Below are 115343 nucleotides of genomic sequence, written 5' to 3'. Positions count from 1 at the left end.
TACCTGGTGCACGAGAGCATCCGTGCCGAGTTCGTCGCGGCCTTCGCCAAGTACGCCCAGGGCCTGAAAGTGGGCGACGGCCTGGCCGCCGGCACGCAGATGGGCCCGCTGGCCAACCCGCGCCGCATCACCGCCATGGCCGACCTGCTGGCCGACGCGGTGCAGCAGGGCGCCAAGGTGCTGGCCGGTGGCGAGCGCATCGGCACCGAAGGCAACTTCTTCCAGCCCACCGTGCTCAACGACGTGCCGCTGTCCGCCCGCATCGTCAACGAAGAACCCTTCGGCCCCGTGGCGGCCGTGCGCGGCTTCGAGAAGATCGAGGACGCGATCGCCGAGGCCAACCGCCTGCCGTTCGGCCTGGCCGGCTATGCCTTCACCACCTCGCTGAAGAACGCCCACCTGCTGGCGCAGCGGCTGGAAGTGGGCATGCTGTGGATCAACCAGGCTGCTGCTCCTGCCGCAGAGCTGCCGTTCGGCGGCTTGAAGGATTCGGGCTACGGCTCCGAAGGCGGCCCGGAGGCCATCGAGGCACACATGAACACGCGCCTGGTGTCGATCATGAACGTGTGAGACAACGCGAACCCGATAAAAAGGCCCCGGCCGGTGATCACCGGCCGGGGCCTTTTTTGTTTTTTGGGTGGCTTTTCTGCAGCGGGCGGCGGAACGAGAAGACGCCGGTCTGGTGTTGCATTTCAAGCGCTTTATTGCTGAATTTAATATATCAATGGTTATTTATAAGGGATCATGATTTACTGCATTCAATTTCAAATTTACTGATTGCAATTAGTGAAAAAAATCAATGAGGGATATCTGGGGAAAAAACTTTCAGAAGTTGTTTTTCTCCGGGCGCTGTGGGTGGCGGGTTTTTTCTGGATATTGGGGGCGGCTTCTTCGCTGGCGTTCGCCGCGGCGCTGCCGACCCCTGCCCTGGCACGCACGGCGGTACTTTTCATTGAAGATGATGTGGCCCACCACGAAGCGTTGATGGCTGGCGCGGGTTCAGCGGCAGAGGTTGTCGTGCTGGATGCCAGGACTGATGGCTTGCGCCAGATGGCCGACGCGCTGTCGGGCCGCAAGAACATCTCCGCCGTACATTTGATCTCGCATGGTGCGCAAGGTGCATTGGCCCTGGGCTCGCTGACCCTCGACAGCCAGGCATTGCGGGGGAGGGGCCCGGACCTCGCGCGCATTCGCGAGGCGCTTGGCGACGAGGCCGACCTGCTGCTGTACGGTTGCGAGGTGGGGCGGGGCGCTGAAGGCCAGGCATTCATGGCCCTGCTAGCCGAGGCAACCGGTGCACAGGTTGCCGCGTCCACCAACCTCACGGGTGATGCCGGTCAAGGCGGCGACTGGCTGCTGGAACACCGTACCGGCCCATTGCGCAGCACGGTCCTGGCCTTCCCCTCGTACCGCCATGTCCTGCCCACCGTCGCTGGCACCTTGTCGATCAATCCGACCCTCGCGGACAACACCTTCACGGTCTCCAAGTTCCTCGACAGCAATCTCTCGGCCCAGATCCATTTTCCCAACATCGAATACGAGATCTACTTCGCCAACGTCGGCAATACGCTCAGCGGCAGTGTCACGAACTTCGACCTGACCAGCAGCGGCAGCAACTCCATGCTGATCTTCAGCACCTTGAACCCGGTCGGCGCGCTTGTCATCAAAAGCCAGTTGAACCGTCTGTTCGGCATCACCAGTTTCGTCATCCAGGACGTGCAGGCGCTGGGAGCGACCTATACCGCCACCGGCTACCGCAACGGCGTGGCAACGGGTGCCGGCCATCCCTTTGTTGCCGATGCGGGCGGCTCCAACGTCACCGTCAATCTGCTGGCGGACTTCGGAAATGTCGACGAGGTCCGGATCACCACCACTGGCAGCGCCGGAGCGCCCAACCAGCTGTGGCAGGAAGGTTTCAACAACTTCGTGTTCACCGAGCCCACCGGCAATGCCGACTTGAGTGCCCTGTCGGCGTCGTCCGGCGGCTTTTCATTCTTGGCCGCGACAACCAGCTACGGCTTTACGGTCGCCAACGCAATAACCAGCACGACTGTCACGCCAACGGTCGACACTCCGGGCGCAACCGTCACCGTCAACGGTGTGACCGTTGCCAGCGGCACCGCCTCAGGGGCTATTGCGCTGAACGTCGGCTCCAACACCATCACCACCGTCGTCACGGCTCTCGACGGGAGCACCACCAAGACCTACACCATCACCGTCACGCGCGCGGCACCGCCCTCGAGCAATGCCAACCTGAGCAACCTAGCGCTCTCGGCAGGTACTTTGAACCCCGTGTTCGCCTCGGGCACCACCTCCTACACGGCCAGCGTGCCCTTCACTACAACATCGCTCACCGCCACGCCCACCGTGGCCGATGCCACTGCCAGCGTCACCGTCAACGGTGTCGCTGTCACCAGCGGCAATGCGTCGGGGGCCATTGCGTTGGCAGTGGGCTCCAACACGATTACCACCGTCGTGACCGCCCAGGACGGATCCACGACCAGCACCTACACCACCACCGTCACCCGCGCGGCCGCGTCGGGCAACAACCAACTGGGCGCGCTGTCGCTTTCAAGCGGCGCACTGACCCCCGCGTTTGCCTCGGGCACCACCGGCTACACGGCCAGTGTGGGCAATGCCACCACGTCGTTGACCGCCACCCCCACCGTGGCCGACGCTACCGCCAGCGTCACCGTCAATGGCGTGGCCACCACCAGCGGCAACGCCTCGGGCGCGATTGTGCTGAACGTCGGTAGCAACACCATCACCGTCACCGTCACCGCGCAGAACGGCACGCCGCTGAGCTACACCGTGACCGTGACCCGGGCCGGGTCGTCCAATGCCGACTTGTCTGCGCTGTCGCTGTCCAGCGGCACCTTGGCGCCTGCGTTTGCAGCTGGCACCACCAGCTACACGGCCAGCGTCAGCAACGCCACCACCTCGCTCACGGTGACCCCGACCGTGGCCGCCGGTACCTCCAGCGTCACCGTGAACGGTGTGGCCACGACCAGCGGCAATGCCTCGGGCGCGATTGCGCTGAATGTGGGCAGCAACACCCTGACCACGGTCGTTACGGCCCAGGACGGCACCACGACCAAGACGTATACCGTCACCGTGACCCGTGCCGCGTCGTCCAACGCTGAGTTGTCTGCGCTGAGCCCCTCTAGCGGCACTTTGAGCCCGGTGTTCGCGGCGGGCACGACGGGCTATGTCGCCTCCATCGCGGCCGGCACCTCCAGCCTTACCGTCACCCCCACCGCGGCCGCTGGCACCTCCAGCATCACCGTCAACGGGGTGGCTGTCACCAGCGGGGCCGTCTCGGGTGCCATCGCGATGAACCCGGGCAGTAACACGGTCACCATCGTCGTCACCGCCCAGAACGGCGCGACCAAAAGCTACACCGTGACCATCGCGCGCGCGCTGCCTTCGAGTGACGCTGATCTGTCTGCGCTGTCCTTGTCCAGTGGCACCTTGGCGCCTGCCTTTGCCGCTGGCACCACCAGCTACACGGCCAGCGTCGGCAACGCCACCACCTCACTCACCGTGACGCCAACCGTGGCCGATGCCACTGCCAGCGTCACAGTGAACGGGGTGGCCACCACCAGCGGCAATGCCTCGGGCGCGATTGCGCTGGCGGTGGGTGCCAACACCGTTACCACCGTCGTGACAGCGCAGGACGGCACCACCACCAAGACCTACACGGTGACGGTGACGCGGGCGGGATCGGGCGACGCCAACCTGTCGGCCCTGGACTTGTCGGGCGGCAGCATCAGCCCGGCGTTTGCGCCGAGCACCACGGGCTACACGATGTTGATCGCGGCCGCGACCACCAGCATCACCGTCACGCCGACGGTCAATGAACCGAACGCAGCGGTGACGGTCAACGGCGTTGCCGTGGCCAGCGGCAATGCCTCCGGCGCCATCGCCATGAACACCGGTGCGAACACCGTCACGGTCGTGGTCACCGCGCAGAATGGCACCACCAAGACCTACACGGTCACCGTGACGCGTGCGGTCTCGTCGAATAACGACCTGGGCGCATTGTTGTTGTCGAGCGGCACCCTGAGCCCGGTATTCAGCGCGGCCCAGCAGAACTACACCGCTACCGTGCCCGACAGCTCCATCACCGTCACCCCCACCGTGGCCGATGGCAGTGCGAGTGTCATGGTCAACGGCGTTGCCACGCCCAGCGGCAACGCGTCGGCCCCCATTGCGCTGAACGTCGGCAACAACATGGTCACTGTGCAAGTGACCGCCCAGAGCGGCTCCACCAAAAACTACACGGTCACCGTGATGCGTTCGCGCCCTACCACGGCGACGGGCATTAGCCCCACCGGAGGCGGTACGGTGAATGCCAGCCTGTCGGGGCCGGCTGGCTGCGGTTTTGACCAGGCGAATTTCATCCCCCGCACGGGAGGCGCGGGCTCGCTGCCTTCCGGGGGCACGGCCGGGTATGTGTTTCCCCAGGGTTTATTCGATGTGATCGTCGGAGGTTGCCCCAACGGTGCCGCCGTGACCATCACGCTGACTTATCCGCAGCCGTTCCCATCCGGCGCCGTGTACATGAAATACGGCCCTACGCCGGGCCAGGGTGCTCCCCACTGGTACCCGTTCCCCGGAGCGACGATCACCGGCAACACAGTCACGCTGGTACTTACGGATGGCGGCTTGGGGGATGATGATCTAGCGCTGAATGGCGCTATCCCGGATCCGGGCGGTGTGGCACTGGCCGCGGCCTCTACAGGGATTCCAACGCTTTCCCGGTGGGGTGTGCTGTTGTTGTCCTTGATGCTGGCTGCAATAGCCGTTCTGTGGACGGGTGCCCCGTCTCGTGAATAACTGGTACTTATCGCGCGTACCAGTAAGGTATCTTTGAAACGGAGATACCGCGATGAGGACAGGCAGACCGAAGACTGAACTGGTGCTGTCGGAGGAGGAGCGTTCGCAGCGGCTGTCGTTTGCTCGACGCCGCTCGCTGCCTGCGGTGGTAAGCAATCAAGGAGATTTTGAGAAACTATCAATCACATCGAAATGTGATAGTTATTCCACGTTTATATGATATTTTCTACCAGTGCCTGAGCCAGTGCGGGCGCCGTTGAGTATTTTCCGGTGTCGATGGAAATATAGTTTCCCAATTTTGTGGTTCCATAATCAGAACGACGGTGCAGCGTTGATTTTCGATCCGAAAGTGCTCCTTGGCCGGCGGCAAAAACCCATCCGCCTTCAAGGGTGGAACGCTCTGCTTGCTCGCGAATTTGCGCTACCCACGGCAATAAGGCTTGAAGATGGTTGAGAATGGAATTCGATATATCCTCAGCATCTTTGGAAGCTAAATGAGGCTCCGGTGGTGAAATGTCAGAGCTGTCTACACGCAAACCATCGGGATACCAGGAGAGGTAAAAATCACGCCCGTTGTAGTTTTTTATGTCTCCGAATGGTCCGGTGGCGATGACAGCGCAAGGGGCATGAACCGGTTCTGCAGTGCGCAAGAAAAGCGATTGACGGTATCTGTTCGACCAAACTCCTGTCGGCTCTAGCCCCGCAGTTCGATCTATCGCTAAACGACCTTGCCAGAGCGAGTTTATTACGTAGTCGTATGGGCCAAATATGCCTGCGGAAGTCTCTATTTTCCACGTGCCGTTGATTCCAACCTCTGCGGGCCGTGCAGCCATGACACGGGTTCCCATAAATTGTTGAATCAATTTTTCAGCGCCCATCGCCGGTATAAACCGCTCAGCGACCCAATTGGTATCAACGGATCTTTCTGGAACCCGAAAGCCTGCAACAATATCTGGCGACGATGTGAAGCCAGCCAGTTCGGAAGAGCTCAGCTGGTGAATCCGACTTTCAGATGCATCTGCTAGATATCGCGCTGCATCTGGGTGAGATCGCACGCGCTCAACGACTTTCTCCATGTACGTCTTCATTTCTGATGCAGATGTCACGGATTTGCGATGGCACAAATACAGATCGTCTTCGGAGGTAATGGCCGGAGCGAGGGAGGTACCGACCAATTCCTCTATCAATGGACGAAACCTGAGCCCGCCGGGAATCACATGATCCGCCGTGCTTAGCGATGGATCTGCGCTGTAGAGGCACCCCAAGTGGATTTTTCCTTCGTTCCATCGGCTTGCCGCACTGAACGGTTGTTCAGCCATATCGAAGATGGATACTTCGATCCCTTTGCGGGCAAAAAACAGCGCTGCAGAGCAGCCCATGATTCCAGCACCAAGGATGGCAATTCGGGGGGGATTTCGCATATGTCTTAATTCCAGGTCGAGACATATGATCCGGGATCATAGGGTTCGCTGGCCAATACTAAAAGTGAGGAATCCGAAACCAAATAAGTCTGGCGGCACCACACGCCAGCTCCTAAAAGGAGGCCTGGTCCGGCTGGTGTCAGCACAGTATCCACTTCTTCGTGTCCCTTTCTGAGCAAGAGGCCGATCTTTCCATGCAAGCAAATGAGGAGTTGTTCCCCGCTGCGGTGGCCATGCTCCCCCCGAATGGATCCGGTTGGGGCATCTGTCACTGTGAATGCGCGGCGTGGCGTGAAGGGCAGGCTATCAAAATCGAGGGGCAGCAGATTGCCTCGCTCATCAGTGTGAGTGGGAAGGTCAATGAAGCGGACTCGCCCCCCAAACCAACTGGAACAGAGGTTTGGAGCGATGGTGTTCATCACTTTTCCTCTTTTTTGAGATCTGGATTGTTTTGATAGAGCCATCTCGCCAAAGGGCTGGCGAGCGTCATTTTTTGCTCAGTAGTGAGGTTGGAAATCCAAATTTCCCGCATTATCGCGGCATAGACCTCATAGCGTTGGCGTTTGGAGAATTCCCAACTTCTGGATAAGCTACCGGGTTTGTAGTATTTGTAGCATAGAGTTTGAGGGATGCGTGCGAATTCTCCCAGGAGGCTCATGTGGAACAGCCACGGCCAATCTGCGGAAAATTCTCCTGCGCGATGGGTTTTGAGGCCGTTGATTTGCCGCGCTTGATTTAGGCGAAATAGTCCCCGATTGGGTACCCACCATTTATTACTCCCACTCATCATGAGTGCACCCCGTTGGACCGGGTCGCGAACACCCTCAAGCTCCGTGAATATCCAGTGCTCTTGAGTTCCGTTGGTGTTTGTCAAATGTACGTCCGAATAACTCATGACAACCTCTGGCCGCATGTCCAGCACTTCTGTCAGCAGTTTGATGTATTCGGGTTTTAGGATGTCATCGTGAAACGCAAACAGTACATAATCTGCGTCAGTCTGATCAAGTAAAAAGTTGCAGTTGCCCACATAACCTAGTCGATGCGGTTGCAAGATCACCCTGAAGCGCGAGTCTTTCTGAGCATGCGCCATGCAGATCTCATAAGTTGAATCACTGCATTCATCTACAGAGACGATAACTTCCAGGTGAGGGTAAGTCTGCGCGGAGAGGCAGTCGAGGGTTGCTTGAATGAATGCCGAAGACTGCCACGCCGGGACAAGCGCGGCCACTTTCGAGGGCTTTGGACTAGGTTGCATGGGCTTGGTAAAGTGAACTCCAATTCTCAGTGTAGTAGAGCTGAATGGGATCGCGGAGGGTTTGCCAGCCTACGTCGTGTTGGCCGCTTGCGTGCATGCCGCAGCACAGTCGGGTGGGCTAGTTCGGGATGCACCGCGACCCGCAAAAGCCTGGATACCTCCCGGAAACCGCTTGCGTCTGTTGCTCGCGGTTTCCCCTTTCTGACCATCAGAACCGGTACGTCGAAGTCAATGTGTACGTCCGTGCCTGCCCGTAGAAGCAATCCCCCCGCGCCAGGCACTGCGTGATGTGCACTTTGTCCGCGAGGTTGACCACGTTGAAGGCCACGCGCCAGTCGCCGGCGTCGTACGCCACCATCGCATCGGCCAGGGTGGCGGCCGGGGTGCTGATGGCGCTGGTGCCGCTCCACTGCGAGCCGGTGTAGCGCACGCCGGCGCCCACGGTCCAGCCGCCGCGGCCCTCGCTGGCGAAGCGGTGGCTCAGCCAGGCCGATGCGGTGTGTTTGGGCACACTGGCCACGGGGGTGCCCTGGTCGCCGGCGTTGCTGCGGCTGATCTTGGCGTCGGTAAACGCGTAGCCCAGGGTGAAGTCCCACTGGCGTGCCAGGCTGGCCTGCACTTCGGCTTCAAAGCCCCGGACCTTGACTTCGCCAATCTGCAGGCTGTTGAGCGGGTTGCCGGGGTCGTTGGTCTTGCGGTTCTTCTCGCGCAGCTGGTAGACCGCCGCGAAGGCGCTGATGCCCTGGCCGGCGGGTTGCCATTTCACGCCGGCCTCCCACTGCTCGCCGCGTTGGGGCTTGAAGGCCGTGCCATAAGCGTCCACGCCGCCCAGCGGCTGAAACGACTCGGAATAGCCTGCGTAAGGGGCCCAGCCGCCGTCCATCTGGTAGGTGAAGCCCGCACGCTTGGTCCAGGCCTTGTCGTCCACCGCGGCTGCGGGGCGGCCCACGGTGTCGGTCTGGGCGCTGTCGTGGCGAAGGCCCAGCGTGGCGGTCCAGCGGTCCCACTTGATCTGGTCCTGCAGGTAAAAGCCCAGCTGCTTTTGCACCACGTTCGGTTGTCGCACCAGCTGCGCCGCAGTGGGCGGCGTGAAGTTGCCGTACACCGGGTTGTACACGTCGATGGCCGGTGCCACGGCGCGCCAGGCCTGCTGGCCGGTGTGGTTGCGCTGCACGTCCAGGCCCGCGAGCAGGGTGTGGTCGGCGCTGCCGGTCTTGAGCTTGCCTTCGAGCTGCGTGTCGATCAGCAGCATGCGGCCGGTGTTGATGTTCCACACCGCGTCGCGCACGACGGTGCGGGCGTCGCTGTTGAACACGGGGCGCGCGGGGCGGCCCGTGGCGGCGTTGGCGGTGAAGCTGGTGTAGATGGTGCGGTAGTCCACCTCGCTCACGGTGCGGCGCAGGTTCTGGCGCACGGTCCAGTCGGCGTTCAGGCGGTGGCTGAAGAGGTAGCCCCAGGAGTTGTTGGTGGTGTCGAACGCGTCCCAGCCCGGCTCGCCGATGAAGGTGTTGCGCGGGATCTGGCCGTAGCGGCTGGCCAGCTGCGTGCCCTGCCACGGGAAGAAGCCGATCAGCGATCCGCTCTGGTCCTTCTGGTGCAGCGCCTGCAGCGTGAGCGAGGTGTCGGCGTTGGGCTTCCAGGTGAGTGAGGGCGCGAACACCAGGCGGTCGTCGTCCACATGGTCCACCTGGCTGCCGCTGTCGCGGCCCACGGCCACCAGGCGGTAGAGCCACTGGCCGTCCTGGTCGAGCGCACCCGTCAGGTCGGCGGCGATCTGCTTGCGGGCGTTGTTGCCCAGCTGCAGCTGCAGCTCGCGTTGCGTTTCTGCCTGCGGGCGTTTGCTGGTGAGGTTGAGCACGCCACCCACGCTGCCCTGGCCGTACAGCACCGAGGTCGGCCCGCGCAGAAACTCCACCCGCTCGAGCGTGTACGGGTCGGGCCGGCTGGTGTTGTAGGTGCCGTAGGTGCGCAGCAGGCCGTCCTGGTACTGCGACACGGTGCCGCCCCGTGCGGCAAAGCTGTCCACGCGGCTGTCGAAATAGTTCGATACCGCCCCGGCCGTGTACGCCGTGACCTGGCGCAGCGTTTGCACGCCCTGGGCTTCGAGCTGGTCGCGGGTGATCACGCTGATGGCCTGCGGGGTTTCGATGAGGGGCGTGTCGGTCTTGGTGGCGCTCAGTGCGCGTTTGGCGACGAAGCCGCTGACCGGTGCGGTGGGGCTTTCCTGTTCGCTGCCCGCGCTCACGGTGACGGGGGCCAGGGCCCTTTCGGCGGTGGGGGCCGCCGTGCCTTCGGCGGTGGCCTGCTGGGCGTGGGCGGCGCCGCACAGGGCGAGCAATGCGGCCTGCGCGATGGCGGTGCGGCAGGCGGTGGTGCCAGGTCTCATGGTGCTGTTTCTCCGATGGTTGAAAACTCTTCAAGCCCGAGGCGCAAGGCTTGCGCGGGCAAGCGCTGGCCTGCGGGCGGGTGGTGGGTCGGGCGGGGTGGGGGAATCGCTTGCCGTCAGAACGTGTAGTCCAGCGACACCTGCACCGTGCGCGGCTGGCCGGGCACCACGGTGCCAAAGCCGGCCGCCGTGGCCGTGCCGTCCAGGTAGTAGCGGCGGTTGCCCGCGTTCTTCAGGTTGGCCTGCAGCCGCACGCCGCCCGCGAACTGGTAGCCCACGGCCAGGTCGACCACGGTGAAGCCCGGCAGGCGCCACTTGTTGTCGTTGGCGGTGAACTTGTCGCCCTGGTGCACCAGGCCGCCGCCGACCCACAGGCCGGGCAGTTGCGGCAGGCGGTACTGCGTCCACAGCGATGCGTTGTGGCGCGTGGCCAGCGCGACACGGTTGCCCACGTTGGCACCGGCGGTGGTGTCGGACAGCACCTTGGGGTCGTGGAAGCTCGCATTGGCCGTCACCGTCCAGCCGGGGGTGATGCGGCCTTGCAGCTCCAGCTCGATGCCCTTGATGCGCTGGCGGGCGGTCAGCACCGAGTAGCCCGGGTGTTGCGGGTCGGTGGCGGGCGCGTTGGTCAGCTCCAGCTCGAAGGCCGACACCGTGGTCATCAGGCGCTGGTCCAGCCATTCCTGCTTCCAGCCCACCTCCAGCTGCTTGCCCTCCGACGGCGGCGCGGAGCGGTCGCCCCACAGCAGCGTGCTGGTGTTGGCCTGGAACGAGCGCGCATGGCTCGCGTAGAGCATGCTGCCGGGGCGGGGCTCCCAGCTGATCGCCGCGCTCGGCTGTGTCTTGCTCAGGTCGGTGGCGGGCGTGGAGTACGCGTCCTTGAAGCGGTCGTGGCGCAGGCCCAGCAGCAGGCCGAAGTCGCCCAGCACCATGCGGTCCTGCACGAACACGCCGGTGTTGCGCGCGTCCGAGGACAGCCGGGACACGCCGGTGGACGCTGCGGGTGGCACCAGGCCCGTCACCGGGTTGTAGAGGTCGACGGCACCCAGGTTGCCGGTGGCGCGCGCGCCGTACACGCCCTGGATGGTGCGCCAGTCCACGCCGGCCAGCAGGGTGTGTTGCACCGGGCCGGTCTGCACCTTGGCGCGCAGCTCGGCCAGCGCGGTGTCCGACGTGTATTCCTGCCCGGGTGCCAGCCAGTAGCCGCGCGGAACCCGGCCGTTGGCCGCAGGGCCCATGGGCGAGGGCAGGTTCACGTTGCGGTTCGTCTCGTTGCGCGACAGGTGCACGCGGCCCTGCAGCCCATCGGTGAAGCGGTGCTCCAGCTCGGTGGAGTAAAAGTGCATGCGGCCGTCGGTGGTCAGCCACGGCTCGCCGTAGAACGCGCCCACCGGCAGCACGTTGGCGCTGCGCGGGTTCTTGGGGTCGGGCACCGCCAGGCCCACGGTGGAGACGCCGTCGATGCCCTGGTACTCGGCCTGCGCGCGCCAGACGGTGTCGGGCGTGATCTGCCACTCCAGGCTGCCGGCGATGCCCTGCTTGCGCGGGGTGTTGCCGTCCACGAAGCTGCCGCCCCGGCTGGCGCCGCCATCGAGCCGGTAGCGCAGCGTGCCGTCGGCGTTGAGCGGGCCGGTGAGGTCGAACTCCGCATGGCGCCAGCCGTCGCTGCCCACGCCGACCTTCACGTTGCGCAGCGCCTCGGCCTGGGGCCGCTTGCTCACGTAGTTGACGAGGCCGCCGGGCGCGACCTGGCCGAACTCCAGCGCGGCAGGGCCCTTGATGACCTCGACCCGCTCGATGTTGAACAGTGGCGGGTCCAGCAGGTGGACGAACTTGGCGCCGTCGCGCAGGAAGTTGAAGGTGTTGTTGGCCCACAGCCCCCGGATGGAGAACTGCGAGTACGAGCCGTAGTACTCGCTGCGCATGGACACGCCCGAAGCGTTGCGCAGCACGTCGCGCTCGGTGGTGGCCATCTGCTGCTCCATCAGCGCGTTGTCGATCACGCTCACCGAGCGGGGTGTCTCCAGCACCGACAGGCCCAGGCGCGAGCTGCTCTGGGCGCGCCGTGCGGGCGTGGCGGCCGCGCCCGCGGTCGAATCGACCACATCCACCTGGCGCATCGATGGCGCCGCTGTGGGCGGGGCGGCGGGGTCTGGCGCCGCGCCGGTTTGTGCCAGGGCTGTACTGCACAGGGCCAGCAGGGCGGCGTGGGCCACGGCGGTGCGCAAAAAGTTCGGTTGGATCATGATGCTATGTTTTTAATAGCTTCTAGCGCTTGTATGTCTAGCGTTAGGTGGCAATTTGATGCTGAAAAATGGGCGTGAAGCGGCCCGCATGAACCCGCTGGCGGCATCGGCTGGCTCTGGCAGGAAGTCGGGCCGTGTGGGGTCGCGCGGCGACGGCTCCGCGCGGCGCGGCCCAGGTGCGGTGGTGCCGGATGGGCTGTACCGGGCTGCGCCGCCGCCCGGCGCAGCGGTTACGCGGCGTGGTGCGGTCGTTGTGGCTCAGTGGGTTTTGGGGGGCGTGGGCAGGGCGGGCGACGCCATGCCGTCGGCCAGCACGAAGGTCAGCGTGGTCACGTAGCTGGCTTCGCCGTACTTCTCGCCCTGGGCTTCGCCGGGGGTCTTGTCGCTGTGCTTGACCTCGGCCACGTACTGGCCCTTCCAGGGGGTGACGAAGGTCACGGTGCCGTCTTCAGCCGCCTCGGCCTCGCGCGTCCAGCCCGAGGGGGCTGCCAGCTGCACCTTGGCCTTGGGCAGCGGCGCGCCCTTGTAGACCACCTTGAACTCGCCGGGCTTGCCGGTGGGCACCAGGTCCAGCGGCGCGGTGGGCGCCACGGCTTGCGTCAGGCCCGCCACCCAGCGGGCCGAGGGCTGCCAGTACATCGCGGGCAGGTTGCGCTTGCTGCGGTCGATCAGCGGGTAGGTGGCGGCGGCGAACAGCGTGTCGGGCGTGCCGGCCACGGTGTAGGTGAAGCCGTCCTTGCCCAGCTGGCCGTCCACGCGCTGCGCCGTGGTGCCGGTGCGCTGCTCGAGTGCGGGCACGCCCTTGAACTTGTCCAGCGAGCCCGGCGAGGTCTCGCGCAGGTTGTCGTTGAACTCGCCAAAGTGCAGGCGGGCCTGGCCGCCCGCGTTTTCCAGCCACACCTGGTGGGCGTGGGCGGCGGTGACGGCGGTGAGGGATGCACAGGTGAGCAGGGCGGCGAGCAGGGCGGCCTTGCGGCGCAGGGACGAGGACATGGCAGTTTCCTTTCGGTGGTTTCAACAAAAATCGGCGAGCACGCAGCGCTGCGCGCCCCGCGCTTTGCGGGGGCGGCATCTGTGTGCGAAAGGGTGGCTGCCTACGCCCGGTGGTCAGGCGCTGGGTGGCTGTGCGGCGGTGTGCAGGGTGCAGCGTCCGGACGGACGCGCCGCTGGGGCAAGGGGCTGTGTGGGGTGAGGCGGTGCCGTCAGAAGTCCACGCCCACGCTGACCGACAGCGTGCGCGGCGCACCCACCACCAGGTAGCCCGCGCCGGGGTAGCCGCCCGATGATGCCCAGTAGTTGCGGTTGGTGAGGTTGTCCACGCGGGCGCGCAGCGTCACGAGGCGGCCTTGCACTTCGGTCAGGTAGCGCACGCCCACGTCCAGGCGGTTCCAGCCGGGCACGCTGATGGTGTTGGTGGCGTTGGCATACACCGAGCCGGTGTGCACCAGGCGGCCGTCCAGCGCCAGGCCGTTCACGCCCGGCACGTCCCACTTGGCGCCGATGTTGGCCTGCAGCCTGGGCACGCCGATCACGCGGCGGCCGTCGGTGCTGGCGGTGCCCGTGTTCAGCTGCTTGGCGTCGAGCCAGGTCAGGCCGCCCAGCAGGCGCAGGCCCTTGGTGGCCTCGCCCTGCACGGCCAGCTCGATGCCCTGGTGCCGGTCCTTGCCGTTGCTGCGGAAGATGTTGTCGCTGCCCACGTAGGCGCGCGGCTTGGTGGTGGAGAACAGCGCCACGCTGCCGCCAAAGCGGCCGCCGTCGAACTTCACGCCCACTTCCTTTTGCTTGGCGACGTAGGGCGACAGCATCTCGCCGCGGTTGGCTGCGGTGGAGGGCGCGGTCGCGCCCTGGCTCAGGCCTTCCACGTAGTTGCCGTACAGCGACAGGCTCTTGTCCAGCTTGTAGACGGCCGCCAGCAGCGGGCTGGTGCGGCTCTGGTCGTAGCGGTCGGTCTCGGCCGCCGTGCCGTAGGCGTAGTTGGCGATCTCGATGGTCTGGTGGCGCAGGCCGCCGGTGAGCAGCAGGCGCTTGTCCAGCAGCGACACCGTGTCGCCGATGGCAAAGCTGGTCAGGCGCGTGCTGCCGGTGCGGCGCGGGTCGGCCAGGTCGCCGCCCCGGAAGGCACCCGCGCTGAAGCCCGGCAGCGGGCTGTACACGGGGTTGTAGAGGTTGGTGGCCTGCGTGTTGGCAAAGTCCATCGCGTAGGCGTTCTTCTTGTCCGCGCTGAAGTGCGATGCCACCACCACCCATTCGTGGCCCATGCTGCCGGTCTGCAGCTTGCCGCGCAGGCCCAGCTCGCCGGTGTTCACGCTGTCCTTGCGGGTGTTGTCGAAGCGGTAGGTAGAGCCCGCGCCGGTGCTGCTGTCGCTCACCGTCAGGTTGGCCAGCGAGTTGGCCTCGGAGCTGCGGCGCGCGCCAGCAGCGGCCCAGCCGGTCACGTCCTGCGTGATGTCCCACTCGCCGCGCAGCGTGCCGAAGGTGTCGCGCTCGTTCGAATACGTCCAGGGCTGGGCGAAGTTGGTGCCGCCGTCCGGTGCGGTGGGCATCTGAGTGGCGGTGGCGCCCAGCGTCACGTTGGTGCGGGTGCTCTTGAGCTTGTGGTCCTGCCAGCCGATGTCGCCCGACAGGCGCACGTCGCGGCTGCGCCAGTCCAGCCCCACGGCCGCCAGGCCGAGCTTGACGTCTTCATGGTCCACGGCCGTGCCGCCGTTGTGGGTAGCCGCATTCACGCGGATGCCCGTGTTGCCGTCGGGACCGAAGCGGCGCGCGATGTCGGCCGCCAGCTGCGTCTGCCCGCCGCTGGAGACGCCGAAGGTCACGCGGTTCAAAGGCTCGTTGGGCGCGCGCTTGGGCAGCAGGTTGATCGAGCCGCCGATGCCGCCGCCATTGGGGCTGGCACCGCTCAAGAAGGCTGATGCGCCGCGCAGCACTTCCACGCGCTCGAACAGCTCGGTGGCGATGTACTGGCGCGGCAGCAGGCTGTACAGGCCGTTGTAGGCCGTGTCGTCCGAATCGAGGATGAAGCCTCGGATGAAGTACGCCTCCTGGAAGTTGCCGAAGCCGCGCGCCACGCGCACCGTGGGGTCGCTTTGCAGCACGTCACCCACGCTGCGGGCGTGGCGGTCCTGAATGAACTCGTTGGTGTAGCTGGTGATGGAGAACGGCGTGTCCATCGCGTCCTTGGTGCCCAGCACGCCGGCACGCCCGCCGCGCGCCACCTGGCCGCCAGCGTAGGCGGGCGACAGGCCTTGCGCCGATGCGTCGGCACTGGCGTTCACCGTCACGGTGGACAGCGCCTTGCCTTCCGCCGGGGTGGTTGGCGCAGCCAGCTGGGCCAGCACGGCAGGCGCAGCCAGCGCGAACATCACGGCGGCGGCAATGGCCACCGGCGTGGCGGCAAAAACGGGGCGCAGCGGGGCGGGCTGGAAGGATGTGGCTGGGCGCATGGTCGTTGTCTGAAAAGTGAAGTTGAAGGGGGTGTCAGCGCGGGGCCGAAGCGGTGTCGCTGCTGCGCATGTCGGTATCTGCAGGGTCGCCGGTGCGGCCTGGGGTGGCGTGCGGGGCAGATGTGGAACGGTGGGCATGCTGTGCAAAAGGCCACGAGAACCATCCCATCACCGCCACCGGAACGCCCAGGCCCACCCACGACCACCAGTCGCCCCAGGTGTCGGACACCAGGGCGGTGATCAGGCCCGTGGTGGTGAGCACGCCCATCACGATGGGCCAGCCCCACAGCGACCAGAACGGGGTCGGCTTCATGCGCGGCCCTCCGTGCGCGGCAGCGGGCTGCCGGTGTGTACTGAAGCGGCAGCGGTGGTGGGCAGGCCGGTGGGCACTGGGGCGGTGGCGGCTGCCGTGGTGCTGCCCGCCTGCACGCCCTTGCGCAGCCACAGGTACAGCCCGCTGCCCAGCACGACGATGGTCGCGATGTCGAGCAGCGCCCAGATGATCTTCATGGGCATGCCGCCGTAGTCGCCAAAGTGCAGCGGCTGCGAGACCAGCAGCGCCGTGAGGTACCAGGGCAGCTGCGGCGCGGCGGTGACCTGGGCTGTGCGCGCGTCCACCATGACGGGCTGCAGCAGCCGCGAGGTCAGCGGTTCCTTGCCGCGCAGGAAGAAGGTGTTGTGGTGGGGACTGGAGAACGCGGTGCCCGGGAAGGCGATGAACGACAGCTTCATCTCCGGCGCGTGCGCCTGGGCCGCCTGCAGGGACTGCTGCAGCGGGCCGCGCTCGGCCACGGGCACGGTGGGCTGGCCTTCGTAGGGCTTGAGCAGGACGGACAGCTGGTCGTACTGCCAGTACTTGATCATCAGGTCCGCCCAGGTATTGATCATGCCCGTGGCGCCCACCACGAGGGCCCAGACCAGGGTGACGATGCCCAGCAGGTTGTGCAGGTCGAGCCACTTGACGCGGGTGGAGCGGTCCCGGCGCACCTCTCCGAAAGCCAGCTTGCGCATGAACGGCGCGTACAGCACCACGCCGGTGACGATGGCCACCAGCAGCAGCAAGCCCATGAACCCCAGGAACAGCTTGCCCGCCAGGCCCGCGAACAGGTCCACATGCAGGCGGAACATGAGGTACATGAAACCCTGGTCCACCGGCCGCTGCGACAGCACGGCGGCCGTGCGCGCGTCCACCGCGATCGACTTGAAATCCTCGGTCGGCGCGGGCGTGGGCGTGAGGGTGACGAACCACAGCGCGTCGTCGTCCTCGGGCTGCGAGGCGAACTGCACCACGCGCTCGGGGTGCAGGGCCTGCGCGGCGGCCAGCACCTTGTCCAGGCTGGCGCGCGGCGTGTGGGCGGGCATGGGGGGCGCCTCGACCTCGGTGCCCAGCAGGTGGCCGATCTCGTGGTGGAAGATGAGCGGCAGGCCGGTGAGGCACAGCAGCAGCATGAAGACGGTGCACACCAGGCTGGACCACTTGTGGGTCCAGCTCCAGCGGCGCAAGGCGGTGGGGCTCATGGCGGTGTCGGAAGGTAGGGGCGCGGTGCCCGCGCGCGCGCCCGGTCCCCGCGCGGCGAGCACGGGCGACGCGGCGGTGGAGATGCCACCCAGGTGGCAAAAGCAGGGGCGAATGAAGTCAAGCCAGGCAACCCGGAAACGTCGAAGGGGCGGTGGGTGCTGGCTGCAGCCGGCTGCGGGGCGCGGGCTGTGGCTTGCGGATACCTAATTTTACATTGCAAATGGGAATTATTCCTATTGTGGGGATGCGCGGGGCGCCGCGTTGTCTGGGATGAGCAACACCCGGTGGCGGGTGGGCGCGTGCAGGGGGCGCCCGCCCGTGGCATCGCGTGCAGTGCCCCGGCGCACTGGCGTTGGCCGAGCCACCAAAGTGCTTGCGTGGCTATAGTGCGCGGGCGTGCCCGAACGGGTGCGTGACCGTCGCCACTACAACACTTGGCCTTCCGGCCATCAAAAGACACTTTCATCCATGAAACATTGCCTTGCCCTTTGCGCCATCGCGCTGGCTGGCTGCGCTTCGCAGTACCACCCCCAACCCACCGCCGACAGCGCCACGCTGAAGATCGTCGGCAACAACGCCCACTTCTTCACCGAGGCGTACGAGAACGAAGACTGCGTGCCCCACAAGGACGGCATCCGTCTGGCGACCTTCACCGGGATGACGAAGGACGTGGAGAACCCTTCCGTGGGCAAGACGGTGCAGATTCCGGCCGGCAAGCCGTTCGTGCTCTCGCACTACTACATCGATGCGCGCGTGGCCCAGAACCGGATCTGCCGGGTGACCGTGGCCTTCGTACCCGAGCGTGGCCAGAGCTACCAGACATACTTCCATGTGGAGCCGGACGTGAGCAGCTGCGATACCGTGGTGTCCGCCAGTACCGGCAGCCCGTCCATGAACGTGCCATCGTTCAAGTACGGCCGCAACCTGTGCGTGAGCGGCGAGAACCACGGGCCCGTCGCGCGCAAGGCCACACGGCTCGACTGGAAGGTGAACCTGCAGCGCGCTCCCGCACGCTGAGGCGCGGCAGCCGGCGGGCCCGGGCAGGCCCGCTGGCGGTAGCCCGCTTCCCCGTCAGTACCGCGCCTTGAGAGCCACCGTCACGCGGCGTGGCTCGCCATAGAAGTTCTGGCGCGACACGCCGGATACCTTCTCGTAGTAGGTCTTGTCCAGCAGGTTGTCCACCGACAGGTTCAACGACAGGTGGTCGTTGATCTGGTAGCCCACCTGCGCGTTGAACACCGCGTAGCCGGGCGCGTTGATGCGCAGCGCGCCGCTTTGCGCGAAGAACGCGCTGCGGTAGGACATGCCTCCGCCCACGCTGAAGCCGCGCAGCGCCGGGCTGGTGAAGGCATAGCGGGTGAACAGGTTCACGCTGTGGCGCGGCGTGATGGGGCTGAACACCTGGCCCTGCTGGGCGACGGGCGCCTTCAGGTAGCGGGTGTCGTTGTAGGCGTAGCCCGCCACGATGTCCCAGCCGGGCTGTGGCTGGCCGCTGACCTCGGTCTCGAAGCCCTGCGCGCGCACCTTGCCGCCGGCGATCGATGCGTTGGTCACCACCGGGTCGGCGACAGCGCGGTTCTCGTCGATGATGCGGAACAGCGCTGCATGGGCCTGCAGGCGCTTTTGCAGGAACTCGCCCTTGACACCCAGCTCGACCTGCTTGCCCGTGCGCGGGTCGAGCAGTTGCTTGGCCGCGGTGAGCTGGGTTTGCACCACGAAGGTTTCGGCGTAGCTGGCGTAGCCGGTGTACTGCGGGTGGAAGTCCCACATCAGCGCGATGGAGGGCACGAACTGGCGGCCGGGATCGGCCGATGCCGTGACCGCGCCGGTACTGGTACTCCGCGTCACCACCTCGGCCCACGACAGGCGCCCCCCCGCGAGCAGCTTGACGGTGTCGGCCAGGCTGACCTGGGCCTGCCCGTACAGCGCGTTCTCGCGGCGGGTGACGATGGAGGTGAAGCCCTTGAGCGTGATGTCGGGGTACGCCAGGTCGTAGTTGGGCCGCAGCAGGTTGAAGGGCAGGGTCGGCCCGTAGATGTAGTTGCCGTCCCAGGTCCTGCCTTCGTTGTGGCTGGCGCCCACCAGCAGCTTGTGGGTGCGGCCCGCCACCTGCACCGGCGTGGCCAGGAAGGCGTCGTAGTTGCGGGTGCGCACGTGGAAGTCGCCGTCCACGGTTTCCATGGTGAAGCTGCCGTCGGCGGCCAGGGCGCTGTTGGCCCGGGCCGAGCGGTAGAAGGCCGTGCGGTCGATGTCCCGCGCGGACAGGCGCACCACGCCGCCGCCGGCCAGGCGGTGCTCCAGCTCGGCGAAAACGTCGGTGGTTTCCAGGTCCTGGCGGTTGGCGCGCAGGCCGGCAAAAGAACTGCGGGGCAGGTCGGCCAGTCGGCCATCGGCATACGTGGGCAGGCCCTGGTCGATGGCGGCGCGCACGCGCTGCTGCGCCGCGCCCACCGACACGGTGGTGGACGGGGCGATGTCCCATTCCAGCGTGCCGTAGCCCAGGCGCTTGTTGTTGAACAGCGTGTCGATGTGGCTGTCGCGGTCTTCCACCACGGCCACGGCGCGCGCGCGGATCGTGCCTTCGGCGTTGAGGCCGCCGCCCACGTCCACCGTGCCGCGGCGCAGGCCGAACGAGCCCACCGCCGCATCGGCACCGATGGCCAGCTTGGCCGGGGCGCGCTTGCGCACCAGGTTGACGGTGCCGCCGGGTTCGCTCGCGCCCTGCAGCAGGCCGGCCGGGCCGCGCAGCACTTCGATGCGGTCGTACATGGCCGTATCGAGCGTGCTGTAGTTGCCTTGCGGAATGGGCACACCGTCGAGCTGGATGGCGCCCAGGTCGAAGCCGCGCGACTGGAACGAGTTGTAGTTGCCCGCGCCGTCCAGCCGCGTGATGGTCATGCCAGTGCTCAGCTTGATGGCGTCTTCCACCTTGGTCAGGTTGCGGTCGTCGAGCTGCTGGCGCGTGACCACGCTGATGGACTGGGGCGTCTCGCGCGGCGCCTGCTGCAGCTTGCCCACGCTGACTTCGCGGGCGGTGTACTGGCCGCTGCCCTCGGTGGTGGCGCCGTCCGCGCCGTCGGTCACCTTGACCTCGGGCAGGGCGGCGGTGGCGGCAGGGGTGGGGGCTGTCTGTGCCTGGGCCTGGGCTGTGGCCAGCGTGGCCAGCAGCGAGGCCGCCAGGGCCAATGGGTGCATGCGCATGGTGCTTCTCCTCCTCGATGTTGCTATGAATTGAGTAGCTGCCAGCGCTTTTCCATCAAGCGCTGGTGGCGTAAAAGGCTTTGAATTTGCTGGCGGCGCCTGCATGTGCCGTGTCAGAACCGCGTGCGCAGCGTCACCTGCAGCGCGCGGGGCGAGCCGGGCAGGATCAGGTTGTCGTTGCTGCCGTGGGCCGACACGTAGTACTTGCGGTTGGCCAGGTTCTTCACGTTCACGTCCACATCCCACTGGCCCACCGTGTACTGCAGGGCGGCGTCCAGCGTGGTGTAGCCGGGCAGGGTGACCAGGTTGGTCAGCGAGGTGAAGCGCGCACCCACGTAGTTCACGCCGCCGCCCACGCGCAGGCCGTGGCCCAGGTCCTTCATGGCCCATACGAACGCGGAGTTGCGCGGCGTGAGCGCGGCCACCTTGCCCTGCGCCGCGATGGCCGCTGTGGGCAACTGCAGCGAGCCCGTGGTGGCCAGCGACCTGGTCATGCGGCCATCGAGCCACGCGTAGCCGGCGCTCAGGTCCCAGCGGCCGGGCAGGCGGCCATTGGCGGTCAGCTCCAGGCCGTTGGTGCGCTGAGTGCCCACGTTGATCTGGCGCGACGGGTTGGCCGGGTCGGTGTTCTTGATGTTGGTGCGCTCGAGGTTGAAGAGCGCGCCGGTGAAGTTCAGGCGGCCGTCCAGCACATCGAGCTTCACGCCGATTTCCTTGTTCTCGGTGATCTCGGGCTCGGCGCCGGTGGTGTTGGCGGCCAGCGCAAAGGTCTCGGCCGAGGGCTGGAACGACTTGCTGTACGACACGTAGTACGACAGCGTTTCGCTGGGCTGCCACACCAGGCCCGCGCGGGGGCTGAACTTCTTGTCGGTGCGCGAGAGGCCCGCGAGCTTGCGGTCGAACGTGGTCTCCTGCCCGAACACGTCGTAGCGCGCGCCCACCAGCGCCTTCCACTGGGGCGCCAGCGTGATCTGGTTTTGCCAGTACAGCGCGGCGGTGTCCTGCGTGGTGTGGCTGGGGATGGCGCCGTCGGCCGCAAAGCTGGCGGCCGGGATAGCCGGAGCAGGGCGGTTGCCGGGGTTGAAGATCGGCACGCGGTCGGCGCCGCCCGAGACGGACTCGGCGCGCTTCTTCTGCTGGCCCAGTTCCACGCCCATCAGCCATTCCTGCTGGAAGCCGCCCAGCTGGTGGCGCCAGGTGACGTCGGTCTGGTTGAAGAAGCCTTTTTCGTCGCGCAGGACGAACGAGCGCGTGCGGCCCACGGTCAGGTTCACCGGGTCGGTGGTGCCGCCGGGCAGGGTGTTGTAGCGGTCCAGCGCGTAGTCGTACAGGCGCGTGACGTTGCGCACCGACCAGTCGTCGTTGAAGCGGTGGTTCAGCGTGGCCGCGAACGATTGCATGGTGCTGGTGGTGGTGTCGTCCTGCGCGGCGTTGCTGGAGCCGTAGTACGTGCGGGGCGACACGTTGACGGGGCGGCCGTTGAGCGCCGGAATGCCGAAGTCCGTCAGGCGCTGGTCGCGGGCGTGGGTGTACTGCAGCAGCAGGTCGGTCTGCGCGGCAAGCTTGAGCGCAAGCGACGGCGCGAAGTTGTGGCGCTTGACGAACTGCTGGTCGCGGTAGCTGCCCGAGTCCTCCACCGCGGCGTTGATGCGAAAGGCCGCGGTGTCGCTGATGCCCACATTCACATCGGCCGTGGCGCGGCGGTAGTCGAAGCTGCCCAGGCCCAGCGAGGCCTCGCCCGAGGTCTCGCCGAACCTGGGCTTCTTGGTCACGCGGTTGATCAGGCCGCCCGACGAGCCGCGCCCGTACAGCACGGCGGCGGGGCCCTTGAGCACCTCCACCCGCTCGATGTCGGCCAGGTCGCGGAAGTACAGGGCATCGTCGCGCACGCCGTCGACAAACTGGTCGGCGATGGCCGTGAAGCCGCGGATCACCACCTGGTCGCGCTGCCCGTCGCCGTGGCTCATGGCCACGCCGGGCACGTTGCGCAGCACGTCTTCCATCGACCGCGCGCCCTGGTCGCGCATGAGCTGCTCGGGCACCACGTTCACGGCCTGGGGCACGTCGCGCAGCGGCGCACTGCCCTTGGTGGCCGAGGTGCTGGCGGCGGGTGAATAGCCATCGTCCCCCGTGGTGGACTGCACCGTGACCTCGCCCAGCGTCTGCGGTGCGGTGGCCGGCGGCGGGCTCTGCGCCCACGCGGCGCTGCAAAGCGCGGCGAGCAGGGCAGCCGACAGGGGTCTGAGCGTGTGGGACTGGCGGATGGCGTGCATGGTTTTCCTTGAGCGTGTGCGCAGCGCAGATGAAGACGGCAACCCCGCACCCCGTGCCTGGCGCGGGCCGGTGGTCGGCCCTTGGCTGGGAGGTGTGCGAAGCGTGAAAAGGGGTGAGGGTGGTGGCGGTAACGTTCAGGGGCGGAGGTCTGGCGGGCGGGCGGCGGTGTTCATCACCAGCCCCAGGCCCACGCGAGCAGGCCGCCCGCCAGGGCCGCGCCCGCCAAGGCCGGGGCGCGCCGGGGTTGCCAGGTCATGGTGGCCGTCACGGCCACCGCCGCCACGGAGAGCGCGACGGTCCAGGCGGTGACGCCCAGCGAGGCTGGGGTCTCGCCCGAGGGGCGGGCCGCCAGCCACAGCGACAGCAGCAGCACCAGCCACCCGGCGCGGCGCAGGTGCAGCAGGCGGCGCTCTGTGCCTTCCCGGCCCAGCGCGTCTTCATGGTGGCGGTCCATGCCCAGTGCGATGGCGGACCACGCCGCGAAACACAGCAGAAAAGCGGACATGGATCAGGCCCCCGAGGTCGAGACGTCGGGCGTTGCCGACAGCGCCGGTGCAGCGGGCTGTGGGGCGGATGCGCTGGCAGCGGCGGCGTGGCGCAATGCCTTGGACACAGCGGCCCGGCCCTTGCGCACGCGCCCCGGGCGCAGCCGCCAGGACAGCCAGCCCAGCAGCAGGCCCGTGGCCAGGAACGACAGGTCCATGCTCGCCCAGATCCATTCGCCCGCGGGCAGCGTGACGCCCAGGTGGGTGTGGGTGGTCAGTGCGTTGATCAGCGGCAGGGCCGTCCACACGGCACCCGCAGCGCCAAGCGGCACGGCCCAGCCCATGCGGCTGGGCCGCACCACGGCGCACGCCAGCGCCCACAGCAGCGCGATGCCCCAGGCGCTGAAGAACCAGGCCAGCTCGGTGTCGGCCCGGCCCTCGATGCCCACGGGGATCAGGCGGTTGGAGGCCACGTACACGCCGCAGGCCAGCGGCAGGCCCGCCAGCGTGGCGATGTTGATGGCGGCGACCAGACGCTCGCCAAAGGGCGCCTTGGTGCGCGCTGCAGGGGCGGCAGCGCCTTGGCGGCCGGCTTTGGTTTGCGACAGGGCGCTGCGCTTGACGGTCCACAGCACCATGCCCGTGGCGATCATCAGGCTGCCCAGCACGCCGAAGCCGAAGAGGGCCCAGCGCATGCCCACATCGGCAAAGCGCGCCAGGTGCAGCCCGTACAGCACGCCATAGGTCTTGGCGGCCGGGCCGGTGGGGTCGGCCTGGTCCAGCCACTGGCCGGTGGTGGCGTCGAACAACAGGCGCGGCGGGCGGTACTGCAGTCGGTCGCCCTCGTGGCGCGTGACCTCGACCACGGCGCGGCCCTTGGCATCGCGGCGCGCCTGCAGGCTGCCGATGCGCCCGCCGTCCCAGCGGGTGCGTGCTTCGGTCAGGATGGGCTGCAGCGCGATGGCGGGCAGGGGCTCCACCTTGTCGTTTGCGCCGCGGCGGGGGCGGCTCTCGGCCTTCTCGCCCTGCAGGTCGGCAAAGTACGCGTTGGAGTCCACGCCCTTTTCATTCTTGTACGTGGTGGCGATGCCGGCGGGCATGTACAGCGTGTGGAAGATCATCAGCCCGCTGAAGGTGATCATCAAATAGAACGGCAGCACCAGCACGCCGGTAACGTTGTGCGCATCCAGCCAGGCGCGCTGCCCACCCTTGGTGGGGCGGAAGGTGAAGAAGTCCTTGAAGATGCGCCGGTGCGTGATCACGCCCGTGATCAGCGCGACGAACATCAGCATCGTGGCCACGCCCACCACCCAGCGGCCTTCGAGGGTCCAGCGGCCCTTCTGGGCCGTGCGCAGCTCGAAGTGAAAGCGGTAGAAGAAGTCGCCGCCCATGGTCTGGCGCGCCTCGATGGCCTCGCCGGTTTGCGGGTTCATGCGCAGCGTCTCGAACCGGCCGTTGCCGGTGCCGCGCCACAGCAGGTTGACGGCCGGGTCGCGCTCGTCGGGCAGGTGCATGATCCACTGCGTGACCTCGGGCGACTTGCGCTGCAATGCGTCCAGCGACTTCTGGGCCACCTGCGCATCCGCCGCGGGCAGGCCGTGCATCTCAGGGCGCATCCACAGGTTGAACTCGTTCTTGAAGAACGACAGCGTGCCGGTGAGGAAGATCGCAAACAGCAGCCAGCCCAGGATCAGCCCGGCCCAGGTGTGCAGCCACGACATCGCCTGGCGAAAGCCTTCTCGGTCGTTGGGTGTCCTGGCGGCTTTGGCCTTGGCGTTGACCGGGGCAGCCGTGGGCATGCCCGCTGCCATGTCTGCGGACGCGTCGGGTGTCAGTGTGGTGGCGTTCATGCGGCGGCCTTCATCCATTGCGACGCCATGGCGCAGGCGCCCAGTACCAGCGCCGGCAGCAGCGTGCCGGCCCATGCACCCAGGGCGGTGCGGGCATAGAACGCCCAGCCCGCGGCCATGGCGTAGGCCAGCCAGGCCAGCATGGTGGCCGTCAGCACGGCTTCCACCCGCGGCATGAACTGCGCCAGCCCCAGCGACAACGCGGCCGCGAACCCCGCCGCCAGCGCATAGCCGCCTCCGATGGCCGCCACGGCGCGGGAGGTGATGGTCAGCCGGTAGCGCCAGTCGACACGCGCGGTCTTCATGGCGTGCCAGCCGGGGCGCGGCAGTCAGCAGGTGATCCGGGCGATCGGAAAGAAGCGGAGGCCCCGGGCAGGCAGGGGCTGGCGGTGCGGCGCAGCATCAGGAAGGCTCCAGGCAGGTTTGGACACAACAAACGTACAAACGCTGGCTGCAGCGGGGCAGGGCTCGGCTGACTGGCTGGCTAGGTATTCAGGGAATCAATCACGGCACCCCGGCGCAACGCGCACTCCATGCCATCAGGTCTGGGGAAGAGGTGGGCAGGGAAGGGCGGGCGCCGGTCGTAAGAACGCATTCTACTTTTGTTGAGAAGCATTCGCATTTATTGCGGCACAACTTTGGCGGCTTTGATGTGCAGTTGCAACATCCTGTGACTGCAGGGCGATGCGGCCCTGCCTTCGCGCGGACACAAAAAAACGGGCCAGGGCCCGTTTTTTGATTTCTTCGTTGGTGGTTTTTTTCGTGGAGCGCTCTGGTGAACTCTTGCTTCAGTCTGCGTCGCCCATCTGCGACTGCAGGTAGTTCTGCAGGCCGACCTTGTCAATCAGGTCGATCTGGGTTTCGATGAAGTCGATGTGCTCTTCCGTGTCATCCAGGATCTTTTGCAGGAGGTCGCGCGAGACGTAGTCACGCACGCTTTCGCAATGGGCCATGCCTTCCTTGATGGTGGCCTGGGCGCCTTGTTCGGAGCGCAGGTCGCAGGCCAGGATCTCTGGCACGTCTTCACCGACCTGGAGCTTGGCGAGGTCCTGCAGGTTGGGCAGGCCGTCGAGCATGAAGATGCGGTCCATCAGCCAGTCGGCATGCTTCATCTCGCCGATGGATTCGGAGTACTCCTTCTTGGCCAGCTTGTCGAAGCCCCAGTGCTTGAGCATGCGGTAGTGCAGGAAGTACTGGTTGATGGCCGTGAGCTCGTTCTTGAGCTGGGCCTGCAGATGGCCAATGACCTGTGCGTCACCTTTCATGGGGACTCCTTATTGTGTTGATTCCGCCCGATTGTCGTGACCTGCGTCAGCAGGCGCAAGGCAATCCCCTGCGGGGGCGCACGGGGTGCGTGTGATGCTGAGTTGTGTTCGCATTCCCGCGCGGGTGGGCTGCGCGCCGAGCGCGGCCGGGGCGGGCTTCGTGCGCGGCGCCATGCGGCTTCCCGCCAAAAAAGAGGCCCTGGGTGTGATCACCCAGGGCCCCGGAGCATCGGCGGGCCGCGCGTGGCGGCCTGGCCTGCCAGCGGGCTACAGCGCCTTGGCGGACGGGCCCGCTGGCGTGGCCGTGGGCTGCCCGGCACGCTGCTGGTCGCGCCAGTGCGCAATGCCCAGCCACAGCGTGGGGACCAGCACCAGGGCCAGCGAGATCGCCTGGGCCACCGTGCCTTCGGCCAGATCCTCGGTGGCGGCATGCCACCAGGCGTTGTCGATGCCCGGAATCAGCGCGCCTTCGGTGAATTCATGGAAGGCATAGACCACGAGCTGGACCGCGAACACCGCCATGAACCACGAGGTCACGCGGAAGAAGCGGCCCAGGTTCACCGCACGGCCGTAGCGCGTCCAGGCCCATGCAATGGCGATGGCCAGGGCCAGGCCGGCGATGCCGCCCCAGGCCATGTAGCCCAGCTCGGCGCTGCGGGCCAGCGCGGCCAGCATCGTGGCGGTCTCCACGCCTTCGCGGCCCACCATGAACAGCGAGAACAGAAACACGGCCAGGGCGGCGCGCGGGCCCTCCAGCACGCTGGCGCGGTCGATGCGCTGGGCGATCTCCTGGCCCATGCCTTTGCCGGCGCTGCGCATGTGCACCACGCACCAGGCGACGGCGGCCGCAGCCACCAGGGCCATCACCCCCTCGGCCGCGGGTGACAGCGCGCCCACCTGCGACAGCACCCAGCCCAGCACCAGCGACAGCAGCACCGCCACCACGACACCGGCGCGCAGTGGCAGCAGCAGCGCCAGGCGCCCGGTCTTGCGCAGATACAAGGTGGCGATGGCCACGACAAGCAGGGCTTCAAGCCCCTCGCGGAAACAGATCAAGAGGGTCTGGAACATGGCGGATTCGGTTCTTTGCTATGAGTTTATGAGCTGCTTGCGCTTTTCCATCCAGCGCGCGGGGCCGGTGGGGCCACACCCGACCTGAGCCGTGCGGAGATGGATGTGCCTTGCGCCCCTGGAACAGATCATAAATTCAACTGAGAATGAGTTGTATTTGAATATTTGACAAGGCGCAATGGTTGGGCATGTTCCCCTGTGGACCGGGGGTGGATGATCTTCCGCTTTCAGTCTCGATGTATAGTTATTGGCAATTGATTTGATCTAATCAATTAATTGGATTGATGGCCCGGAAAGGCCTAGACTTCAGTCCTGTTCACTCAACCACCAACAAGGAAACAGCAATGTCCCTGATCAATACGCAAGTTCAGCCGTTCAAGACCACCGCTTTCGTCAACCGCAATGGCAAGGGTGAATTCATCGACCTGACCGAAGCCGACCTGAAGGGCAAGTGGTCCGTGCTGATCTTCATGCCCGCAGCCTTCACCTTCAACTGCCCCACCGAAATCGAAGACGCCGCCGAGCACTACGCAGAGTTCCAGAAGGCTGGCACCGAGGTCTACATCGTCACGACCGACACGCACTTCTCGCACAAGGTGTGGCACGAAACCTCGCCCGCCGTGGGCAAGGCCAAGTTCCCCCTGGTCGGCGACCCTACGCACCAGCTGACCAACGCGTTTGGCGTGCACATCCCTGAAGAAGGCCTGGCACTGCGCGGCACGTTCGTGGTCAACCCCGACGGCATCATCAAGACGTCCGAAATCCACTCCAACGAGATCGCGCGCGACGTGAAGGAAACCGTGCGCAAGCTCAAGGCTGCCCAGTACACCGCCGCCCACCCCGGTGAAGTCTGCCCCGCCAAGTGGAACGACGGCGCCAAGACCCTGGCTCCTTCGCTGGACCTGGTCGGCAAGATCTGAGCGGACACTGATTCGCCAGAGCGCTGCGGGCGCTCCCCAGCCGGACAGCGCCATGGCGCACGCGCGCCATGCCGTCCGGCTTTTTTGCGCCTTTTTCACCTACCTTTGCGGTGCCGGGCTTGCCACAAGCAGCCCCAGCCCCCACCCTGCAAGTCACAACTCGAAAGGACACCACCATGCTCGACGAACAACTCAAGACCCAGCTTTCCGCCTACCTGGAGCGCGTGACGCAGCCGTTCGAACTGGTGGCTTCCCTGGACGACAGCGAAACCGCCCGCGAGATGCGCGAGCTGCTGACGACCATCCAATCCCTGCGCAGCGACAAGATCACGCTGCGCACCGACGGCAACGACGCGCGCAAGCCCTCGTTCAGCCTGCAGCGCGTGGGCAGCACGAATTCGCTGCGTTTTGCTGGCCTGCCCCTGGGCCACGAATTCACCTCGCTGGTGCTGGCCCTGCTGTGGACCGGCGGCCACCCGCCCAAGGTCGAGCCCGAGGTGATCGAGCAGATCGCCGCGCTCGACGGTGACTTCAACTTCGAGGTCTACATGAGCCTGACCTGCCACAACTGCCCGGACGTGGTGCAGGCGCTGTCGCTCATGGCCATCGTCAACCCCAAGATCAAGACCACCGTGATCGAAGGTGGCGCCTTCCAGCAGGAAGTGGCCGACCGCGAGATCATGGCCGTGCCCATGGTGTTCATGAACGGCCAGGTGTTCGCCTCGGGCCGCATGTCGGTCGAGGAGATCGTGGCCAAGCTCGACACCGGCGCCGCCGCCCGTGACGCGGCCAAGCTGTCGGCCAAGGCACCGTACGACGTGCTCATCGTCGGCGGCGGCCCCGCCGGCGCCGCGGCCGCCGTGTACGCGGCCCGCAAGGGCATCCGCACCGGCGTGGCGGCCGAGCGCTTCGGCGGCCAGGTCAACGACACGCTGGCCATCGAGAACTACATCTCCGTGCTGGAAACCGACGGACCCAAGTTCGCCGCTGCCCTGGAAGCCCACACCCGCGCCTACGACGTGGACATCATGAACCTGCAGCGCGCCGACCAGCTGATCCCCGCGGCCCAGCCCGGCGGCCTGATCGGTGTGAAGCTGGCCAACGGCGCCACCTTGCAATCGAAGACGGTGATCCTGTCCACCGGCGCGCGCTGGCGCAACGTCAACGTGCCCGGCGAAGCCGAGTACAAGAACAAGGGCGTGGCCTACTGCCCGCACTGCGACGGCCCGCTGTTCAAGGGCAAGCGCGTGTCGGTCATCGGCGGCGGCAACTCGGGTGTCGAGGCTGCCATCGACCTGGCCGGCATCGTGGCCCATGTCACGCTGGTGGAGTTCGCCGACCAGCTCAAGGCGGACGCCGTGCTGGTCAACAAGCTCAAGAGCCTGCACAACGTGACCATCCACACCAACGCGCAGACCACCGAGATCACCGGTGCCGACGGCAAGGTCAACGGCCTCAAGTACAAGGACCGCGCCACGGGCGTGGAGCACCTGGTGCAGCTCGAAGGCGTGTTCGTGCAGATCGGCCTGGTCCCCAACACCGAATGGCTCAAGGGCACGGTGGAGCTGTCCAGGTTCGGCGAGATCATCGTCGACTCGCACGGCCGCACCAACCTGCCCGGCGTGTTCGCGGCGGGGGACTGCACCACGGTGCCGTTCAAGCAGATCGTGATCGCTGCGGGCGATGGGTCGAAGGCCGCGCTGAGCGCGTTCGACCACCTGATCCGCATGCCGGTGGTGGCGGCCGCGCCAGCGGGTGCCCCGGCTGCGGAAACGGTGGCGGAAACCGTTTGATGTTTGATTGAAAATGGCCTGCAGCGCTTGATGGTAAAGCGCTGGCAGCTATCAATAGATGAGCGACCGGCTGTGTTGTGCGGCCGGTCGCTTTTTTTCGTGGGCCCGCCGTGTCTTGGGGAGCGGCTGGTGCCTTGTGGTTGTAAATCTGGTTACGTATTGAGAATTATTCTCATATAATTCACCCCATCAGCCAGCCACAACGGCCCTTTCTGCTGCCCGCAGAAGCCAGGACCGTCTGCATGGAGCCAGCTCTGTATTCGTTGTCGTTTCAGAGAAGGACTCCCCTCCGTGGCGCAGGCATTCCGTACCCCTCCGTTTTCTTCCCGGCGCGCACAGGCGCACCCCTCCGATCAATGGCTGCAAGGCCGTCTGCGGCCGCTCACGTGGCTGGTGGCCTGTGCATGTGCCGCCATCGGCAGCGCGCATGCGCAAGATGTGGCCCAGCTGGTGGCTGCGGGCCCGGTGCTCAAGGAGGTTGTCATCAGCGGCTCGCGCAGCGAGCAGGACCGCGACGAGCTGCCCATGAGCATCGACGTGATCAACGCGCAGGCCATCGAAGAAGGCCAGGTGCGCGACATCCGTGATGTGGCGCGTGAACTGCCCAACGTGTCCGTCACCCGCTCGCCCGCGCGCTTCACGCTGGCCAGCGGCTCCACGGGGCGCGAGCAGAACGCGGGCTTCAACATCCGCGGCCTGGACGGCAACCGCGTGCTGATGATGGTGGACGGCATCCGCCTGCCGCGCAGCTACGTCTTCAGCGCCAATGCCTTCGGGCGCGACTACCTGGACATCGGCCTGCTGCAGCGCATCGAGGTCGTGCGTGGCGCCACATCGGCGCTGTATGGGTCGGACGGCATGGCGGGCCTGGTCAACTTCATCACCGCCGAGCCGTCGGCCTTCCTCGATGGCGACAAGCGCATCGGCGGCCGCGTGAGCCTGGGCTACGACGGCGACGACCACGGCAAGCGCGTGGGCGCCACGGTGGCGGGACGGGCGGGCGACACGGTGCAGTGGCTGCTGGGCGGCAACGTCACGCGCGCCAGCGAGCTCGACAACATGGGTACCAACAGCGCGGCCAATGCCGACCGCACCCGTCCCAACCCGCAAAGGGACCAGAGCGGCGCGCTGCTGGGCAAGGTCATCCTCACGCCCGGCGGCGGCCAGCGCCATGTGTTCACGCTGGAGCATGTGGACAAGAACTCCGACTACGAGCTGCTCACCGCGCGCTCCAAGCCGCCGCTGGCCGCCACGTCCGTGCTGGGCTCCACGTCGTTCACCGACATGCAGCGCAGCCGTGCGACGTGGGAGGGCTCGTGGCGCGTGAACTCCGCCTTTGCCGACGACCTGAAGGCGACGTTGAGTTTTCAGGACTCGCATTCGCGCGAATACGTCACCGAAGACCGCAACACCGCTGCGGACCGCGTGCGCGACGTGACCTACGACGAGCGCACCTGGCAGGCCAACCTGCAGGGCAGCAAGGTGCTGCGTTCGGGCGCTGGCGGCCTGGTGCAGAAGATCACCTATGGCTTCGACTACACGTCCGCCAGGGTCGAGAACCTGCAGACCGGCGTGACCGCGCCGGTGGGCGAGACCTTCCCGCTCAAGCGCTTTCCGGACACCACCGAGACCAGCGCGGCCCTGTATGTGCAGGACGAGTTCGTGACCGGCCCCTGGAGCATCACGCCGGGCGTGCGCTTCGACAGCTTCCGCATCAAGGCCGACCAGGCGGGCTTTGGCGCGCAGGCCGTGTCCCTGTCGGGCAATGCCACCTCGCCCAAGTTCGGCGTGCTGTACCGCGCCAGCGAGCAGTGGAGCGTGTTCGGCAACTACGCGGCGGGCTTTCGTGCGCCCAACGCGGGTCAGGTCAACGCCTTCTTCGAGAACCCGGTCAGCAATTACAAGACCGTGCCCAACGCCAACCTGCGCCCCGAAAAGAGCCAGAACTTCGAGCTGGGCGTGCGCGGCCGTTTGGAGAGCCTTTCCATCGAGGCCGCCGCCTTCACCGGCCGCTACAAGGACTTCATCGAGGACCTGCGCCAGGTCGGCGGCACCGGTGCGCCGGGCAACCCGCTGGTGTTCCAGTCGGTCAACATCGGCCGCGTCAAGCTCAACGGCTTCGAGGTCAAGGGCGACATGCGCTGGGGCCGGTGGGCCGGCGGGCAATGGACATCGCCGTTCAGCTACGGCCAGACGCGCGGGCGCGATACCGCCACCGGCAGGCCGGTGAACACGGTGGACCCATCGCGCCTGTCTGCCGGCCTGCGCTACGACACCGGCCACTGGATGGCGCGCCTGGATGCCACCCACAGCGCGGCCAAGAAGGCCAGCGACGTGACCGTGGCGACGGGCAGCACGCAGTACCTCACACCGTCGTACACGGTGCTCGACCTGTCGGGCCAATGGCGCATCCGCAAGGACCTGCGCCTGAACCTCGGCATCTACAACCTGACCGACAGGAAGCACTGGCGCTGGGCCGACGTGCGCGGCCTGGCAGCCAACGCCAACTTCATCGACGCCTACAGCCAGCCCGGCCGCTCCGTGCGGGTGTCGCTGGTGGCGGACTTCTGAGCACCCACGTGAACACGTTCCAAGGCCACCCATCAAGGAGAACACCCATGAGCCACGTTCCCGACCCTTCCAATGCCTCCGATGCCAGCGCCCACTGCGACGAGGAGTACAGCCTGCCGTGCGCCGAGGCGCTGCTGGCCGGCACGCTCGCCCTGATGACGGGCTACGTGCAGGCCTGCTGCGACACCCACCGCGACGCCATGGGCCGCAAGATATCGGCCAACCTGCAGATGCTGGCCGACGCCGACGGCTTCACCGCTCACTTCCGCACGGTGGTCTGGAGCCTGCAAGGCCGTTGGGAACAGCAGTGCAAGGCGCGCCAGGACACCGCCGCACTGGTGGCCGCAGAGCAGCGCCGCGTGCTGTGGCACACCGCGCCGGAGGCCGTGCAATGAGCCGCGCCGTGACGAACACCCCGGGCACTCCAGCCTCCGCGCCCCTGGCCGCACCCGACATTCGCGCGCAGTTCGCCACCGCACGTGCTGCCGGCAAGCGCGCCAAGGAGGCGGCCGAGAGCCTGGGGCTCTCGGAAGGCGCTGCGGTGGCGGCCCACGCGGGCGAGCATGGCCACCCGCTCAAGGCCGTGCCGCTGCAGGGTTCGTGGCTGGAGATGCTGCAGGCGCTCGAGGCCTGCGGCCCCTTGATGGCCCTCACGCGCAATGAAGGCGTGGTGCATGAGAAGACCGGCATTTACACCAACGTGTCGGCCACAGGCCCGGTGGGCATCGCGCTGGGCGAAGACATCGATCTGCGCCTGTTCTTCGCGCAGTGGCATGCTGGCTTTGCCGTGACCGAGCTGGCCAACGACCCCGCCAGGCCGCCATCGCGCAGCCTGCAGTTCTACAACGCCAGCGGCCGCGCCGTGCACAAGATCTTTACCCGCGAAGCGACCGACCTGGCGGCGTTCGATGCGGTGGTGAGCCGCTTCGCGCAGCCCAGCGCGGGCTATGTGTTCGGCAAGGCGCCCGCGCCGGAAGCGGTGCGGCCCGATGCCGACATCGACGCCGACGGCCTGCGCGAGGCCTGGGGTGCCATGCAGGACACACACGAGTTCTTCGGCCTGACCAGGAAATTCGGCGTGGAGCGTCAGCAGAGCTTTCGCCTGGTCGAAGGCCAGTTCGCGTGGCGCGCCGAACCGCAAGCGGTATCGCGCCTGCTGGACGAGGCCGCGGTGGACGGCCTGCCCATCATGGTGTTCGTGGGCAGCGGCGGCTGCATCCAGATCCACACCGGGCCGGTGCGCAACATAAAGCCGCTCGACACACCGCACGCCCAGTGGATCAACGTGCTGGACGCAGGCTTCAACCTGCACCTGCGCACCGACATGGTGGCCAGCGTGTGGGTGGTGGAAAAGCCGACGGCCGATGGCGTCGTCACCTCCGTCGAGGCGTTCGACCATGCGGGCGAGCTGATGGCCATGTTCTTCGGTGCGCGCAAGCCCGGCAAGCCCGAGCTGCAGGGCTGGCGCGACCTGGTGGCGCGGCTGCCGCAGGCGCAGCAGGATGAGGTGGTCCATGCTGCGTGATGGCCTGATCGACACGGCGCGCAGGCAGCTGCTGCGCGGCATGGCAGCGCTGCCGCTGCTGTCTGTGGTGGGCGCGGAGCGCGCAGTCGCGGCCAGCCCGGCGCGCATCGTCTCGCTGGGCGGTGCGTTGACCGAGGTGGTCTACCTGCTGGGCGCGCAAGGCCAGCTGGTGGGCACCGACACCACCAGCCTGTTCCCCGAGGCCGCGCTCAAGACCGCCAAGGTCGGCTACATGCGCCAGCTCTCGGCCGAGGGGCTGCTGTCCCTCAAGCCCGACGCCGTGGTGGGCACCACCGAGGCCGGCCCGCCCGTGGTGCTGGACCAGGTGCGCAGCGCCGGGGTGCGGGTGGAGCTGGTCAAGGCCGACCACACCTGGGACGAGGTGCAGCGCAAGGTGGCCACCGTGGGCCGCGTGGCCGGCCGCGAGCGCGAGGCCACGGCCCTGCAGGCGGACCTGGATGCGCAGTGGGCGGCGGTGCACAAGCTGGTGGCCGCGTCCGCGCGCCGCCCGCGCGCGATCTTCATCCTGTCGCACGGCGGCAGCCCCATGGTGGCGGGCACCGGCACGGCGGCCGATGCGCTGATCCGTTTTGCGGGCGGCACCAACGCCATCACGCAGTTCGCGGGCTACCGGCCGCTCACGGCCGAGGCCATGGCCAGCGCCGCGCCCGAGGTGCTGCTCAACAGCACGCAGGGCATCGAGGCGCTGGGCGGCGAGGCCGCGTTCTGGCAGCGGCCGGAACTGGCGCTCACGCCCGCTTTCCGCCACAAGGCCCTGGTGACGATGGAGGCCAGCCAGCTGCTGGGCTTTGGTCCGCGCCTGCCCGGGGCCGTGCGCGAGGTGCACACCCGCATGCAGGCGATCACGGCGTGAGCGGCCTGGCCGTGGCGCAGCCGGGTGCGCGCTGGACCGCGGGGCGCCTGTCGCCCCGCACCGCGCTGACCGTGGGCTCGGCACTGGTGGTGCTGGCCTTGGCCTGGGCCAGCACCCAGGGCGCGTACGCCATCGCGCCCGCCCAGCTGTGGCAGGTGCTGCTGCAGGCCGTGGGGCTGGCGCCTTCTGCCGAACAGGCACCGGAATACCTGGTGTTCATCAACATCCGGCTGCCACGCCTGTTGATGGGCGTGGCGGCCGGGGCGGGCCTGGGGCTGGCGGGTGCGCTGATGCAGGGGCTGTTTCGCAACCCGCTGGCCGACCCCGGCCTGATCGGCGTGAGCAGCGGCGCCGCGCTGGCTGCTGCGCTCACCATCGTGCTCGGCATGCACTGGCTGCCCGACATGCCGCGCACGCTGGGCAGTTGGTCGCTGGTGACCATGGCCTTTGGCGGTGGCCTGGTGGTCACGGCGCTGATCTATGGGCTGGCGCAAGCCGATGGCGCCACGCGCATGGGGCTGATGCTGCTGGCGGGCGTGGCGGTCAATGCGCTGGCGCTGGCGGGGCTGGGCTACCTCAACTTCATCTCCACCGACGAGCAACTGCGCAACATCCAGATGTGGCTGCTGGGCAGCCTGGGCGGCGCGCGCTGGAGCGCCGTGGCGCTCGTGGGCACCGTCGTGGCGGTGGCCTGCGGCCTGGGCCTGGCGCTGGCGCGCCCGCTCAATGCGATTGCCCTGGGAGAGGCGCAGGCCGCGCTGCTGGGCGTGCCGGTGGAGCGCACCAAGCGCCTGGCGGTGCTGGTGACGGCGCTCGCCGTGGGGGCCGTCACGGCGGCCACCGGCATCATCGGCTTCATCGGCCTGGTGGCGCCGCACTGGGTGCGCCTGGTGGCCGGGCCGGATCACCGCGTGGTGCTGCCGGGATCGGCCCTGCTGGGCGCCGCGCTGGTGCTGGCGGCCGACGTGGTGGCGCGAACCATCGTCAAGCCGGCCGAGTTGCCGCTGGGCGTGCTCACCGCCTTCATCGGTGTGCCCTTGTTCCTGGCCATGCTGCGCCAATTCAGGAGCAAGGTATGAGAGCAGGCCCGCTCCATCCCGGCGATCCGCTGGTGTGCGATCGATTGGCGGTGGGCCTGCCCGGCCTGCCGCTGCTGGCGACCGTGCATGCGCGCCTGGCGCCTGGCCGCTTCACCGCCATCCTGGGGCCGAATGGCGCGGGCAAATCCACGCTGCTGTCCATGCTGTCGGGCCAGCGCGCGCCGCGCTCGGGCTCGGTCAGCCTGAGGGGCCGGGCGCTCACTGCGGTTGGTGCCTTGGAGCTGGCGCGCCTGCGCGCCGTGCTGCCGCAAGAGACGGCGGTGGCCTTCGACTTCACGGTGCAGGAGGTGGTGGAGATGGGCCGCTTTCCGCACCGCCAGTCGCCCAGCCGGAACGAGGCGTGCATCGCCCGCGATGCCATGGAGGCCACCGGCGTGGTCCACCTGGCGGCGCGCGGCGTGAACACCTTGTCGGGCGGCGAGCGGGCCCGCGCCCACCTGGCCCGGGCGCTGGCGCAGATCTGGGAGCCCCGGCCCGATGGCGCCACGCGCTGGCTGCTGCTCGACGAGCCCACCGCCGCGCTCGACCTGGCGCACCAGCACCAGGCCATGGCCCTGGTGCGCCGCTGGGCGGTGGAGCAGGGCATCGGCGTGGTGGCGGTGCTGCACGACCTGAACCTGGCGCTGCGCTATGCGCACGACGTGGTGCTGATGGGGGCCGGGCGCTGCGACGTGGGGTCCGTGGGGCAAACGCTGGACGCGGCGGCGATCGCGCGCGTGTGGGGTGTGGAGTGTTCCGAAGTGCGCGCCAGCGACGGCACGCCGCAGTTTCTCGTGGCGGCCGGATGAAGCCGACATGACGATTTGGTCATCTGCTCCCGTCTTGCCCTTGGTCGCATGGGGATATGCACGGTTGCGCATGCTGCACCGCGCCATCTTGTCACTAGAATGCGCGCACACCATGCGCCGCCTGCTCCTCGTCTTTTTGCTGCTGTTCATGCCGCTTCAGTCCATCTGGGCGGCTGCATCGCCGTATTGCGGGCACGAGGCAGCGCCGCAGGCATCGCACTTTGGCCACCATGTGCACGAGCACCGGGCCGATGTGCCGGCCGAGCCATCCCATGCCAGCGAAACTCAGGACCACAAGGCCCTGGCCACCACCGGCACGGCCGACATGGACTGCCATGCCTGCCACGGCGTGGGCAGCGGCATGGCGCTGAGCGCGGGTGCCCAGGCCATCGTGGTCTCGGTCGTCCGCCCTGTTTCCCAGGTGGCACCTGCCTGGGTGCATCCACCCCTCTCGCGCCCCGAACGTCCCAACTGGTCCGTCCTCGCCTGAGCGGCGAGGCGGGGCACCGGGTAGCCCCTTCCTGACGATTCCACGCAGCTCTCGCGGGCGGCGGCGGCGCGTGCTTGTGCGCCGGACATCGTCGTGCCTTGCCGATTTCAACCCCGTGGCCCCCGGCCATTGCAGAGGAATCGGATGCAACGAACGAGAAGAACGAACCACACACCACGGCTGTGCATGGCGGCGGTGGCCCTGGGGTGGGCGCTGGCCGGCAGTGCTGCGCTGGCCCAGCCGCCGGCGCCACCGCTCACGCTCAAGGCCTTGTTCGACAGGGCCTGGGAGCGCCAGCCCGAGGCGCAGTCGGCCGCGCTGCGGCGCGAATCGGCACAGGCCGCGCGCAGCGGTGCATCGTCCTGGACGGCCGAGCCCGCCGCGCTGGAGCTGCAGGCCAAGACCGACCGCCCCGGCAGCAACCAGGGCAACCGCGAAGTGGAGATGGGGGTGGCCCTGCCGCTGTGGCTGCCCGGCGAGCGCGCCCGCAAGGCCGCGCTGGGCGATGCCGAGATCAAGGCCGTGGAAAGCCGCCGCCTGGCCGCGCAGCTGCAATTGGCCGCCACCGTGCGCGAGGCCTGGTGGACCCTGCAGCGCGCGCAGGCAGAACTGGGCCTGGCGCAGGACCGGCTGCACAACGCGCAGCGCCTGGCGGCCGACGTGGCGCGGCGCTTCCAGGCCGGAGACATGTCGCGTGCCGACCAGGCCCAGGCCGATGGTGCCGTGGCCCAGGCCGAAGCCGCGGTGGCCGAGGCCACGGGCGCACGCGATGTGGCCCAGGCAGCCCTGGCGGCATGGGGCGGCAACGGGGTGCTGGCCGACGGTGCCGAGCCCGAGGCCGAAGCGCTGCCAGCAGCCGGCCTGCCCACCGACCACCCGGCGGTGGCGGACTGGAACGACCAGGCCGCGGTGGCGCGCCGCGCCGCCGACCTGGCCGCCGTGCAGACCCGTGCCAACCCCGAGCTGACCGTGGCCGCCACGCGCGGGCGCGAGCAGGCCGGCGAGCGCTATCTGCAAAGCTTCACGGTCGGCGTGCGCGTGCCCCTGGGCGGTGGGGACCGGGCGCGCGCCAAGGAGACAGCGGCCCGTGCCGACGCGCTGGACGCCGAGGTGCGCGCCCGCGCCGAGCAGGACCGCCTGGCCGCCGACCTGGCCGCGGCCACGGCCCGCGTGAAAGCCACGCAAGCCCAGCGCGACGCCATGGCCCGCCATGCGGCACTGGCCCGCGACACGCGCGGTTTCGTCGACAAGGCCTTCCGCCTGGGCGAAGCCGACTGGCCCACGCGCCTGCGCGTGGAGCTGGAAGCCGTGCAGGCCGAGCGCCAGCTGGCGCGTGCCCGCATCGATGCGGCGGCCGCCGTTTCCACCTTGCGCCAGGCCCTGGGCCTGTTGCCGCAGTGAGCGCCCTATCCATCCCGACACCCTGTTTGTGATCACCATGCAACTCCTTTCTCTTCCTTCCGCGCTGGCCCTGGCCTTGGTGCTGGGCCTGGCGCCTTCGTGGGCACTGGCTGGCGATGGCCATGACCATGGCGAAGCCCCCGCCGCCGCAGCCGGCCCTGCGATACCGCGCTTTGCCGCCACCTCCGACCTGTTCGAGCTGGTGGGCGTGCTCGACGGGCAAAAACTGGCGCTCTACCTGGACCATGCGGGCGACAACAGCCCGGTCAGGGAGGCCCAGCTGGAGATCGACATCGCCGGCACGCGCGTGCCCGTGACCCGCGTGGCCGACGGCGAGTTCCAGGCCGCGCTGGCCGCGCCGCTGGCCGAGGGCGTGAGCCCCGTCACCGCCACCGTGGTGGCCGGCAACGACACCGACCTGCTGGCCGGCGAGATCGACGTGCACGCCGCGGCCCAGGCCCACGCCGAGCCCACGGGCCGGCGCAACGCGCTGGTCGCCGGTGCCGTGGCCGCCGTGCTGGCAGCCCTGGCCCTGGCGTGGGGCCTGCGGCGTGGCCGCGCCGCGCGCGCCCAGCGCCTGGGAGGTGCAGCATGAAGCGCCTGACCTCTCTCCATTCCGTCGTGGCCCTGGCGATGGCCGCTGCGCTGTGCGCCCCGCTGATGGCGCGTGCCGGTGAAGGCCATGACCATGGCGACGCGCCCGCAGCGGCCGACGGCAACGGCCCCAAGCGCCAGCCCGATGGCAGTGTCTTCCTGCCCAAGCCTGCGCAGCGCCAACTCGGCGTGCGCACCCTCGTGGCCGCCGAGGGCCAGCAGCCCAAGGCCTTCGAGCTGGCCGGCACGGTGGTCATGGACCCCAACGCTGGCGGCAAGGTGCAGGCCGCGCTGGCCGGCCGGCTGGAGGCAGGCCCCAAGGGCCTGCCCGGTGTGGGCCAGGCGGTGCGCAAGGGCGAGGTGCTGGCCTATGTGGTGCCCACGGCGGGCGCCATCGAGCGCTCCAACCAACTGGCCCAGCAGGCCGAGCTGCGTGCTGCACGCGACCTGGCGGCACGCCGCGTGGCGCGTTTGAAGGACCTGTCAGACACCGTGCCCCGCAAGGACATCGAGGCGGCCGAGAGCGAGCTGCAAAGCGTCACCCAGCGCCTGGGCGCGGTGGGGGCGGGCCTTTCGACCCGCGATGCGCTGGTGGCGCCCGTCTCGGGTGTCATCGCCTCGGCCAACGCCGTGGCAGGGCAGGTGGTGGATGCGCGCGAGCTGGTGTTCGAGGTGGTGGACCCCACGCGCCTGCGCGTCGAAGCCCTGGCTTACGACACGGCGCAGGCCCACAGCGTGGCCGGCGCCGCGCTGGCCGTGGGCGGGCAGCGCGTGCCGCTGCGTTTTCTGGGCGCGGCGCGCAGCCTGCGCGACCAGGCGCTGCCGCTGCAGTTTGCCGGCGACTCGGCCGTGCTCGGTACCTTGGCCCTGGGCCAGCCCGTGCGCGTATTCGTGCAATCCACCGAGCAGGCCGTTGGCGTGCAGGTGCCCGTGGCTTCGCTGCTGCGCAATCCCGCGAACCAGACCATCGTCTGGGTCAAGGAGTCGCCCGAGCGTTTCGTGCCGCGCGTCGTCACCTACGTGCCCCTCGACGGCACCTCGGTGGCCGTGACCTCGGGCCTCAAGGCCGGTGACCGCGTGGCCACGCAGGGCGCCACGCTGATCAACCAGGTCCGTTGAAGGAAACCACGCAATGTTCAAGTGGCTACTCGAAAGCAGCCTGGCCAACCGGCTGCTGGTGCTCATCGCGGCGGGCGTGCTGATGGCCTATGGCGCCTTCACGCTGTCGCGCACGCCGGTGGACGTGTTCCCCGATCTCAACAAGCCCACCGTCACACTGATGACCGAGGCCGGCGGCATGGCCGCCGAGGAGGTGGAGCAGCTCATCACCTTCCCGCTGGAGACGACCATGAACGGCCTGCCCGGCGTGGAGAGCGTGCGCTCCACCTCCAGCGCGGGCCTGTCCTTCATCTACGTCACCTTCGACTGGAGCACGGACATCTTCCGCGCGCGCCAGATGGTGTCCGAGCGCCTCTCGTCCATGGAGGAGGGGCTGCCCGCGGGCGTGACGCCGCGCATGGGGCCCATCAGCTCCATCATGGGCGAGATCATGCAGGTGGCGATCCCCATCGACGTGCAGCGCACCACGCCCATGGCCGTGCGCGAGTACGCCGACTGGGTGCTGCGCCCGCGCCTGCTGGCGATTGCCGGCGTGGCGCAGGTGATTCCCATCGGCGGCGAGGTGCGCCAGTTCCAGGTGCAGCCCAGCACGGCGCGCATGGCCGAGCTGGGCATCACGCACGATCAGCTCACGGGGGCGCTCAAGGGCTTCTCGGCCAACACCTCGGGGGGCTTCCTGGAGCTCAACGGGCGCGAGTACCTGATCCGCCACCTGGGCCGCACCTCGCGCCTGGAGGATCTGCAGAACCTGGCGCTCACCGCAAAGAACGGCCAGCCCGTGCTGCTGCGCCAGGTGGCCGAGGTGACCTTCGCCGCCGCCCTCAAGCGCGGCGACGCGGGCTTCGAGGGCAAGCCGGCCGTGATCCTCGGCATTCAGAAGCAGCCCACGGCCGACACCATCGCGCTCACGCGCAGCATCGAGTCGGCGCTGGGTGATTTGAAGAAGTCGCTGCCCGCAGGCATGGAGGCGCCGCGCGTCACCTTCCGCCAAGCAAGCTTCATCGAGGCATCGGTCACCACCTTGCAGGGCAAGCTCATGGGCGCCTCGGTGTTCGTGGCGGTGATCCTCTTCGTGTTCCTCGGCACGCTGCGGCCCACGGTGATCGCGCTCACGGCCATCCCGGTGTCGATCTTCATCACGGCCCTGGTCTTCAAGTACTTCGGCCTGTCCATCAATACCATGACGCTGGGCGGCCTGGCCATTGCCATCGGTGGCCTGGTGGACGATGCGGTGGTGGACGTGGAGAACGTGCTGAGACGCCTGAAGATGGACCGCAGCAAACACCCCCACCACCGGCTGCACCCGCTGGAGGTGGTCAAGCTCGCATCGATGGAGGTGCGCTCGGGCATCCTCTACGCCACGGCCATCATCGTGCTGGTGTTCCTGCCGCTGTTCGCGCTGCCGGGCATCGAGGGGCGGTTGTTCGTGCCGCTGGGCATCGCCTTCATCGTCTCCACCGTGGCTTCGCTGCTGGTGTCGGTCACCGTCACGCCGGTGCTGGCCTTCTACCTGCTGCCGCGCATGAAGAACCTCGACCATGGCGATACCCGCGTGGTGGCCTGGCTCAAGGCGCGCTACCGCGGCGGGCTCACCCGGGTGCTGGCGCACCCGCGCGTCGCCATGGCCGTGAGCGCCGTGGCGGTGGTGCTCTCGGTGGCGGCGGTGCCGTTCTTCCCCACCACCTTTTTGCCGCCCTTCAACGAGGGCACGCTGCTCATCGGCATGCGCCTGAACCCGGGCGTGACGCTGGCCGAGTCCACCGCCCTGGCCAGCCAGGCCGAGGTGCTGGTGCGCCAGGTGCCCGAGGTCACGCACGTGGGTCGGCGCAGTGGCCGGGCCGAGCTGGACGAGCATGCCGAGGGCGTGCACGTGAGCGAGCTCGATGTGGGTCTGCTGCCAGCGTCCGAGCTCACACGCAGCATGGCCGAGGTGCAGGCCGACATCCGCAGCCGGCTGGCGCAGATGCCGGCGGCGATCGCCATCGGCCAGCCGATCTCGCACCGCATCGACCACATGCTCTCGGGCGTGCGCTCGCAGATCGCGATCAAGCTCTTCGGCGAGGACCTGGATACCCTGCGCGGCCAGGCCGATGCGCTGCGCGGGCGCCTGGCCAGCATCGACGGCCTGGCCGACCTGGAGGTGGAAAAGCAGGTGCTGGCTCCGCAGATCACCGTGCGCGTGGACCACGCCGCCGCCGCGCAGTACGGCGTGCCGGCCGCGCAGGTGCTGGCCACGCTGCAGGGCCTGGTGGAAGGCGAAAAGGTCACGCAGATCGTGGAAGGCAGCCGGCGCTTCGCGCTGGTGGTGCGCCTGCCCGAGAGCGCGCGCTCACTCGATGGCCTGGCGCAGATCATGATCGAGACTCCGCGCGGGCGCGTGCCGCTGTCGCGCCTGGCGAGCATCGAGGACGGCGACGGTCCCAACCAGATCAGCCGCGACGATGGCAAGCGCCGCATCGTGCTCTCGGCCAACGCGCAGGGCAGGGCGCTGTCTGACGTGGTGGCCGACATCCGCAAGGTGGTGGGCGATACGCGCCTGCCGGACGGCTACTTCATCACCCTGGGCGGCCAGTTCCAGGCGCAGGAAGAGGCCAGCCGCCTGGTGGGCCTGCTCGCCATCGTCTCGCTGGTGCTGATGTTCGTGGTGCTGTACACGCGCTACCGCTCGGCCACGCTGTCGGCGCTGATCATGGCCAACATCCCGCTGGCGCTGGTGGGGGCCGTGCTGGGGCTGTGGATCTCGGGCCAGCCGCTGTCGGTGGCGGCGCTGATCGGGTTCATCACGCTGGCGGGCATCTCGGTGCGCAACGGCATCCTGAAGGTCAGCCACTACCTGAACCTGATGCGCGTGGAAGGCGAGAACTTCGACACCGCGATGATTGTGCGCGGCTCGCTGGAGCGACTCTCTCCCGTGCTCATGACCGCCCTGGTCACGGCCTTCGCGCTGGCGCCGCTGCTGCTGGAGGCAGAGCGCCCCGGCACCGAGATATTGCACCCGGTGGCGGTGGTGATCTTCTCGGGCCTGATCAGCTCGACCCTGCTCGACACCTTCCTGACCCCGGCCCTGTTCTGGCTGTTCGGCCGCCGCGATGCCGAGCGTCTGCTGGACGACAAGAACGCCGAGGCGTTCTGACCCTGTTCCCTGTTCCCATCCTCCCTTTGAAAGGATCACCATGACAACGAAACATCTTCTCGCCACCCTGGCCCTCGCATTCTGTGGCACTGCCTTTGCAGCAGGCGACCACGCCCACGGGCACGAACACAAGCCGCTGCATGGCGGCATCGTCGTGGAAGCCAGTGACATGGACTACGAACTCGTGGCCAAGCCCGACCTCCTCACGCTGCACCTGCGCGACCACGGCAAGCCCGCCAGGACCGAAGGAGTGAACGCCAAGCTCACGCTGCTGAACGGTACGGAAAAATCCGAGGCGATGCTGGTGCCAGCGGGAGAAGGCCGGCTGGAAGCCAAGGGCACGTTCAAGGTGGCCGCGGGCACCAAGGTGGTGGCGCTGGTGGCGCTGCCGGGCAAGAAGCCGGCGAATGTGCGGTTCGCGGTGAAGTAGGCGCGCGCTCATTCAGCGTGCTGCAGGCCGGCGGCATGACCCCGCCAGCTGCTGCGCGTGGATTCGCCCTCAGGGCCGGCCTATTTCCACTGACGTCCATCGCCGGTAGCGCACCCGTAGGGTGGCACGACCCGGGCAAAGCGTTCCTGCAGTTGCGCGCAGCCCTGGCGGTTCAGGGGCGCTGGCGCCCTGGAGTTCAGTTCGAGCCCCACTTCGTCGTAGGGCGAAGTGGCCTTGTGCACGTAGTCGTACCAACGTTTGCCGACGAACAGCACCACCATTGCGGCGGCTGCAAAAGACACCAGGGCACCAGGGCAACGTGAAGGATGCGGGTTTTTTTAACGAGGCTCCGGGGGCGCGATGCCGCACAAAGCGATCCACGCGCAGGGGCGCGGTCGAGGTTGGTGCTCCCAATCGCTCACATATTAATAGCTATCAGATATTGCTGATCAAGCGCTAGAGCCTTTTTTAATCAAGCGACGGGGTGCGACGCGTTCGGCGCACACGCTCGGCGGTTCGCCCCTCAGTACACCAGCCGCTCCGGCCGGATCTCCTGCAGGATGGTCGTGGCGATCTCTTCGATGGACTTGGTGGTGGTGGACAACCACCGGATGCCCGCGCGGCGCATCATGGCCTCGGCTTCGGAGACTTCCATGCGGCAGTTCTCCAGGCTGGCGTAGCGGGAGTTGGGACGGCGCTCCGCGCGGATTTCGGCCAGGCGGTCGGGGCTGATGGTCAGGCCGAAGATCTTGCTGCGAAACGGCACCAGCGCGGGGGGCAACTGGCGGCGCTCGAAGTCTTCGGGGATCAGCGGGTAGTTGGCCGCCTTGAGGCCGCACTGCATGGCCAGGTACAGGCTGGTCGGTGTCTTGCCGCTGCGGCTCACGCCCACCAGGATCACGTCGGCACCGGCCAGGTCGCGGTTGCTCTGGCCGTCGTCGTGCGCCAGGCTGAAGTTGATGGCCTCGATGCGGTCGGTGTATTCCTTGCTGCGGCTCACGTCGCTGAAGCGGCCGACACGGTGGTGCGACTTGATGCCCAGTTCTTCTTCCAGCGGGTGCACGAAGGTGCCGAACATGTCCAGCAGCATGCCCTTGCAGCCTTCCTGGATGACCTTGAGCACTTCCATGTTGACAAGGGTGGTGAAGACCACAGGCTTCTTTCCCTCGACCTCGCCCGTGTGGTTGATCTGCCGCACCGCCTGGTGGGCCTTGTCCACGGTGTCGATGAAGGGCAGGCGCACATGGCGCGGCTTCATCTCGAACTGCGCCAAAATGGCATTGCCGAAGGTTTCGGCGGTGATGCCGGTGCCGTCCGAGACGAAAAAAACGGTGCGCGTGTGCATGGAGCAGGGTGCCTTTCAGTACGTCAGCCTGCCGCCAGTGCCGCAGGCCTACAATTGTGACAATTATCCAAATTCTCACCATGCACTTCGTCGGCCCACAACCACAACGACAAAGCCGCTGCCCGTGCATGGCCGCTCGCCCATCGCTCCAAGGGGGCGGGCGCGCAGACCCGGTTTCAACTTCTGGAGCTTTCCCATGTCTGCACTTTTCAGCCCGACCGCCCTGGTCGTACCGTTTGAAAACCTGAGAATGACCGATGTCGAGGCCGTAGGCGGTAAAAACGCCTCCCTCGGCGAGATGATCTCCCAGCTGCCCCAGGGCGTGCGGGTGCCCACGGGCTTTGCCACCACGGCGCACGCGTTTCGCCAGTTCCTGGCCCACGACGGCCTGGCTGACAAGATCAGCGCCAAGCTCAAGAGCCTGGACACCGAAGATGTGCGCGCCCTGGCCGCCGTCGGTGCCGAGATCCGTGCCATGGTCGAGGCCCAGCCCTTCCCGGCCGACCTGCAACAAGCCATTGCCGAAGCATTCGCCACGCTGAGCGCCGGCAACCCCGCCGCCTCGTTCGCGGTGCGCTCGTCCGCCACGGCCGAAGACCTGCCGGACGCATCGTTTGCGGGCCAGCAGGAGACCTTCCTGAACGTGGTGGGCATCGACGACGTGCTGCACAAGATGAAGGAGGTGTTCGCCTCCCTGTACAACGACCGCGCCATCTCCTACCGCGTGCACAAGGGCTTCGAGCACGACGTCGTGGCCCTGTCGGCCGGGGTGCAGCGCATGGTGCGCTCCGACCTGGGCGCGGCCGGCGTGATGTTCACCATCGACACCGAGTCCGGTTTTGAAGAGGTGGTGTTCATCACCAGCAGCTACGGCCTGGGCGAGACCGTGGTGCAAGGCGCCGTGAACCCCGACGAGTTCTACGTGCACAAGCCCATGCTTCGTGCCGGCAAGAAGGCCGTGATCCGCCGCAACCTGGGCAGCAAGCTCATCCAGATGGTGTTTTCCACGCCCCAGGAGAAGGCCGCCTCGGGCAAGCTGGTGAAGACCACCGACGTGCCCACCGAGCAGCGCAACCGCTATTCCCTGACCGATGCCGACGTGCAGCAGCTCGCCCAGTATGCGCTGGTGATCGAGCAGCACTACGGCCGCCCGATGGACATCGAATGGGGCAAGGACGGTACCGACGGCCAGCTCTACATCCTGCAGGCACGGCCCGAAACCGTGAAGAGCCAGTCCAAGGGCCAGGCCGAGATGCGCTACAAGCTCAAGGGCCAGGGCACCGTGCTGGCCGAGGGCCGCGCCATTGGCCAGAAGATCGGCACCGGCCCCGTGCGCCTGGTGCACAACATTGCCGAGATGGACAAGGTGCAGCCCGGCGACGTGCTCGTGACCGACATGACCGACCCCAACTGGGAACCCGTGATGAAGCGCGCCAGCGCCATCGTCACCAACCGGGGCGGTCGCACCTGCCACGCCGCCATCATCGCGCGCGAGCTGGGCATTCCGGCCGTGGTGGGCTGCGGTGACGCGACCGAACTGCTGAAAGATGGCACGCTGGTCACCGTGAGCTGCTCCGAGGGCGACACCGGCCGCATCTACGACGGCCTGCTCGAGACCGAGGTCACCGAGGTGCAGCGCGGCGAGATGCCCAGCATCAAGACCAAGATCATGATGAACGTGGGCAACCCCCAGCTGGCCTTCGATTTCTGCCAGCTGCCCAACGAGGGCGTGGGCCTGGCGCGCCTCGAGTTCATCATCAACAACAACATCGGCGTGCACCCCAAGGCCATCCTGGACTACCCGCAGATCGATGCCGACCTGAAGAAGGCCGTGGAGTCCGTGGCCCGGGGCCATGCCAGCCCGCGCGCCTTCTACGTGGACAAGGTGGCCGAAGGCGTGGCCACCATCGCCGCCGCCTTCTACCCCAAGCCGGTGATCGTGCGCCTGTCGGACTTCAAGTCCAACGAGTACAGGAAGCTCATCGGCGGCAGCCGCTACGAGCCCGAGGAAGAAAACCCGATGCTGGGCTTCCGCGGTGCGGCGCGCTACCTGAGCGCTGATTTCGGCGAAGCCTTCGCGATGGAGTGCGAGGCCCTGAAGCGCGTGCGCAACGACATGGGCCTGACCAACGTGCAGGTGATGGTGCCCTTCGTGCGCACGCTGGGCCAGGCCGAGCGCGTGACGCAGCTGCTGGCCCAGCACGGCCTGCAGCGCGGCAAGGACGACCTCAAGGTCATCATGATGTGCGAGGTGCCGAGCAACGCCATCCTGGCCGAGCGTTTCCTGGAGTTCTTCGACGGCTTCTCCATCGGCTCCAACGACCTGACCCAGCTCACCCTGGGCCTGGACCGCGACTCGGGGCTGGAACTGCTGGCGCACGACTTCGACGAGCGCGACCCCGCTGTGCAGCAGCTGATCCACCAGGCCATCAAGGCCTGCCTGGCACAGGGCAAGTACATCGGCATCTGCGGCCAGGGCCCCAGCGACCACCCGGACTTCGCCCAGTGGCTGGCCGCCGAGGGCATCTCGTCGATCTCGCTCAATCCCGACAGCGTGATCGCCACCTGGCAGCAACTGGCAGGCTGACGTGACGCGGCAACCCCCCGGGCGGCCGTGCCGCTTTCCCCTTCTCGCGCGCCACGCGCAGAAGGGGGTGCGCGCCCGGCGCGGCGGGGCGGCACTTGTGCGGGGGGGCCTGTTGTTCGACCTGCCCTCATTGCACGGGCCACGCGTGGCCCGCAGGGCCGTGGATCGCTGAGAGCCTGCATGAACGACTCCGCCATGCCCCGTCGATCACCATCCGAGGCGGAAATGGCGGGCCCGTTCCCGCCCGATCTGCACGATGTGCGGCACCTGAAACTCAAGGCGGGCCTGCTGCTGCTGTGGGCGCTGGTGTCGTTTGGCGCCACCTATTTCGCCAGGGACCTGCAGTTGCTGGTGTTCGGCGCCTGGCCCCTGGGCTACTGGATCGCGGCACAGGGTGCGGTGCTGGTGTTCATCGGCATCGTGGTGGCCTATGGATGGGCCATGAACCGGTTCGAGCGCCAGGACGCTGAGCGCATTGCGGCCGCATCCCTGGAAGACGCGGCCCTTCCTCCTGGCTGACCATGGCTGAGAACAATTCCTCCGGCGCAGACCGGGCCTACCTGTGGCGGCTGCACCGCATCCTGGCGCTGTATGTGGCGGGCGTGCTGGCCTTCCTGGCGCTGATGACCTGGGCGGAGCACCAGGGGCTCTCGCGCCACTGGATCGGCCCCATCTTCCTGTTCCTCACGGTGATGGTGTACGCGGGCATCGGCGTCTACGGCCGCACCACCGACCCGGAGGAATACTACGTGGCCGGCCGGCGGATTCCGCCCATGTACAACGGCATGGCGGCGGCGGCCGACTGGATGAGCGCCGCGTCGTTCATCAGCCTGTCGGGGGCGCTCTACCTGCAGGGCTTTTCCGGCACGCCGGGGCAAGCGGGGGGCCTCGCCTACCTGCTGGGCTGGACGGGCGGCTTCTGCCTCGTGGCGATGCTGATCGCGCCGCACCTGCGCGCCATGGGCCTGTACACCGTGCCCGATTTTTTCCACGTGCGTTTTGGCGGCCGGTGGCCGCGCGTGATCGCCGCGCTGGCCGCCGTGCTGTGCTCGTTCACCTACGTGGTGGCGCAGATCTACGGCGTGGGGCTGATCGCCTCGCGCCTGACCGGCGTGCAGTTCGAGATCGGCATCATGCTGGGACTGGGCGGCGTGCTGCTGTGCTCGTTCCTGGGCGGCATGCGCGCCATCACGTGGACGCAGGTGGCGCAGTACGTGGTGCTGCTGCTGGCCTTCCTGATCCCGGTGTCCTGGCTGGCCTACAAGCAGCTTGGCAACCCGCTGGCGCCGCTGGTCTATGGCGAGCAGATCAGCAAGATCGCCGATCTGGAGGCGCAACTGCTCGATTCGCCGGCGGAACACCAGGTGGTGCAGACCTACCTGCGGCGCGCCCAGGATTTCGAGGCCCGCCTGAGCGACGTGGAGGGTGCCCTGGAGCGCGAACGCGAGAAGGGGCGCGAGCGCATCCGCGCGCTGCGCACCCAGAACGCCGATGTGGGCCTGATCGTCACGGCCAGCCGCGAGCTGGCGGCCCTGCCGCGCGATGCCGCCGCGGCCCGCGAGCGCTGGACCCGCGAGATGCGCGAGAACTACGAGCGTGCCCGCCCCCTCGGTGGCTTGCCCCTGCACAGCCAGGCCTATGTGGGCGACCCGAAGGGTACCCCCGAGGAGCAGCGCGACTACGAGCTGACGCGCCGCAATTTCCTGGCGCTCATGTTCTGCCTGATGGTGGGCACGGCGGGCCTGCCGCACCTGCTCACGCGCTACTACACCTCGCCCACGGTGTCGGCGGCGCGCGCCTCGGTGGCGTGGTCGCTGTTCTTCATCGCCTTGCTGTACCTGAGCGCCCCGGCGCTGGCGGTGCTGGTGAAGTTCGAGGTCATGCAGAACCTGGTGGGCAGCAGCTTCGAGGCCCTTCCCAACTGGATGGCCCAGTGGGCACGCGTGGACAGCTCGCTGCTGTCGGTGGAGGACGTGAACAGCGACGGCATCGTGCAGTTTGGCGAGATCCGGCTCGGGGCCGACCTCATCATGCTGGCCACGCCGGAGCTGGGGGGCCTGCCGTATGTGGTCTCCGGTCTGGTGGCCGCGGGTGGGCTGGCCGCGGCGCTGTCCACCGCCGACGGCCTGCTGCTCACCATCAGCAATGCGCTGGTGCGCGACCTGTATTTCCAGGACACCCAGCGCGAGGCGTCGCCCGAGCAGCGTGTGATCCTGAGCAAGTTCGCGCTGCTGGCGGTGGCCTTGTCGGCGGCCTTTGTCGCGGCGCTCAAGCCGTCAGAGATCCTGCCCATGGTGTCGGCGTCGTTCTCCCTGGCCGCATCGGCTTTCGTGCCGGTGATGGTGCTGGGCATCTTCTGGCGCGGCACCACGCGGCAGGGCGCGGTGGCCGGCATGGTGGCGGGGCTGGGCGTGGCGGTGTACTACATGCTTTCGCATGTGTCGGCCATGCGCGCGCTGCCCAGCTGGATGCTGGCGGACGGGCTCTGGTTTGGCATCCAGCCCATCTCGGCCGGCGTGTTCGGCGTGCCGACGGGACTGGTGGTCGCCGTGGTGGTGAGCTGGGTGACGCGGCCCGCGCCCGCCTTGCCGCGCATCCGCTCCGAGATGTAGCGGCGCCGCGGGATTGCGGGTTGCGGCACGGGGCCAGGAGGGGCGCGACCGCGTTCCGGCCAGCGCTGCCATGGTTATGCGTAAACCCCGATTTTCAATGGTGCACAAACGTGAGAATCTGGCCTGCAGGGGCTCGTGGGGTGGTGGGTGCCCCGCGTCAACCCGCCACCGTTCAGCTCAAGGAGGCTCATGGTTCTCGTCAAAACGCCGGCAGGGCAAGAAGCGCTCAAGGACCGGCACGGCAGTCTCAGTTCGCGCCAGCGTTCGGCCTTCATCCTGTTTGATGGCAAGCGCTCCACGGGCGAGATTCTGGCGGCCACCGCGGCCATGGGAATCACGCAGGACGACGTGCAGGCCATGATCGCCCAGGGGTTGCTGGCGCCGCTGGCGGGGCAGTCCCTGCCTGCCGCAATGGCCGCCAGCCAGCCAGCCCCCGTGGCCGAACCCGCGCCAGCGACGGACCTGGGCACGGTGGCATCGCCGCTGGAGGGTTCGGGGCGCACGCCGAAAGAGCGCTACCAGGCGGCCTACCCGATTGCCACCGAGCTGACCGCCGCCATGGGGCTGCGCGGGTTCCGGCTGAACCTGGCCGTGGAGGGAGCGGGCAGTTTCGAGGACCTGGCGGCGCTGGCACCGAAGATCCGCGAGGCCGTGGGCGACGCGAAGTTCGAGCGGCTGGACAAGGCGCTTTTTGATTGATGGGACACCCCGAGCCGCTCTGTGCCTTTCCTTTCCTTTCTACGGCGCGGCATCCTTGCGCGCGGGCTTGGCCTGGGCTGCGCCCATGCCACAGATGGCGGGCCAGGCGTAAAAAAAGCGGCCCGAAGGCCGCTTTGGTGTCGTGTCGGATGCTGCCGCGCAGGCTGCGCGATCAGCGGCCGACCTTGAGCAGTTCCACATCGAACTTGAGCGTGGCGTTCGGAGGGATCACACCGCCCGCGCCGCGCGCGCCGTAGCCCAGGGCCGCGGGGATGATCAACGTGCGCTTGCCGCCGATCTTCATGCCCTGCACGCCTTCATCCCAGCCCTTGATGACCATGCCGCCGCCCAGAGAGAACTCGAAGGGGTCGTTGCGGTCGTGGCTGGAGTCGAACTTGGCGCCTTGCTCGCCGTTGTTGTAGAGCCAGCCGGTGTAGTGCACCGACACGTTCTGGCCCTTGGTGGCTTCGGCGCCGTCGCCCACGGTGGTGTCTTCGTATTGCAGTCCGGATGCGGTGGTGGTCAGTGCCATGGATGAAATTCCTTGCTTGCTATTAAAAATATAGCTTCTAGCGCTTGTATGTCATGCGCTAGAAGCTAATTTGGCCCTGTATTTTAACGAGAAGCCCCTTCGCGGGGAACAGACGGGACCGCTGGCCTGTGGTCAGACCTTCTTGGCGCGGCCGGCCACCCAGCGGGTGGCGAAGGCCTGCACGTCCGACAGGCGCTTGAGCAGGTCGGCGCCGGAAGGAGTGACGGTGTAGCCGTCGCTGCCATGGTCCACGAAGCCGGCTTCGCGCAGTTCCTTGATGCGGGTGTTGAGCGTGTTGGGGGTGATGCCCCCCACGCTGTCCTGCAGCAGGCGGAAGGTCTGGGGGTGGCCGTCCTTCAGGGCCCAGAGCACGCGCAGTGCGTAACGGCATTCGAGCCGCTCGAACAACTGGTTGATGGCGGCATTTTCTTTGGAGCTCATGGACGCTTCTCCTCGCGCAAGTGTTGGATCAAGTTTTCATTCGGGTGGGCGAATGCCGGGCCCGCTGATGCGCTGAGACTATAGCGCGGAACCCATTTTGCTACAAGTTTAGTAGCTCAGAACGCACACCACGCATGCGCTACGCCCCAAAAATGACGTGTTACAACTCAAACTGTTGCGATGGGGCCACGGTTGGAGGCGGTCATTCCTGGCGGCCCAGCCCCGCCAGGTGGTGGACCAGCAACTGTGCGGCCGGGGTCAGCATCTGGGCGCTGCGGTAGCAGATGGCGAAGCGCCGCCGGGCCCAGGGATCGCTCAGCGGAATCACGCGCACCGGGGCGGTTTGGGCAAAGGGCAGGGCGACCTCGCGCGGCACGACGCTGATGGCCAGGTTGGCGCGCACCACCCGCAGGGCCGCGTCGAAGTTGGACACCAGCACCCGGTGCGCGAGCATTTTTCCCTCCACGGCCGCGGCGCGCGCCAGCAGCACCTGCACGGCGCTCAGCGCGGGCATGCTCACGAATTCATGGTCCAGCACGTCGGCGAACCGCACGCTGGCGTGCCGGGCCACGGGGTGCGAGGCATGTGCCACCACGGCGAGGTGGTCATTGCGGTAGCCGCGCGTTTCCAGGCCGGAGAGGTTCGCCGCGTCCCAGCAGATGCCAATGGACGCGCTGCCGTCGCGGATGCCCTGCACCACGTCCGGGCTCACGCGCTCCTCCAGGCTCACCTGGATGTCGCGGTGCGCCGGGTCCTGCAGGAAGGCGGCCACATCGTCGGCCAGCGATTCGGCCATGACCGAGGCCGTGACCAGCATGCGCACGTGGCCCCGGATGCCGGTGGCATAGGCGGCCATGTCACGCTCGATCTGGCCCACGCTGGCGAGCATGGTGCGCGCGTGTTCCAGCAGCGTTTCCCCCGCCGGGGTAGGAATGACGCCGCGCCGCTTGCGCACCAGCAGGGCGGTGCCCACCGTGTCCTCCAGCTGGGCCAGCCGCTTGCTGATGGCCGAACCCACGATGGACTCCTGCTCGGCCACGCGCGCGATGCTGCGCTGCTCGCACACGGCGGCAAACAGGCGCAGGGTCTGCAGGTCGAGATCGCGCATGCAATTGCCTCCGCTTGAAAGACTGTGATGTTCTTTTTGGGAATCATATGGCTTCCGAGATGTATTTTCTGATTCTGTTGGGAATTTCTAGAATCTCCCACGGAACACCAACGAGCTGGAGACAACGCCGTGAACACCCCTTCTTTTTTCCCCGCGACCCGTCCCGCGCCCGGCATGGCGCCCGCGCGGGCCGTGGTGCGCGAAGTGGGCCTGCGCGACGGCCTGCAGAGCATCGCCACCATGGTGTCCACCGCGCACAAGATCGACTGGCTCGACGCGGCCTATGCCGCGGGCCAGCGCGAGATCGAGGTCGGCTCCTTCGTGCCCGCCCGCCTGCTGCCCCAGCTGGCCGACACCGCCGAGGTGCTGGCCCATGCCAAGACCCTGCCGGGCCTGGTCGCCTCGGTGCTGGTGCCCAACTACAAAGGCGCCGAACGTGCGCTTGAATGCGGCGCCGACCTGATGGTGGTGCCCCTGTCCGCCAGCCATGCCCACAGCCTGGCCAACCTGCGCAAGACACCCGACGACGTGGTGGCCGAGGTGGCGCGCATCCGCGCGCTGCGCGACGCCAGCGGCAGCCGCTGCCTGATCGAGGGCGGCGTGGGTACGGCGTTTGGCTGCACCCTGCAGGGCGAGGTGGCCGAGAGCGAGGTGCTGCGCCTGATGCAGGCCCTGCTGGATGCCGGGGCCGACCATGTGAGCCTGGCCGACACCGTGGGCTATGCCGACCCGGCCTCGGTGGCCCGCCTGTTCGAGAAGGCCCGCGCGCTGGTGGGAGACCGGCTGGCCTGCGCGCACTTTCACGACACGCGCGGCATGGGCCTGGCCAACGTCTACGCGGCCTGGCAGACCGGCATCACCCGCTTTGATGCCTGCCTGGCCGGCATCGGCGGCTGCCCGCACGCGCCGGGCGCCAGCGGCAATGTCACCACCGAAGACCTTGTGTTCATGCTGGAACGCATGGGCGTCGCAACCGGCATCGACGTGGACGCGCTGCTGGCGCTGCGCGAGCGTGTGGCGGGCTGGCTGGCCGGGGAGACCCTGCACGGCACGCTGTGGCAGGCCGGGGTACCGCGCACCGGCGCAGGGACCGTCTCCCTCGCCGCCATCCACTGAGCTCGCCACGAGCTCAACATTGAGCCACCGCCGCGCGCCCTTCCATCCCGTATCGTCGCCCCATGACATCCCACACCGATTCTTCTTCCTCCCCGCTCGCGCCACCCGGCACCTCTGCCCCCCGTGCACTGCCCCTGCAGGGCCTGCGCGTGGTGGAGTTCACCCACATGGTCATGGGCCCCACCTGCGGCATGGTGCTGGCGGACCTCGGGGCCGAGGTCATCAAGGTCGAGCCCGTGGACGGCGACCGCACGCGCCACCTGCTGGGCGCCGGCGCGGGCTTCTTCCCCATGTTCAACCGCAACAAGAAGAGCATCGCGCTGGACCTGCGCAGCCCCGAGGGCCTGGAGGTCGCGCGCAAGCTGGCCGCCTCGGCCGACGTGGTGGCGCAGAACTTCAAGCCGGGCGTGATGGCGAAATACGGGCTGGACCACGCGGCCCTGAGCCAGCTCAACCCGCGCCTGATCTACGTGAATCACACCGGTTTCTTGCCGGGCCCGTATGAGCACCGCACGGCGCTCGACGAGGTGGTGCAGATGATGGGCGGCCTGGCCTACATGACCGGCCGGCCCGGCGACCCGCTGCGCGCGGGCACCAGCGTGAACGACATCATGGGCGGCATGTTCGGCGCCATCGGTGCCATGGCGGCGCTGATGCAGCGCGGCATCACCGGGCGGGGGCAGGAGGTGGATTCGGCGCTGTTCGAGAACAACGTCTTCCTGGTCGGCCAGCACATGATGCAGTACGCCGTCACCGGCCAGCCGGCCGCGCCCATGCCGGACCGCATCTCGTCCTGGGCGCTGTACGACGTGTTCAGCGTGAAGGATGGCGAGCAGATTTTCCTGGCCGCCGTCAGCGATGCGCAATGGATCACCTTTTGCGACGCCATGGGGTTCGCCGACCTCAAGGCCCACCCGCAACTGGCCACGAACAACGACCGGGTGCGCGCCCGTGCCACGCTGATGCCCGACCTGCGCCAGCGCCTGGCCACTTACAGCGCCGCCGAGCTGGCGGCCATCTTTGAAAAGCACGGCCTGCCGTTCGCACCCATTTCGCGGCCCGAGCAGCTCTTTGACGACCCGCACCTCAACGCCACGGGCGGCCTGGCCGACATCACCCTGCCCGATGGCGAGCGGGCGGGGCAGACCGCCCGCACCACGCTGTGCCCGCTGCGCATGGACGGCCAGCGCCTGGGCGTGCGGCTGCAGCCGCCCGTGCTGGGCCAGCACACCGGCGCGCTCATGCAGGAACTGGGCTACACCCCCGCGCAGATCCAGGCGCTGCAGGACAGGCACGCCGTGGCTTGAGCAATGCGCCCGCAGGGGCGCGTGCACCCGCCGGGCGATGGATGAGATCACAACACGGAGACAACCGCCATGCACCACCATCCTTTCATCCACCACCACCCCGCCTGCCCGCCACCGGCGCTGCGCCGGCGCACGGCGCTGGCCGCGTTGGCCGCCGGCCTGGCAGCGCCTTTGCACGCGTGGGCCCAGGCGGCGTCGGAGCGCCCGCTGCGCCTGATCCTGCCCGTGAGCGCCGGTTCGGGCGTGGACGGCCTGGCGCGCGCCTTCGGGCCCGGCCTGGGCAAGTCGCTCGGGCGCGCCGTGGTGATCGAGAACTTCCCCGGAGCGGGGGGCATCACCGGCACCTCGATGATCGTCAAGGCGCCCAGGGACGGCTCGGCACTGGGCATGGTGTCCAACAACCACGTGGTGAACCCCAGCGTCTTCAAGAGCATTCCGTACGATGCCGTCGACGACGTGACGCCCATCACCGTGATCGGTGCGACGCCGTTCGTGCTGGTGGCGCACCCCTCGGTGGCCGCCCGGAACGTGCGCGAACTCATCGCCCTGGCCAAGGCCCAGCCCGGGACCCTGAACTACGGTTCGTCGGGCAACGGGACCATCCTGCACCTCGCGGCCGAGATGTTCGTGCACGAAGCGCAGGTCGACATCAAGCACATCCCCTACCGTGGCATGGGGCCGCTCACGGCCGACGTGCTGGGCGGGCAGATCCAGCTGGCGTTCATCGCGGTGGCCGTGGCGGCGCCGCATGTGAAGGCGGGCACGCTCAAGGCCATCGGCCTGTCGTCCACCACCCGCTCGCCGCTGTTGCCGGATCTGCCCACCATCGCGGAACAGGGCCTGCCGCAGTACGCGCTGGATGGATGGGTCGGCATGGTGGGGCCCGCGGGCCTGCCCAAGGCGGAGGCCGAACGGGTCTACCAGGCCGTGCGCGCCACCCTGGGGATGCCCGAGGTGCGCGACGCGCTGCTCGCCCAGGGCTATCTGCTGCAGGCCACAACGCCGGATGCCACGGCTGCGTTCTTCCGCACCGAGGTGGCGCGCATGGCGAGGCTGGTGAAGCAGTCCGGGCTCAAGATAGATTAGTTGGGGAGCCCTCCCTCCGAGGCGCTGCGCGCCTGCGCGGCCCCGGTTGCAGGGGCAATGCGCAGGCCGCTGGACAACGGAGATCCTCCGCCGTGGTCCAGAAAATCCATGGAAACGGGTGTCCGGCGCTTATTGAATAATGGCTTGTTGCTATATAAAATATAGCAATAGGCGCTTGTTCGACGCCAGTACGTCCCTGTGCGGCATTCAATGCGCCGCAGGTGGCAATGCCAAGGCACGGTGGCTGCCGCGCAGGCGGAACACTTCCACGGCCTCCACCAGCTGGCGCGCCTGGCCGCTCAGGCTGCCGGCCGCCGCCGCGCTTTCTTCCACCAGGGCCGCGTTCTGCTGCGTGGTTTCGTCCATGCGCACGATGGCCTGCGTGACGCGCAGCATGTCGCTGGTCTGCGCGGTGCTGGCCTGGCTGATTTCGTTCATCAGCGCGCTCACGCCCTGGATGGAGGAGACCACCTCCGTCATGGTGCTGCCCGCGTTGCGGGCCAGGTCGGAGCCGGCCTGCACGCGCTCCACGCTGGTCTGGATCAGCTCCTTGATCTCGCGCGCGGCGCTCGCGCTGCGGGTGGCCAGGTTGCGCACCTCGCTGGCCACCACGGCAAAGCCGCGCCCCTGCTCGCCGGCGCGTGCGGCTTCCACGGCGGCGTTGAGCGCCAGGATGTTGGTCTGAAACGCGATGCTGTCGATGACGCCGATGATGTCGGCAATGCGGCGCGAGCTATCCTGGATGCCCTGGACCACCGTCACCATCTGTGTCACCACGTCGCCTCCGCGCTGGGCCACCGATGCGCCATTGCGGGCCAGCTCGCTCGCGCGCTGCGCGTTGGAGGCGTTCTGCTGCACGGTCGCCTGCAGCTGCTGCATGGACGAGGTGGTTTCGTCCAGCGACGACGCCTGCTCCTCGGTGCGCATGCTCAGGTCCACGTTCCCCTGGGCGATCTCTGCGCTGGCGCTGGCCACGCCCTCGGCGTTGCTGCGCACGCCCGACACCACGTTTTCCAGGTTCTCCTGCATGGTGCGCAGGGCCTCAAGCAACCGCGCGGGTTCGTCCTTGCCATCGACCCGGATGGTCGTGGTCAGGTCGCCCGCAGCCACCTTGTTGGCGACGGAGACGGCCACCCGCAGCGGGCGCACCACCGAGCGCGTGAGCAGCCAGCCCGCGCAGCCGCCCAGGGCCGTGACCAGCGCCAGCGCCACCAGGCTGCTGGCGAGCGCCCGCCGCGCGTTCAGCGCCGCCTGTTCGGCAATGGCCGCGCTGCTGGCGGCCACCTGCTCGCTCAGGGCGGTGAGCAGCCTGGCGGGGCCCTGGTCGATGTCGGCCACGTCGGCATCGCCCGCGGAGGGCACAAAACCGAGCGACTGGAACACTTCAAAGCCCTTGCGGTAGCCCTGCGCCATCTGCGCGTGGGCCTGTGTGAACTTCTGCAGCGCCGCCTTTTCCTGCGCATCGGTCAGCTGGGGCTCCAGCGCCTTCGCCGCATCGGCCACGCGCTTTTCGCTGGCCTGGAACGCCGCCCAGTGCAGCTCGCGCTTGCGCGAGTCCTCGCCCCGCAGCAGGGTGTTCTTCCACTCCTGCACCTGGGTCTTGAACTCGTTTTCCATGCGGCTTACCGCGCGCTCCTGGGCCACGCGCTCCTGCACCGTGGTCTCGTAGGTTCCCAGGCTGCGGTACAGGGCCGCGATTCCGAACAGCGCGGCCCCCAGCAGGAGGGCGAGCACCAGGCCCAGCGCGGTGGCCATGCGTGCGCCGATGGAGTGGTTGGACATTTTCATCAGCGGCTCCTGGCAATGCGTTTCAGATGAACTGGCTGCGGTGGCAACTGGCGTGACCATGGCCCGAGGCCGCCATGCAAGGGCCGCCCCCGCCGCGCGGGCGGCGCACCTGCTTGCGGGGCCGGGCGTCGCCACTCCAAGCGGTTTGCCGGCGCCGGCCCGCACGGCCCCGAAGAGCGGCCGCTCCTGGCTGCTGCGCCGGGGCGCTAAGCGACCCGGGGGTGTCTCTAGGCTTTCAGCTTGAGCAGGTACACCATGACCCGCGCCGTGGTGAGGTCCAGCTCCATGAACTCTGCCAAATCCTTGCCCGTCAGCCAAGAGGGTTCCCAGCGATTGTTCTTGAGCGTGCGCAGCCAGGACTCGTGAGCGGTGGCCGCCTCGACCGCGGCCAGCATCTCGGCCACGCGTGCGGGCGGCACGCCTTTGCCGGTGAACACGCCCCGCCAATTGGCCATGGTCGCGTCCAGTCCCTGCTCACGGAAGGCCGGCAGGCCAAAGGCGCTGCGGCGGGACGATACCCCGATGGCGCGCAGCTTGCCCGCCGCGATGGCGTCGCTGAATTCGCTGTAGCCGGAAAGGCCCATCGCCGCACCGCCGGACACGACGGCGTCCACCACTTCGGAGCCGCCAGCGAAGGGCTTGTAGACCAGGCCTTCCGGGCTGGCTTTGGACGCGCGGGCCAGCACCCCGGCAAAGATGTGGTCCACGCCCCCCGCGGAGCCTCCGGCCACCGGCACGGCGCGCAGGTCCGCGCGCATGGCTTCGGCCAGGTCCTTGGCGTTCTTGATGGGGGATTTGGCCGCCACCGCCGCCACCAGGTAGTCGCTGGTGAGCCGTGCGAGCGGCTGGATGTGGGTCAGGTCCACGGCGGGTTTCTGCAGGGCCACGGCGCCCACCATCACCATGCCGCCCATCAGCAGGGTGTTGGCGTCGTTGCCGTACTTCTCCGCGTACTTGGCCAGGCCGATGGTCCCGCCCTTGCCGCCGACGTTTTCGTATTCGATCTGGTCTGCCGCACCGACGGCGGCAAGGGCCGCACCCAGCGCCCGGCCCGTCTGGTCCCAGCCACCGCCGGGGTTGGCTGGGATCACGATGCGCAGCGTGGGCGCCAGCCTGGAGGCCTTGGCGGGCGCGCCGCGCGCGCCGGCGGCAGTTGCACCGGCGGCCTGCGCCCAGGCAGGCGCTGCAAGCGATGCGCCGAGCGCGCCCACGGCGCTGGCTGCGGCAGCCTGGGTGAGGATCTGGCGGCGGTTGAAGGATGTCATGCGGTGTCTCGCAAAAAGGTGGCAGGTCGTTGAACGGGCACGTGCAGCGTGCATTGGGATGCCAGGCCCTGCAGCCGGAGAGTGCCGAACTGCATGACAGTCTCCATCAGCAGTATGTAATAGTCGCGTTACAAGCTGTCATTTTGCTGTCGGGAGCATCGGGGTAAACGCGGGGCCGCCCCGCAGAAACAAAAAAGCCCCGCACCGCGATGCGGGGCAGGGCCTTGGGGTGCAGCCAGGGCAGCCGGCTGCCGGGGTGGTTACAGCGAATCGATGAAGCTGCGCAGCTTGTCCGAGCGGCTGGGGTGCTTGAGCTTGCGCAGTGCCTTGGCCTCGATCTGGCGGATGCGTTCGCGGGTCACGTCGAACTGCTTGCCCACTTCTTCCAGCGTGTGGTCGCTGGTCATCTCGATGCCGAAGCGCATGCGCAGCACCTTGGCTTCGCGGGGGGTGAGGCCATCGAGGATGTCCTTGACCACGTCGCGCAGGCCGGCCTGCATGGCGGCTTCGATGGGGGCGGTGTTGGCACCGTCCTCGATGAAGTCGCCCAGGTGGCTGTCGTCGTCGTCGCCGATCGGCGTTTCCATGGAGATCGGCTCCTTGGCGATCTTCATGATCTTGCGGATCTTGTCTTCCGGGATCTCCATCTTCGCGGCCAGGATGGATGCATCGGGCTCGAAGCCGAACTCCTGCAGATGCTGGCGCGAGATGCGGTTCATCTTGTTGATGGTCTCGATCATGTGCACCGGGATGCGGATGGTGCGCGCCTGGTCGGCGATCGAGCGCGTGATGGCCTGGCGGATCCACCACGTGGCGTAGGTCGAGAACTTGTAGCCGCGGCGGTATTCGAACTTGTCCACGGCCTTCATCAGGCCGATGTTGCCTTCCTGGATCAAATCGAGGAACTGCAGGCCGCGGTTCGTGTACTTCTTGGCGATGGAGATCACGAGGCGCAGGTTGGCCTCGATCATTTCCTTCTTCGCGTCGCGCGAGGTGGCCTCGCCCTCGTTCATGCGCTTGTTGATGTCCTTGAGCTCGGTCAGCGGCACCACCACGCGCGATTGCAGGTCCATCAGCTTTTGCTGCAGCTCCTGCACGGGCGGAATGTTGCGCGCCATCACCGTGCTCCAGGGCTTGCCGGCGGCGGCCTGCTTTTCCACCCACTTCAGGTTCAGCAGGTTGGGCGGGAAGTCCTTGATGAAGGTTTCCTGCGGCATGCCGCACTTGTCCACGATGATGCGGCGCAGCTCGCGCTCCTTCTTGCGCACGTCGTCCACCTGGCCGCGCACCATGTCGCACAGCTTCTCGATGGTCTTGGCGGTGAAGCGGATGGTCATCAGCTCGGCCGACAGGGCCTGCTGGGCCTTCACGTACGCAGGAGTGCCGTAGCCTTCCTTGTCGTACACCTTGTGCACTTTTTCAAACAGCTCGCGCAGCTTGTCAAAGCGTTCCAGTGCCTGCTTCTTGAGCTCTTCGAGCTTCTTGGTCAGCGCCTTGGAGCCGCCCTTGCCGTCGTCGTCGTCGGCTTCGTCGAATTCGTCGAAGTCTTCCTCGGCCACATAGTCGTCGGCCTCGTTGGGGTTGGAGAAGCCGTCCACGATGGTGGAGATGACGACCTTGCCTTCGCGGATTTCCTCACCCATGTTGAGGATCTCGGCGATGGTGGCGGGCGATGCGCTGATCGCCTCCATCATGGCCATCAGGCCGCCTTCGATGCGCTTGGCGATCTCGATCTCGCCTTCGCGCGTGAGCAGCTCTACCGTGCCCATTTCGCGCATGTACATGCGCACGGGGTCGGTGGTGCGGCCGAATTCCGAGTCCACGGTGGACAGGGCGGCTTCGGCGGCTTCCTCGGCTTCTTCTTCGCTGGCGCCCGTGGGAGCGTTGTCGGTGATGATCAGCGCCTCGGCATCGGGCGTCTGCTCGTATACGGCCACGCCCAGGTCGTTCAGCGTGGTGATGACGGCTTCGAGGGTTTCGGCATCCACCAGCTTGTCGGGCAAGTGGTCGGAGATTTCGACGTGCGTGAGGTAGCCGCGGGTCTTGCCCAGCTTGATCAGGGTTTTCAGGCGCGAGCGGCGCTTGGCCAGGTCTTCCTCGGACAGGACGGTCTCGTCCAGGCCGAATTCCTTCATCAAGGCGCGTTCCTTCGCCTTGCTGATCTTCATGCGCAGCGGCTTGACCTTCTCGACCGTGGCCGCGGCTTCGGTGGTTTCCTCGACTTCACCTTCCAGGTCCGCTTCGATGTCGGACAGGTCGGTATCGTCGCCGCTCTCATCGCCGCCGGCCGCAGCCTTGGGCTTGCGGCCCCGCTTGGCGGGCGCCTTGGATTCGGCGGCACCCGTGGCCTTGGCGGGGCGTCCCGGGCGCTTCTTCGGGGTGTCTTCCTCGTCGGATGCGGCAGCCTTGGCGCGGACAGGCTTTTTCTTCAGCAATTCATCGGCGGCTTTTGTCAGCTCGGCAGAACTTTTCACGGGCACGGTTTTAACTTTCTTGGCTGCTGGGGCGGGTGCGGGTGCAGCTTTTTTGGCCGCGGCCTTCGCGGGAGCCTTGGCAGCAGGGGTGGAAACGGCCTTCGCGGCGGTGCCTGGAGCAGACTTGGGCGGCTTCGCGGACTTTTGAGCGGGCATGGGAGAACCTCAGAATCAAAAACGGACACAAAGAAAACGCAAGCGCCACAGATCCCGGCGCGGGTGGCAACGCGAAGCTGAAAATGTCTTCGCGCTTTGAGGGGAGGCCCTCAGGGGCAAGATGTCTGGGCGATCATTTGGTGTGCAGTCCTTGCGATGGTTGGGCTGGTTGTGCGCGTTTGTCACGGTGGCCCGGTTCGGAGGTGCTGCTGTCGCTCTTGCCGCTAACTAACCCTACATTATACCGCTTGGCGGGATTTCAAGCGGCTTTGACAGCCACTCCCAGCAAAACCCTGCGTTTTTGTTCCAGTGCACGGTAGCGCTCCAGGGCGGTCGGGTCCGTGGCGGCTTGCAGCATCAGCAGTTTTTGCTGCTCCTCGATGTCTTCGATCTGCATGCGGCTGAGCAGGTCCCGCAGTTCCGTGCGCAGCTCCTGCAGGTCGCCTTCGGTCTGGGCGTGCGAGCCCGTCATCACCTTCACGGCCAGAGCTTCGCACTCGTGATCGCGCAGGCTCTCGCGCAGCACGGCCCAGGCCAGGGGGCCGTGTTCGTGAAACTGCGCCTCCAGCCAGCCAAAAAGCGGGCCGTGGGGAGGCTGCAGCGCACACAGGGTGGCGTGGTCGTCGTGGGTCAGCTCTTCCAGGAAGGCCATGTGCGACAGCAGCAGGCGCGCGGCATGGTCCGTGCGGCTGGCGGTGGGTGTGCGCGGCAGGCGGGGCTGGGGCGGCCAGGGAGAGTCCTTGTCCTTTTTCTTCCAGTTGCCCTTCCAGTCGCCGCCCTTGCGGAACGGGGGCTTGTTGCCATAGCTGCTGCCCTGGCCAGCACTTCCGCCGCTGCCGCCGCCGTAGCCGCCTTGGTATCCGCCGTCGTATCCACTGCCCGGCTCGCCTTGGGGCGGCCACGACCCCCCGTCGGGCGGGGCGTCCCAGGAGGGTGGTTCGTGGTCGTAGGCCGCAGGCGCCTGTCGGGCCGGTGCACTACCTGCCCCGGTATGGCCGCCGTGACCGGAGTGGGAGGACCGCGGTGCCTCGCGCGCCGTGGCCTGGCCCCACAGGTCCGCCAGGTCCTGTGCCTTGAGCTGGGTGAGGTCCGCCAGCTCGCCCAGCACCTGGCGCTTGAGCACGCCGTCGGGCAGGGCCGTCCAGAGCGGCCTTGCGTTGCTGGCCATGTGGGCGCGGCCCTCGGCGGTGGCCAGGTCGCAGCCGTCGCTGGCCGATTCGACCAGGAAGCGGCTGAGCGGCACGGCCTCACTCACGTGCTTGGCAAAAGCGTCCGTGCCGTGGGCGCGGATGAAGCTGTCCGGGTCGTGCTCGGCCGGCAGGAACAGGAACTTGATGCTGCGCGTGTCCGTGGCGTGGGGCAGGGCGCCATCGAGCGCCTTGCGCGCGGCGCGCCGGCCGGCGTTGTCTCCGTCGAAGCTGAACACCACCGATTCGGTGAAGCGCAGCAGCTTGTGCACGTGTTCGGGTGTGCAGGCGGTGCCCAGCGTGGCCACCGCGTTCGGAAACCCGAGCTGCGCCAGCGCCACCACGTCCATGTAGCCCTCGGTGACCAGGGCATAGCCTTGCTCGCGGATGGCCGTGCGCGCCTCGAACAGGCCGTACAGCTCGCGGCCCTTGTGGAACACGGGGGTTTCGGGCGAATTGAGGTACTTGGGCTTGTCGTCGCCCAGCACGCGGCCCCCAAAGCCGATGCATTCGCCCTTGACGTTGCGGATGGGGAACATGACCCGGTCGCGGAACCGGTCGTAGCGCTTGCCGCCGTCCTCGTCGTTGACGATGACCAGGCCGCTTTCCTCCAGCAACGGGTCGTCGTACTGCGCGAAGACGCTGGCCAGGCTGCGCCAGCCTTCGGGGGCGTAGCCAAGGCCATACCGCTTGGCCACCGTCCCCGAGACGCCGCGCCCCTTGAAGTAGCCAATGGCGCGCTGGGATTCACGCAAGTGGCGGCGGTAGGCGTCGGCAGCCTTCTCCAGCACGTCGGTCAGCGTGGCCTGCTTCTGGCGGGCGGCGGCGGCGCGTTCCTTCTCCTGCGGGGAGATGTCGTCGTCCGGCACCGAGAGGCCCACCTGCTGGGCCAGGTCCTGAACGGCCTCGACGAAGCCCATGCCCGCGTGCTCCATGAGGAAGCTGATGGCATTGCCGTTCTTGCCGCAGCCAAAGCAGTGATAGAACTGCTTGGCGGGGCTCACGCTGAACGAGGGAGATTTTTCGCCGTGAAAGGGGCACAGCCCCATGAAATTCGCCCCGCCTTTCTTGAGCTGCACATAGCGGCCCACGATGTCGACCACATCGACGCGGGCAAGCAGTTCCTGAATGAAAGACTGAGGGATCGTCACGCCGCGTATTGTCCGCGTAAACTGTTTGTTACCAGATATTGCAGAAGCGGGGCTTTCGGCATGGCGGTCACGGCATGGTGGTGGGCAATGGACGCGTCCAGCACTTCGGCGCAGCGGGGGCTGCGGCGCCGGGATGTGGCCGTGCTGCTGCCGCTGGTGCCCGCGCTCCTGTGGCCCGCGCCCGCGAGGGCCGCGCCGGTGCTGCGCGTGCTGTCCTGGCCGGGGTATGCCGACCCCGACATCGTGGCCGTTTTCGAGAAGCGCCATGGGGTCAAGGTGGAGGTCACCACCGTCGCCTCCGACGACGTGCTGCGCACCCAGCTGGCCTCTCCCCAAGGGCCCGGTTTCGACCTTGTGGCCGCCAATACCGCCGAAATCGCGCGCCTGGTGGCACGCCGGCTGCTTGCACCGTTGCCTGTGCACAACATTCCCAATGCCGAGCGCCAGCTTCCACGCTTTCGGCAATTGCATGCGATTGCGGGCATCGCGCAGGGAACGGATGTGTTCGCGATGCCTTACACCTATTCCGAGATGGGGCTGATCTATGACCGCCAGCAGATGGCCGTGCCCCCCAGTTCCATCGCGGTGCTGTGGGACCCGCGCTGGCGGGGGCGTGTGCTGGCATTCGACGGCAGCAGCCACGGGTTCTCCCTGGCGGCCATGTACCGCGGCCTGCCGCCGTTTCACCTGCATGCGACCCAGTTCGGCCCCCTGGCCAGGGATCTGGTGGCCCTGCGGCGCAACGTGCGTTCGTTCTACAGCCTGCCCGAGGAGTCGCTGGAGCTGTTTCGCAAGCACCGCATTGCCGTCATGCACGCCAACTACGGCCAGCAGCAGCTCAAGCAGCTGCGCGATGCCGGGCTGGACGTGGGCTACGTGGTGCCGCGCGAGGGGGCGCTCGCCTGGCTCGACTGCTGGGCCATCACCCGGCGCTCGACCCAGCCCGCATTGGCCGCCGAGTGGATCAACTACATGCTCGACCCCTCCGTGAGCCGCGAGCTGACCCGGCGCCAGGGCCTGGCCAATACGCTCGACGAGCCACCCGCGCTCTCGGACGACGCCCCCGCCGGGGCCATCGTCTGGCTGGAGCCCGTCGAGGACGAAGCACGCCGCGCGCAACTGTGGCAGCGCATCCTGTCGGGAGACCGGCCCTCCCGGTTCTGACGCATGAAAACCCGCATGAAATGGGGCATTGCGCTGCGGCTGGGAATCCTGCTGGCGTCCTTCAGCGTGTTTGCCGCCGTCCTGGCGGGCTACTACACCTTCGACTCCAGCCGCACGCGCCTGCAGGGGCGTGCCGAGCAGGCGCTGCTGGCCACCACCCAGGTGCTGTCGCGCCACATGCAGGCGGGCTTTGGCACGGTGGCGCGCGACACCGCCTTCCTGGCCAGCGTGGCCGCCATCGAGCAGGACAGGAACGTGCTGGCCGACATGTTCAGGGCCAGCCTGGTGGCGCACCCGAGCTACCAGCAGATCCGTTTCATCGGTGCGCAGGACTACGGCCTGGAGCTGGTGCGCATCGACCGCACGGGGGACGCCTGGCTACGCGCGAGCGAGGGGGAGCTGCAGGAGAAGGCCCATTTCCCCTTCGTCTTCGAAACGCTGGCGCTGGGGCCTGGCGAGGTCTATGTGTCCGAGTTCGGCATCAACCACGAGGGGGCTCCCGATGCCGAGGCCCTGCCCGTGTTCAGCATGGCCTCGCCCGTGGTGCGTGGGGGACAGGTGCGGGGCGTGGTCGTGGTGCGCGTGGCGGCGCACCAGTTCCTGCGCAATTTCAATGATGCGCTGCCCGCCTCCTACAGCTTCTTTCTCAGCAACCGCTGGGGCGATTTCCTGGTGCACCCGGACGCCACCCAGACCTTCGGCTTCGACCGCGGCCAGCGCATCCTGATCCAGGATGCCTTCGGCCCGGTGGGGGCCCTGATCGAGGGCCGCGAGGAACAGGCCGTGCTCAGCCAGCAGGGCCCTGGCGATGACGAGGCGCGTGTCTTCTCGTTCGTGCGCATGCCCTTCGGGCGACCGCAGGAGGGGCGGTCCATGGTGGTGGGGCTCTCCCAGCCCCTTGCCGCCGTGCAGGGCGAGGTGGTGAGCCTGGGGCGCAGCATCTTCAAGATACTGCTGGTGCTGAGCGCCGTGGGCGTGTTGCTGGCGGCCTGGGTGTCGCGCGTGGTCACCCAGCCCCTGAAGGCCATGGTGCGCGCCACGCAGGCCTTTCCGCAGGGCCGCCCGCATGGCGTGCTGCCCGTGCAGCGCGAGGACGAGGTGGGTGAGCTGGCGCGCAGTTTCCAGGACATGGAGCAGCAGATCAGCCGCCAGATGACGGAGCTCAACGCCAGCCGCGACGCCATGGCCCACCTGGCGCACCACGACGCGCTCACGGGCCTGCCCAATCGCCGCATGTTCGAGCAGCGCCTGGCGCAGGCGCTGGAGCTGTCGCGCCGCAGCGGGCGGGACTGCGCGCTGCTGTTTGTGGACCTGGACGATTTCAAGGCCGTCAACGACGCGCGGGGCCATGCCGCGGGCGACCGGGTGCTGCAGGCCGTGGCCCGCACCATCGTGGGCGCCGTGCGCCAGGCCGACACCGTGGCCCGGCTCGCGGGCGACGAGTTCATCGTGCTGTGCGAGAACGTGGATTGCGAAGATGCGGCGCTGCAGATCGCCGCCAAGCTGGAGCTCGCTTTCGAGACCCCGCTGCAGATCGACGGCCAGCCGCTGGCCCTGCGCGCCAGCATCGGCGTGAGCCTGTTCCCGCGCGACGCCCAGGACGCGCACACGCTGCTGGCCAGCGCCGACGCGGCGATGTACCGTGTCAAGCAGAGCCGCCGCCGAAGGGTTTGAGTCAGCCTGGGGCGGTAGCCTGTGACCCGTTCACCCACCTTCGCGAGCCATGACCTCCATCTTCGACCAGAACCTGCCCCGCACCGAAGCCAACTTCGCATCCCTGTCACCCCTGTCGTTCATCGAACGCACGGCCGAGGTCTACCCCGACCGCCTGGCCATCGTGCACGGCGACTTGCGCCAGACCTGGAGCCAGACCTATGCCCGCTGCCGCCAGCTGGCCAGCGCCCTGGCGCAGGCAGGCATCGGCAAGAACGACACGGTGGCCGTGATGCTGCCCAACACCCCGCCCATGGTGGAGGCCCACTTTGGCGTGCCCATGGCGGGCGCGGTGCTCAATGCGCTCAACACCCGGCTGGACCCGGAGGCCATTGCCTTCATGCTCGACCACGGCGAGGCCAGGGCGGTGATCGTGGACCCCGAGTTCACCGGCACCATGGCCAAGGCGCTGGCCCTGCGCAGGGGCACCACGCCCATCCGCGTGATCGAGGTCCAGGACGCGCTCTACGGCCCCGCCGCGCAGAGCCTGGGCGGCACGGACTACGAAGCCTTTGTCGCCACGGGCGACCCGGCTTTCGCCTGGAGCCTGCCCGCCGACGAGTGGGACGCCATTGCCCTCAACTACACGTCCGGCACCACGGGCAACCCCAAGGGCGTGGTCTACCACCACCGGGGCGCGGCCAGCAATGCCATCAGCAACGTGCTGGAGTGGGACATGCCCAAGCACGCGGTCTACCTGTGGACCCTGCCCATGTTCCATTGCAACGGCTGGTGCTTTCCCTGGACGGTGGCGGCCCGCGCGGGCGTGAACGTGTGCCTGCGCCGCGTGGACGCGCAGGCCATCTTCGACGCCATCCGCACCCACGGCGTCACGCACTACTGCGGCGCGCCCATCGTGCACGGCCTGCTGGTCAATGCGCCGGATGCGATGAAGGCGGGTGTGCAGAACCTCGCACAAGGGGGCGTCAAGGCCATGGTGGCGGGCGCCGCGCCCCCGGCCTCGATGATCGAGGGCATGGAGAAGATGGGGTTCGATCTGACCCATGTGTACGGCCTGACCGAGGTGTACGGCCCCGCCACCGTGTGCGCCAAGCACGAGGCGTGGGACCAGCTCGACATCGGCGAGCGCGCCCGCCTCAACGCCCGCCAGGGCGTGCGCTACCACCTGGAGCGCGACGTGCGCGTGCTGGACCCGGAGACCATGCTGCCCGTGCCGCAGGACGGCGAAACCATGGGCGAGATCATGTTCAAGGGCAACATCGCCATGAAGGGCTACCTCAAGAACCCCAAGGCCACCGACGAGGCCTTTGCGGGCGGCTGGTTCCACAGCGGCGACCTGGCCGTGCAGTACCCCGACGGCTACATCAAGATCAAGGACCGCAGCAAGGACATCATCATCTCGGGCGGCGAGAACATCTCGTCCATCGAGGTGGAAGACGTGCTCTACCGCCACCCCGACGTGCTGGCCGCCGCCGTGGTGGCCAAGCCCGATGCCAAGTGGGGCGAAACCCCGTGCGCGTTTGTGGAACTCAAGGCGGGGACCACCACCACGCCCGAAGACATCGTGGCCCACTGCAAGAAGCACCTCGCGGGCTTCAAGGTGCCCCGCGCCGTGGTGTTTGGCGAGCTGCCCAAGACCAGCACGGGCAAGATCCAGAAGTTCGAGCTGCGCAAGCTGGCCGGGTCGGCGGCGGCCATCAACGTCTGATCACACGGCTCAGCCAAAACCGCACGCCAGCGTCTGCCGGCCGCCATCGAGGTTGTATTCGGACTTCCAGTAGTGCCGGTCTTCGATGGCGGTGAACGCCACGCCGGGCCCGGTGGGGTAGGCCGTCGCGAACGGGCGGCGCAGGATCACAAGCAGCTCGCATTGGGGCGGCCAGTCCGCCACTTCGTCGATGAGGTTGCCCCGTGCCAGCTCGGCCTCCAGGATCATGCGCAGCGGGGCGGCCAGCGCGGCGGGAATCTGCTGACGGCTCATGCGCGGGGCTGGCTGGCGGCGGCGGGCTTTGCCGACCGTTCGGACGGAGCATCGTCCAGCAGCCGCTGCAATGCCAGCACCTGCCACTGGTGCTCCGGCTCGAAGGCCGAGAGGTCTTGCACCGCATACCCCCCATACGCGTACACCGTGGCATAGGCCGCGTAGCTGGCGGCCTCCAGCGCCCGGCCCGCGAGCGCGTTGGCCACGGCGTAGGTGGCCGACACGGCGGCATGGGCCGATCCGTCCAGCGACTGCGAGCCCCGGTGGTGCGAGGCCACCTCCTTCATCCGGGCGGCGGCGTTCGCCAGCGTGGCTGCATCCACCGTGCCTGCCGTGAACGCTGCCAGCGTGTCCAGGCCCGCGATGGCCTCGGGGTCTTCCAGCAGATGGCGCACGCGCTCGACACACGCCAGGCCAAACGCCAGGCGCAGAGGCGTGTGGGCCTCGCTGGCCAGGTCGCAGCCGGCAGCCAGTTGCGTGAGCGCTGTGTTCATGGCGTGAGTCCTTTCCGGGGGCTGGGCAGTTCACGGGTATTTGCTATCAATAAAGTAGCTGATTGCGCAATGGGTACAAGCGCTGTCGCCTGTTTTGACTCAAAAATCCGCCCCGCGGGAACGCGGCTGGGGCATGGCGGTGGGCGCAGGGCATTGTGGCGTCCCGCGGGCCCCGCGTCGAGCCGGGCTAGGTGGGCCACGGGGAAGAACGGCTATGCCGCGAGGCCTTCCAGCCAGGCGCGTGGCGACATGCCCAGCTTCTGCGCAAACACCCGCGACAGCGCGGACGGGTTGGCATACCCCAGCCCATGAGCGATCGATTTCACGGACCGCCCGCCGCGCAAATGGGCCTGCGCGAGGGTGAGGCGCCAGTGCGCTAGGTAGTCCGCGGGCGTTTCGCCCACCACGGCCTTGAAGCGTGCCGCGAAGGCGCTGCGCGACATGCCGGCCTGCGCGGCCATCTGCTCCAGGCTCCAGGCCTCGCCAGGGGCATCGTGCAGGGCCGTGAGCGTGCGCGCCAGGCGCGGGTCGGCCAGGCCGGTCAGCAGGCCCGGGGGCATCCGCGCCTCCTCGGGGTGGTCGAGCAGCCAGCGCAGCAACTGCAGCAGCACGACTTCAAAGAGCCGGTCGGCCAGCACGCGGTGGCCGCAGCGCAGGCGGTCGGTCTCGGCGAACAGCAAATCCAGCGCCTGCTGCAGGCCCTCGACGCGGGCCAGCGGCAGCAGCACCAGCGGGGGCAGGGCGCGCGCCAGCGGGTGGCTGGCGCCGCCATCGAAGTCCAGTGCCGCGCAGGTGAAGTCCGAGCCCTCCATGGGCGCGTTGTGAAAGAAATGCTCCAGCGGCCGCGCGTAGAACAGCAGGCTGGGCTCGCGCACCTCCAGGCGCTCCGGTGGCCCCGCCAGGGGCTGGTGGGCGACCACCATCTCGCCGCGTCGCAGCACATGCAGAAACCCGCGCCCGGGCGCCGCCGCGAAATGGGTGACGCCGCACAGCGGGCCGGTGTGGAACAGGCGCGCCCGCACCCTGAACCGTTCCAGCAGCGAGGACAGGCGGTCCAGCGGCACGGACGGTGGCGTGAGGCTGCTTTCCGTGGGGTTCATGGTTGTTTTGGATGTATTGGTATGAATGATGGACTATTGATGCCCAATGGTATTCGATGTCGCCAGACACTGCAGGGGTGCTGTGTTCATGCACCCGATGCGGCCAACGCACCGGCTTTCAACCTCCATGCCATTTCCAAGGAAGACACCATGTCCACCATTGCCTCCTCCGCCGCCCGCATTCCCCTTGTCGACCGCTCCACGGCCAGCGGCCCGGCGCGCGCGCTGCTCGACCAGATCCACGGCGCTTTCGGCGCCACACCCAACATGTTCCGCGCGGTGGCCAACTCGCCTGCCGCGCTGCAAAGCATGTGGGGCGCCTTCGGTGCGCTGGGCGGCGGCCAGATCGGCGCCGCGCTGGGCGAGCAGATCGCCGTGGCCGTGGCCAACCGCAATGCCTGCGACTACTGCCTGGCCGCCCACACGGCGCTGGGCCGCAAGGCGGGCGTGAGCGGCGACGATCTGGCCGCCGCGCAGTCGGGTGCATCCGCCGACCCGCGCACCGCCGCGGTGCTGCGCTTCGCGCTCAAGCTGGTCGACGAGCGCGGCCAGGTGGATGCCGCCGATGTGCAGGCGCTGCGCGAGCAGGGCTGGAGCGACGGGCACATCGTGGAGATCGTGGCCCATGTGGCGCTCAACCTGTTCACCAACTACGTGAACGTGGCGCTGGCCGTGCCCGTGGACTTCCCCGGCGTGAAGCTGCGCCCCGCGCGCTGAGCCGAGGGGGCTGCATGCCCCTCACGCCACTGTGCGGGCCGCTTGCAGTTCCTGCTCCAGCCACGCCGCGAAGCGCTGGGCCTGCGGCGATGCCTGGGGCGCCAGGCCGTAGTAGTGGCGCGTGAGCGGCAGGGCCAGCCCCGGCAGCGGGCAGGCCAGGCGGCCCGCCGCCAGGTCCTGCGCCACCAGCGAGGCGGGCGCGAGCGCGAAGCCCAGCCCGTCCAGCGCGGCCTGCAGCACGAAGTGCAGGTGGTCGAACTGCAGCTGGCTCGCCGGTTGCAGGCGCGGGGCGCCCACCTGGCGCTTCCAGTCGTCCCAGTCGCCGGGGCGCGAACGCGACCACAGCAACACGTGCGCCGCCAGGTCGGGCGGCGTGCGCACCGGCTGGGCCGCCCACAGCGCGGGTGTGCCCACCACCAGGGCCTGGTCGTGCAAAAAAGGCTGCGGCGTGATCGCGGCCGGCCAGCCCGCCAGTCCCCGGCGGATGGCCACGTCGAACGGAGCGGTGGCGTGGTCGGGCGTGACCGTGCTGGTCACCACGTTGGGCTCGATGTCCGGGCACTGCGCGACGAAGCCCGGCAGGCGCGGGATGACCCAGCGCACGGCGAACGAGGGGCGCACGTTGATGGTCACGGTGCGCGGGGCCCCGGGTGTCGCCAGGGCCTGGGCTGCGGCGCCGATCTGCGCCAGGGCGGGCTCCACTGCGCAAAGAACTGCTGGCCCTGCGGCGTGAGCAGCACCTGCCGCACGCGCCGCTCGAACAGGGCCACGCCCAGGTGGTCTTCCAGCGCGCGGACCTGGCGGCTGATGGCGCTGTGGGTGACATGCAGTTCCATGGCCGCGCGCGTGAAGCTCAGGTGGCGCGCTGCCGCCGCGAAGGCGCGCACCGCATGGAGCGGGGGCAGGCGCTGTGGCGTGGCGGGCGGCATGTGTGCGATTTTGTCACGCATGCCGGGCGGCGATGTCGTTTGTCAGCGGCCGCCGTCGTGCGCACCATCGCCTCTGGCCCTGATCCCCTCCACCTTTTTTTGAACCACCCGCCATGCCAGCCACCGCCCCGGCGCAGCCCGACCCCCATGCCATCGACACCCTGGCGCGCCTGGAGGCGCTGCTCGGGCCGCTCAGCGATGCCTCCGTGCACAAGGAGGTGCCCCGCGTCCACCCCGCCTACCGCGCCATGATCGAGGCCTCGCCCTTCGCGGTGCTGGCCACCACTGGCCTCGGGGGGCTCGATGCATCGCCGCGCGGCGATCCGCCGGGCTTCGTGCAACTGCAGGACGACACCACCCTGCTGCTGCCCGAGCGCCGGGGCAACAACCGCGCCGACAGCCTGCGCAACATCCTGGCCGATCCGCGCGTGGCGCTGCTGTTCCTCATCCCCGGCGTGGGCGAAACCCTGCGCGTGAACGGCCGTGCCCGCATCAGCGTGGCGCCCGATCTGCTCGCGCGTTTCGTGGTCAACGGCCAGCCGCCCAAGTGCGTGGTCGTGGTCGAGGTGGAGACCGTGTTCTTCCAGTGCGCGCGTGCCCTCCAGCGCTCGCGCCTGTGGGATGCCGTGCCGCCCGGCACCCCGCGACCGGTGCCCACGCCCGGCGCCATCCTTGCGTCCCTCACGCACGGCGCATTCGATGGCGCGGCGTACGACCAGGAACTGCCGGCGCGGCAGCAGGCGACGCTGTATTGAGAGGATCGGCCGGACGGACGCGAACCCTCAGGCCTGCTCGGCCGTGAAGGCCGCCGCCGCCTCGCGCAGCGCCTGCGCGAACTGCGCCACCTCGGCATGCTGCGCGTCCCGCAGGCGCTGGAACAGCGTGATGGGCGGCAGCGTCCAGCCAAAGCGGTGCGGCACAATGGCCACGCCGGCGATGCGCACCAGCTCCTGCGCGATGTCGGCCGGCACGATGGAGACAGCCCGCTCGCTGGCCGCCACCAGCTCGCCGATGACCTTGGACGAGAGGCTTTCCACATAAGGCTGCGGCGGCACCACGCCCGCGCGCAGGAAGAAGTCGGTGATCTGCTCGCGCATGGGCGTCTGCCGCGCGCCCAGCACCCAGTCCAGGTCCGCCAGCTCGGCCCAGGCCAGGGGCTTGCGGGCCAGGCGCGCCGACAGGCGGCGGTGGGCGATGAGGCGCGGCTCCTGGTGGTACAGCACCTCGTGCACCAGCCCGTCCATGTCGAGCACGGCGGATGCGCGGCCGATCACGCAGTCGAGTTCGTGCCCGCGCAGGCGCTGCAGCAGGTGGTCGCTGGTGCCTTCGTGGATGCTCACCGTGGCGCGCAGCCCGCGCGGCCGGGTCTGCCCGATGGCCGCGGCCAGCAGGCGGCCCGGCACGAAAGGGATCACGCCGACCTGCAGGTGCGCGGCGCGGCCCGCGCTGGCCGCTTCCATGTCGCGGGCCCAGTGGCCCAGGTCCTGCAGCAGGGTGCGCGCACGGGCCAGCGCCACGGCGCCGAGCGCGGTGGGCACCATGCCGCGCGGGGAGCGCTCGAACAGCGGCGCGCCGAAGATCGCCTCCAGTTCGGCCAGCGCGTGCGTGATGGCGGGCTGGCTCGTGGCCATGTGGTGCGCCACGCGGGTGAGCGTGCCATGCGCCTCGATCTGCTGCAGCAGCACCAGATGCCGCACCTTCAGGCGCGAGGCAAGGCGGGCCTGGACGGCCTCCGGATCCAGGGGCGGGGGCGTGGGCATCGGGTTTTTGGGGTATTCAGAAAACTATATGGCTTGATATTAATTGCTGATGCTTTGCTTATGGGAAGTCTCCACAATGCGAAGCGAGCGAGGGAGCGAACAGGCAGGTGGGTGGAGCTGGCGGGAGCGCAGAGGCACCGCCAGTCTCCTTGGGCACGCGGACAACCAGAAGGGGGACAAGGCAATGGATTCAGTGCTGTGGGTGGTGGCCCTGGGGGCCGTGGCGGCGGGCTTCGTGCAGGGCCTGTCGGGCTTTGGCTTTGGCATGGTGGCCATGTCGTTCTGGGCCTGGACGCTGGAGCCGCGCCTGGCGGCCGTGCTGACCGTGTGCGGCGCGCTCACGGGCCAGCTGGTGGCGGCGGCCACGGTGCGCCGGGGTTTTGACCGGGTGCGCCTGCTGCCCTTTGTGCTGGGCGGCCTGGTGGGCATCCCCATCGGGGTGGCCGTATTGCCCCGGCTGGACATGGACGCGTTCAAGGTCATCCTGGGCACGCTGCTGGTGCTGTGGTGCCCGGCGATGCTCATGGCCAAGCAGTTGCCCCGCATCACACGCGGCGGGCGCGTGGCCGATGCGGTGGTGGGCATGGCGGGCGGCGTGATGGGTGGGCTGGGCGGCTTTACCGGCGTGCTGCCCACGCTGTGGTGCACCCTGCGCGGCATGGACAAGGACATGCAGCGCGCCATCATCCAGAACTTCAACCTGGCCATGCTGCTGGTGACCTTCATCACCTACCTGGCCACCGGCCTGGTCACCCGGGAGGCGCTGCCCCTGCTGGCCATCGTGGTGCCGGCGATGCTGGTGCCCACGCTGCTGGGCGCGCGGCTGTACCACGGCATCAGCGACCTGCGTTTCCGCCAGATCGTGCTCGGGCTGCTCACGCTGTCGGGTGTGGCCATGCTGGTGGCGAGTGTGCCCAGGGTGCTGGCGCGGCTGGGGTGAGGGCGCACGCCTTCAGAACCCTGACGGCCCGGCAGCGCAACGGCGCCCAAGGCTCTAACATGCTCTTCGGCACGCGCCTTGCCCATGCGGGCGCGGCCGCCGCGGCTGCGGCATCCATCCACCGAGGAGACTTATGACAACACACAACAAATCGCTTGCACGGGCTGCGGGCGCCGCCCTGGCTCTGGCCCTGCTGGCCGCGCCGGCCCTGGCCGAGGTGTACGCCAAGGAAGAACTGATCAAGGCCAGCAAGGAGGCCGCCGGCGGTGGCAAGGGCACGCTGATCGGCGAGTACGCGTTCACGCGCGACAAGGCGTCCAGGGACCAGGCCATCAAGGAGATCAGCTGGCTCACGCTGCAGCCGGGCGACTCCATCGGCTACCACAAGCACACGACCAATGAAGACACCTACATCATCGTCTCGGGCCGTGGCACCTTCCGCGACAAGGACGGCCGCGAGGTGCCCGTGAAGCCGGGCGATGTGACCATCGTGCGCAAGGGCGAATCCCACGGCCTGGTCAACACCGGCACCGAGCCGCTGGTGTTCGTGGATGTGATCGCCGAGCAGTGAGGGCGCCGTGGCGCGGCCCCGCGCAGTGACAGGGGCTGGGCGGCGGGGGGCCGGCCGGGCTGCGCGCGGGCGGCACATAGAATGCCGCGGTGCCCGCCAGCGCACCATTCCTTCCCGTCCCCCGCTGCTCCTCTCTTCGCACCTTGACTACCTTCGTGAACGGGCCTCTGTCGCGCGAGCTGGCCATGCGCTTTCTGGGCGGGTTCGACATCTCGCGCGGACAGGAGGCAGTGACCGCTTTCCCCTATGACAAGGTCCGCGCACTGCTGGCCTACCTGGCCCTGGAGCCTGGCGAGCACCGCCGCGAGCACCTGGCCGACCTGTTGTGGCCGCAGGTGGATGCCGAGCGGGCCCGCGCCAACCTGCGGGGCTGCCTCTTCGACCTGCGCCGTGCGCTGGGCGATGCGCAGGCGACGGCGGCGGGATCCCCGCCGCTGATCGAAGCGTCCCAGAAAACGCTGCGCCTGCGCGCCGGCGCCGGCTGCCGCCTGGACGTGGCCGATTTCCTCGCGGGCGCCAGCGTGCCCGTGGATGCGCCGGCTTTGCTCGAGCAGCGCGTGGCGCACTACCGGGGGCCCCTGCTGGCGGGGCTGTACCTGCCCGACGCGCCCGAGTTCGAGGCATGGCTGGCCGCGCGGCGCGAAGGGCTGCACCGCCAGGCGCTGGACATGCTGGAGCGGCTGGTGGCGCACCACGAGCTGCAGGGCCACGGCGCGAAGGCGCTGCAGTATGCGCAGCGCGCCATCGAGGTGGACCCGTGGCGCGAGCCCTTGCAGCGCAGCTATCTGCGGCTGCTCGCGCGCCGCAGCCCGTCCGCGGCGCTGACGCACTATGCCGCGTACCGCCGCGCCATCGCGCAGGAGCTGGGGGCCGAGCCCGAGCCACAGACCGTGGCGCTGGTCGAACGCATCGGCGCTGCCGCAGCACCGCAATCCCCGCAGCCCGAGGGCCTGGCGCTGCCGGAACGCCGCCGCCTTGCCGTGCTGGCCTGCGATTTCGAGCCGCGCGACGGCATGGACCCCGAGGACGCCGCCACCGCGCTGGCGGGGCTGCTGGAGCAGGGCAGCGGGCTTGTTCGCGGGTACGCAGGCCATGTGGTCGCGGCGCAGGGGGGCGAGCTGCTCGCCTTCTTCGGCTACCCCAGCGCGCGCGAGCATGCGCCGCGCGATGCCGCGCAGGCCGCTCTCGCCCTGGTGCAGACGTGGCGTGCCGCGGCCTGCGCGGCGGACCTCGTGCCGCGCGTGGGCCTGCACGCGGGCTGGGCCTTTGTGGCCGAATCCCAAGGCCCGCCCGATGCGGCGGGCACGCTCACCAGGACGGCGCGCCGCATGGCGCAGGCCGCGCCGGCGGGGGGCGTCTTGGCCAGCGCCGCGTTGCGCGGCATCCTGGAGACGCATTTCCAATGGGGCTCTGCCCAGGAGGGCGCGGCGGTGCTGCTGGCCCGAAGGCAGGACATGCGCCGCGGGGATGCGGAGGAGCGCCCTGCCTCTCCCCTGGTCGGGCGGCGCCAGGAGCTGGACAGGCTGCTGGCCGCGTGGGGCGACGTGCAGCGGGGGCGGCAGGTGGGCGTGCTGGTGCGGGCCGATGCGGGCAAGGGCAAGTCCCGCCTGGCGGCGGCCCTGGCCCAGCAGGTCCGTGCCTGTGGCGGCCGGGTCGCCGAAGTGGCCTGCCAGGCCGAGTCGGCCCACATCCCCTATTTTCCCTTTGTCGAGCAGCTGCAGCGCCAGATGGGGCTGGACCACGGCACGCCCGCCGATGCGCACCAGGGCGCTGTCCAGGCCGCCGTCCAGGTCCTGCAAGAGCTGGGGACGGAGGCCGCCCTGGCGGAGCTGCCCGTGCTGCTGCACCTGCTGGGCTTGCCCATGGACCCCGGCATTGCCGCCGCTGCGCAGCCCCTGTACCCGGCCCAGCGCAAGGAACGCGAGCAGCACCTGCTGGCGCGGCTGTTCGGCCCCGGCAGCGATGGCCCGCCGCTGCTTCTCGTCGTGGAGGACCTGCACTGGGCCGACCAGGCCACATCGGAGCTGCTCGAGCGCATGCTGGCGCCAGACCGCGATGCTCCCCTGCTCCTGCTGTGCACCACGCGGGCGCAGCCGCATGGGCCGCTGGCCGCCAGGCTGGCGGTGCAACTGGAACTGGCGCCGCTGTCGTACCAGTCCATCCGCGCCCTGGTGACGCAGCTGGAGGGCGGCACGCGGCTGGGGGATTCCCAGATGGCGTCCATCGTGGGCCGCGCCGACGGGGTGCCCCTGTACGCCGAGGAACTGGCCCGTGCCGCTCTGGCGGGGGGCGCAGGCCACAGCGAGGTGCCGGCCACGCTGTGGGACGCATTGGCCGCGCGCCTGGATGGAATGGGCCCGGCCAAGCGCATCGCACAGTACGCGGCCTGCATCGGCCGCGACTTCGGAGAGGACCTGCTGCGCGCCATCGCCGGGCCGCAGGACGATGTGGGCGGCGGCCTGGAGGTACTGCAGCACGCGGGGTTGGTGCGGCGGCGGCTCGGCGGGCCGCTGTATTTCCGCCATGCGCTCATCCGCCAGGCCGCCTACGAATCGCTGGCCCAGGCCGAGCGGCGGCGGCTGCATGCCCGGCTGGCCGAGGCGCTGCGCACCGATTTTTCCGAGCGTGTGCGGGCCTATCCCGCAATCCTTGCCCATCACCTGTCCGAATCCATCCATCCCGCCGCTGCGCATGCCTGGTGGGTGGCCGGCACCCAGGCCGCATCGCGCTCGGTGCTGGGGGAGGCCATCCACGACTTCTATGCGGGCCTGGCCGCCGTGCAGGCGCTGCCCGAGGACGACCCGGGCCGCGCGCGCGACGAGCTGCTGCTGCAGGTCGGCCTGGGCACGGCCCTGGTGGGCGCGCAGGGCTATGGCTCCGACGCGGCCAGGGATTGCTTTCACCGCGCCTGGGCGCTCGCCGCCAGCGCGCCGCCGGGCATGGACCTGTTCCCGCTCATGTGGGGCCTGTGGATGGTGGGGCGCCACAGCGAGGACGAGCATCCGCTGGAATACGCCGACCGCCTGGCCCGCATGGCCGAGGGCAGCGCCGACCCGGCGCGGCGCATGGCCGTGGAGTACGCCTACGGCAACAACACCCTGTGGCTGGGCGAGTTCGCGCGCTCGCGGGGGCACCTGGAGGCGGCCATCGGCTGGAGCACGCGGGTGGGCAGTGCCGAATCGATCGCGCGGTTCGGCGAGGACATCGGCATCGCCGCGCGCGCCCTGCTGGCCTGGGTGCACTGGATCGAGGGCGACCTGCCGCGCGCGCGGGCGCTGGCCGATGACAACGTGGCCCTGGCACGCACGCTGGGCCACGCGCACAGCTTCGGCTTTGCGTTCAGCTGCGCCGCCGTGCTCTACCGCCACCTGCGCGATCCGGAGCACGCCGCCGCCCTCAGCGCCGAACTGCTGGCCTACGCGCAGCACCACCGGCTGCTGCTGTGGCAGGCCGCCGCCGCGGCGGTGCTGGGCTGGGCGCAGGCGGTGCAGGGCGATGCCCGCGCGCTGGCCCCCATCCGCGAGGGCCTGGAGGGCGCGCGGCAGGTGTTCCGCGTGATCGAGATCACCTTCATGGCGTTCCTCATCGATGCGCTGCTGCACCTGGGCCGTGGCGCCGAGGCGCTGCCCGCCATCGACGAGGCGCTGCACAAGGCGGCCGCGCACCACGACACGCATTTCGTCGCAGAACTCCTGCGCCTGCGGGGCGATGCCCTGCTGCAGCTGCGGCCGTCCGACACCGCGCCGGCGCTGCGGCTGTACCGCGACGCACTGGCGCGGTCCGAGGCCTGCGGCGCGGCCCTGTTTGCGCTGCGCAGCGCCACGCGCATCGCACGCCTGCTGGCGGCGCAGGGGGCCTGTGGCGAAGCGGCGGCGCTGCTCGAACCCGCATTGGCTCGCGTCTCGGACCTGCCTGGCAACCCGGATCTGCACGAGGCACGGGAATGCCTGGCGCAGTGCACCGCGGCGGCCGCGGCCATGCGCCCCTGACGGAAGCATCGCGGCGGCCTGCCCCCCTGGCATTTTGTCGCGGGCCCGGTCCAGGGCCGCGATCGCGGCATTCAACGCTCTGTCAACGCCCTGCTTTCCACAATCCGCCCCTTGTCCAAGGTGCCGCGGCGCGGCGTAACAGGGAGGAGGCGGGATGGTCGTGAATGCAGCGAAGAAGGCCGAGGCGGCGTACCCATGGCGTGGCACCGTGCGTGCCGCTGCCATGGCCCTGGCGCTGGGCTGGGGGCTGGCGGCGCAAGGCAGCCATGCGGCGGTGCCCGCCTCCGTCAGCTACCAGGGGCAGCTCACCCAGCCTGGTGGCGGGCCGCTGGCGGGGCCCGTGCAATTGCAGTTCCGACTCTACGATGCGGCCACGGGCGGCTCGGCGCTGTGGGAGGAGACCCATCCGGCGGTGGCACTGGCGACCGGCGTCTTCAGCGTGCAGCTGGGCAGCATCGCCCCGCTGGCCTTGCCGTTCGACCAGCCGTATTACCTGGGCGTGAGCGTGAACGGCGCCGCCGAGCTGGCGCCGCGCATGCCCCTGTCCAGCGCGCCCTATGCCCTGAGCGCGAAGACCGTCGCCGACGGCGCGGTCACCGCCGCCAAGATCGGCCAGGTGTGCGCCGTGGGCGAGACGCTGCTGCAGACGGCCACTGGCTGGGCCTGCGGCGCGGCCACCGGCCCGCAGGGGCCGGCGGGCGCGGCCGGGCCCATCGGCCCCATCGGCCCCATCGGCCCGGCCGGTCCCACCGGCGCGGCGGGCGCGCGGGCGCTCATCGCCACCGCCGCCGAGGCTGTTGGCGCCAACTGCGCCACCGGCGGCACGCGGGTGCAGGGTGGCAGCGATGCGAACAGCAACGGCGTGCTGGACGCGGGCGAGGTCTCCGCCACCGCCTACGTCTGCAACGGCGCCCAGGGGCCGCAGGGGCCTGCCGGGCCGCAGGGCCCCGCCGGCGGCGGCGCCGGCAACCTGGTGCACGGCTGCTTCAGCGTGGGGCAGGCCGGTAGCGGCACGGGCTACACCGTGGCCTACGACGGCGGCACCGGCCAGCACCAGATCACCTTCACCACCGCCTTCGCCAGCGCCGGCTACACGCTGGTGCTGGACGCGCGGGCCGCGCCCACGGGCCGCGCGCGCGCCGTGCACCCGGTGGCCAAGGCGGCCGGCGCGGTCACGCTGGCGCTGGGCTGGCTCGACAGCGCCGAGACGGCGCAGTCGGTGTGCTTCATCGCCGCGCAGTGATGCATCAAGAGAACGACATGCCATGAAGAAGAACCACGCTTTTACTTCCCTGGCCCTGGCGGCCGCCCTGGCCGCCGGCGTATCGCCCGTGATGGCGCAGCAGGAATGCATGATGGGTGAGCTGCGCCTGTTCGCCGGCAACTTCGCGCCCCGCAACTGGGCCCTGGCGCAGGGGCAGATGCTGGCCCTCAACGCCCAGACGGCAGCGCTGTTCAGCATCCTGGGCACCACCTACGGCGGCAACGGATCCTCCACCTTCGCCCTGCCGGACCTGCGCGGGCGCGTGGCGGTCGGCGAGGGGCAAGGGTTCGGACTGACCTACCGCGCACTGGGGGACCAGTGGGGCGCTGAGACGCACACGCTGACCACCGGCCAGATGCCCCTGCACATCCACGCCCTGAACGTGGCCAGCAATGCCCCGGCCACCACGGGCACCCCCGGCAGCGACAAGGTGTTGGCCGTGGCGCAGAACGCGGGGCTGTATGCCGCCGCGTCGCCGTCGGTGCAGCTGGCCGCCACCAGCGTGGCGTCCGCCGGCAACGGACAGGCGTTCCTGATCCTGCCGCCGAGCCTGGGCATGAACTACATCATCTGCACCGCGGGTGACTTCCCCGTCCGGCCGTGAGCACCGCCATGCAAACACGGCGAACACGGCTGGGCCAGCTCCTGCTGGCCGGCACGGGCCTGCTGGCATGCGCCGGCACCGGCGCGCAGGTGGCCGGCAACTGCCTGCTGGGCGATGTGCGGCTGTTCGCGGGCGACTACGCGCCGGTGGGCTGGATGCTCGCCAACGGCCAGGCCCTGAGCATCACCGACCACAACGCGCTTTTCTCGGTGCTGGGCACCACCTGGGGCGGCGACGGCATGACCCACTTCAACCTGCCCCATCTGGGCAGCCGGATCCCGGTGGGCACGGGCCAGGGACTGGGGCTGGCCACCGACGTCGTCGAAGGCACACACCGGGGCGACGAGCAGATGTGGCTTCAGCACTGGAACCTGCCGCCCCACAGCCACGCGGTGGCGGCGGCGGGCGGCGCGGCCACCAGCGCCACGCCCGCTGCCGGCATGGCGCTGGCCGCGGTGCCGGAGGCGGGCGCCTTCGCGGCGGTCGCGCCCGACACCCGGCTGGCGCCCACGTCGGTGGGGAGCGCGGGCTCCACCCAGCCGTTCGAGAGGCTGCCGCCGTCGCTGGCGCTGAACTACATCATCTGCGTGGGGGGCACGTACCCCACGCGGAACTAGCGGGCAGGGAGCGCGGCATGCCATCCTTTCTTCTCTCCTCGGGCCGCGCGGCTGCTGCGCTCGCCCTGCTGGCTGGCGCCCTGGGGGCGCCGCCCGCAGCGGCCCAGGCCGGCGCCATCGCGGGGCAGGCCGTGGCGGGCCTGTCGTCGGGCGGCGGCGTGGTGCTGCACAGCGGCGCCGTCATTCCTCTGGCCAGCACGCCGGTGCTCACGGGGGGCAGCCTGCCCGGGGGCATGGCGGGCGTGGCCTACAGCCAGAGCCTGTCGGCCACAGGGGGCACGCCGCCCTACACCTACGCCCTGGCGGCCGGAAGCAGCCTGCCGGCGGGCATGTCCCTGTCCGCGGGGGGCGTGCTGTCGGGCGCCCCCACGGCAGCGGGCCACTACGGCTTTTCGGTGCAGGTCACGGACGCCGCGGCGCAGACGGCCACGGTGACCTATGTGTTCTCGGTGGCCGCCGCGCCCGGTCCAGGGGGGCCCGCGACCCCGGTCGCCGTACCGCTGGGCGGCCCGTGGGCGGGCACGTTGCTGGCGCTGCTGATGGCCGGGGGCGCGGCCACCGCACGCCGCCGTCAGCGCAAGGATTGATGCCATTTTGGGCTGCAGCGCTTTACCGCAAAGCGCTGGAAGCTATTAAAAATATAGCAAAACATGCACGGACCGGTGCCTGCGCTCCCGCGTGCACCCGCCAGGGCGGCGGGCGTTCAACGCTGCGTCAACGCTGCCTGCGAACAATCGCGGCCCAACGCGGTGCCGTGCAGCGGCTGAAGGGGGAGGGGATATGGGCGGTTGGAAGGCGGGGTTGCGGATGCGCCGGTGGGTGCTGGGTTGTCTGCTGGCGTGTGCCTGCGGAGGGGCGGTGGCCGATGACCCGGAACCCGGCTTCACCAATTACGCGCAGCTGGCCTCCATCGCGGTGGGCGGTGTCGCCGCGGTTTACCCGCTGGGAGATCTTACCGACGACCCGCTGCGGGTGGCGGTGCCGGGCATCCGCATCGGCCATTGCGCGCCGCAGAGCATCACGGTGCGGGCCTGGCAGCCCAACTACCAGCCCTATACCGTGCGGGCGCTGGGACAGACGCTCCACCTGTTCGGCGGCGAGACGGAGGGCGCGCTGTCCGTCCCCCTGGCGTTTGGCGCCAACACGGTGGAGCTGGCGGTGGAGCGGCCCCTGTCGTTCGACTACACCGCCAGGGCCTTCTACACGCTGCAGATCGAGCGCGAGGGGCCGGGCGCCAACGCCGAGCTGGCCGCCCTGGCGCTGTCGGCGGGCATGCTGTCCCCGCCGTTCGATCCGGCCACGCACAGCTACAGCGCCACCGTGCGCGACCGGTCCGTGGCGGTGGTCGCCACGGCGGCGGACTGCCCCGGCCTCACGGTCAACGGCCAGCCGGTGGCCAGCGGCAGCGCATCGCCGGCCATCCCGCTGGCCCTGGGCGCGAACACGGTGACGGTGCAGTCCGTGGCTCAGGACGGCACCACCCGCACCTTCGATCTGGCCATCACGCGGCTGGCCAGCGCCAGCGCCGACCTGGACAGCCTCGCCCTGTCCGGCGCCGCGCTCAGTCCGGCCTTCGACAGCGCCGTGACGGGCTACAGCGCCACGGTGCCCTATGCCACCACGGCGGTGTCGCTCACGGCGTCGCCAGCTGCATCCACCGCCACCCTCACCGTCAACGGGGCGTCCTTGGCGGCGGGCGTGCCGCATTCCGTGGCGCTGCAGGCGGGGGCCGCCACGGCGATCGCCGTCGGCGTGCAGTCGGAGGACGGCTTGGCCACCAGGACCTACACCGTGACCGTGGCCCGCGCCGCGCCCGACACCAACGCCCGGCTGGCGGCGCTGGCCCTGTCGGCGGGCACACCGAGCCCGGCGTTCGATCCGGACGTAGTGCTCTACACCGCATCGGTGGCCGGCACCGTCAGCGCGGTGACCGTCACGCCCACCCCCGCCTTCGCCGGGGCGTCGGTCACGGTCAACGGCGCGCCCGTGGCGGCCGGGGGCGGCGTGAGCGTGCCGCTCGCGCCCGGCACCAACACCATCGCCGTTCGGGCCACGGCGCAGGACGGCGCCACGCAGCGCACGTACACGCTGCGCGTGGTGCGTGCCAGCCTCGTGAACAGCGCCAGGCTGCTGGGGCTGGCGCTGTCCAGCGGCACGCCCTGGCCGTCGTTCCATCCCGCAATCGCCGCCTACACCGTGCGGGCCGCCAGCGATGCCTCCACGCTCACGGTCACGCCCACGGCGGAGGATGCGACGGCCACCATCCTCGTCCATGGTGGTCCGGTGGTGCCGGGAGAGGCCTCGGCGCCGATTCCCCTGCAGCCCGGCCACAACGCCATCACCATCCAGGTCACCAGCACCGACGGCCTGCAGACCGGCAGCTACACGCTGGACGTGCTGCGCGGACGCACCGACGCGGCGCTGGCCGGGCTGACGCTGTCGGGCGGCAGCCTCAGCCCCGCGTTCGACCCGGACGTGCTGGCCTACAGCGCCAGCGTGCCTTTCGTGATGGCCTCCGTGCGGGTGGGGCTGGCGCTGCCCGATGCCGAGGCCACGGCCCGCGTCGGCGGGCAGATGCTGCGCAGCGGCCATGCCGCCACCGTGGCGCTGGCGCCGGGGCCCAACACCGTGCCGGTGCAGGTCATGTCCAGCGACGGCATGGTGCAGCGCACCTACCTGGTTTCCATCACGCGCCAGGCGCCGCAGGCGGTGCCGCTCGCGCACAACCCGACGGCCTTCGCCGCGCCGCTGTCGTTGCCGCTGGAGGGCACGCAGGCCGTGACGCTCGCGGTGGGCGACGTGGATGGCGATGGGCATGTGGACATCGCCGCGGTGAGCCTGGTCCGGCGGGACATCGCGCTTCTCGCGGGCCGGGGCGATGGCATCTTCGCCGCCGCGCAGTGGTCGCCGGTGGGGTTGGGCGACGGTTTCCTGCTGGCACTGGGCGACTTCCAGGGCGACGGCTGGCTGGACGCGATGGCGGTGGATGGCAGCCACGCCCAGCTGGCCTCGGGCCTGGGCGATGGGCGCTTCAGCGCGCTGTCGCCCCCGCTGGCCTGGCCGCCCGCGGCGGCCGCGGGCGTCGCGGCGCTGGACGTGGACGGCGATGGCCGCCCCGATCTCGTGTCGCCCGGCGCGAACGGCGCTGCCGTGCAGCGCGGCCTGGGCGGCGGCCGCTTCGCGGACGCGCAGCCGGTGGGGAGCCTGGGCTGGGTGCGGTACGTCGTCGGCGGGGACTTCAATGGCGATGGGCGGATCGACCTGGTGCTGGTCAGCGGCGACGGTGCGCTGCAACTGCTGCCGGGCCTGCCCCTGGGTGGTTTCGGCGCGCCTTTCGACGGGACGCTGGGCGTGCCCATGGGCGGGGCGGTTCCGCGCGTGGGCGACCTCGACGGCGACGGGCGCGATGACCTCGTCGTCGCCGTGTCGGTGAACGGCGTGAGCACGGTGTTCGTGCTGCGGGGCCGCCCGGACGGCAGCTTCGAGAACCCCGTGCGCTTCGCCAGCGGCCTGGGGCCCATGATCGGCCAGGAGGTGCCGCAGGACGTGGTGGTGGGCGATTTCAACGGCGACGGCCATCCCGACGTCGCCGTGCTCAACGGCAACGGCGGCGCCTTCAATGTCGCCATCCTGGCGGGGCAGGGCGATGGCAGCCTGGCGGCGCCGCAGCTGCATTACGTTCCGTGGCTGCCCTCGCGCATGGCGATGGCCGACCTCGACGGCGACGGCAAGCCCGACCTGGTGATGAACGCGCTGTCGAACCGGGGGGAGGGGCTGAGGGTGCTGCGCAACACCGCGCCCGACCTGGCCCAGGTGGTGCCGTCCAGCGGCACGCTGAGCCCGGCGTTCTCGGGCGCCGTCACCGCCTATGCCGTGCAGTTGCCCGTGGGCGGCCCGGACTTCACGCTCACGCCCTGGCTGGCCTTCGGCACCGCCGAGGTGCGCGTCAACGGCGTGCCGGTGGCCAGCGGCAGCGCATCGGCGCCCGTCGCGGTGCCCGCCGGCGGCAGCGCGGTCGTCACGGTGAGCGTGCTGGCGCGCGATGGCGGCACGGCCACCTACACCTTCTCCGCCACGCGCCCCGTGCCCAGCGCGAATGCCCTGCTGGGCGCGCTCACGCTGTCCGCGGGCAGCCTGGGCCCGGCGTTCGATGCCGGCACCCTGCAGTACACGGCGAGCGTGGACCACGCGGTGGCGTCCATCACGCTGACGCCCCTGGCGGCCGAGGCCACGGCCAGCGTGCGGGTCAACGGCGCGCTGGTGGCGCGCGGCAGCGCGTCGGCGCCCATCGCGCTGGCCGTGGGCGACAACCCGGTCACGGTGCTGGTCACGGCGCAGAGCGGTGCCACGCTGTCGTACGTGGTGCGCGTGGTGCGTCCGGCCGCCGCCACCCAGTTCACGGGCGAGGGGCCGGGCGGCGCCGTCACGGCGGGTTTTTCGGGCGGCGGGGCCGGCTGCGGCTTTGCCGCCAGCAGGTTCGTTCCCGCCGCCAGCGTGGCGCCGGCGGCGCCCACGGGCGTGGCCTTTCCGCACGGGCTGTTCGATTTCGCCACCGCCGGGTGCGCGGCAGGGGCCACGCTGCACTTCACCATCACCTATCCCGCGCCGCTGCCGCCCGGCACGCGCTATTGGAAGTGGGGCCCCACGCCCGGCAACGCGGCTGCGCACTGGTACGAGCTGCCCGCCACCATCAGCGGAAACACGGTGCGGTTCAGCATCACCGATGGGGGCCTGGGCGACGATGACTTTGCCCTGGGGCCCAACGGTACGGTGCACGATGCGGGAGGCCCCGGCGTGCCCATGGTGTCGGGCGCGACGGCCGTGCCCACGCTGTCGCCCTGGGCCCTGCTGCTGCTGGCGGCCGGTGTGGCGGCCCTGGCGGGGGCCGGCCGGCGGCGCGCGGCACGGTGAGCGCGGGGCTCAGTCCCCCATCACCACGCCCTCGCGCCGCGGGTCGGCGCCGCCCATCCAGAGCTTCTTGCCGTGGGCGTTGCCCAGGGTGATGGCCTGCAGGCCGCTGGTCATGTTCATCTCGCGCACCTCGGCGCCGCGTGCGCGCAGGGCCTCCACCGTGGCGGGCGGGAAGCGCTTTTCCTCCAGCAGCGTGGGCCCGTTCATGGAGCCGAAGTTGGGCAGGTTGATGGCCTGCTGGGGCATCAGGCCCCAGTGGAAGACGCCGTAGAGCGTCTTGGCCGTGTAGTGGATGATGGCCGCGCCGCCGGGGCTGCCGCCGCTCATCAGCAACTCGCCGGTGGCCTTGTCGAACACCAGCGTGGGCGCCATGGACGAGCGCGGACGCTTGCCGGGCTGCACGCGGTTGGCGATGGGCTGGCCCTGGGCATCGGCGGGCGCGAAGCTGAAGTCGGTGAGCTCGTTGTTGAGCAAAAAGCCCTTGACCATTTGCCGCGCGCCGAACTGGTCTTCGATGGTGGTGGTCATGGCCACCGCGTTGCCGAACGCGTCGACGATGCTGATGTGGCTGGTGCCGTACTCGGGCTGGTCGGGCATGGGCGCGTAGCTGGCCTTCACCGCGCCGGGGTTGCCGGGCTGCGCGACCTTCATGCTCTGTGCGCCGATGAGCTTGGCGCGTTCGGCCAGGTAGGCGGGGGCGAGCAGGCTGCTCCAGCTGCCGGCGGGAGGCTGCACGAAGTCCGGGTCGGCCACGTACTGCGCGCGGTCGGCAAAGGCCAGGCGCGCGGCCTCGGTGTACAGGTGCAGCCAGTCGGCCGAGGGGATACCGTCCTGCAGCGGCTTGGCGGCCGCGTCGGTGTTCTTGAGGATGCCCAGGATCTGCCCGATGGCGATGGCGCCTGAGCTGGGCGGCGGAAAGCCGCAGACGCGGAAGTCCTTGCTGGCGACCTGGTAGTCGTGGCACAGCGCCTCGCGCTTTTTGGGCTGGTAGCCGGCCAGGTCGGCCAGGCTGAGCTTGCCGGGGTTGGTGGGGTGCTTTTGCACCTTGTCGACGATGGCCTGGGCGATCTCGCCCTCGTGCAGGGCCTTGCTGCCTTCGGCGGCGATGCGGCGCAGCACCGCGGCCAGTTCGGGGTTGCGCAGGTTCACGCCCACATCGCGGGCATCGCCATCGGCTTTGTAGAAGTAGGCGGCGGCCACCGGGTCCTTTTTGAGGTGCGGGTCCGCCGCCACCAGGGTGTTAAGCCGTGCGCTGATTTTGAAGCCGCCCTCGGCCAGGGTGATGGCGGGCTGGAACAGTGTGGCCCAGGGCAGTTTGCCGTGCTGCTTGTGTGCCAGCTCCAGCATGCGCACGGTGCCGGGCACGCCGACCGAGCGGCCGCCCACCACGCCGTCGTAAAACGGCACGGGTTTGCCGTCGGCGCCGAGGAAGAGTTTTTCGTCGGCGGCGGCGGGCGCGGTCTCGCGCCCGTCATAGGCCTCCACCACCTTGCCGCTGCTGTGCAGCAGGAAGGCGCCGCCGCCGATGCCGCTGGACTGCGGCTCGACCAGGGTCAGCACCATCTGCACCGCGATGGCTGCGTCCACGGCCGAGCCCCCGGCCTTGAGGATCTGGTAGCCCGCGTCGGTGGCCAGCGGGTTGGCGGCGGCCACGGCGAATTTCTCGGTGGCCCAGCCGGGTTTTTCGGTGTAGCCCGAGGAGCCTTCGGGCTGGGCCGGCACGGTGTAGGCGAACTGCGAGGGGGCGCTGGCGCAGCCGGCCAGCAGTGCGGCGAGCGCGGCGCAGGTGATCAGGCCAGGGCGCAGGCTGCGGGGGGATGCCGGGGCCGGCGAGACGATGGGGGACATGGGCTTCTCCTTCGTGGCAAGCAAGAAGCGGCCATCGTACGGTGCCCAGCCTGCGCGGGGGCTCGGCGTTACATTGCGCTACAGGCGCACGGTTTGAGGCCTTTTGCGGCCCTGTCTCTTTCTGGATAAGCGCTGATAGCTATCAAAAAATGAGCGTTCACGCCGGCACGGGCCCCGCGCGGCCGTCCTGAACCACGAACCGGGCCAGGGTGCTGGCGCCGCTGTCCGCGCGCATCGGGTCGTCCACCGCGCGCAGGGTGGTGGTCCAGCGTTCGGGCGTGATGTCCGCCAGGCCGTAGCCGCGCAGGTCGCAGCGGGCCAGCAGCACGTGGGGGTTGTGCCGCGCCACGGCGTCCACCTTGTCCTGCGTGGTGCCCGAGCGCGAGCTGATGGAGGTGCCGCAGAACTCGCTGGCGATGACGGGCGAGCCGGGGCGGTCCGCGTCGGCGTGCACGCGGCACACGTAGTTCTGGTGGATGTCGCCGCCCAGCAGCACGGTGTTGCGGGGCGCGTGGCGGGCCACCGATTGCAGCAGGCGTGCGCGGCCTGCGGGGTAGCCGTCCCAGCTGTCGGTGGACACCATGCCCGAGGGGTAGTGGCGCGGCGAGAACAGCGTCTGCTGCGCGACCACGCTCCAGCGTGTGGTGTCGCGGGTGGCCGCGTCGCTGGCCAGGCCGGCGTCGAGCCACTGCTCCTGCGCCGCGCCCAGAAAGCTGCGGGCGGGGTCGCCCAGGTCGGCGCACTGGCCGCCGCGCACTGCGCCTGCGCTGGCGGATTCCGGTGTGCGGCAGGCCTGCCATGTGCGGTACTGGCGGCCGTCCAGCAGGTGGATGTGGGCCAGCCGGCCCCAGCGCAGGCGGCGATAGACCTGCAGCGCGTCCCACCGGGTGTCGGGGAAGGGCCGGTTCAGGCTGGCCGCGCGCAGCGGCATGTTCTCGTAGAAGGCCTGCCATGCGGCGCCGCGCATCGCCGCAAAGCCGGTGGCGTCGCCCCGGCCTGCGCCGGCGGCGTAGTCGTTCTGAACCTCGTGGTCGTCCCAGGTCACGGCCCAGGGGCAGGCGGCGTGGGCGGCCTGCAGGGCCGGGTCGCTCTTGTGCAGCGCGTACCGGTCTCGGTAGTCGGCCAGCGTGGTGGCCAGCTGGAGGCTGTGGGTGCGCGCCAGGTCGGCCGTGTTCCTGGGCGTGGCGTATTCGTAGATGTAGTCGCCCAGGAACAGCACCAGGTCGGGCTGGTCGGCCGCCAGGTGGCGCCATGCGGCGTAGTGGCCGTGCTCCCAGCGCTGGCAGGAGGCAAATCCCACGCGCAACGCGCCAGGCAGGTCGCCCGGTGCGGGGGCCGTGCGCGTGCGGCCCACCGTGCTCACTGCATCGCCCAGCAGGAAGCGGTAGTGGTACCAACGGTCCGGGGCCAGGCCGCGCAGCTCCACATGCACGCTGTGGCCGAGCTGCGGCAGGGCAGGCGCCTCGCCCTTTTGCACGATCTTCGCGAAGCGCACATCGTGCGCCACCTCCCACCGAACGGTGTGGGCGGCCTGCACCTGCGCCGCATCGGCCAGCAGCAGCCGCGTCCACAGCACCACGCCGTCGGGCGCCGGGTCTCCACTGGCCACGCCCAGCGCGAACGGATTGGCGTGCAGCGACGGCGGGTTGCTCCAAGCCCAATGGGGCAGGCTGGTGGCAGCGGCAGCCATGGCTGCGCGCCGCAGAAAGGACCGTCTTTGCTCTGGGGGCACTGCAGGGTGCGCCTTAGTGCGCTGCGCTCAAAACTGGCGCAGCCCAGGCCAGCGGCCGCCGCGCAAGGGCCGCCAAGCTGCGGATGCGGCGCTTCGCTTGCGTGCGCTGGCGGCGTCCCCCTCCGGGGGAAGGCGCCGAAGGCGACACAGAGGGGCTTCCTTTCATGCCGCCATCACGCGGTTCTTGCCCGAGCGCTTGGCCAGGTACATGGCCTGGTCGGCGCGGCGGATGGTGTCCGCGCTGTCTTCGCTGTCGTGCAGCTGGGCGACCCCGGCGCTGAAGGTGATGAGCACCTTCTCGGAGCCCTGCAGGAAGAAGCGTGTCGTGAGCTCCCGCTGCAGCCGCGTCATGGCGGCCACGCCGCTTTCCACGGGGGTGTCCGGCAGCACCAGCACGAATTCCTCGCCGCCGTAGCGTGCCAGCAGATCCTGGGGGCGCATGACCTCGCGGGTGACCTGCGCCAGGTGCACCAGCGCCGCATCGCCGCCGGAATGCCCCAGTCGGTCGTTGATGGTCTTGAAGTTGTCCACGTCGAGCAGCGAGAGGCACAGTGGAGACCCCAGGCGGCGCGCACGCGCGATTTCGCGCTCGATGGCCTCGTCCAGGCCCTTGCGGTTGAGCGAGCCGGTGAGCGGGTCGTGCCGGGCCTGCTGGCTGGCGCGGTCGAGCTCTTCCTGCAGCTTGGCCACTTCGGCGCGCTTGGCTTCGGTGCGCTCGCGCAGCTCGTGCAGCTCGTCGTGCGTGACGCGGCTGTCCAGCGCCATCGCGCGGGTGGCGGTCATCACCTCGTGCAGCACGGGGGCGATCTCCTCCAGCGTGTTGGCCTTGCCGATCAGGTCGGCGCACCGTGCCATCGTGCCCTGGTAGGTGGTGCTGGACGCCGTGATCCGGGCCAGCCGTTCGATGAACGTGGCCAGCATGTCCTTCATCTGCTCCTGGGCCTCGACCGTGCGGGCCTTGGCCTCGGCCTGCTTGAAGATCACGTCCTTGAGCCGGCGCTGCACGTCGTCCAGCCGGCGCAGCGTGAGCGGCGGCGTGGACGCGGCCATGAGCGCCTCGGCCTGGCCGTGCAGCCAGCGGTCTTCCAGGCTGAGCACGGCGATGTTCTCGAACACCATGTGCAGCAGCTCCAGCAGGCTGGCGCGGATGGAGGCCTGCTCCTCGGTGGCGAACGACAGCCTGTAGGTGAAGTTGCCCAGCATGAGCTGCACCGTGGAGATGGGGGGCGCGGGCTCCTTCAGGAAGGTGATGAGCTGCTGCGCCATGTCGATCACGCGGGCATCGTCTTCACCAAGCGCGGGCAGCGTGTTGTCGATGAGGCGCGCCAGCATCTGCGCAAACTCGTCCGGCAGGATGCCTGGCGAGGCAGTGGCCGCGGCCCCGGGGGCCGGCTCCACCGGCGCCGATGCCGCCGTGGCGGGGTTCAGGCCCAGGTTGGCGTAGCCCACCAGCACACTTTGTAGCGAAGTCCAGTCTTTGTTGTTGACGGCGCGTTCGAATTGGCCCAGCAGGCGCTTCTGTGCGGGCGTCTGCCCCGGCAGCACCCTCAGGATGTGCTGCAGGGGGCCTTCGGGAAATGGCTGCGGGCTGCGGACTCCTGCGATCTCGTCATACAGCGCCAGATAGTTGTCGGGCGTCGGGGGAAGGCGCCGGGTGGCCAGCTGCTTGAGCGTCTCGCGCGCGATTTCGGAAGGTGGTCGGTCGGCCATGTGCGGACACCAGTGTCAGGGAGAAGCAGGATGCGCGAGTGTGACACAGCGGCCGGATTCCCGGGGCCTGGATGAAGCCGGGCGGCGCGCCCGGCGGGCCACAGGCTCAGTTCACCATCACCAGCTTGCCCATCACGCCCCGCGAACCCATGTGCGCATAGGCGGCGGGCAGCTCGGCCATGGGCATGGTGCGGTCGATCACGGGCTTGATCTTGCCCTGGGCATACCACTGCGCCAGCTCGCCCATCATGGCGGCATTGGCCTTGGGTTCGCGCTTGGCGAAGTCGCCCCAGAACACGCCCACGATGGAGGCACCCTTGAGCAGCGCCAGGTTGAAGGGCAGGGCCGGGATGGGGCCGGAGGCAAACCCCACGACCAGGTAGCGGCCGCGCCAGGCGATGGAGCGGAACGCGGGCTCGGCAAAGTCGCCGCCCACCGGGTCGTAGATCACGTCCGGGCCCTTGCCGTCGGTGAGCGCCTTGATGGATTCGCGCAGGTTGTCCTTGCTGTAGTTGATGGTGGCGTCCGCCCCGATGGAGGTGCACAGCGTGCATTTCTCGTCGGTGGAGGCGGCAGCGATCACGCGTGCGCCCATGGCCTTGGCGATCTGGATGGCCGAGGTGCCCACGCCGCCGGCGGCGCCGAGCACCAGCACTGTTTCGCCGGCCTTGAGCTGGGCGCGGTCCACCAGCGCGTGGTACGACGTGGCGTAGATCATGATGAAGGCTGCAGCATCCACGTGCGAGAAGCCGTCGGGCAGGGGCATGCACAGCGCCGCGGGCGCGATCGTGTGGGTGCCGAAGCCGCCCGTGCCCGACAGGCAGGCCACGTTCTGGCCCACTTTCAGATGCGTCACGCCGTCGCCCACGGCGGCCACGACGCCCGCGTATTCAGAGCCGGGCACGAAGGGCAGTGGCGGCTTCATCTGGTATTTGTTCTGCACGATGAGCAGGTCGGGGAAGTTCAGGCTGGCTGCCTTGATCTCGATGAGCACCTCGCCCGCCTTGGGCGTGGGCGTGGGCAGTTCGGTCCAGGCCAGGGCGTCGACGCCGACGGGGTTGGTGCAAAGCCAAGCGTGCATGGGAAAAGTCTCCTGTCAATGTGGGACGCATGATAGGCGGGGCCTGCCGGGGCGCGATGTCCCACGAGCGACGGCTTGCGCCTGCGTTGTGCAGGGCAGGGCCCGGGGCACGCCACCTACAATCCGTTGCAACCCCTTCTGCAACCATGAAAATTCTGATTTCCAACGACGACGGCTACCAGGCTCCCGGCATCGTGGCGCTGCACGATGCGCTCAAGACCCTCGACGGGGTGGAGGTCGAGGTGGTCGCGCCAGAGCACAACAACAGCGCCAAGTCCAATGCGCTCACCCTGCATTCGCCGCTGTATGTGCACCAGGCGCACAACGGCTTCCGCTACGTGAACGGCACGCCCGCAGACTGTGTGCACATCGCCCTCACCGGCCTGCTGGGCTACCGGCCCGACCTGGTGGTGTCGGGCATCAACAACGGCGCCAACATGGGCGACGACACCATCTATTCCGGCACCGTGGGCGCGGCGATGGAGGGGTATCTGTTCGGCATCCCCGCCATTGCCTTCTCGCAGGTGGACAAGGGCTGGGGCGAGATCGAGGCGGCCGCGGCCAAGGCGCGCGAGATCGTCGCGCAGATGCGGGCCCAGCGTCTCGTGACAGAGACCCCATGGCTGCTGAATGTGAACATTCCCAACATGCCGCTGGAGGCGCTGCAGCCCCTCAAGCTGTGCCGGTTGGGGCGCCGCCACGCGGCCGAGCGGGTGATCGTGCAGGAAAGCCCCCGGGGCGAGGCGATGTACTGGATCGGCAGCGCGGGGGCCGCCAAGGACGATGCGGAAGGCACGGATTTTCATGCCACGGCGCAAGGCCACGTGTCGATCACGCCGCTGAAGGTGGACCTGACGGACCACGACAACCTGGGCTACTGGGCACAGACCGCGTCCCGCCTTGTGGCAGGCGTGGCCGGGGCGCCGGGACCGTGATGCAGCGCCGCCCCGGATTCCCTGCCAGGTTGCCAGGATCTGGACCTTCTCCCGCCAGGCCCGCCCCGGTCGCTCCGCCCGCGCGCCAGCCGGCGGCGGCGCCGGTGGGGGTGGGGCTGGATTCGGCGGCGGTGCGCGCGCGCATGGTGCACAAGCTGGCGGCCGGAGGCATCACGTCGCCGGCGGTGCTGCACGCCATGGGCACCGTGGAGCGCCATCGTTTTGTCGACAGCGCGCTGGTCAACCAGGCGTATGAGGACACCAGCCTGCCGATTGGCCTTGGGCAGACCATTTCCAAGCCGAACGTCGTGGCCCGCATGTGCGAGTTGCTGCTGGGCGCCGAAGGCGCGCGCGCGGGCGGATTGGGACGTGTGCTGGAGATCGGCACGGGCTGCGGCTACCAGGCGGCCGTGCTGAGCCACCTGGCGCGCGAGGTCTATACCCTGGAGCGCCTGCGGGGCCTGCACGACAAGGCGCGCCACAACCTGCGCCCGTTTCGCCTGGCCAATGTCCACTTGCTGTTCGGGGACGGCATGCTGGGCTACGCCAAGGGCGCGCCTTACGCGGCCATCATCGCTGCCGCGGGCGGGGATGCCGTGCCGCAGGCGTGGTGCGACCAGCTGGCGGTCGGAGGGCGGCTGGTGGCGCCCATGGCGGTGGCAGGCGGGCAGCAGATGTTGCTGGTGATCGACAAAACCCCGCACGGATTGAAACAAAACGTGCTCGAGCCCGTACATTTTGTCCCCCTAAAATCGGGGATTGCCTGAAGGGAAATGCTTATGTTCGTATCGCGTGGTCTTGTGGTTGGGTTTACCGTGGCGCTGGCGGGGCTTGCGCTCACCGGTTGCGGCACCCGGCTGAACAAGGCTCCTGTGGAAGACCGGGGCACATCCTCCTCGTCCTCCGCGCCTCCGCCAGCGGCCCAGCCCGGCGTGGTGGTGGGGACACCCCTCAAGCCGCTGCCCGGCGCGGAAAATGCCGGAAAACCAGGCTACTACACGGTCAAGCCGGGAGATACCCTCATTCGCATCGGCCTGGAGTCGGGCCAGAGCTGGAAAGACATTGCGCGCTGGAACAACCTCGAGAACGCGAATCTGATCGAAGTGGGCCAGGTGCTGCGCGTGGCGCCGCCCGCGCCCGCCTCGCAGGCCGTGGCCGCCGACAGCGGCGTGGTCACCCGCCCGGTGACCTCCTCGACGGTGACACCCGCCAACCCCGCCAGTGCGGCCGTGCCCCCGGCCAGCGCGGCCAAGCCCGCCACCTCGGCGGCCTCCGGCCCCGTGGTGGCCGTCGCGCCGGCAACGCCGACACCGTCGTCGGGCGCCGCGGAAGACGACATGGCATTCATCTGGCCCGCTCCGGGCTCGCTGATCGCCGGGTTCGACGAGGCGCGCAACAAGGGATACGACATTGCTGGCAAGGCGGGAGACCCCGTCCTGGCCGCCGCCGACGGCCGCGTGGTGTATGCGGGCGCGGGGCTGCGCGGATACGGCAACCTCGTCATCCTCAAGCACAACAACACCTTTCTGACAGCGTACGCGCACAACCAGACCCTGCTCGTCAAGGAGGACCAGTCCGTGCGCAAGGGGCAGAAAATTGCCGAGATGGGCAGCACCGACGCCGACCGCGTCAAGCTGCACTTTGAAATCCGCCGGCAAGGCAAGCCCGTCGACCCGTCGCGCTACCTGCCTGCACGTTGATTTCCGCCGTGGCTTCGCCGCCAATGGGCGCAACGGGCATGCCGCGGGAATCGGCCGGGGCAGCGGATGAGCTGCTGGCCGACGAGTCGGAAGGGCTGGCGGACGAGTCCGGGAGCGAGCTTCGCTCCATGCACATCGGGGCCGGACAGCATGGCGTGCGGCTGGACCGGGCGCTGGTCGATCTGGTGCCCGAGTTTTCCCGCAGCTACCTGCAGCAACTGCTGGCGCAGGGGCTGGTAAGCCTCAATGGCAAGCCGCTTCCCAAGGCGGCAGCGCGCGTGAAGGCGGGCGATCAGGTGGTGCTGGAAATGCGGCCCACGCTGCAGAGCCAGGCCTTCCGGCCTGAGTCCATGTCCATCGACGTGGTGTTCGAGGATGCCCATCTGCTGGTGGTGAACAAGCCCGCCGGCCTGGTGGTGCACCCCGCGCCCGGGAACTGGAGCGGCACCTTGCTCAACGGCCTGCTCGCCCGCGACGAAAAGGCGCTGACCGTGCCGCGCGCGGGCATCGTGCACCGGCTCGACAAGGACACCAGCGGGCTGATGGTCGTTGCCCGCGACCGCGCCACCATGGACGCGCTGGTCGCATTGATTGCCGAGCGCAAGGTGCAGCGGCAGTACGTGGCCATGGCCCACGGCGCATGGTCGGGTCCCAAGATCCGCACGGTGGAAGCGCCCATTGGCCGGGATCCGCGCAACCGCCTGCGCATGGCGGTCGTCGACCTGGCGACCCATGCGGGCAAGCTCGCGCGCACCGACATCCGGTGGCTCGCTGGCGCGGACGAGGGCTGCTGGGTGCAATGCACCCTGCATACGGGCCGCACGCACCAGATCCGCGTGCACATGGCGTCCTTGCGGCATCCGTTGGTGGGGGATGGCCTGTATGGCGGCGCGCCGGTCGGCAGCCTGCAGCGGCAGGCGCTGCATGCCTACCGCCTGGCCTTCTCGCACCCTGTGACCGGCGAGGCGCTGGAATTCCGGGCGCCGGTGCCGCAGGACATCTGCCAGGCCCTCTCGTCATGGGGGCTGGGCTACAATGCGCCCTGACGGCCAGACTGGCCCCAGCCCGAAGACGGAATCCCGCCGGGCTCTTGCGTCGCGCCAGCACCCTTGCACAGCGCGCCATTGATTGCCCCCTGCTGTTGATGTGACACCCGTTGCAACGCGTGGCACTTTTCCAGGAATCGCTGAACCATGAACACGGTGGATGCCAAAAGGGTCCTCGAAACTGCGTTGATCTGCGCGCAGCAGCCTGTGCCTTTGCGCGAGCTGCGGGTGCTGTTCCATGACGCGCTGGGGTCGGACACGCTCAAGGTATTGCTGCAGGAGCTGCAGCTGGAATGGACGCAGCGTGGCGTGGAGCTGGTTCAGGTGGCCACGGGCTGGCGTTTCCAGAGCCGGCCCGAGATGCGCGAGTACCTCGACCGGCTGCACCCCGAAAAGCCGCCGCGCTATTCGAGGGCCACCATGGAAACCTTGGCGATCATTGCGTATCGCCAGCCTGTGACGCGGGGTGATATCGAGGACATCCGGGGGGTGACGGTCAACAGCCTGATCGTCAAGCAGCTGGAAGACAGGGGCTGGGTCGAGGTCATCGGCCACCGGGAAACGGTGGGGCGTCCGGCGCTGTTTGCGACCACGCGGCAGTTTCTGGATGACATGGGGCTGCAGTCGCTGGACCAGTTGCCGGTGCTGGATGACCCCACCGGCAATGCCAATGTCCTGGAGGCCATGGCCGCTGCCGCCCAAGGGGTGATAGAGCCGGAGCCCGAACCGGCAGCGGAGCTGGTCGCTGCGCCATCGGAGCCCGGCCCGGGCCAACAGCCGCCAGAACCGGGCGCGGCGCCGGATGCGGTGCTGCCCGTGGAAGACTTTTTTCAGAATGCGGAGACGGATCTCCGCGACGACGATGCCGATACCCCGGGTGGTATCCAGGGAAATACTTGATGAACGATTCGACCCCCGAAATGCCGGCTGATCTGCCGGAGGCTGCGCCTGCGCAGGCGGCTGCGGCGCCGAAGAAACCTGCTGCCAAGCGCGCCCCGCGCAAGAAGGCGGTGCCGGTGGCTGTGGTTGCCGAGGAGCAAAGTGCTGCTGGCGACGCCATCGCTTCGGCGGCCCCCGAGGCCGTTTCTGAGGTGGAGCCCGTGACAGCTGCGGAGTTGTCGCCCGAGGCGCCCTCCTCGTCGCAGGTGGTTGCAGGGCCCGAGGCCGAGACTGCGGCGGCGCATGCGGAAGGCTCTGAGTCTGCGGGCCAGCCAGGGCAGGGCGGCCGCAGGAACCAGGGCCAGCCCGGCGGCAGGCCGCCCCAACGCCCCGAAGGTGCCGGGCGCGACAGGCGCAAGGCGGCGCCGGCGGTGGATGGCTATCAGTTCGAGGATGTGGTGTCGGGCCGCTTCGATGAGGATGATGCGTCGGCCGACGCCGTTCCCGCCAAGCGCGTATTGCTGCCCCAGGTGGAAACGCCCAAGCTTCACAAGGTGCTGGCCCAGGCGGGGCTGGGGTCGCGGCTCGAGATGGAGCAGCTCATCCTGGAAGGGCGCATCTCCGTGAACAACGAGCCTGCCCATATCGGACAGCGCATCCAGTTCGGAGACCAGGTCAAGGTCAACGGCAAGCCCATCCGCTACCGGATCGACCCGCCGCCCGCGCGCGTGATCGCGTACCACAAGCCGGTGGGCGAAGTGGTGACCCATGACGACCCCCAGAACCGGCCCACTGTCTTTCGCAAGCTGCCCCGGCTCATGCAGGGCAAGTGGCAGTCTGTCGGGCGCCTGGATCTGAACACCGAAGGCCTGCTGCTGTTCACCAGTTCCGGCGAACTTGCCAACAAGCTCATGCACCCGCGTTTTGGCTTGGAGCGCGAGTACGCCGTGCGGGTGCTGGGCGCCTTGAGCAACGAAGAAAAGCAGAAGCTGCTGGATGGCGTGCGCCTGGACGATGGCATGGCATCCTTTGGATCGATCGAGGATGGCGGTGGCGAAGGCTCCAACTGCTGGTACCGGGTCACCATTTCCGAAGGGCGCAACCGCGAGGTGCGTCGGATGCTGGAGTCTGTGGGACATGCGGTCAGCCGGCTGATCCGTATCCGGTACGGCGCCATGGTGCTGCCGCGCGGGCTCAAGCGCGGCGCCTGGCTGGAACTCGATGAGAGTGACATCCGCGCCCTGGTCCAGGCCGCCGGTGCCGGACGGCCGGAGGCTCCGGCCGAAGGCCGGTTGGAAGAGGGGCCGGGTGCGGGCGGGCGCGGCGGCAACAAGCGCAACCGGGGGCGCAACGGGCCCCGCGTGGGCGACGGCCCGCGCCGCGACATGTCGCAGGGGGCGCCGGGCGGCCCCCGCGGCCAGAAACCCCGCCGTGACAATGGACAACAAGGTCAGGCCCGCGGCAACAATGCCGGCGGCGGTGACCGCCAGCGCGGGGCGGCACAGCCGGATCCGATGAAGACCTCGGTGGGCTATATCGGCATGGACAGCCTCTCGCGGCACCGCCAGGACAAGCGGCGCCCCGGCGGAGGCGGCCCTCGCCGCGGGGGCGGCGGGCGCTGAGCGCACGCTGCGCCGGTCTGCCCGGTTAGAATCGAGGGCTTTGTCCAGTGGGCAAACGAATTACAGCAACATCATCCATTCAGGAAATCAACATGGCAATCGAACGCACCCTCTCCATCATCAAGCCCGACGCAGTGGCCAAGAATGTCATCGGTCAGATCTATGCACGCTTTGAAGCTGCCGGCCTCAAGGTCGTGGCTGCACGCATGGCCCACCTGTCGCGCCTGGAAGCCGAGCAGTTCTACGCCGTGCACAAGGAGCGTCCTTTCTTCAAGGACCTGGTGGACTTCATGATCTCCGGCCCCGTGATGATCCAGGCCCTGGAGGGTGAAAACGCGATTCTGAAGAACCGCGAACTCATGGGCGCCACGGACCCCAAGAAGGCAGAAGCCGGCACCATCCGCGCCGACTTCGCTGACAGCATCGATGCCAATGCAGTGCATGGTTCCGACGCAGCTGAAACCGCCCAGGCAGAAGTGGCCTTCTTCTTCCCCGGCCTGAACATCTACTCGCGCTGATATGGTGCTCCCCATGCCTGTTCCCGCAATCGTGGGACACCTGCGCCATGGGGACGACCGCGCTCGGCCCGTCACTGGGAGGGCGCGATGACCACCACCAACCTGCTGGAATTTGACCTCGACGGCCTGGCTGCTTTCTGCCAGCAACTGGGCGAAAAGCGGTTTCGCGCCACCCAGCTGTTTCGCTGGATCCACCAGCGCGGCGCCAGTGACTTTGACGCCATGAGCGATCTGGCCAAGGCCCTGCGCGACAAGCTCAGGGGTTGCGCCCGCGTCGAGGCCTTGCCGGTCATCTCAGAGCATGTTTCCTCGGACGGCACGGTGAAGTGGCTGTTCGACGTGGGGGATGGCAATGCGGTGGAAGCCGTCTTCATTCCTGAGGATGACCGCGGAACGCTGTGTATTTCCTCCCAGGCCGGCTGTGCCGTGGGGTGCCGCTTTTGCTCCACGGGGCATCAGGGTTTCAGCAGGAATCTGACCACGGGCGAGATCGTCGCGCAGTTGTGGTTTGCAGAGCATTCCTTGCGCAAACGCCTCAAGTCCGAAGATCGGGTGATCTCGAACGTCGTGATGATGGGGATGGGCGAGCCGCTGCAGAACTACTCGGCGCTCGTGCCCGCCTTGCGTGTCATGCTCGATGACCATGGGTATGGTCTGTCGCGGCGGCGGGTGACGGTATCCACGTCGGGCGTGGTCCCCATGATGGACCGCCTCTCGCAGGATTGCCCGGTGGCCCTGGCCGTGTCTTTGCATGCGCCCAACGATCCGCTGCGGGACAATCTGGTACCGCTCAATCGCAAGTATCCGATCGAAGAGCTGCTGGAGGCCTGCAACCGCTATCTGGCGCACGCACCGCGTGATTTCATCACTTTTGAATACTGCATGCTCGATGGCGTCAATGACCAGCTGGAGCATGCGCAGCAGCTGATCGAACTGGTCAAGCCCGCCCGCGGCTCAGGGGTGCGCTGCAAATTCAATCTCATTCCCTTCAATCCATTTCCCGCATCGGGGCTGTTGCGATCTGCGCAAAATCAGGTGGTTGCATTTGCGAAGGTCCTGAGCGATGCAGGTATTGTCACAACGGTGCGCAAGACCCGGGGAGATGATATCGACGCGGCCTGTGGCCAGCTCGCGGGAGATGTCAAGGATCGCACACGGGCCGCCGAGCGCATGGCAAAGCAGCGGACAATCGTGCTCAAACCGGTGACTTGATCAGCAAGCAATCGGCATACTTCAAGGAGGCTCTACATGGTGGGATTGGTTGGAAGCTGGCAGCAACTTGGCCGCTGGACACTCACGGCATGTGGCGTGCTCGCATGCATGTCCGTACTGCAGGGGTGTGCGACCAACAACAGCATGTCCACCGTGGATACCAATGCGGGATTGGTCACTCCGTCCGATGAGCCTGAAACGCGGCGCCGTGCCCGCATCCGCCTGGAGCTTGCATCCAACTATTTCGAGAACGGCCAGACGGCCGTGGCGCTTGATGAAGTCAAGCAGGCGCTGGCGGCCGATCCCACGTATTCCGACGCCTTCAACCTGCGCGGCCTCATCTACATGCGGCTGAACGATTTTGCGCAGGCGGACGACAGTTTTCGCAGGGCGCTGGCGCTCAGGGGGAACGATCCCAACCTGTTGCACAACTACGGCTGGTTGCTCTGCCAGCAGCAGAAGTACGCAGAAGCGGACCAGCAATTCGGGCGGGCGCTGGCCAATCCTTCCTACACCGCGCGCAGCAAGACACTCATGGCACGCGGGCTTTGCCAGTCGGGGGCCGGTCAGTTCGCCGAAGCCGAGCAGTCACTGCTCAAGGCCTATGAACTGGATGCCGCCAACCCCGTGGTGGGCTACCACCTGGCTGCGCTTTTGTTGCGGCGCAACGAGCTGACCCGCGCCCAGTTCTATATCCGGCGGCTGAACAACAGCCAGTTTGCCAACTCCGAATCGCTGTGGCTCGGAATCAAGGTGGAGCGTGGCCTGGGTGACTCCGTGGCCATGAAGCAGCTGGCGGAACAGTTGCGCAAGCGTTTCCCGGATTCGCGGGAACTGGGGGCATACGAGCGTGGGGTTTTCAATGAGTGAGGTTCTGGAGAGTGGTGGAATGACAGCGGGTGGATTGCTCAGGGAAGCGCGGCAGGCATCCGGCATGCACATTGCCGCCTTGGCCGTGGCGCTGAAGGTGCCGGTCAGCAAGCTGGAGGCGCTGGAGGCCGACAACTACGAGGCGCTGCCTGATACGGTGTTTGTGCGGGCGCTGGCATCCAGCATCTGCAGGACACTCAAGCTCGATCCTGCGCCCGTCCTGTCGCTGTTGCCGCAAAGCAAGAGTCCGCGTCTGGCCACGGACAGCGCCGGTCTCAATGCACCCGTGAAGGGCGGTTCTGGCAAGTCGTCTTCGTCCTCGGGGTCCTTTTCGGGATCCACTTCGCGGTCCGTCACCTTGGTGGTGCTGGCGCTGCTGGTGGGAGCTCTCGTCCTTGTTTTCTTTCCCCGCCAGCAGGACGGGGCGACGAGCACGACAGGCGCAGTGCAGGCAGCTGCCCCGGTGACGGCCGCTCCTTCGGTCATCGCGGAACCTCAGGCCAGCCCCGCACCCACAGAAGTATCGAGTGCCGCGACCGGCGTTGCCGAGCGCAAGCCGGAGAGCCCCGCGCCAGTTGCGGCGGGGCGCCCCGATGCAGCCGCGCCCGCGGCTGCCAATGGTGTTGCATCGGCCCCGGTGGCGACCGCCAGCGCAGCCGCCCCCCCCGCAGGTGCGCTGGTGCTGCGCGCGCGCAGTGAATCCTGGGTGCAGGTGCGGGACTCCGCAGGCGCGGTAGCGCTGCAGCGCAATCTGGTCGCGGGCGAGTCGGTGTCGGTCGCCGGGTCGATGCCTTTGGCGGTTGTCATCGGACGCGCGGACGTGACGGAGGTCTTCGTGCGCGGCAAGCCTTTCGACCTGACGACTGTGTCGCGTGAAAACGTTGCTCGCTTCGAGGTGAAATAGTGGAACAGGTATCTGGTGATATGGGGCCCATTGCGATTGCATCCCCTTTGCCTCGGCGCTCACGCCAAGCCAGGATCGTGTGGGGATCCCGTGTCGTGACGGTGGGCGGCGATGCGCCCGTGCGCGTGCAATCCATGACAAATACCGATACGGTGGATGCCATCGGCACGGCCATACAGGTCAAGGAGCTGGCGCAGGCGGGTTCGGAGTTCGTGCGGATTACCGTGAATACCCCCGAGGCCGCGGCGGCAGTGCCCTATATCCGGGAACAACTGGACCGGATGGGGGAAAGTGTGCCGCTCGTGGGGGACTTTCACTACAACGGGCACCGGCTGCTCACGGATTTTCCCGATTGCGCACAGGCGCTGTCCAAGTACCGCATCAATCCGGGCAATGTCGGCAAGGGTGACAAGAGGGACCGGCAGTTTGGCCAGATGATCGATGCCGCCATGCGGTGGAACAAGGCGGTGCGCATCGGGGTGAATTGGGGCAGTCTCGATCAGGATCTGCTGGTGGACCTGATGGACGCCAACAGCCGCCGGGCCTCGCCCTGGGAGGCGCGCCAGGTCATGTATGAGGCGCTCATCACGTCGGCCATCGAGTCCGCCCGCCGGGCCGAGCAGATGGGGCTGGATGGCAATCAGATCATCCTGTCGTGCAAGGTCAGTGGAGTGCAGGATCTGATTTCCGTCTATCGTGAGCTCGCACGCCGCTGCGACTATGCGCTGCATCTGGGGCTGACGGAGGCGGGCATGGGAACCAAGGGCACGGTGGCGTCGGCAGCCGCGCTGTCGGTTCTGCTGCAAGAAGGCATCGGCGATACCATTCGCGTGTCCCTGACGCCCCAGCCCGGGGAGGCGCGCACGCAGGAGGTGGTGGTCGCCTCCGAGATATTGCAGGCGTTGGGTCTGCGTATATTTGTCCCCAGCGTCACGGCATGCCCGGGCTGTGGCCGCACCACAAGCACGACCTTTCAGGACCTGGCCAAGCAGATCGACGATTTTCTGCGTGCCCAGATGCCCGTATGGCGGGTTCGTTATCCCGGCGTCGAGAATCTGCGCGTCGCCGTGATGGGGTGCATCGTCAACGGTCCTGGCGAAAGCAAGCACGCAGACATCGGCATCAGCCTGCCCGGTACGGGTGAGGCGCCTGCGGCCCCTGTGTTCATTGATGGCGAAAAGGCCCTGACTCTGCGCGGCGAGAACATTGCCAATGAGTTCCATCAGATCGTCGAGCAGTACATTGAAAAGCGTTTCGGTGCCGCGGTTCCCGCCGCCTGACCCGCTGCATCCGCGCCGACAGCCCTTGCTCGGCCCCCGCAGTGGGGCCGCAAGGAAGCTCTCTCAAAATAATTGGATAAGAAAAGAACAGCTGTGAGTAACGAAAAAAGCGCCACCTCGCCCAAGCCGGAAAAGCTGGTGGCCGTGAAAGGCATGAATGACATCCTGCCTCCGGAATCTGCCCGCTGGGAGTGGCTGGAGGCCAAGGTCCGGGGCCTGATGGCGCGCTACGCCTACCGCAATATCCGTACGCCGATCGTCGAGCCCACGCCGCTTTTTGTGCGGGGGCTCGGCGAGGTGACCGATATTGTTGAAAAAGAGATGTACTCGTTCGAGGACCGTCTCAATGGCGAGCACCTGACCCTGCGCCCCGAGGCGACGGCAGGCGTCGTGCGCGCCGTGGCCGAGCATTCCATGCTGTACGACGGGGGCAAGCGCCTGTACTACATGGGGCCCATGTTCCGCCACGAGCGTCCGCAGCGCGGGCGGTATCGCCAGTTCCATCAGATTGGCGCCGAGGCGCTGGGTTTTCCGGGCGCCGAAGTCGACGCGGAACTGATTTTGCTGGCCCAGGCGCTGTGGCGTGAACTGGGGCTTCAGAATGTGCGGCTGGAGCTCAACAGCCTGGGCGAGCCCCATGAACGCAAGGCCCATCGTGCTGCGCTGATCTCGTACCTCGAGCAGCATGCCGATGTGCTGGACGAAGAAGCACGCCGGCGCTTGCACAGCAACCCCCTGCGCATTCTGGATACCAAGAACCCCGCCATGCAGGCCATCGTGGAGGCCGCACCTCGGTTGATCGATTTCCTGGGGCCAGAGTCGCTCGCGCATTTCGACGCAGTGAAGTCCATCCTGAGTGCCAATGGCGTCGCATGGACCGTCAATCCGCGCCTTGTCAGGGGCATGGACTACTACAACCTGACCGTGTTCGAGTTCGTCACCGACCAATTGGGCTCGCAGGGCACGATTTGTGGCGGCGGCCGCTACGACTACCTGATCGGTCAGATTGGTGGCAAGGCTGCGCCAGCGGTGGGCTGGGCGCTGGGGGTTGAGCGTGTGCTCGAACTCCTCAAGGAGCAGGCCAGCGCATTGCCGGCGCTGGCTCCCGATGTGTATGCGGTGATTCCCTCGGCGGCGGCGTTGCCGGTGGCGGTTGCGGCCATCGAGCGCCTGCGGCAGCTCGGCGTCAGTGTGCAGATGCATGCTGCGCCCGCAGGCGGTGAAGGAATGGGCAGCATGAAGTCCCAGTTCAAGAAGGCAGATGCGAGCGGCGCGCTGCATGCACTGGTCTTTGGCGACGATGAGCTCTCCCGAGGGATGGTTGTTGTCAAGTCCTTGCGCGATGGTGTCGGAGCGCAGGCCGAGCAACCGCTGGACTCACTGGTCGAATGGGTGTCCCACCTACAATCCAACCGCTAAACAGAACATATTCCATGGCAAATCACCTAGATCTCGAAGAACAAGAACAGCTTGACCAGCTCAAGCATTTCTGGAACACCTGGGGCACGCTCATCAGTTCGGTACTGATTCTGGTGGCGGGCTCCCTGGTTGCGTGGAACGGATACCAGTATTGGCAAAACCGCCAGGCGAGCCAGGCCGCGGCGCTCTTTGATGCCGTGGACGTGGCTGCCCGGACGGGGGATCAAGCGCGCATGGCGCAGGCGTTTGCCGACCTCAAGGCCAAGTATTCGGGCACTACGCAGGCGAGCCAGGCCGGCCTCGCGCTCGCCAAGACGATGGTGGATGCCGGCAATGCCGATGGCGCGAAAGAAGCGCTGGCCTGGGTGGCCGCCCAGTCCGGGGATGATGGCCTCAAGGCGCTGTCCAGGTTGCGCTTGGCCAGCGTGCTGATGGACCAGAAAAACTACGATGAGGCGCTCAAGCAGGTGTCTGGCAGCACTCCCCTTGAGTTTGAAGCGGTGTTCGCAGATCGCAAGGGTGATATCTATTCCCTGCAGGGCAAGCGCACAGAGGCGATCGCGGAGTATGCGAAGGCATACAAGGCCTTCGAGGAGAGTGTGGAGTATCGGCGCCTCGTGGAAATCAAGCTTGGTGCCCTGGGGGTCTCGCCGCAGGGTATCGCGGTGGCTGAGGCTGCTCCTGTGGAAGGGGTGAAATAACCATGGCGTTCATTTGTGCAAACAACACGCCGGGCGGGCGGATGCTGCTGCGTGGCGTTTCGTCCGCGGTGCTGGTCGCCACGTTGGCCGGGTGTTCGCTGTGGAGTGGCAGCAGCTCCAAACCCGTACCTGCCGATCTGGGGGCCAATGTCGCTGTCCTGGGTGTGCGGCAGGCATGGACAGCGCGCATCGGCAATGTTGGAGGATTTCCGCTGGAGGTCCACTCCGCAGGCAATGTGGTGACCGTGGCATCCGCTGACGGTGTGGTGGCTGCGATCGATGCGCGCACCGGTGGAGACGTATGGCGCACCGCACTGGCCGAGCCCTTGTCCGCGGGTGTGGGAAGCGATGGAAAGTCTGCGGCTGTCGTGTCCCGCAGCAACACGTTGATTGTTCTGGATGCCGGCCGTGAGCGTTGGCGGCAATCCTTGGCTGCGCAGGTATTCACGCCCCCCCTGGTCGCTGGCGGGCGTGTCTTTGTGCTGTCGACGGATCGGTCGCTGGCCGCCTACGATGCTGTGACGGGGCGCAAGCTCTGGAGCCAGCAGCGCCCTGGAGACCCCTTGGTCTTGCGCCAAGCCGGCGTACTCCTGGCTGTGGGAGATACCTTGGTGGCGGGTTTTGCCGGCCGCCTTGTGGGCTTGAACCCGGACAACGGCAGCGTTCGCTGGGAGGCGCCGCTGGCCAGCTCGCGCGGTACCAATGATGTCGAACGCCTGGTGGAACTGGTCGGCCGTACCAGCCGGGTAGGGGACTCCGTCTGTGCACGGGCCTTCCAGTCGGCTGTGGGTTGCGTCAATACGGCCAGAGGCGCGGTGGCCTGGACGCAGCCGGCCAGTGGAGCCGATGGAGTGCACGGCGATGGCGAAGCGCTGTTCGGGGCCGAGAGCAATGGCACGGTGATTGCGTGGCGCCGCAGCGACGGCTCACGCCTGTGGGCGACGGACAGGCTCAAGCACCGCAAACTGACAGCGCCTTTGCTGCTGGGGCGCTCGGTGGTGGTCGGGGACGATGCAGGCCTCGTTCATCTGCTTTCCCGTGCGGACGGTTCTCCGCTTAACCGCATTGCCACCGATGCATCCGGCATAGCTGCGGCGCCTGCTGTCGCTGCCGATACGCTGGTGGTGGTCACGCGAAACGGTGGCGTCTACGGATTCCGTCCTGATTGATGGATCTTATTCAATGAAGCCAGTTATCGCCCTCGTCGGGCGTCCGAATGTCGGCAAGTCCACGCTTTTCAACCGTCTGACCAAGTCTCGCGACGCCATCGTGGCGGATTTCGCCGGGCTGACGCGAGACCGGCATTACGGCAATGGCAAGCAAGGCAAGCACGAGTACATCGTCATCGATACAGGGGGCTTCGAGCCTGATGCATCGAGTGGCATCTACAAGGAGATGGCCAAGCAGACGCAGCAGGCCGTTGCCGAGGCGGATGTGGTCATCTTCGTGGTCGATGCACGTGCCGGCGTTTCTGCGCAGGACCATGACATTGCAAACTACCTGCGCCGCCTTGGCAAACCCTGTGTGCTGGTCGCCAACAAGGCGGAGGGCATGCTGGAAGGCGTGCAACTGGCAGAGTTTTATGAGCTGGGGCTGGGCGAGGTGTATCCCGTGTCCGCGGCGCATGGGCAGGGTATCCGCAGTCTGGTTGATATCGCCCTGGAACCCCTGCAGCTTCCTGAGCCGGACGACTCCGAGGCCGGCTCCGACAAGAGCATCATCAAGCTTGCCGTCGCAGGGCGGCCCAATGTCGGTAAATCGACGCTGATCAACACCTGGCTTGGCGAGGAGCGCCTTGTCGCGTTTGACATGCCGGGCACGACCCGGGATGCCATCACCGTGCCATTCGAGCGCAATGGCCAACGCTTCGAGCTGGTCGATACGGCGGGGTTGCGCCGCAAGGGCAAGGTGTTTGAGGCGATCGAGAAATTTTCGGTCGTGAAGACTCTCCAGGCCATTGAATCGGCCAACGTGGTTCTGCTGCTGCTGGACGCGACCCAGGGGGTCACGGATCAGGATGCGCACATCGCAGGCTACATCCTTGAAAGCGGCAGGGCCGTGGTGGTGGCTGTCAACAAATGGGATGCCGTGGACGACTACCAGCGCCAGTTGCTGGAACGGTCCATCGAGACCCGGCTCGCCTTTCTGAAGTTTGCCTCGATGCATTTCATTTCCGCCAAGAAGCGGCAGGGGCTGGGGCCGCTGTGGACGTCGATCGCCCAGGCGCACAAGGCGGCAACCTGCAAAATGTCCACGCCGGTGCTTACACGCCTGCTCCTGGAGGCTGTGCAGTTCCAAAGTCCCAAGCGGGCAGGCATGTTCCGCCCCAAGATGCGGTATGCACACCAGGGGGGCATGAACCCGCCGGTGATCGTGATCCATGGCAATTCGCTCGAACATGTCACCGATGCCTACAAGCGCTTCCTGGAAGGACGCTTCCGCAAAGAGTTTGATCTGGTGGGCACGCCGCTGCGGATAGAAATGAAAACCTCCCACAATCCTTTTGCCGACAAGGACGAGGCCTGATCCAAAGGCTGGAGCCCTGAAGGGCCATGCACTACCAGCCCGATTTGCCCTTCGGGCTGTGGTAAGGTGCTGGTTTACAACAACATTTTGAACACGGAGAATATCGTGAGCAATAAAGGCCAGCTTTTGCAAGATCCCTTCCTCAACGCGCTGCGTCGGGAGCATGTTCCTGTTTCCATCTATCTGGTGAATGGAATCAAGCTGCAGGGGCAGATCGAGTCATTCGACCAGTATGTGGTGTTGCTGCGCAATACAGTGACCCAGATGGTTTACAAGCACGCTATTTCCACCATCGTGCCAGGTCGCGCCGTCAATTTTTCCACCGCCGACACCCCTGATGCAGATAGCAGCAACGCTTGAGTTGTTGTTTCTGAACCGGTCTTCGCTTCTTGCACGGATGGTGCGAGAAGGCTATCTGATTTGCATGCGATGACATCTTCGCGCGTGGACGGCACCCCGGTGCTGCTGGTGGGGGTGGACTTTGGTTTTCCCCATTTTGATGGCGATCTCGAGGAATTGGGCCTGCTCGCACAGACGGCGGGCATGAACCCGGTTGGCCGCCTGACATGCAAACGCAAGGCCCCGGACGCGGCCTTGTTTGTCGGAAGTGGCAAGGCAGACGAAATTCGCACTGCGGCACAGATGCACGGTGCGGTAGAGGTGCTGTTCGATCAATCGCTCAGCCCAGCCCAGCAACGTAACCTGGAGCGTCACCTTGAGCTTCCAGTCAACGACCGCACGCTGCTGATTCTGGAGATTTTTGCCCAGCGCGCCCGCAGCCATGAGGGCAAGCTTCAGGTGGAGCTCGCGCGACTACAGTACCTCAGTACCCGCCTCGTGCGTCGATGGTCTCACCTGGAGCGTCAGACGGGTGGGATTGGCGCACGTGGTGGCCCTGGCGAGAAGCAGATTGAACTCGACCGCCGGATGATTGGCGACGCCGTCAAGCGCACCCGCGAGCGTCTTGTCAAGGTCAAGCGGCAGCGGTCCACCCAGAGGCGGCAACGGGAGCGGCGCGACACCTTCAATATTTCATTGGTCGGCTACACCAATGCGGGCAAGTCCACCTTGTTCAATGCGTTGGTGAAGGCCCGTGCCTATGCCGCAGACCAACTGTTTGCCACGCTGGACACGACAACGCGCCAACTGTATCTGGGCGCTGCAGGACAATCAGTGTCCCTCTCCGATACGGTGGGATTCATTCGGGACCTACCCCATGGCCTGGTGGATGCATTCCAGGCGACGTTGCAGGAGGCCATTGATGCGGATCTGCTGCTTCATGTGGTGGATGCCTCCAATCCGGGTTTTCCGGAGCAGATGGCGCAGGTCCAGAAAGTGCTGCATGAGATCGGGGCTGCGGATATTCCTCAGATATTGGTGTTCAACAAGCTGGATGCGCTGCAGGCGGAGCAACGTCCCCCGCTTCTGGAGGATCAGTACGATGTGGACGGGCAATTGTTCCAGCGCCTGTTCGTGAGCGCGCGCTCCGGCGAAGGGCTGGACACGCTTCGCCAGGCGCTTGCATCCAGGGTGGTGATCGCGGCTCAAGAAGGCATGACCCCTGGTGCCGCCATTGAATTGCCAGGGTCCGAGCCTTGATTGGGCACAATGCCAGCATTACCGATGCCATCCAGAGAACCAGAGACTTTGCGCATGAATTTCCAAAATCGCACCCTAGGCTGGACTTCGCTGCCAGCACGTATTCGGGGCATGTTCAACCTGAACGATCCCCGGTGGGGACGCGGCGAAGACAACAAGTCCGATGATGGCGCACGCCCAGAGGACCGCCCCGTTCCCCCGCCTTCGGGAAACCGGGGGGGTGACCAGCGCCCGGGCAATGGGCAGCCGCCGGATCTCGACGAACTGTGGCGCGACCTGAATCGGAAGCTGGGCGGATTGTTCGGATCCAAGAACGGTGGCGGGCGCGGGCCGGGCAACGGTGGCGGTTCGGGCGGCGGGTTCCAACCCGACATGAAGAGCGCAGGCGTTGGTGTGGGGCTGATCGCCGGGATTGTGTTTGTCATCTGGATGGGGACAGGGTTCTTCATCGTCCAGGAAGGCCAGCAGGCCGTGATCACTCAGTTTGGCAAATACAAGAGTACGGTGGGCGCGGGTTTCAACTGGCGATTGCCATACCCCATCGAGCGCCACGAGCTTGTTTTCGTGACCCAGATTCGCTCCGCCGACGTGGGCCGGGACAGCGTCATCAAGAGCACCGGCCTGCGCGAGTCGGCCATGCTCACCGAAGACGAGAACATCGTCGAGATCAAGTTTGCCGTGCAGTACCGCTTGAGTGATGCGCGCGCCTGGCTGTTTGAAAGCAAGAATCCGTCGGATGCAGTGGTACAGGCCGCCGAAACGGCGGTTCGCGAAGTGGTAGGAAAGATGCGCATGGATACGGCCTTGGCCGAAGAGCGTGACCAGATTGCACCGCGGGTCCGTGCGCTCATGCAAACCATTCTTGACCGCTACAAGGTCGGTGTCGAAGTTGTTGGAATCAACCTGCAGCAGGGGGGGGTGCGTCCACCTGAACAGGTGCAGGCGTCGTTTGACGATGTGCTGAAAGCAGGGCAGGAGCGCGAGCGGGCCAAGAACGAAGCGCAGGCATACGCCAATGATGTCATCCCGCGTGCAGTGGGCTCTGCGTCGCGCTTGAATGAGGAGGCGGCAGCTTACAAGGCGCGGATTGTTGCGCAGGCGCAAGGCGATGCGCAACGCTTCTCTTCCATCCTGGCGGAATACCAGAAGTCGCCTCAGGTGACCCGTGACCGCATGTACCTGGAGGCCATGCAGCAGATTTACGGCAATGTGACCAAAGTGCTGGTCGAGTCGCGCCAGGGCTCCAATCTGCTGTATCTGCCCCTGGACAAGATCATGCAAGGCGTGGCGAGCGGAGCAGGGCCTCTGGATGGCCCGGCTGCCGCTGCGCCCGCCCCAGCGGTGGTGCCTGCCGTGCCTTCGTCCACTTTTTCGAATGACCCCCGAGCGCGTGACAGCAGTCGCACACGCGATCGTGAATCTCGCTAGGAGCTGCTCGTGAACAGAGTCGGATTTATTGCATCTACCCTCCTGGTGGTGCTGGCCCTCATGAGCTCCATGCTTTTCGTGGTGGACCAGCGCCAGTTTGGCGTGCTCTACGCGCTGGGGCAGATCAAGGAAGTGATTACCGAGCCGGGCTTGAATTTCAAGCTGCCGCCGCCTTTCCAGAACGTGTCGTATATCGACAAGCGTCTTCTGACGCTGGACAGCAGCGATACAGAACCCATGCTGACGGCTGAAAAACAGCGTGTGGTCATCGACTGGTATGTGCGCTGGCGCATCTCTGAACCCACGGAGTACATCCGCAATGTGGGGTTGGACGAAAGCGCCGGGGCCATGCAGCTCAATCGGGTGGTGCGCAATGCCTTTCAGGAGGAAATCAACAAGCGCACTGTCAAGGAACTGCTGTCTCTCAAACGCGAGGCGCTGATGGCAGATGTCAAGCGCGAAGTGCTCGAGACCGTTCGCGGGGCCAAGCCCTGGGGTGTGGACGTGGTGGATGTGCGCATTACCCGCGTCGACTACGTGGAAGCCATCACGGAATCGGTCTACCGGCGCATGGAGGCTGAGCGCAAGCGTGTCGCCAATGAACTGCGCTCCACAGGGGCGGCCGAGGGCGAAAAAATTCGGGCGGATGCAGATCGTCAGCGTGAGATAGCGATTGCCAATGCTTACCGCGATGCCCAGAAGATCAAGGGTGAAGGCGATGCTGAAGCAGCGCGCATCTACGCCGAGGCTTTTGGCCGGGACCCACAGTTTGCCCAGTTCTACCGCAGCCTGGAGGCATACAAGTCCAGCTTCAACAAGAAGACCGACGTGATGGTCCTCGATCCCTCGTCTTCGGAATTCTTCAAGACTTTCCGAGGCGGAACCTCGGCCACGGCGCCTGCTGCCGCGGCACGCAAGTGAGTTCCACCGCCCTGGTTGTTGGTAGCTTGCCGCAGTGACTTTTGACAGCCTTTGGACGGCTCTGGCCCTCGTGCTGGTGATTGAAGGGCTATTGCCCTTCCTATCGCCACAGGGCTGGCGGCGTGCGGTCTCCCAGATTGCACTGCTGCAGGATGGCCAGATACGTTTTTTCGCATTGCTGGCCATCGTTGCCGGTGTTGCCATGCTGTGGTTCTGACCTGGGCTTGGAGTCCTGGCGGTGGAGTCTCTCGGGCCTTCGCTCTCCTCCCGGTAGAATCACGGTTTTAACAGCCTCCCCTTTTCTCCATGTCTGCTTGGGTCCTTCCGGATCACATTGCCGATGTCTTGCCGTCCGAAGCGCGGCACATCGAAGAATTGCGTCGCGGGCTGCTTGATACAGCCCGTTGTTATGGCTATGAGCTGGTGATGCCTCCTTTGCTGGAGCATCTCGAATCCTTGCTGACAGGTACTGGCGAGGCGCTCGACCTCCAGACCTTCAAGCTGGTGGATCAGCTCTCCGGGCGTTCCATGGGGCTGCGGGCGGACACCACCCCCCAAGTGGCCCGCATCGATGCGCACCTGCTCAATCGCAAGGGGGTTGCTCGGCTGTGCTATTGCGGCCCCGTACTGCACACCCGGCCTGACCGTCCCCATGCCACACGCGAGCCCCTGCAGTTCGGCGCGGAGATATACGGGCATGCCGGGCTGGAGGCGGACCTCGAGGCTTTGCAGTTGGCCCGGGAGTGCCTGCGGGTTGCGGACGTTCGTGGCACGACGATCGACCTGGGGGACGTGCGGATTGTGCGCAGCCTGCTGGCTGGCGTGCCGCTGAATGCCCAGGTGTTGAGTGCCATCCATGCCGCGCTGGCTGCCAAGGACGCTGGCGAATTGGTGTCTTTGACCCGCGCTTTCCCCGAGAAGTCTCGTAAAGGTTTGCTGGCGCTGCTGCAGCTGTATGGAGATCAGGCTGTGTTGGATGAGGCTGAAAAAGCGCTCAAGCACTTTCCCGACATTCCCCTGCTGCTATCAAATTTGAAATGGCTTGCTACCCGGTTGGAGGGGGCTACCGTGACGTTTGATCTGGCCGATTTGCGTGGCTATGCGTATTACAGCGGTGCACGTTTCGCGATCTATGCACCGGGTGCAAGCGATGCGTTGGTCCGAGGCGGGCGCTATGACGAAGTGGGGGCCGTGTTCGGCAGAAACCGCCCCGCGGCAGGGTTCAGCTTGGATCTCAAGCAGGTGGTCGGCGTAGTGTCGCCGCGTGCGTTGAAGGCGGCGATCCGGGCCCCATGGGAGGAGTCGGATGAGGTCAATGCGGCCATCGCCAAACTCCGCAAGGCGGGTGAGACGGTGGTCTGCGTTCTGCCGGGGCATGAGAGCGAAGTGGACGAGTTCCACTGCGACCGGGAACTGGTGCAGGTTGCGGGCCGGTGGGTCGTGCAGGCTGTTTGAGCAATTGAAAATTGAATTGGGTTTGAGATGAAAGCAACCAAAGGTCGCAATGTAGTGGTGGTCGGGACCCAGTGGGGTGACGAAGGCAAGGGCAAACTGGTTGATTGGCTGACAGAGAGTGCCCAAGGCGTGGTCCGTTTTCAAGGCGGGCACAACGCTGGCCATACGCTGGTGATCAATGGGGTCAAGACTGCGTTGCACTTGATTCCCAGCGGCATCATGCGACCCGGGGTGAAGTGCTACATCGGCAACGGCGTCGTGCTGTCGGCTGCCAAACTGTTCGAGGAAATCGAAGGCCTTGAGAAGGCGGGTGTCGAAGTGCGGTCACGCCTGCGCATCAGCGAGGCCTGTCCCTTGATCCTCCCTTTCCATGCTGCCATCGACGTGGCGCGTGA

General features: G+C 67.9%; 92 protein-coding genes and 1 pseudogene (2 of these 93 running past the window's edge). 59 read left to right on the top strand and 34 right to left on the bottom strand.

Annotated elements, in window-relative coordinates:
• A protein-coding gene (locus AC3RCE_RS17385; RefSeq protein WP_218295422.1) for an NAD-dependent succinate-semialdehyde dehydrogenase crosses the window boundary here: on the top strand, positions 1-570 show its final stretch. The gene continues 867 nt to the left of window position 1, outside the view; the window shows 570 of its 1437 coding nt (coding positions 868-1437); the start codon falls outside the window, past its left edge; the stop codon is at positions 568-570.
• A gap of 216 nt (positions 571-786) precedes the next feature.
• Positions 787-4839 (top strand): cadherin-like beta sandwich domain-containing protein, encoded by a 4053-nt coding sequence (locus tag AC3RCE_RS17380; protein ID WP_492253569.1) that lies wholly within the window; start codon positions 787-789, stop codon positions 4837-4839.
• Between the two features lie 212 nt (positions 4840-5051).
• Here the strand turns inward: AC3RCE_RS17380 and AC3RCE_RS17375 are convergent, their stop codons facing one another.
• The 9 genes from AC3RCE_RS17375 to AC3RCE_RS17335 all read right to left on the bottom strand — a co-directional run bounded on the left by AC3RCE_RS17375 (position 5052) and on the right by AC3RCE_RS17335 (position 17108).
• Complete coding sequence (locus tag AC3RCE_RS17375) at positions 5052-6260, bottom strand: FAD-dependent oxidoreductase (protein ID WP_492253568.1); 1209 nt, start codon at positions 6258-6260, stop codon at positions 5052-5054.
• 5 nt (positions 6261-6265) lie between these two features.
• A complete protein-coding gene (locus AC3RCE_RS17370) occupies positions 6266-6679 on the bottom strand; it encodes a sugar 3,4-ketoisomerase (protein ID WP_218295419.1) in 414 nt (137 codons plus the stop codon).
• Positions 6679-7488 carry a glycosyltransferase family 2 protein gene (locus AC3RCE_RS17365; protein ID WP_369642901.1) on the bottom strand — a complete coding sequence of 270 codons (810 nt, stop codon included), beginning with the start codon at positions 7486-7488 and terminating at the stop codon, positions 6679-6681. Before AC3RCE_RS17365 ends, AC3RCE_RS17370 begins: the two co-directional genes overlap by 1 nt.
• 235 nt (positions 7489-7723) lie before the next feature.
• The gene (locus tag AC3RCE_RS17360) at positions 7724-9901 is read right to left on the bottom strand and encodes a TonB-dependent siderophore receptor (protein ID WP_492253567.1); all 2178 of its coding nucleotides are present in this window, start codon (positions 9899-9901) and stop codon (positions 7724-7726) included.
• Between the two features lie 116 nt (positions 9902-10017).
• Positions 10018-12147 (bottom strand): TonB-dependent siderophore receptor, encoded by a 2130-nt coding sequence (locus AC3RCE_RS17355; RefSeq protein WP_492253566.1) that lies wholly within the window; start codon positions 12145-12147, stop codon positions 10018-10020.
• 258 nt (positions 12148-12405) lie between these two features.
• A complete protein-coding gene (locus AC3RCE_RS17350) occupies positions 12406-13140 on the bottom strand; it encodes a TonB-dependent receptor (protein WP_492253565.1) in 735 nt (244 codons plus the stop codon).
• A gap of 209 nt (positions 13141-13349) precedes the next feature.
• On the bottom strand, positions 13350-15590 hold the full coding sequence (locus AC3RCE_RS17345) for a TonB-dependent receptor (protein WP_492253564.1): 2241 nt from the start codon (positions 15588-15590) through the stop codon (positions 13350-13352).
• A gap of 34 nt (positions 15591-15624) precedes the next feature.
• Positions 15625-15903 carry a hypothetical protein gene (locus AC3RCE_RS17340; protein ID WP_492253563.1) on the bottom strand — a complete coding sequence of 93 codons (279 nt, stop codon included), beginning with the start codon at positions 15901-15903 and terminating at the stop codon, positions 15625-15627.
• Positions 15900-17108 (bottom strand): PepSY-associated TM helix domain-containing protein, encoded by a 1209-nt coding sequence (locus AC3RCE_RS17335; protein WP_492253562.1) that lies wholly within the window; start codon positions 17106-17108, stop codon positions 15900-15902. Before AC3RCE_RS17335 ends, AC3RCE_RS17340 begins: the two co-directional genes overlap by 4 nt.
• Before the next feature lie 469 nt (positions 17109-17577).
• Between AC3RCE_RS17335 and AC3RCE_RS17330 the strand changes: the two genes are divergently transcribed.
• Positions 17578-18126, top strand: a complete 549-nt coding sequence (locus tag AC3RCE_RS17330; protein WP_218340223.1) for a hypothetical protein — start codon at positions 17578-17580, stop codon at positions 18124-18126.
• Positions 18127-18180: 54 nt separating this feature from the next.
• On the opposite strand, the gene AC3RCE_RS17325 is transcribed toward AC3RCE_RS17330, so the two are convergent.
• From AC3RCE_RS17325 to AC3RCE_RS17295, 7 genes are all read right to left on the bottom strand, one after another.
• Positions 18181-20310 (bottom strand): TonB-dependent siderophore receptor, encoded by a 2130-nt coding sequence (locus AC3RCE_RS17325; protein WP_492253561.1) that lies wholly within the window; start codon positions 20308-20310, stop codon positions 18181-18183.
• A gap of 113 nt (positions 20311-20423) precedes the next feature.
• Complete coding sequence (locus AC3RCE_RS17320) at positions 20424-22583, bottom strand: TonB-dependent receptor (RefSeq protein WP_492253560.1); 2160 nt, start codon at positions 22581-22583, stop codon at positions 20424-20426.
• A 173-nt stretch (positions 22584-22756) separates the two neighbouring features.
• On the bottom strand, positions 22757-23089 hold the full coding sequence (locus AC3RCE_RS17315) for a DUF3325 domain-containing protein (RefSeq protein WP_492253559.1): 333 nt from the start codon (positions 23087-23089) through the stop codon (positions 22757-22759).
• A gap of 3 nt (positions 23090-23092) precedes the next feature.
• Positions 23093-24868, bottom strand: coding sequence for a PepSY-associated TM helix domain-containing protein (locus AC3RCE_RS17310; RefSeq protein ID WP_492255401.1), 1776 nt, complete (start codon positions 24866-24868; stop codon positions 23093-23095).
• 47 nt (positions 24869-24915) lie between these two features.
• The gene (locus AC3RCE_RS17305; RefSeq protein WP_369642892.1) at positions 24916-25224 is read right to left on the bottom strand and encodes a DUF3649 domain-containing protein; all 309 of its coding nucleotides are present in this window, start codon (positions 25222-25224) and stop codon (positions 24916-24918) included.
• A 483-nt stretch (positions 25225-25707) separates the two neighbouring features.
• The gene (gene bfr, locus AC3RCE_RS17300; protein WP_218295408.1) at positions 25708-26184 is read right to left on the bottom strand and encodes a bacterioferritin; all 477 of its coding nucleotides are present in this window, start codon (positions 26182-26184) and stop codon (positions 25708-25710) included.
• A gap of 267 nt (positions 26185-26451) precedes the next feature.
• Positions 26452-27255, bottom strand: a complete 804-nt coding sequence (locus tag AC3RCE_RS17295) for an FTR1 family protein (RefSeq protein WP_218295407.1) — start codon at positions 27253-27255, stop codon at positions 26452-26454.
• Positions 27256-27599: 344 nt separating this feature from the next.
• Here AC3RCE_RS17295 and ahpC point away from each other — a divergent pair, with 344 nt between their 5' ends.
• The 14 genes from ahpC to AC3RCE_RS17225 all read left to right on the top strand — a co-directional run bounded on the left by ahpC (position 27600) and on the right by AC3RCE_RS17225 (position 43993).
• A complete protein-coding gene (gene ahpC, locus AC3RCE_RS17290; RefSeq protein WP_218340229.1) occupies positions 27600-28175 on the top strand; it encodes an alkyl hydroperoxide reductase subunit C in 576 nt (191 codons plus the stop codon).
• 176 nt (positions 28176-28351) lie between these two features.
• Positions 28352-29968: an alkyl hydroperoxide reductase subunit F gene (gene ahpF, locus AC3RCE_RS17285; RefSeq protein ID WP_218295405.1), complete on the top strand. Its 1617-nt coding sequence runs from the start codon at positions 28352-28354 to the stop codon at positions 29966-29968.
• Between the two features lie 360 nt (positions 29969-30328).
• Positions 30329-32539: a TonB-dependent hemoglobin/transferrin/lactoferrin family receptor gene (locus AC3RCE_RS17280; RefSeq protein ID WP_492255400.1), complete on the top strand. Its 2211-nt coding sequence runs from the start codon at positions 30329-30331 to the stop codon at positions 32537-32539.
• 47 nt (positions 32540-32586) lie between these two features.
• Positions 32587-32934, top strand: coding sequence for a hypothetical protein (locus AC3RCE_RS17275; RefSeq protein ID WP_492253558.1), 348 nt, complete (start codon positions 32587-32589; stop codon positions 32932-32934).
• On the top strand, positions 32931-34064 hold the full coding sequence (locus tag AC3RCE_RS17270; RefSeq protein ID WP_492253557.1) for a hemin-degrading factor: 1134 nt from the start codon (positions 32931-32933) through the stop codon (positions 34062-34064). The genes AC3RCE_RS17275 and AC3RCE_RS17270 overlap by 4 nt, the downstream gene beginning before the upstream one ends.
• Complete coding sequence (locus AC3RCE_RS17265; RefSeq protein ID WP_492253556.1) at positions 34054-34938, top strand: heme/hemin ABC transporter substrate-binding protein; 885 nt, start codon at positions 34054-34056, stop codon at positions 34936-34938. Before AC3RCE_RS17270 ends, AC3RCE_RS17265 begins: the two co-directional genes overlap by 11 nt.
• Entirely contained in the window at positions 34935-36017 is a 1083-nt protein-coding gene (locus AC3RCE_RS17260) for a FecCD family ABC transporter permease (protein ID WP_218340232.1), read from the top strand. Before AC3RCE_RS17265 ends, AC3RCE_RS17260 begins: the two co-directional genes overlap by 4 nt.
• The gene (locus tag AC3RCE_RS17255; protein WP_218340233.1) at positions 36014-36826 is read left to right on the top strand and encodes a heme ABC transporter ATP-binding protein; all 813 of its coding nucleotides are present in this window, start codon (positions 36014-36016) and stop codon (positions 36824-36826) included. Before AC3RCE_RS17260 ends, AC3RCE_RS17255 begins: the two co-directional genes overlap by 4 nt.
• Positions 36827-36938: 112 nt before the next feature.
• A complete protein-coding gene (locus tag AC3RCE_RS17250; RefSeq protein WP_492253555.1) occupies positions 36939-37316 on the top strand; it encodes a hypothetical protein in 378 nt (125 codons plus the stop codon).
• Between the two features lie 144 nt (positions 37317-37460).
• The gene (locus tag AC3RCE_RS17245) at positions 37461-38717 is read left to right on the top strand and encodes a TolC family protein (protein WP_255591118.1); all 1257 of its coding nucleotides are present in this window, start codon (positions 37461-37463) and stop codon (positions 38715-38717) included.
• Positions 38718-38754: 37 nt separating this feature from the next.
• The gene (locus AC3RCE_RS17240) at positions 38755-39312 is read left to right on the top strand and encodes a hypothetical protein (RefSeq protein WP_218340235.1); all 558 of its coding nucleotides are present in this window, start codon (positions 38755-38757) and stop codon (positions 39310-39312) included.
• Positions 39309-40430 carry an efflux RND transporter periplasmic adaptor subunit gene (locus AC3RCE_RS17235; protein ID WP_218340236.1) on the top strand — a complete coding sequence of 374 codons (1122 nt, stop codon included), beginning with the start codon at positions 39309-39311 and terminating at the stop codon, positions 40428-40430. Before AC3RCE_RS17240 ends, AC3RCE_RS17235 begins: the two co-directional genes overlap by 4 nt.
• 13 nt (positions 40431-40443) lie before the next feature.
• Positions 40444-43563 (top strand): efflux RND transporter permease subunit, encoded by a 3120-nt coding sequence (locus tag AC3RCE_RS17230; RefSeq protein ID WP_492253554.1) that lies wholly within the window; start codon positions 40444-40446, stop codon positions 43561-43563.
• Positions 43564-43603: 40 nt separating this feature from the next.
• A complete protein-coding gene (locus AC3RCE_RS17225; RefSeq protein ID WP_492253553.1) occupies positions 43604-43993 on the top strand; it encodes a hypothetical protein in 390 nt (129 codons plus the stop codon).
• An 80-nt stretch (positions 43994-44073) separates the two neighbouring features.
• On the opposite strand, the gene AC3RCE_RS17220 is transcribed toward AC3RCE_RS17225, so the two are convergent.
• Both AC3RCE_RS17220 and ppsR read right to left on the bottom strand, forming a co-directional pair.
• Complete coding sequence (locus AC3RCE_RS17220; RefSeq protein WP_369642881.1) at positions 44074-44295, bottom strand: hypothetical protein; 222 nt, start codon at positions 44293-44295, stop codon at positions 44074-44076.
• Positions 44296-44516: 221 nt separating this feature from the next.
• A complete protein-coding gene (ppsR, locus tag AC3RCE_RS17215) occupies positions 44517-45338 on the bottom strand; it encodes a posphoenolpyruvate synthetase regulatory kinase/phosphorylase PpsR (protein ID WP_218295395.1) in 822 nt (273 codons plus the stop codon).
• 196 nt (positions 45339-45534) lie between these two features.
• Between ppsR and ppsA the strand changes: the two genes are divergently transcribed.
• The 4 genes from ppsA to AC3RCE_RS17195 all read left to right on the top strand — a co-directional run bounded on the left by ppsA (position 45535) and on the right by AC3RCE_RS17195 (position 51236).
• Positions 45535-47925 (top strand): phosphoenolpyruvate synthase, encoded by a 2391-nt coding sequence (gene ppsA / locus AC3RCE_RS17210; protein ID WP_492253552.1) that lies wholly within the window; start codon positions 45535-45537, stop codon positions 47923-47925.
• 180 nt (positions 47926-48105) lie between these two features.
• The gene (locus AC3RCE_RS17205) at positions 48106-48444 is read left to right on the top strand and encodes a DUF4212 domain-containing protein (RefSeq protein WP_492253551.1); all 339 of its coding nucleotides are present in this window, start codon (positions 48106-48108) and stop codon (positions 48442-48444) included.
• A 2-nt stretch (positions 48445-48446) separates the two neighbouring features.
• Positions 48447-50537: a VC_2705 family sodium/solute symporter gene (locus AC3RCE_RS17200; RefSeq protein WP_218295392.1), complete on the top strand. Its 2091-nt coding sequence runs from the start codon at positions 48447-48449 to the stop codon at positions 50535-50537.
• Positions 50538-50726: 189 nt separating this feature from the next.
• Positions 50727-51236, top strand: a complete 510-nt coding sequence (locus AC3RCE_RS17195; protein WP_218295391.1) for a hypothetical protein — start codon at positions 50727-50729, stop codon at positions 51234-51236.
• Between the two features lie 172 nt (positions 51237-51408).
• On the opposite strand, the gene AC3RCE_RS17190 is transcribed toward AC3RCE_RS17195, so the two are convergent.
• From AC3RCE_RS17190 to AC3RCE_RS17180, 3 genes are all read right to left on the bottom strand, one after another.
• Positions 51409-51768: an FKBP-type peptidyl-prolyl cis-trans isomerase gene (locus tag AC3RCE_RS17190; protein ID WP_218295390.1), complete on the bottom strand. Its 360-nt coding sequence runs from the start codon at positions 51766-51768 to the stop codon at positions 51409-51411.
• Between the two features lie 132 nt (positions 51769-51900).
• Positions 51901-52209, bottom strand: coding sequence for a winged helix-turn-helix transcriptional regulator (locus AC3RCE_RS17185; RefSeq protein ID WP_218295389.1), 309 nt, complete (start codon positions 52207-52209; stop codon positions 51901-51903).
• Between the two features lie 202 nt (positions 52210-52411).
• On the bottom strand, positions 52412-53317 hold the full coding sequence (locus AC3RCE_RS17180; RefSeq protein ID WP_492253550.1) for a LysR family transcriptional regulator: 906 nt from the start codon (positions 53315-53317) through the stop codon (positions 52412-52414).
• A 174-nt stretch (positions 53318-53491) separates the two neighbouring features.
• Between AC3RCE_RS17180 and AC3RCE_RS17175 the strand changes: the two genes are divergently transcribed.
• From AC3RCE_RS17175 to AC3RCE_RS17165, 3 genes are all read left to right on the top strand, one after another.
• A complete protein-coding gene (locus AC3RCE_RS17175; protein WP_492255399.1) occupies positions 53492-54433 on the top strand; it encodes a hydroxymethylglutaryl-CoA lyase in 942 nt (313 codons plus the stop codon).
• 62 nt (positions 54434-54495) lie between these two features.
• Positions 54496-55740: a CaiB/BaiF CoA transferase family protein gene (locus AC3RCE_RS17170; protein WP_369642879.1), complete on the top strand. Its 1245-nt coding sequence runs from the start codon at positions 54496-54498 to the stop codon at positions 55738-55740.
• Positions 55741-55809: 69 nt separating this feature from the next.
• Positions 55810-56826 carry a tripartite tricarboxylate transporter substrate binding protein gene (locus AC3RCE_RS17165; protein ID WP_218340241.1) on the top strand — a complete coding sequence of 339 codons (1017 nt, stop codon included), beginning with the start codon at positions 55810-55812 and terminating at the stop codon, positions 56824-56826.
• A gap of 207 nt (positions 56827-57033) precedes the next feature.
• Here AC3RCE_RS17165 and AC3RCE_RS17160 read toward each other — a convergent pair whose 3' ends face one another.
• From AC3RCE_RS17160 to dnaG, 4 genes are all read right to left on the bottom strand, one after another.
• Positions 57034-58614 carry a methyl-accepting chemotaxis protein gene (locus AC3RCE_RS17160; protein WP_218340242.1) on the bottom strand — a complete coding sequence of 527 codons (1581 nt, stop codon included), beginning with the start codon at positions 58612-58614 and terminating at the stop codon, positions 57034-57036.
• Positions 58615-58841: 227 nt separating this feature from the next.
• Entirely contained in the window at positions 58842-59879 is a 1038-nt protein-coding gene (locus tag AC3RCE_RS17155) for a Bug family tripartite tricarboxylate transporter substrate binding protein (protein ID WP_218295385.1), read from the bottom strand.
• A 260-nt stretch (positions 59880-60139) separates the two neighbouring features.
• Positions 60140-62509: an RNA polymerase sigma factor RpoD gene (gene rpoD / locus AC3RCE_RS17150; protein ID WP_492253549.1), complete on the bottom strand. Its 2370-nt coding sequence runs from the start codon at positions 62507-62509 to the stop codon at positions 60140-60142.
• Between the two features lie 259 nt (positions 62510-62768).
• The gene (gene dnaG / locus AC3RCE_RS17145; RefSeq protein ID WP_492244035.1) at positions 62769-64847 is read right to left on the bottom strand and encodes a DNA primase; all 2079 of its coding nucleotides are present in this window, start codon (positions 64845-64847) and stop codon (positions 62769-62771) included.
• A gap of 87 nt (positions 64848-64934) precedes the next feature.
• Here dnaG and AC3RCE_RS17140 point away from each other — a divergent pair, with 87 nt between their 5' ends.
• Genes AC3RCE_RS17140 through AC3RCE_RS17130 form a run of 3 tightly spaced genes read left to right on the top strand, consistent with a single transcriptional unit; the run spans position 64935 to position 69393 of the window.
• The gene (locus AC3RCE_RS17140) at positions 64935-66011 is read left to right on the top strand and encodes an ABC transporter substrate-binding protein (RefSeq protein ID WP_492253548.1); all 1077 of its coding nucleotides are present in this window, start codon (positions 64935-64937) and stop codon (positions 66009-66011) included.
• Between the two features lie 15 nt (positions 66012-66026).
• Positions 66027-67685: a diguanylate cyclase domain-containing protein gene (locus AC3RCE_RS17135; RefSeq protein ID WP_492253547.1), complete on the top strand. Its 1659-nt coding sequence runs from the start codon at positions 66027-66029 to the stop codon at positions 67683-67685.
• Between the two features lie 49 nt (positions 67686-67734).
• Positions 67735-69393, top strand: coding sequence for an acyl-CoA synthetase (locus AC3RCE_RS17130; RefSeq protein ID WP_492253546.1), 1659 nt, complete (start codon positions 67735-67737; stop codon positions 69391-69393).
• A 9-nt stretch (positions 69394-69402) separates the two neighbouring features.
• On the opposite strand, the gene AC3RCE_RS17125 is transcribed toward AC3RCE_RS17130, so the two are convergent.
• From AC3RCE_RS17125 to AC3RCE_RS17115, 3 genes are all read right to left on the bottom strand, one after another.
• Entirely contained in the window at positions 69403-69666 is a 264-nt protein-coding gene (locus tag AC3RCE_RS17125; protein WP_492253545.1) for a hypothetical protein, read from the bottom strand.
• Positions 69663-70160: a hypothetical protein gene (locus AC3RCE_RS17120; RefSeq protein WP_492253544.1), complete on the bottom strand. Its 498-nt coding sequence runs from the start codon at positions 70158-70160 to the stop codon at positions 69663-69665. The genes AC3RCE_RS17125 and AC3RCE_RS17120 overlap by 4 nt, the downstream gene beginning before the upstream one ends.
• 212 nt (positions 70161-70372) lie before the next feature.
• On the bottom strand, positions 70373-71260 hold the full coding sequence (locus AC3RCE_RS17115; RefSeq protein WP_492253543.1) for a helix-turn-helix transcriptional regulator: 888 nt from the start codon (positions 71258-71260) through the stop codon (positions 70373-70375).
• Between the two features lie 150 nt (positions 71261-71410).
• Here AC3RCE_RS17115 and AC3RCE_RS17110 point away from each other — a divergent pair, with 150 nt between their 5' ends.
• Positions 71411-71977 carry a carboxymuconolactone decarboxylase family protein gene (locus tag AC3RCE_RS17110; RefSeq protein ID WP_218340249.1) on the top strand — a complete coding sequence of 189 codons (567 nt, stop codon included), beginning with the start codon at positions 71411-71413 and terminating at the stop codon, positions 71975-71977.
• A gap of 21 nt (positions 71978-71998) precedes the next feature.
• On the opposite strand, the pseudogene AC3RCE_RS17105 reads toward AC3RCE_RS17110, so the two are convergent.
• Positions 71999-72927 (bottom strand): annotated as a pseudogene (locus tag AC3RCE_RS17105) (LysR substrate-binding domain-containing protein).
• 92 nt (positions 72928-73019) lie between these two features.
• Between AC3RCE_RS17105 and AC3RCE_RS17100 the strand changes: the two are divergent.
• Positions 73020-73661: a pyridoxamine 5'-phosphate oxidase family protein gene (locus tag AC3RCE_RS17100; protein WP_492253542.1), complete on the top strand. Its 642-nt coding sequence runs from the start codon at positions 73020-73022 to the stop codon at positions 73659-73661.
• 27 nt (positions 73662-73688) lie between these two features.
• Here the strand turns inward: AC3RCE_RS17100 and AC3RCE_RS17095 are convergent, their stop codons facing one another.
• Positions 73689-74666, bottom strand: coding sequence for a LysR substrate-binding domain-containing protein (locus AC3RCE_RS17095; RefSeq protein WP_492253541.1), 978 nt, complete (start codon positions 74664-74666; stop codon positions 73689-73691).
• Between the two features lie 184 nt (positions 74667-74850).
• On the opposite strand from AC3RCE_RS17095, the gene AC3RCE_RS17090 reads away from it, so the two are divergent.
• The 8 genes from AC3RCE_RS17090 to AC3RCE_RS17055 all read left to right on the top strand — a co-directional run bounded on the left by AC3RCE_RS17090 (position 74851) and on the right by AC3RCE_RS17055 (position 87562).
• Positions 74851-75606, top strand: a complete 756-nt coding sequence (locus tag AC3RCE_RS17090; protein WP_492253540.1) for a sulfite exporter TauE/SafE family protein — start codon at positions 74851-74853, stop codon at positions 75604-75606.
• A 133-nt stretch (positions 75607-75739) separates the two neighbouring features.
• On the top strand, positions 75740-76177 hold the full coding sequence (locus tag AC3RCE_RS17085) for a cupin domain-containing protein (protein ID WP_255591121.1): 438 nt from the start codon (positions 75740-75742) through the stop codon (positions 76175-76177).
• 143 nt (positions 76178-76320) lie between these two features.
• Entirely contained in the window at positions 76321-80166 is a 3846-nt protein-coding gene (locus AC3RCE_RS17080) for an ATP-binding protein (protein ID WP_492253539.1), read from the top strand.
• A gap of 154 nt (positions 80167-80320) precedes the next feature.
• Positions 80321-81409: a DUF8740 domain-containing protein gene (locus AC3RCE_RS17075; protein ID WP_492253538.1), complete on the top strand. Its 1089-nt coding sequence runs from the start codon at positions 80321-80323 to the stop codon at positions 81407-81409.
• A gap of 22 nt (positions 81410-81431) precedes the next feature.
• On the top strand, positions 81432-82034 hold the full coding sequence (locus AC3RCE_RS17070) for a phage tail protein (RefSeq protein ID WP_492253537.1): 603 nt from the start codon (positions 81432-81434) through the stop codon (positions 82032-82034).
• An 8-nt stretch (positions 82035-82042) separates the two neighbouring features.
• Entirely contained in the window at positions 82043-82651 is a 609-nt protein-coding gene (locus AC3RCE_RS17065) for a phage tail protein (RefSeq protein WP_492244023.1), read from the top strand.
• A gap of 17 nt (positions 82652-82668) precedes the next feature.
• Positions 82669-83238, top strand: coding sequence for an Ig domain-containing protein (locus AC3RCE_RS17060; RefSeq protein WP_492253536.1), 570 nt, complete (start codon positions 82669-82671; stop codon positions 83236-83238).
• A 271-nt stretch (positions 83239-83509) separates the two neighbouring features.
• Complete coding sequence (locus AC3RCE_RS17055; RefSeq protein ID WP_492253535.1) at positions 83510-87562, top strand: IPTL-CTERM sorting domain-containing protein; 4053 nt, start codon at positions 83510-83512, stop codon at positions 87560-87562.
• 9 nt (positions 87563-87571) lie between these two features.
• Here the strand turns inward: AC3RCE_RS17055 and AC3RCE_RS17050 are convergent, their stop codons facing one another.
• The 4 genes from AC3RCE_RS17050 to AC3RCE_RS17035 all read right to left on the bottom strand — a co-directional run bounded on the left by AC3RCE_RS17050 (position 87572) and on the right by AC3RCE_RS17035 (position 93933).
• The gene (locus AC3RCE_RS17050; protein ID WP_492253534.1) at positions 87572-89410 is read right to left on the bottom strand and encodes a gamma-glutamyltransferase family protein; all 1839 of its coding nucleotides are present in this window, start codon (positions 89408-89410) and stop codon (positions 87572-87574) included.
• A gap of 157 nt (positions 89411-89567) precedes the next feature.
• Positions 89568-91100 carry an alkaline phosphatase D family protein gene (locus AC3RCE_RS17045; protein ID WP_492253533.1) on the bottom strand — a complete coding sequence of 511 codons (1533 nt, stop codon included), beginning with the start codon at positions 91098-91100 and terminating at the stop codon, positions 89568-89570.
• Positions 91101-91304: 204 nt separating this feature from the next.
• The gene (locus AC3RCE_RS17040; protein WP_218295365.1) at positions 91305-92852 is read right to left on the bottom strand and encodes a GGDEF domain-containing protein; all 1548 of its coding nucleotides are present in this window, start codon (positions 92850-92852) and stop codon (positions 91305-91307) included.
• 106 nt (positions 92853-92958) lie between these two features.
• Complete coding sequence (locus AC3RCE_RS17035; RefSeq protein ID WP_218295364.1) at positions 92959-93933, bottom strand: NADPH:quinone oxidoreductase family protein; 975 nt, start codon at positions 93931-93933, stop codon at positions 92959-92961.
• Between the two features lie 146 nt (positions 93934-94079).
• Here AC3RCE_RS17035 and surE point away from each other — a divergent pair, with 146 nt between their 5' ends.
• The 22 genes from surE to AC3RCE_RS16925 form a co-directional block, all read left to right on the top strand.
• Positions 94080-94868 carry a 5'/3'-nucleotidase SurE gene (gene surE / locus AC3RCE_RS17030; protein ID WP_218295363.1) on the top strand — a complete coding sequence of 263 codons (789 nt, stop codon included), beginning with the start codon at positions 94080-94082 and terminating at the stop codon, positions 94866-94868.
• Positions 94868-95635, top strand: coding sequence for a protein-L-isoaspartate(D-aspartate) O-methyltransferase (locus tag AC3RCE_RS17025; RefSeq protein ID WP_492244018.1), 768 nt, complete (start codon positions 94868-94870; stop codon positions 95633-95635). The genes surE and AC3RCE_RS17025 overlap by 1 nt, the downstream gene beginning before the upstream one ends.
• Before the next feature lie 12 nt (positions 95636-95647).
• Positions 95648-96568, top strand: a complete 921-nt coding sequence (locus AC3RCE_RS17020; RefSeq protein WP_218295361.1) for a peptidoglycan DD-metalloendopeptidase family protein — start codon at positions 95648-95650, stop codon at positions 96566-96568.
• A gap of 23 nt (positions 96569-96591) precedes the next feature.
• Complete coding sequence (locus AC3RCE_RS17015; protein WP_492255398.1) at positions 96592-97614, top strand: RluA family pseudouridine synthase; 1023 nt, start codon at positions 96592-96594, stop codon at positions 97612-97614.
• Positions 97615-97761: 147 nt separating this feature from the next.
• On the top strand, positions 97762-98514 hold the full coding sequence (gene scpB, locus AC3RCE_RS17010; protein WP_218295360.1) for an SMC-Scp complex subunit ScpB: 753 nt from the start codon (positions 97762-97764) through the stop codon (positions 98512-98514).
• Positions 98514-100115 carry a pseudouridine synthase gene (locus AC3RCE_RS17005; RefSeq protein ID WP_492253532.1) on the top strand — a complete coding sequence of 534 codons (1602 nt, stop codon included), beginning with the start codon at positions 98514-98516 and terminating at the stop codon, positions 100113-100115. The genes scpB and AC3RCE_RS17005 overlap by 1 nt, the downstream gene beginning before the upstream one ends.
• A gap of 92 nt (positions 100116-100207) precedes the next feature.
• Positions 100208-100633 carry a nucleoside-diphosphate kinase gene (gene ndk / locus AC3RCE_RS17000; protein WP_008905954.1) on the top strand — a complete coding sequence of 142 codons (426 nt, stop codon included), beginning with the start codon at positions 100208-100210 and terminating at the stop codon, positions 100631-100633.
• A gap of 87 nt (positions 100634-100720) precedes the next feature.
• Positions 100721-101845: a dual-specificity RNA methyltransferase RlmN gene (gene rlmN / locus AC3RCE_RS16995; protein ID WP_492253531.1), complete on the top strand. Its 1125-nt coding sequence runs from the start codon at positions 100721-100723 to the stop codon at positions 101843-101845.
• Positions 101846-101881: 36 nt separating this feature from the next.
• Positions 101882-102715 (top strand): type IV pilus biogenesis/stability protein PilW, encoded by an 834-nt coding sequence (pilW, locus tag AC3RCE_RS16990; protein ID WP_492253530.1) that lies wholly within the window; start codon positions 101882-101884, stop codon positions 102713-102715.
• Positions 102716-102779: 64 nt separating this feature from the next.
• Positions 102780-103619, top strand: coding sequence for a RodZ domain-containing protein (locus tag AC3RCE_RS16985; protein WP_492253529.1), 840 nt, complete (start codon positions 102780-102782; stop codon positions 103617-103619).
• Between the two features lie 20 nt (positions 103620-103639).
• The gene (gene ispG, locus AC3RCE_RS16980; protein WP_492255397.1) at positions 103640-104899 is read left to right on the top strand and encodes a flavodoxin-dependent (E)-4-hydroxy-3-methylbut-2-enyl-diphosphate synthase; all 1260 of its coding nucleotides are present in this window, start codon (positions 103640-103642) and stop codon (positions 104897-104899) included.
• Between the two features lie 153 nt (positions 104900-105052).
• Positions 105053-106318, top strand: a complete 1266-nt coding sequence (gene hisS / locus AC3RCE_RS16975; protein WP_218295795.1) for a histidine--tRNA ligase — start codon at positions 105053-105055, stop codon at positions 106316-106318.
• 14 nt (positions 106319-106332) lie between these two features.
• The gene (locus AC3RCE_RS16970; RefSeq protein WP_492253528.1) at positions 106333-107019 is read left to right on the top strand and encodes a YfgM family protein; all 687 of its coding nucleotides are present in this window, start codon (positions 106333-106335) and stop codon (positions 107017-107019) included.
• A gap of 41 nt (positions 107020-107060) precedes the next feature.
• Positions 107061-108188, top strand: a complete 1128-nt coding sequence (gene bamB / locus AC3RCE_RS16965; RefSeq protein ID WP_218295794.1) for an outer membrane protein assembly factor BamB — start codon at positions 107061-107063, stop codon at positions 108186-108188.
• A gap of 13 nt (positions 108189-108201) precedes the next feature.
• On the top strand, positions 108202-109545 hold the full coding sequence (der, locus tag AC3RCE_RS16960) for a ribosome biogenesis GTPase Der (protein ID WP_218295354.1): 1344 nt from the start codon (positions 108202-108204) through the stop codon (positions 109543-109545).
• A gap of 105 nt (positions 109546-109650) precedes the next feature.
• On the top strand, positions 109651-109905 hold the full coding sequence (gene hfq, locus AC3RCE_RS16955) for an RNA chaperone Hfq (protein ID WP_218295353.1): 255 nt from the start codon (positions 109651-109653) through the stop codon (positions 109903-109905).
• Positions 109906-109974: 69 nt separating this feature from the next.
• On the top strand, positions 109975-111144 hold the full coding sequence (gene hflX / locus AC3RCE_RS16950; protein ID WP_492253527.1) for a GTPase HflX: 1170 nt from the start codon (positions 109975-109977) through the stop codon (positions 111142-111144).
• Positions 111145-111198: 54 nt separating this feature from the next.
• Positions 111199-112572 (top strand): FtsH protease activity modulator HflK, encoded by a 1374-nt coding sequence (gene hflK / locus AC3RCE_RS16945; RefSeq protein ID WP_492253526.1) that lies wholly within the window; start codon positions 111199-111201, stop codon positions 112570-112572.
• Positions 112573-112581: 9 nt separating this feature from the next.
• Positions 112582-113493 carry a protease modulator HflC gene (hflC, locus tag AC3RCE_RS16940; RefSeq protein ID WP_218295350.1) on the top strand — a complete coding sequence of 304 codons (912 nt, stop codon included), beginning with the start codon at positions 112582-112584 and terminating at the stop codon, positions 113491-113493.
• A gap of 34 nt (positions 113494-113527) precedes the next feature.
• Positions 113528-113710: a DUF2065 domain-containing protein gene (locus AC3RCE_RS16935; protein ID WP_492253525.1), complete on the top strand. Its 183-nt coding sequence runs from the start codon at positions 113528-113530 to the stop codon at positions 113708-113710.
• An 89-nt stretch (positions 113711-113799) separates the two neighbouring features.
• Entirely contained in the window at positions 113800-114948 is a 1149-nt protein-coding gene (locus AC3RCE_RS16930) for an ATP phosphoribosyltransferase regulatory subunit (protein ID WP_218295348.1), read from the top strand.
• A gap of 27 nt (positions 114949-114975) precedes the next feature.
• A protein-coding gene (locus tag AC3RCE_RS16925) for an adenylosuccinate synthase (protein WP_492253524.1) crosses the window boundary here: on the top strand, positions 114976-115343 show its start. Its footprint extends 1009 nt past the window's final position; the window shows 368 of its 1377 coding nt (coding positions 1-368); the start codon lies at positions 114976-114978; its stop codon lies beyond the right edge, outside the window.

It is taken from the genome of Acidovorax sp. GW823-FHT05D11 (genome assembly GCF_058795695.1).
Note: the sequence above shows the minus strand (reverse complement) of the source record. Positions and strands in the feature narration are given on the sequence as shown.

What these genes read in the sequence shown, in the direction of transcription:
- AC3RCE_RS17255 (WP_218340233.1), top strand. Translation starts at nt 36,014, where the DNA reads ATGAGAGCAGGCCCGCTCCATCCCGGCGATCCGCTGGTGTGCGATCGA.
- AC3RCE_RS17040 (WP_218295365.1), bottom strand. Translation starts at nt 92,852, where the DNA reads ATGGCCGACCGACCACCTTCCGAAATCGCGCGCGAGACGCTCAAGCAG.
- AC3RCE_RS17265 (WP_492253556.1), top strand. Translation starts at nt 34,054, where the DNA reads ATGCTGCGTGATGGCCTGATCGACACGGCGCGCAGGCAGCTGCTGCGC.
- AC3RCE_RS17065 (WP_492244023.1), top strand. Translation starts at nt 82,043, where the DNA reads ATGCAAACACGGCGAACACGGCTGGGCCAGCTCCTGCTGGCCGGCACG.
- bfr (WP_218295408.1), bottom strand. Translation starts at nt 26,184, where the DNA reads ATGAAAGGTGACGCACAGGTCATTGGCCATCTGCAGGCCCAGCTCAAG.
- AC3RCE_RS17185 (WP_218295389.1), bottom strand. Translation starts at nt 52,209, where the DNA reads ATGAGCTCCAAAGAAAATGCCGCCATCAACCAGTTGTTCGAGCGGCTC.
- hflX (WP_492253527.1), top strand. Translation starts at nt 109,975, where the DNA reads ATGACATCTTCGCGCGTGGACGGCACCCCGGTGCTGCTGGTGGGGGTG.
- AC3RCE_RS17175 (WP_492255399.1), top strand. Translation starts at nt 53,492, where the DNA reads ATGGCGCCCGCGCGGGCCGTGGTGCGCGAAGTGGGCCTGCGCGACGGC.
- AC3RCE_RS17125 (WP_492253545.1), bottom strand. Translation starts at nt 69,666, where the DNA reads ATGAGCCGTCAGCAGATTCCCGCCGCGCTGGCCGCCCCGCTGCGCATG.
- AC3RCE_RS17355 (WP_492253566.1), bottom strand. Translation starts at nt 12,147, where the DNA reads ATGATCCAACCGAACTTTTTGCGCACCGCCGTGGCCCACGCCGCCCTG.
- AC3RCE_RS16970 (WP_492253528.1), top strand. Translation starts at nt 106,333, where the DNA reads ATGGCAAATCACCTAGATCTCGAAGAACAAGAACAGCTTGACCAGCTC.
- rpoD (WP_492253549.1), bottom strand. Translation starts at nt 62,509, where the DNA reads ATGCCCGCTCAAAAGTCCGCGAAGCCGCCCAAGTCTGCTCCAGGCACC.
- AC3RCE_RS17245 (WP_255591118.1), top strand. Translation starts at nt 37,461, where the DNA reads ATGCAACGAACGAGAAGAACGAACCACACACCACGGCTGTGCATGGCG.
- ahpF (WP_218295405.1), top strand. Translation starts at nt 28,352, where the DNA reads ATGCTCGACGAACAACTCAAGACCCAGCTTTCCGCCTACCTGGAGCGC.
- bamB (WP_218295794.1), top strand. Translation starts at nt 107,061, where the DNA reads ATGCTGCTGCGTGGCGTTTCGTCCGCGGTGCTGGTCGCCACGTTGGCC.
- AC3RCE_RS17085 (WP_255591121.1), top strand. Translation starts at nt 75,740, where the DNA reads ATGACAACACACAACAAATCGCTTGCACGGGCTGCGGGCGCCGCCCTG.
- AC3RCE_RS17115 (WP_492253543.1), bottom strand. Translation starts at nt 71,260, where the DNA reads ATGAACCCCACGGAAAGCAGCCTCACGCCACCGTCCGTGCCGCTGGAC.
- ndk (WP_008905954.1), top strand. Translation starts at nt 100,208, where the DNA reads ATGGCAATCGAACGCACCCTCTCCATCATCAAGCCCGACGCAGTGGCC.
- AC3RCE_RS17310 (WP_492255401.1), bottom strand. Translation starts at nt 24,868, where the DNA reads ATGCCCACGGCTGCCCCGGTCAACGCCAAGGCCAAAGCCGCCAGGACA.
- AC3RCE_RS16985 (WP_492253529.1), top strand. Translation starts at nt 102,780, where the DNA reads ATGCACATTGCCGCCTTGGCCGTGGCGCTGAAGGTGCCGGTCAGCAAG.
- AC3RCE_RS17305 (WP_369642892.1), bottom strand. Translation starts at nt 25,224, where the DNA reads ATGAAGACCGCGCGTGTCGACTGGCGCTACCGGCTGACCATCACCTCC.
- AC3RCE_RS17110 (WP_218340249.1), top strand. Translation starts at nt 71,411, where the DNA reads ATGTCCACCATTGCCTCCTCCGCCGCCCGCATTCCCCTTGTCGACCGC.
- AC3RCE_RS17295 (WP_218295407.1), bottom strand. Translation starts at nt 27,255, where the DNA reads ATGTTCCAGACCCTCTTGATCTGTTTCCGCGAGGGGCTTGAAGCCCTG.
- AC3RCE_RS17140 (WP_492253548.1), top strand. Translation starts at nt 64,935, where the DNA reads ATGGACGCGTCCAGCACTTCGGCGCAGCGGGGGCTGCGGCGCCGGGAT.
- surE (WP_218295363.1), top strand. Translation starts at nt 94,080, where the DNA reads ATGAAAATTCTGATTTCCAACGACGACGGCTACCAGGCTCCCGGCATC.
- AC3RCE_RS17195 (WP_218295391.1), top strand. Translation starts at nt 50,727, where the DNA reads ATGGTTCTCGTCAAAACGCCGGCAGGGCAAGAAGCGCTCAAGGACCGG.
- ppsR (WP_218295395.1), bottom strand. Translation starts at nt 45,338, where the DNA reads ATGCACACGCGCACCGTTTTTTTCGTCTCGGACGGCACCGGCATCACC.
- AC3RCE_RS17375 (WP_492253568.1), bottom strand. Translation starts at nt 6,260, where the DNA reads ATGCGAAATCCCCCCCGAATTGCCATCCTTGGTGCTGGAATCATGGGC.
- AC3RCE_RS17225 (WP_492253553.1), top strand. Translation starts at nt 43,604, where the DNA reads ATGACAACGAAACATCTTCTCGCCACCCTGGCCCTCGCATTCTGTGGC.
- hflK (WP_492253526.1), top strand. Translation starts at nt 111,199, where the DNA reads ATGAATTTCCAAAATCGCACCCTAGGCTGGACTTCGCTGCCAGCACGT.
- ispG (WP_492255397.1), top strand. Translation starts at nt 103,640, where the DNA reads ATGGGGCCCATTGCGATTGCATCCCCTTTGCCTCGGCGCTCACGCCAA.
- scpB (WP_218295360.1), top strand. Translation starts at nt 97,762, where the DNA reads ATGAACACGGTGGATGCCAAAAGGGTCCTCGAAACTGCGTTGATCTGC.
- AC3RCE_RS17100 (WP_492253542.1), top strand. Translation starts at nt 73,020, where the DNA reads ATGCCAGCCACCGCCCCGGCGCAGCCCGACCCCCATGCCATCGACACC.
- AC3RCE_RS17095 (WP_492253541.1), bottom strand. Translation starts at nt 74,666, where the DNA reads ATGCCCACGCCCCCGCCCCTGGATCCGGAGGCCGTCCAGGCCCGCCTT.
- rlmN (WP_492253531.1), top strand. Translation starts at nt 100,721, where the DNA reads ATGACCACCACCAACCTGCTGGAATTTGACCTCGACGGCCTGGCTGCT.
- AC3RCE_RS17230 (WP_492253554.1), top strand. Translation starts at nt 40,444, where the DNA reads ATGTTCAAGTGGCTACTCGAAAGCAGCCTGGCCAACCGGCTGCTGGTG.
- AC3RCE_RS17205 (WP_492253551.1), top strand. Translation starts at nt 48,106, where the DNA reads ATGAACGACTCCGCCATGCCCCGTCGATCACCATCCGAGGCGGAAATG.
- AC3RCE_RS17005 (WP_492253532.1), top strand. Translation starts at nt 98,514, where the DNA reads ATGAACGATTCGACCCCCGAAATGCCGGCTGATCTGCCGGAGGCTGCG.
- AC3RCE_RS17190 (WP_218295390.1), bottom strand. Translation starts at nt 51,768, where the DNA reads ATGGCACTGACCACCACCGCATCCGGACTGCAATACGAAGACACCACC.
- AC3RCE_RS17060 (WP_492253536.1), top strand. Translation starts at nt 82,669, where the DNA reads ATGCCATCCTTTCTTCTCTCCTCGGGCCGCGCGGCTGCTGCGCTCGCC.
- AC3RCE_RS17200 (WP_218295392.1), top strand. Translation starts at nt 48,447, where the DNA reads ATGGCTGAGAACAATTCCTCCGGCGCAGACCGGGCCTACCTGTGGCGG.
- AC3RCE_RS17250 (WP_492253555.1), top strand. Translation starts at nt 36,939, where the DNA reads ATGCGCCGCCTGCTCCTCGTCTTTTTGCTGCTGTTCATGCCGCTTCAG.
- AC3RCE_RS17035 (WP_218295364.1), bottom strand. Translation starts at nt 93,933, where the DNA reads ATGCACGCTTGGCTTTGCACCAACCCCGTCGGCGTCGACGCCCTGGCC.
- AC3RCE_RS17335 (WP_492253562.1), bottom strand. Translation starts at nt 17,108, where the DNA reads ATGAGCCCCACCGCCTTGCGCCGCTGGAGCTGGACCCACAAGTGGTCC.
- AC3RCE_RS17170 (WP_369642879.1), top strand. Translation starts at nt 54,496, where the DNA reads ATGACATCCCACACCGATTCTTCTTCCTCCCCGCTCGCGCCACCCGGC.
- AC3RCE_RS17090 (WP_492253540.1), top strand. Translation starts at nt 74,851, where the DNA reads ATGGATTCAGTGCTGTGGGTGGTGGCCCTGGGGGCCGTGGCGGCGGGC.
- AC3RCE_RS17135 (WP_492253547.1), top strand. Translation starts at nt 66,027, where the DNA reads ATGAAATGGGGCATTGCGCTGCGGCTGGGAATCCTGCTGGCGTCCTTC.
- AC3RCE_RS17330 (WP_218340223.1), top strand. Translation starts at nt 17,578, where the DNA reads ATGAAACATTGCCTTGCCCTTTGCGCCATCGCGCTGGCTGGCTGCGCT.
- AC3RCE_RS17370 (WP_218295419.1), bottom strand. Translation starts at nt 6,679, where the DNA reads ATGAACACCATCGCTCCAAACCTCTGTTCCAGTTGGTTTGGGGGGCGA.
- AC3RCE_RS17025 (WP_492244018.1), top strand. Translation starts at nt 94,868, where the DNA reads ATGCAGCGCCGCCCCGGATTCCCTGCCAGGTTGCCAGGATCTGGACCT.
- pilW (WP_492253530.1), top strand. Translation starts at nt 101,882, where the DNA reads ATGGTGGGATTGGTTGGAAGCTGGCAGCAACTTGGCCGCTGGACACTC.
- AC3RCE_RS17130 (WP_492253546.1), top strand. Translation starts at nt 67,735, where the DNA reads ATGACCTCCATCTTCGACCAGAACCTGCCCCGCACCGAAGCCAACTTC.
- AC3RCE_RS17045 (WP_492253533.1), bottom strand. Translation starts at nt 91,100, where the DNA reads ATGGCTGCCGCTGCCACCAGCCTGCCCCATTGGGCTTGGAGCAACCCG.
- AC3RCE_RS17165 (WP_218340241.1), top strand. Translation starts at nt 55,810, where the DNA reads ATGCACCACCATCCTTTCATCCACCACCACCCCGCCTGCCCGCCACCG.
- AC3RCE_RS17120 (WP_492253544.1), bottom strand. Translation starts at nt 70,160, where the DNA reads ATGAACACAGCGCTCACGCAACTGGCTGCCGGCTGCGACCTGGCCAGC.
- AC3RCE_RS17320 (WP_492253560.1), bottom strand. Translation starts at nt 22,583, where the DNA reads ATGCACGCCATCCGCCAGTCCCACACGCTCAGACCCCTGTCGGCTGCC.
- AC3RCE_RS17270 (WP_492253557.1), top strand. Translation starts at nt 32,931, where the DNA reads ATGAGCCGCGCCGTGACGAACACCCCGGGCACTCCAGCCTCCGCGCCC.
- AC3RCE_RS17160 (WP_218340242.1), bottom strand. Translation starts at nt 58,614, where the DNA reads ATGAAAATGTCCAACCACTCCATCGGCGCACGCATGGCCACCGCGCTG.
- AC3RCE_RS17180 (WP_492253550.1), bottom strand. Translation starts at nt 53,317, where the DNA reads ATGCGCGATCTCGACCTGCAGACCCTGCGCCTGTTTGCCGCCGTGTGC.
- ppsA (WP_492253552.1), top strand. Translation starts at nt 45,535, where the DNA reads ATGTCTGCACTTTTCAGCCCGACCGCCCTGGTCGTACCGTTTGAAAAC.
- AC3RCE_RS17340 (WP_492253563.1), bottom strand. Translation starts at nt 15,903, where the DNA reads ATGAAGCCGACCCCGTTCTGGTCGCTGTGGGGCTGGCCCATCGTGATG.
- AC3RCE_RS17050 (WP_492253534.1), bottom strand. Translation starts at nt 89,410, where the DNA reads ATGTCCCCCATCGTCTCGCCGGCCCCGGCATCCCCCCGCAGCCTGCGC.
- AC3RCE_RS17070 (WP_492253537.1), top strand. Translation starts at nt 81,432, where the DNA reads ATGAAGAAGAACCACGCTTTTACTTCCCTGGCCCTGGCGGCCGCCCTG.
- AC3RCE_RS17360 (WP_492253567.1), bottom strand. Translation starts at nt 9,901, where the DNA reads ATGAGACCTGGCACCACCGCCTGCCGCACCGCCATCGCGCAGGCCGCA.
- ahpC (WP_218340229.1), top strand. Translation starts at nt 27,600, where the DNA reads ATGTCCCTGATCAATACGCAAGTTCAGCCGTTCAAGACCACCGCTTTC.
- der (WP_218295354.1), top strand. Translation starts at nt 108,202, where the DNA reads ATGAAGCCAGTTATCGCCCTCGTCGGGCGTCCGAATGTCGGCAAGTCC.
- AC3RCE_RS17020 (WP_218295361.1), top strand. Translation starts at nt 95,648, where the DNA reads ATGTTCGTATCGCGTGGTCTTGTGGTTGGGTTTACCGTGGCGCTGGCG.
- AC3RCE_RS17075 (WP_492253538.1), top strand. Translation starts at nt 80,321, where the DNA reads ATGGTCGTGAATGCAGCGAAGAAGGCCGAGGCGGCGTACCCATGGCGT.
- AC3RCE_RS17325 (WP_492253561.1), bottom strand. Translation starts at nt 20,310, where the DNA reads ATGCGCATGCACCCATTGGCCCTGGCGGCCTCGCTGCTGGCCACGCTG.
- AC3RCE_RS17315 (WP_492253559.1), bottom strand. Translation starts at nt 23,089, where the DNA reads ATGTCCGCTTTTCTGCTGTGTTTCGCGGCGTGGTCCGCCATCGCACTG.
- AC3RCE_RS17155 (WP_218295385.1), bottom strand. Translation starts at nt 59,879, where the DNA reads ATGACATCCTTCAACCGCCGCCAGATCCTCACCCAGGCTGCCGCAGCC.
- AC3RCE_RS17350 (WP_492253565.1), bottom strand. Translation starts at nt 13,140, where the DNA reads ATGTCCTCGTCCCTGCGCCGCAAGGCCGCCCTGCTCGCCGCCCTGCTC.
- AC3RCE_RS17240 (WP_218340235.1), top strand. Translation starts at nt 38,755, where the DNA reads ATGCAACTCCTTTCTCTTCCTTCCGCGCTGGCCCTGGCCTTGGTGCTG.
- AC3RCE_RS17275 (WP_492253558.1), top strand. Translation starts at nt 32,587, where the DNA reads ATGAGCCACGTTCCCGACCCTTCCAATGCCTCCGATGCCAGCGCCCAC.
- AC3RCE_RS16930 (WP_218295348.1), top strand. Translation starts at nt 113,800, where the DNA reads ATGTCTGCTTGGGTCCTTCCGGATCACATTGCCGATGTCTTGCCGTCC.
- hisS (WP_218295795.1), top strand. Translation starts at nt 105,053, where the DNA reads ATGAATGACATCCTGCCTCCGGAATCTGCCCGCTGGGAGTGGCTGGAG.
- AC3RCE_RS17345 (WP_492253564.1), bottom strand. Translation starts at nt 15,590, where the DNA reads ATGCGCCCAGCCACATCCTTCCAGCCCGCCCCGCTGCGCCCCGTTTTT.
- AC3RCE_RS17235 (WP_218340236.1), top strand. Translation starts at nt 39,309, where the DNA reads ATGAAGCGCCTGACCTCTCTCCATTCCGTCGTGGCCCTGGCGATGGCC.
- AC3RCE_RS17015 (WP_492255398.1), top strand. Translation starts at nt 96,592, where the DNA reads ATGGGCGCAACGGGCATGCCGCGGGAATCGGCCGGGGCAGCGGATGAG.